Raw genomic sequence first — 115,343 nt, forward strand, 5'->3', positions numbered from 1 at the left:
GCACGTGTTACTTGGCTATTTGGATTATAGTTTTGACCGCTTCCTTTTGTAATACCATTATAGTAAATCGTATTGATATATTGAACGTAGGGATGTGTAATACCTACATCAACAAAAGGAGAATCAATATTTTCGTATTCACTTGCGTCAAGCTTAAATGCCTTTGTTAATACATAACTCATTTCATCGCGAGTTAGAGGCTTGTTTGGTAAAAACTGACCTGTTGTATTTGTTTTAAAGTATCCTAGCTGTATAGCACGTTCAACGTAGCCTGAAAGCTCGGTACCAACTGTTACATCTGAAAAATTGGATTTATTGACAACTAATGGTTTGTTACCAGAAGCAACAACGGCCATTTTTGCAACTTGTCCGCGTGTCACGTTATTATAAGGCTTATAATACGTTTTACCATTTTCCGTGTACCCTTTAATAACACCTAAACTAACTAAATAATTGATCTCTTCATAAGCTTCATGCTTTTGGGGTACATCTTCAAAACCACCACTAGCATTTGCACTATGTATCGTAAACATAGAAGCTGAAATGAATAAGACGCATAATATAAGACTGATTTTTTTAAAGTACAATGTCTTATTTCCTCCCTTCATGTTCTCGTGTTATTGTGTTCATTTTAACAAAAATTCACATACAAAACTATCATAGATTGTAACTATTCGACATTTTTTTATATCACCCCATTTCATATAGATTCATAAAAAGAAGAGAGCCTGCAAGTGCAAACTCTCCTCCGTTTATACGTTATTTAAAAGAACTTCCATGCATTGCTTCACTTCAAACGTAGCCCTTGTCCGAAGCGAAGTAGAAATTGATTACTTATTCACTTGCTTAGCGCGCTCGATAAATGTTTCAAGCTGAGAAATTTTTAACATTTCATCATAGCCGAAATTGCCGTTATCTTTACCTGATGTAATACCGTTTGATGCGATAATTGAAATATATTCTGTTGCCCAATAGTTTTCAGGAACATCAGCAAATGTCACAACATCACCTTTATGCTCAAGACCAAAAGCAACTACTAAAACTTTTGCAATTTGTGCACGAGTCATTGGAGAAGAAGGATTAAATTTGCCGTGATCATCACCTGTAAAAATTCCTAACTTCGCCACAGCAGAAATTGCACCAGCATGTGCATAAGTAGGTTTTACGTCTGCAAATGACGTGTTTTTATCAGATGTATCTAAATTTAAAGCTTTTGCAATTTGTACAGCAACTTCAGCACGTGAAGCATATACTGAAAAGTCAATTGCAGCGTCTTTTACTTCAGCAGTCGCTACTTTTGTCACTTCAGCTTGTTGTTCTGCGTCAAAATCTGCTACACGTTTAGCACCAACGTAACGAGAACTCCAATAATATGGATCGTTTACATTAGAATAGCTAACGCCTTTACCTGTTTGAGAGTGAATCATTTTACCGTCACCTATGTATATCGCTACATGTGAGATACCACTACCACTCGTGTTAAAGAAAAGTAAATCGCCAACTTTTAGATCACTCTTCGCAACCGCTGTACCTTGCTGATATTGAGAGCTTGATGTACGGTTTAGTTTAATGCCTAAATCGTTGAAGACTTTAGAAGTAAAGCCAGAGCAATCTAATCCGCTAGTAGTTGTACCACCATATGCATAAGGAATGCCTAAATATTTCGTCGCTGTTTCAGTAACTTCATTTGCAGTTGCCGCTTCAGCGTTATCTATTTGAATTGTTGAAAATAACATAAAAGATGCAAAAATCGGTAATAACCATTTTTTCTTCATAAGTTTGTTATACCCCTCTCAAGGAACTTTTTTGCCTATACATAGACTATCACAAATGAAGGTATTTTAATTTTTCAATTGTGTAACGGTTTTAAAAGTAAAAAAAAAGCTGATATACCAACACTTTGTGGTTTATCAACGTTAAAATATGGGTATTAATTAATGGGTATTGCGGCTTTTTGTAACATTCCTGTAATATTAGCCATGCTTTGTTACAATAGAGTGCCTGTTGAAGTGCCAGGCACTCAAACAACTCAAATAATTCAAACAATTTCTAACGACTTTAGGTGGCACTCGGATTTGAACCGAGAAAAAGGTTTTACAAACTTTGCCTTACCACTTGGCTATGCCACTACGATTTTATTTATGAAAGATGAAAACAACCTAATTATTTTGTTCATTATATCGTTTCTTCAAATCCCAAAATCCTGGGACGGAATTCACATCATATTTTCGTATAGTATTGATGAGCTTAATAAGTAAATCCTGACGTAAATCCTCTCTAAAATGCGGATGGGTTTGATAAAGACAATGTTTCACTATAGGCTCAAAATAATTAATTACAGTTAATAAAGCTTTATCATCATATTTTGATTTTTTTACTAAGGCAATTAATTCTTGTGACATCTCCCTTCAGTCCTTTCTTACGTTTTTAATAAGGTCCGATAATTTATTAATGCTTAACTCAAGATTTTCAATTTTTTTTTCGAATCTAATGAAAAGGTAGACTGTTATTGCTATTGGAAAACCAAAATTTCCGATTATCATGATCCAATCAGATGGTTCTGTTATCATCAGAAATCCCCCTTTTTTTCCCCATGATTTTTAATATACATCATCATATTTTCCAAAGCTTTTTTATGGGTCTTAGAGACAGCTTGCTGTGATTTATTTAATCTTCGTCCAATTTCCGTATCGCTTAAACCTTCTGCATAAGCTAGACTAATTATCTCCTTTTGCTTTTTTGTCAGCGAATTTAATGCATCATACAATATCGGGCTTATTACATAATCATCTAAGTTATCCTTTAAGTTGACCTCACTAAAATGGCCTTCAGCTTGTTCATCAGCTATTAAATCGAGAAATGTTTCTTGTCCTTCATTAGCATTAATCTTGGCGTCTAAAGTAAGAGAAAATCTAGATTGTATAAGTCTCAATTTTTTGTCGAAATTAATTGAATTAAACTTTAGAGTTGAGGAAATATGAGAAATAAAGCGAATTTTAAAATAAAAATGTTTAAATAACATATCTAATTCTTTCATATTCTCCGTAGTTGGGTTTATTATGGTATCCATGTACTTTTCTTTGTTAGTTGGTATTTTCAAAAAGGAAATTACCAACTCGTTATTTATTAGCTGTTGATTTTCACCTTCAAATTTTTTAATTCTTTCTTCATCATCCCTTTTATTTTCCAACATCCAAAGCACTCCTTTTAAGAAGCATACATTCGCTTCCAAATTTTAAAAAGAGCATATGTTCTTATTTCGAGTAAAAAAAAGAGTGTAAGTTCTTTTTCAAAATAAACCATTTGTCCTTAAACCTAGTTTCTCTATCTTATGATTATTTTAACGATTTTATTATTTTCTTAAAATCACCTCCTTTTCTTATTGTATATAGAATAAACAATCTAAAATAAAACAACCTTTCAAAAAAATTTGTTTGAGTGTCAGGCACTCAAACAATTTCCAAACAATTTAATAAAACTATAAACAAACTCGAAATTGCTCGAGTTTGTTTATAGTCTGAAGGCACTTCTAATGCAGTATCAATGATTATAACTGGCTCATGAACCAAGTAGCTTGTCTATTACTAGTTTCGTTAAATTAGGCATGATTTCCATTGTATATTTTAATTCCGTTCTTTCGTATCTGTTATGTGCATCATAACCATACGGTCCAATATTAATTGCTGGAATATTTAAATCCCTAATGGCCTTATAATCAACAAAATGTTTTGTCCCCCAACTTGGGTTATTGTTAATAACGGATTGAATGCTATCTTCATCGTCATTAATTGCTACACAGCTCATATCACAAATATAAGGAAAATAATTTCTTTGGACAATCGGCTTATTATAATGTGGTTGCACTTTTTCGATAGCATAGTCTAAAGCGATTAATAGATTCTTTTCCTTTTGATTTTTACCAGTCACCTCTACACGTGGTGAATATAGTGACGAATAAAAAAGAATAATAGCAGGGCTTTTATCCTTTGCCCATTTCCAAGTCTCTTCTACAACTCTCGCTGAAAACATACGTACATCTAGTTCTTTATTTGCCAATAAGTTTTCTTTAAATTTCTTCATATGCTCTTTATAACTTTCACCAGCTTGTGAAATAATTGATTGCTCTAGTTCTTCATAAAATAACACCCTTGTTTCCCAAGGTAATTTTGTATATTCCTGTTCACTAATTTCACAATACCGCTTATAATGATTATTTAAATTTTCCACTACATTATTAAAGGCAATTTCTGCTTGGTTTTTCAACTTATCAAGAACATCTTTAGGGGACCATGATTGCACAAAGAAATTATAATATACATAGGAAGCAAGTGCTGTTTGAACAGTATATGTTTCTTTAAAATCCGTTTGCTTCAGCGATACTGGCGGCATAGGCGTTTCACCTAATGATTTATCGCATAGCTCAGGATTATATGCAATTTGTCTAGTTAACTCTGCTGCAATATAGTTAGGATCAAGTCCTTCAAAGCTTGAGCCCACGTGACTTTCAGCTCCAGTTATATAAAATGAAGGAAGCAGCTTCCCAACACTGCCTTTATAAATATATCTATTTTCATCGCCTTCATATCTAGGCGCTACAAAATCCGAATTTATTAACGCTTCATACTCAAATCCATATTCGTCTCTAAGTTGTTTTAAATCATTTAAGCCTGATAATACCCCGTGTGAGCTATCTTCCTCATCACATTCAGCAAAAAATACAATATTTCCTTTTAATTCTTCTGGGTGCTCTGAGTAATACTTTAAAAGATAAAAATTGCTGGCTACACCGCTTTTCATATCTAGTGTTCCTCTGCCAAATAACCATTCATTTGATTCCAAATGCTCTTTAACTAACGGAGGAAGCTTTTCATTTTTTAATGCTTCTTGAAGATTATTAGGAAAACAGGCTTTTTCTTTTAAGCTATTATAATCATCTATACCTACCGTATCGGTGTGACCCATTAAGACAACCGTTTTAGCGCTACTTTCTTTTGTCCCCCTTACAAAAGCAAATACGTTATATCTCTCAATCTCATCATCTACAGTTTGTGATGTAAACACATAGTCCGAATGTTTTTGAAAGTATGGTAGGTTAGCAATTGTTTTAGCAAGTGTTGTTGATATATCGATTTCGCCTTCAGTATTGACGATACTTTCAATATTGACAAGATCATTCGTCACTTTTAATACTTCATCATACGTTTTTAACATTAAACACAACTCCTAACTTGAAATAATGATTATAAAACCTGTTGTAGAAACTTCGCTGTTCTCTCTTCCTTTGGCGTTTTAAAAAATTCGGTGGGAGGCCCTTCCTCAATTATTTTTCCATCAGCTAACATAATGACTCTATCCGCAACCTCTCTTGCAAAGCCCATTTCATGCGTTACAATGACCATTGTCATCCCATCCCTAGCTAAACTTTTCATTGTTTCTAATACTTCACCAACTAATTCAGGATCTAACGCCGATGTAGGTTCATCAAACAGCATAACGTTTGGGTTCATCGCAAGTGCTCTTGCAATGGCTACTCGTTGCTTTTGCCCTCCAGATAATTGTTCAGGATAATAGTTAGCCTTATCAGCAAGCCCAACCCTCGTTAATAGCTCCATTGCTTTTTTGTTTGCTTCCTCCTTACTTTGCTTTTTCACCTGGATAGGTGCTTCAGTTATATTTTGTAAAACACTTAAATGAGGAAATAAATTAAAGTGTTGAAATACCATACCCATATTTTCTCTAACTTTATTTAAATTCGTTTTTTCTATATCAATCATTTCATCGTTAATGCTGATAGTTCCTTCATCTAAAATCTCTAAAAAATTTATACAACGTAACAACGTACTTTTTCCCGAGCCACTTGCTCCAATTAAAACAACTACTTCTGATTTATCGATTTCAAGACTTATATCCTTTAAAACTTTCAATTTACCAAATGATTTAGAAAGCGACTTCAACTTTATCATGCTTTTTCCCCTTTCCAACATCCATTCGGCTTTCAAGTTTATTGAACAACAGTGTGAATATTAAAACTAAAATTAAGTAATATACACCTACTACAAAGTAGGTTTCTAAAGGCATATAATTGTACGCTTGAGCGGATAAGGCATGGTTAAATAATTCTGAAACAGCAATATAGGCTACTAAAGAAGAGTCTTTTAATCCAATAATGAATTGATTGGCTAATGCTGGTATAGCTCGTTTAAAGCTTTGTGGCAAAATAATTCGTCTCATTGTTTTAAAATACGTCATTCCTAAAGAGCGGCCTGCTTCCATTTGTCCCTTATCGATTGATTGAATGGATCCTCGAAAGATTTCAGCAATATAAGCTCCAGAATGAATACCAAGTGCAATAGCTCCTGCTGCAAAATCCGAAAGAACAAATATACTAGAAATGCCGTAGTATAAAAACATAAGTTGTACTATAAGTGGCATACCACGAATAATAAAAATATAAGCGTTTGCTATTTTTTCTAATATCTTTATATTTGAAACCTTGAAGAAGGCAAAAACAAGTCCAATAACACAGGCAATTAATAAAGAAACAACCGTTAACTCCACTGTTAAAATAGTAGCTTTTAAAAACTCGATTCCATGTTTTTGGAATATCGAGGCTATATTCGTTAAAAACTCCATAAAAATCACCTAACCTCTTTAAGTGTTTTTGGTATAAAAGACTATTTTTAGAATATTCAAATTATTTTACCTAGTATTTTTCTATTAAACTAGGTAAAATAATTTATACAGTCTGTTTATTCTAATAAATCTTTGCCAAACCATTTTGTACTTATTTCTTTATAAGTGCCGTCTGCCACCATATCTGCTATTGCTTTGTTTATTGCATCTAATAACACTTGATTGTCCTTATTAATAGCTACTGCAATTTCTTCTCTTTTAATTTCTTCTCCTACTGTTTCAATTTCTAACCCAGATTCTTTCATCGCTGAAATGCCTACAATTTTATCTGTAATAACGGCATCTAGACGTCCTGGAGGAAGGTCTTGTAATGCATATATCTCACTAGGGAATTCTTTAATTTTATCTGTATATTTTTTTGCGTCTTCCACATACGTACTCGCTTGCATAACACCGATTGTTTTTCCTTTTAAATCTTCAAAAGATTTAATGTCTGTATTTTTACTTGAGATAAAGACTGTAGCTCCTGAAATATAATATGGGTCTGAGAAGTCCACCTGTTTTGCTCTCTCCTCAGTAGCTGTCATACTTCCAATAATGGCATCATATTTCTCTCCTCGTAGTCCTTGGAGAATCGTTTCCCATGGATTTGTCACAGGGTTCGGTTCAAGACCTATTCTTTTTGAAATTTCATTTCCAATTTCTACATCGAAGCCAACTAATTTTTCATTTTCCTTATAGTTTAATGGTTTTAGTAAACCGCTCATGGCAAATGTTAGCTTCCCATCATTCACTAATTTCATTTCCGATGTAGCGCTATTTTCTTGTTCTTTATTATTTGCAGCTGTTTCAATTTTTTTATTTGAATCTTTTTCTGAACACGCAACCATCAATGCAGCAATCACCAATAACAAATAGAATAGACTTTTCTTCATAAATACCAATCCCCCTCGTTTTATGATTAAGCTAATTCTCCACCATCAATGGCAATTGTTTGCCCCGTAATGTAAGCTGATTCATCTGAAGCTAAGAAGGCATACAACGCCCCTACCTCTTTTGGATCTGCATGCCGCTTTAAAGGAATGCCTTCATTTACAGCCGCTAACATTTCAGGTGTATACTCTGCCATTTGCATCGGTGTTAATACATATCCAGGACATATTGTGTTCACTCGAATGTGTGGTGCCAATTCTAATGCCATGGTTTTTGCTAATAAATTGACGCCTGCTTTTGAAGCGTTATAGTCCGCATAGAACGGATGTCCCGTAACTCCATTTGTAGAGGCTGTCATGAGTATAACGCCTTTTCCCTGTTCAACCATGATTTTTGCAGCCGCTTGTGACGTATAAAAGACACCATTTAAATTAATATTTAATACTTTATTCCATTGTTCTGGCGTAATATCAAGAAATTGAGAGCGAACGCTAATACCTGCATTTGCTATAAAAACGTCCACTCCACCTAAATCCTCTTTAATGGTTTTAAAGACAGCGTTTACACTTTCAGGGTTACTAACATCCACTACATAGCCTTTAGCAATTCCTTTGTTTTCTTTTACAGACTTTTCAATACTGTCTTCATTAATATCTAAAATGGCTACGATAGATCCTTCTTCGACAAAACGTTGTGCTGTGGCTAATCCTATACCACTTGCCCCTCCTGTAATGACTACTCTCTTCTTTTCTAAGCTACTATGCCTTGTCGTCATCAAATTCCCCCTAACGGTTATAACTTGTTATTTCCGCTTCATTTTTCACCTTTTCTTGATATACCCTCCATGAAATACACCATTTTGTAGGGTTATCTAAATAATCAGCTTCGATTAATTGATGAATGGTACTATTTTGTGGTGCACTTTTCACTACTTCTGGATTTTCATATGCTTCCTTTGAAATTTGTTCAAGTGCCTGGATATACTCATCTAAATCTGCTTTAGAGTAGGATTCTGTTGGTTCTAATGTGAATGGTTGAGGCACAATGTACGGATGATGACTTGTCCAGTAATGTAAACCAAAGTCTGTCATGCGACGCTGTACATCCTCTGTTGTAACACCTGTTTCTTTCTCCAGTTGCTCCCAACTATAACGAACTTGTTCCAACCGTTGCCCTTGTACATAAGGCACACTTGCGCCACGAATTTTGGAAACTCTACTATATAAATAGTTATTATTTAGCACAGCTGTTTCTGCCACTGCTTTAAGCCCTTCTTGCCCTAATGCTCGAATCCATGCATACGAACGTAAAATAGTTTGGGCTACCCCATGGAAAGCGCGCACTTTTCCAATTGAATGCTCTAATTGATCATTTAGCACATATTGATCCCCATTTTTTTCGACAATAGGTCCTGGTAAAAACGGCTTTAATTCCTTAGTTACGCCTAATGCACCTGTTGCTGGACCACCACACATATGTGGCGCTGCGAATGTTTTGTGTAAATTGAAGAAACACATATCGAAGCCCGCCTCTTTTGCACGTGTAATGCCTAATAACCCGTTTGCATTCGCTTGATCGTAGTAACAAATACCACCTGCATCATGTACAATCTTCGTAAATTCTTTAATTTTCGAATTGTAAATACCTGTGTCTTCTGGGTTGGCTACAACAAAGCCTGCAGTTCTTTCGGATACAACTGCCTTTAACTTTTCAATATCAGGGAATCCATTTTCATCTGGGTGTAAGGTAATAATTTTATATCCCTTTACAACTGCCGTTGCAGCTTGAGATGGATGAGAGAAAATAGTTGTAATAATTTCATTACGTTGCTCTGCCTCGCCCTTTACTTCAAAATACTTACGGACAATCGATGCCATGGCAAATAAAGCTTGTGTACCTCCACTCGGTTGGAAAGAGAATGCATCCATTCCTGAAATCTCACGCATCGCTAAATCCATGTTATGAATAATTTCTAACATTCCTTGTACAGTACGAATATCTTGTAGTGGGTGTAATTCCATTAGTTTAGGATTCCGAATTAATAGCTCATTAATTTTCGGGATGTACTTCATCGTACAAGTCCCTTGACCAATTTCTACATTAAAATCTGAACCTAATGTTTCTTGTGAAAGTCGAACATAATGGCGTAAGACACGGGCTTGCCCGATTTCTGGTAAGCTCGGCTTACTTGCTCGCTTTATATTTTGCGGTAAAACTGAAATACCATCACCTACTACATCTATCACTTCTTGTGAAACTTGCGGTACTTCAACTCCAACTTCACCTGGTTGATGAAGCTCGAAAATTATAGGTTCATTCCACTTGGCTTGATGAAAATCTATATTTACAGATTGTCTTTGAATTTTTAACATGCTAATGCTCCTTTCTGTCTCGTTATTTCGTCACAATTTTTGCTAAAGCACTTACTAGTTTGTCTATATCTTCTTTCGTATGCACTTCCGTTACACAATAAAGAGCCGACTGCCCATATTGTGGAAACTCTTCCGAGAGATTCTTTCCTCCGAAGATCTTATGCTCTAATAATTGCGTATTGATTTCTTCTACAGTTAATCCCGTATCATTAAAGTCGATCATAAATTCCTTGAAAAAAGGTGATGTCATTCTCGAACCTCTAATGTTCTGAATTTTATTAAGCTGCATCACAGCGTACTGACTATTTTGCATGATTGCTTGCCCTAAATCGTACATACCATTTGGTCCCATTAACGATAAATAAACACCTGCTGTAATACCCCATAGAGCTGTTTGCGTACCAACAGATTCTTTACCATTTTCTCTATCTGCAAAAGATGTACGGTCATATGCAATGTCACCAAAACCATACTCTCCTTCTTTTACCGTAGGAATAATACCAAACAATCGTGATGGGTATTCATTAACGAATTTCGGATCATTATGTGTCGCAATAAACCCTGCTTGCCCTCCACTATAATTCATATGCATCCCAAGTGGTTGAAGGTCTCCACATACAATATCAGCACCATACTGACTCGGTGGTGCTAGTATTCCAAGTGAAATGGGATCAACTCCAACTACGATTATGGCACCGAATTTTTTTGCAAGATTTGAAATCTCTTGCCCTTGTGATTCAATAAATCCTAAATAGGATGGATTTTCAAAATAAATCGCCGCAACATCATTAGATAGTTTTGATTCTAAATCGGCTAAATCCATTAACCCTGTATTAAGATTAAAATTCACATCTTCAAATGCTAATTGCGGTGTACCATAGTTTGTTATAATCTTTTTTCGCTCAGGCGAAACTGTACTAGCGAGTAAAATCTTAGTACGTTTCGTAATACGACTAGCCATACGAATCGATGTAGCTGCAGCCTGAGCCCAATCAAACGTTGGCACATTCACTACTTCCATATCAACAAGTTCAGCCATAAGACTTTGGTATTCAAATAAAGCTTGGAAACGACCATGATCTTCATATGGTTCTCCCGCATAAGCAGTTAAAAATTCAGCTCGTTGATTGACCTCATCACATACTGCTGGTATAAAATGTTGCCAGCAGCCAGCCCCTAAAAAGTTAAGATATTCATTCGTACTTATATTTTTATTTAATAAACCTTCAATATGTCGTCGTAACTCCAATTCATTTAAAGCTTTCGGGATATTCATTGTTCCTTTATATTGCAAATCCTCTGGAATACAAGAATAGAGTTCTTTAATGGAAGGCACTCCTATTTCGTCTAACATTTCTTGTTTTACTTCGGGTACCATATTTGGAATGTATGGATGAACTTTTTTACTCATGTAAATTACCTCCTAAAATTTTTTATGCTAAGCCGCCACCATCAACGGTTAATGTCGTTCCAGTAACCCAAGCAGATAAACCACTTGCAAGGAATAATACCCCCTTCGCAATATCTTCAGGTGTGCCCAACCTTGCCAATGGTCTATCTACAGCCGAACTACGAAGAAAACTAGACTCCTCTATATCTAATTGTTTTGCCTCCCCACGCAGTAACGGCGTATCTGTATCTCCAGGGCAAATACAATTTACGCGAATGTTCTCTGATCCATGGTCAATAGCCATAGCTTTCGTTAAATTGACAACTCCTGCTTTCGCAGCACAGTAAGATGCCGCTTTGTCTCCACCTTTTAGTCCCCAGCCAGAACCAGTATTGATAATACTGCCGCCTCCGTTGTTCCGCATAAGTGGAATCAAATATTTAGAAAGTAGGTAAACGCCTTTTAATGAAACATTAATGACAGCATCCCAATCAGATTCATCTAAATCTACAACTGTTTTTCTACGTATTATGCCTGCATTATTAAAGAGCACATCGACGTTTCCATGCTTTTCTTCAAGTAACCTCGCCACACGTTGGCAATCTTGTGAGTTTGTGACATCACACTTTACAAACTCAATATCTAAGCCCGCAGCTCGCAATGTTTCTTCTGTTTCCATTCCCTTTTGCTGATCGATATCAAGAATAATTGTTTTCGTCCCCACCTCACTTAGCAATTTAGCGGTTGCAAGACCTATTCCTGAAGCTCCCCCTGTTACTACTGCAATCTTCCCACCTAATTCGAAGTAATCTAGCAAATAAATGTACCCCCTTTTTTGTTTCTCAATGTATATAATGCAAAAACCATGCCAAATTAAAAAAGCTGATTTTACGAGATTCATAAATAATTCATCAGTATTTTTTGACACATCTGTCATTTCAAATGTTATTTTTGTCATAATATTTAGTTTTTTAATGAGATTAATTAAGAACTATCTAATAGTTCCTATAGAAGAAGCCTTAATGATTTAGCTTTCTGATAAAATAAGCATAAAAATATAAAAATTGAAGATAAACAAATTTTAATAAAAATAGAAAAAGTAGGAGGAATGATTAAAAGAAAAGAAAAATGAAATTGATATTGCAGCAATCAATATGCCTATCTTAAATACAAGAGTGTATTCAAACTTAGAGAGTTACAGGGGTTTCAAAGACAACTATCTACAAAATAAAACAAGAAATTGAAAAATAAAATAGAAATTCAAATAAAAATGTAGAATAAAAGTCTAAGAAAATGACTAGTATAATACTATAGAGAGAATATAGGGGCGATGAAATGAGCAACCGATTACACGTAACTAAAACATTTAAATCTTTAGATGAACAAATTGCTTTATTAAAAGGAAGAAAATTAATCATTAGAGATGAACAAAAAGCTAAACGTCATTTATTAGAAATAAACTATTTTGATTTAATTAATGGTTTTGAAACACTTTTATTAAAGGACGATAAAGCGATAGATAAAGAATTCGAAGGATATTACTTTGAGGATTTTTTATTGTTGTATGATTTAGATAAAAAATTGAACATTGAGCTATTAAAGCTTTTAGATAAATTTGAAACTCGCTTAAAAACATCAATGGCATACAGATTTTGCGAAAAATATTTTCGAACTGCTGCCGATGCAGATTGTTACATTAATTTGAGCAATTACACAAATCCGGCTAATAATCATTTAAGTTTACCTAGCGATATTGCTAAATCTATTAGGAATCATAAAATATTTAGAACTAACATTCGATATAACGGGGTTACGTATAGAACCTTTATTGAGTTTAGCAAGGCAAAATATACTTTTTTGTCTACTTATGATTCTCCGCCTTTTTGGATGTTAATTAAAGTACTTGAATTTGGTGCTGTATTCAAACTTTTATTAGGTTATGAAAAGGACGTATTTGAAAAAGTCATTAAAGATATGGGAATGAAGTACATAGATAAACAAAAATTTATTAATTCAATACGAATCTTTATTGACTTACGTAATACTTGTGCACATTTCCAACTGGTTAATAGATACCGTACAGCAAACAATATAAGAATAGATGCAGGAATGATTAATGATTTAGGATTGAGACCAAAATCAAATATCCGGGGATTACCTACTTATTATGAAATAAAACTTTATGATACTTTGTTAGTTATTTCTCAATTCGAAGATTTAAAAAACATAAGGAAGTTGATGAATGATTTTTATTATAAAAGATGTAATTCAAAAAGAGAAAGACAGTTAATGATGAAAATATTCGAAAGAATGGGAGAAAACAAACTTTCTAAATGGCTTAGTATAGGGAAATGCAACTAGCCTTCTATCCATAGAGTTGTGATTTTTTCTTTAATAATTAAAGCATATATGTTATTATTTAAACATATAATATATCGTGCGTGACGGCGAGTTATCCGATTAAAAGGTTAACTGTATAGTCAGAAAGAGATGCTCAAATGAGCATCTCTTTTTTTCTGTGCATATAGCATAGTAGGTTTAAGTGTCAGGCACTCAAACAATTTAGAGTGCGATGATGCCGCCCATAGGGGGAGTCGACTGCCTGTTAATTACTTTTTAATTTTCGATAAAGCGTCCTTGTACTGATGCCTAACTCTTCTGCAAGACGCTCCTTGCCCGCAGCATCATTTCCGTACTCAGATAACTTTTGATTGATTAATTCCATTTCCATATTTCTTAATAATTTTGGAGGCGTAACGTGAGAATGTTGCATCCTATTATGCTCAATTATATAGCCAGGTAAACTGTCTTTTGTTAATTGCAATGAATCTTCCATGACCATACTATATTCTAAAACATTTTCTAATTCTCTTATGTTACCTGGCCAATCATAAGCATTCAATTCTTCTAAAAATTCGTCTGTAAAATCGTTAATATATTTACCTGTTTTATGTTGGATTTTTTCTAGTAATGTAAAAATTAAGTACTCCATTTCACCTTTTCTTTCTTTTAATGGTGGTAGAGTTAAAGGAATCACATTTAATCGATAATATAAATCTGCTCGAAACTCTCCTTTTTTCACCATTTCCTCTAAAGGTCTATTTGTTGCAGCAATAATTCTTACATTTACCTTTCTAGGCTCTATTGCCCCCACTCTATAAATAAGTCCATTCTGTAAAACTGATAATAGTTTAGCTTGAAGATGCAACGGTAATTCGGTAATTTCATCAAGGAATAAGGTACCTTTATCTGCAATTTCAAAATAACCTTGTTTTCCTTTTCTCCTAGCGCCAGTAAATGCGCCCTCCTCATAGCCAAATAATTCACTCTCAAATAAAGTTTCTGGAATACTAGCACAGTTTAACTCTACAAATTTCCCTTTATGCGTAATACTGTTTGAATGAATATGATTAGCTAGTAAACTTTTACCAGTACCTGTTTCTCCAGTGATAACAATGGACGAGGAACTATTTGCAATACTATTTAGTTTGGTTTTAATAAATTGCAAATAAGGTGCATCTCCAAGTACATATTTTGTATCAAATCCTTTTTTTGTTTCAAATAATAAATAAGACCCCTCGTTATTTAGAACATTAATCACTATTTCCCCTAAACGAGCTAACCAGTATTGATATTTCTTTTGTTCAGTAGATAATTTTCTTTCCCCTTCATCTGTAAAACTTACAAACGTTAAATACCCAAAATGCCGATCATCTTTAACTAAATTCATCAATATTTCTACTTTTGAAGGACAATTGTTTTGAAACCTACACCCAGAGCATGTTTTCATTTTTCCAGGTCTTTGCACGTATTGAAATGGCTCGGAATAGTACTTTTGGAAAAAGGGTAAATGCACTTGCTCCCCTTTTCTTTTTCTATACTCATCTGTTGCTAAAATTTTACCTTTAGCAGTAAAATAAGCGACTTCTACTTGTAGCAAGTCTCCATATAAAATAATTATAGATTGTACTAACTTTTCACCATTTAACATAACATCACCCTCTCAGAAGTAAATTGAGTCATTGGCATTTTACACGAAAATATCCTTAACTTTATAATTCTACATTCGCTGGTGGGAACGCTTTATACGGCTATAGTAGACATGACATCCATCTCTTCTATATACATAAATTCCGCAAAAAAAGGTCCATTCCTTTAAAAATCGTTCAACAAATACAGACAGGCTAAGTCGAATACTATCAGAAAAAGGGATGTTAAATTTAAAGTGAGAAAATCCAAAATTAATTTTACTGTCTAAGGAGCTTTAATTTTATCCAAGTAAAAGGACATAACATTCTTATTAATGCTATGTCCTGCTTGTTGAGCTAAGCCCCTCATCGTTTTAAGTTAGATATTATAAAACCAGTCTTTATTGCTCATCAATATAGCAGTTATATATCGATAAATTCTCTCTTCATTTTCCGAAATCCATTTATCAATATGCTCCATAATCGTTTCGTCATTATATTTATTTAGCCCCATCTTATATATAGGAAGAATTTCAATTTCTTCTTTTCCTTTTAGTTTACTTATAAGTGTAGTGGCTGAAGAATTATTGACTATTTCATAATATGTCCAAACGCCCGACCTATTTGACTGAGATTGCCAATTCATCATCTCTCTTAATTCAACAAACCAATCAGGCAAATTGTTTTGTTCTTTTAATTCACCATATGCAATAAGAAACAACTCAGCCATAGAACTATATTCGTGAATGTTATGAAAGTAGTTATCAATATAGTTTTTAGTATATTTCACCGTCTATTCCTCCTCTCTATCGTACAATAAAAAGCTCCACCATTATTGGTAGAGCTTCCTTCAGTAGCTATATGCTATGAACTTTCGTAGCCCTCAGGCAATTACTGCTTTCTAGTCTAGTTATTGACTGGAAAATAGCTGGACCCAATAGTAAATCCCTTTGCTATCGACTGCAATAGCTACTCCCGTATTTGTATAATTTTCTCTCAAAATATTTTCACGGTGGGATGGTGATGCCATCCATGCTTTAACAGCCGCCTCAGGGGTTGGAATATTTCTACCTATATTTTCTCCTAAACTCGTATATGGATAATCAAATAAAGTAGCTAAATCCCATGGCATGCCGTAGTAAGGTGATTCGTGTTCAAAATAACGTCGATTCACCATATCCTGTGCCTTAATAACGGCAACTTGTGTTAAAGCTCCATCATAGGTAAGTATCGGCAGCTTCCTTTTTTGTCTTTCGTTATTGACTAAATTTAACACTTCATTAGACAACGTTGCTGAGTAGTTTTTTGTCGGAATATAAGACTTTGATAAATAGTCATAGGCTATTTCATAATTTGTTAGCGTCGTTGTAAAGTCCAAGCTTCGTTCCACTAGAGATGCAAATTGCGCACGTGTTACTAAAAGATTAGGTGCAAATTGCTTTGCGTTGACCCCTTTAATAATACCGACATCTGCAAGTGATTCAATGTAATCTTTTGCCCAATGGCTATCCGTAACATCACTAAACTTACTATTATTTTGAGAATCCACCTCAATTTTATATGCAAGCGTTAACATTTTAGCGATTTGCATGCGCTTCAATGGTGCATCTGGATTAAAGCAATCACCATTCTGCAATATCCCTAATTCTACTAGTGCACAAATCTCCTTATAAAATGGATGATCTGCTTGTAAATCTACAAAATTAGGCTTAGCAGACACACTCGTCTTCAGTTGCATCGAACGGGCAATGGCCGCTGCTGCCTCTGCTCTTGTTATTGCTTGCTCTGGCTTAAACGTACCATCCTCATATGTTGTCATATATTGCTTATCTAACATGTGCTGAATCGAGCTTCTCGCCCAATGTGAAGGCGAAATATCCTTTGCCTCCTCTGCCGCTAACGCAACGTTCGAGCTATTTGGTAGAGGTAATGCAAATGGAGTAGCCAGCAAAATAAGCGACATTCCGACAATACTAGATACTTTTTTTAACATAGCTACCTCCTATATATGTATGGAGTTGTTAATTAATTTCCGATTTCTCAACAGTTTATGACAGCTAGTTCTTTCGGATAATTGATTTTCTTTACCCATATTCCTTATATATAAACATACCATTATTACCTGTTTTTTCCTACTTCGATTTTTAAAAAATCACTCAAAGGTACTTCTTTCCTAAGAGTGATGTATGTCTTACTATTCAACTCCAATAATGTATAAGTCATCGTCATTTTTTTGTAACATGCGATAAAGGAATAAAGCCATTTGACCACGTCGAACATCCGTATATGGTGAAAATGTCGTAGAGCTAGTCCCTTGTGTAATCCCATAATCTAATAACGTTTGAATATAACGATCGGTTTCAGCATCCTTTGTAAAATCTGTAAAAGGAGCAGTTAATGATGTTGCTTGTTTTAAATGAAAGCCCAATGTCAACATTTTGGCCATTTGACTACGTTTAATCGAAGCATTTGGATTAAAATGCGTACCTTTTTGGATAATACCATTCGCTGCAAGTGCTGCAATTGGTCCATAGTATGGATGTGTAGTTGGCACATCGCTAAAGCCAGGATTCTCAACATTGGACGTTTGTAATTGAAGTGCTTGTGCTAAAAAATAAGCTGCTTCCCCTCGTGTTAATTGTTGATAAGGGCTAAATGTTGTAGACGTTGTACCAAATACGATTCCTTTGCTGTACAGTTCGCTTACTGCATTGTACAGCTCCATGTCACGATCGCTTTTTTTAATATCTACAAATGGCATTACAGCCGCTTGAGTCGGAATGACCGCCACACAAGGTGCCACAACTAAAGCCGTAGCAAATACCCATGCGTATTTGTGCTTTATTTTCATTGTCCTTCGCCCCTTTTAAATTGATTGATCTCTATCGAAAAATAATGAAAAGAGGGCATGCCCTCTTTTCATTCTCTATTACAGCCCTAATTCTTTTATATGTTCTTGTAAAATACGGTAGTTATAAACTAAATCTTGTTGTTCAAGTGATAGTGAACTATAAAGTTTTTGTGCAGCAATGACTTTCTTTTCAAATGTTTTTGCATCAGGATCTAATTCAGCAATAGCATCCACGACTTTTAGAACAGCAGCTATATCTTTTTCAGCAATTTTCAACTTATCGTAGTTGATAACTTGTCCTCTTACTTTTGAGTCTAGTGCTTTATACGCGGCTACTGCGTTCGCTACATCTTGAATATACGTACTTGATGTTGGAGAAAGGCTTGCGATAAGCTCCACAACCTTTTTCACTTCACTCATGTTTTTCTCTGCTTCTAGTAAAATTGAATAATTTGATACTCTTTGTTTATCTGTTGTATTTAAACTATCGTAATCTTTACGTACGGACTCAATCATACCAAAGTACATTTTATCGCTTGGTTTTAAAGCCGCAATACTTTTGTACACTTTAATGACATTATCTAATGACAGAAGCAACTGCTCATTATAAACGTATTTGCGTTGTGTGGCGTTTAAATTATCATACGCTTTTAAAATCTTTTGATATTGACTATCCATATTTTTCGATGTCATCAGCTTATCAATTTCATTGATTACACTAATAACAGGCTTAATAATTTTTTCTTGGTCTTGTAATGTTTTATAATTTTCGACTGCCATTTGCTGATCTTTAGGTAATGCATTATAGGCTGCACGAATTTCCTCAATACGTTTTACATATTGATGTGGCTCAATATATGGCAATTCCTCAATCATTCGTTGCACATTTCCTGCACCTAAAATACTTGTTTCAGCAGCTTGTAACTGCTTATAGTTTGTTACATACTGCTGCATGTCCTTACTTAGCGCATCATATAAAGTACGTGCTTGTACAGTATCCGTATGGAATGTTTTACTCGATGATTTTAGCTTACCAATTAATTCAATAACCTTTGCTAACGGTTCATAGCTTTGTAGCGTCGCCATGTTGCTCACATACGCCTTTTGGTCTTTAGTCAATTTTTCATACGCTTTTTGCGCAGCATTCACTTTACTTACAAAGTTATTTGAGCTTGGGTCTAAGTTATCGATTTGCACCATGACATTTAAAATTGGTTTTACTTGTTTTTCACGATCCGTTAATAACTTTACATTAGAGACAAGCTTTTTTTGCCCTGTTGATAGTTTGTCATAAGCAACACGTGCATTCATTAATTTTGTTAAATAATTTTCCTCTCCAGGAACTGCCGCATCTATTAAAGCGATAACTGTACTTGCAGATGTTAGCTCTGCTTCTGCTGTTACAAGCTTTTCATAGTTAATGATTGCTTGCTGTTTGTCTTGAGGTAATGCATCGTAGTTTGCACGAGCAGTTTTTAAATCGTTTAAAAATGTCTTGCTCGTTGGCTTCAACGTTTCAATTAAGCCAATTAAAGATGCCACATCTTCTACAGATGTTAACTGTTCATAGTTTGTTACACGCTTTTGAGATGCTGTATCTAAGGCATTAAAGGCTTTACGAGCTGCGATTACCTTTTTCGTATAATCTTTGTTCGTTGGATTTAGAGCAGCGATTAAATTAATCACTTTCACAACATTAGCGTTATTTTTCTCGTACGTCGTTAATGTTTTATATTGCGTCACTAATTTTTTCGCATTTTTGTCCATTGCTTTATATTCTGCAGACAACTCCACTACTTTTGCAACGAATGTTGCATCTGATTCATTTGCCAATGCAATCACTTTATCGTCAAACTGCTGAGCTGTAGTGATATAGCTTTCCGCAGTTAAAAGAGCTCGATAGTTCGTCACTAATTTTTGCGCTTCAGGCGATAGTTTATTATATTCTGCTTTCAAAGAAGAAACAGTTTCTTTGTAATCTTTGCGCGAAGTATTTAAAGCCAAAATAGGATCGATGAGACTCATTGCATCTACTTGGTCTTTTAATTTACTATCTTTATAGCTTTTTACGAACTCACGCTTTGCTGTATCTAATTTTAAGTAAGCTGTGTGAGCTACCTTTGCTTTTTTTGTATAATCCTTTGCTGCTGGATCTAGTTTTTCAACAAGGGTGATGACATTTAACACTGTCTTATTTGAACTTTCCCAGCTTGTTAGCTCTGCCAAATTGTTAACGATTTTTTTCACACTTGCTGCGTCGATTTTTTGACCATCTGGTGCTACAGGTGTGTTGTAGGCAGCTCGCGCTTCTTCGATTTTAGTAATGACATCTGGAGCTGTCGCAATGCCAGAAATAAGTTTTTCAATTTCTTTTGCTGCTGCAATATTCGCTTCAGCTAATTGTAAATCACTCGCATTTTTCACGAAATCTTTTTTAGTTAACTGATCGTATTCCGCCTTTGCCGCCGTTACTGCAGTACGATACGCATCAGTATTGGAAATACGTAATGCAGTAATTTGTTTGGAAACAGTAACTGCAGCTTGATATGGCAGTAAGTCATTGTAATTCGAAACTAAACGTTTTGTATCTGCATCCTTTAAATTGTTATAAGCTGTTTCAATGGCCGTTACAGCACTAATAAAGCTTGCAGCCGTTGGGAAGTCTTCTGGTTTTTTTGCGATTAGTTGTGTAATACTTGCAACTATTTTATCTGCGGAAGATAAGTTAGCTAATACATCTGTATATTTTTTATATGGCGTCACTGACGTAGTATTCGGATTATAGGCTGTAATAATTTTCTTTTGGTCTGTTGTCAGTGTACTGTAGCTTGTCGTTACTTCATTGGCTGCTTCAGCGATTTGAGTAGAAGTTGATGACGTATTTTCTAGTACGCGAACAAAAGCATCTAATTGGTCAGTTGTTATTTTCGCTGCAGTTGCATCAGCGTTTAATTTTGCTAGCTTTGCGATATCTGCTCCGCTCTTTTTAAAATAATTGTTACGTTCAGCTTCGTCGTAGCCGTATTGCAAAGATGTCCCTCGAACAGCTGATACAATGCCCTTAGCATCCTCGGCTGCTAATGCTGTATTAACAGCGTCATTGAAAGTTTCTTGAACAGTAAGATAGGGTATTAAAAATTTGTCATAGACTTCTTGAACTTTTGCAACATCCGCTACAAATGTTTTACTTGTATACGACAATGCATTGATGCTTTTACCAATATCAGTTAATTCCTTAACGAACTTTCGTTGTGCAACTACATAATCATACTTTGCTTCAATAAATGCTCGTTCATTTTCATTGAAATCAGTCGTGCTTAAAACTTTTACGTCTCCGTCTGCAATGACCATGTCATTGGCTGATGATGTTTCTGAAAGCTTACCGAATTGTTCAATCGTTTTACTTCTTGTATCCGTTGCTGCTACGGTATTTACATAAGCTACTTGCTCAGGTTGTGATACTGTTTGCGGTTGTGCTTCTTGCGCATTGGCAAGTGCAGTTGGTGTTAATAACAGACTTGTTAGGACACCCACTTTTAATGGTTTATTCAACTTGCTCATCCTTTCTTATTACGTTATATAGGAACATAGATATGTATGATTTATTTATTGCGAATCTACTATATTAAGTATCGGTATGCATCACTTGATTTCAAGCTAATCTAGTAAACTCACGTACTTCCTTTACTAACTTACAGATAATTGCTATTTTTAGATAGAATAGACTTTTTAAAGGAAGTTATTGTTAGGATACTATATAATTGGATTAGACGCATTTATCCCGCATCGGGTATAAGGAATTGAGCCGAATTAAAGTCCCACCATATCGAGAAAATTCCTGAAAAAAACTAGCATTTATACTATGTCATTTACCAGTAACTAGGTGTATACTACATCTTTAATATTTAATTTACTAGAAAGGGAGCTAGATATGTTTTATCACTACAAGTTTTGGCATAGCTTAACGCACCCCACGAACTTTACACAGGCTATTGAGTCAGGAGAAATAAGGGGCTATAAAAAACGATCATTTACGGTTTTCATCCTCTTTTTGCTCCTTTTTGTGATACGCGAGTTTTGGGGAATGGGCACTGAAAGCTTAACATCATTATTTGCAATAAATCACCAGGATGAATACTATACTGCCCGTTTGCTATCAATGGTCGGAGCAATTGTTTGGGGAATCATTTATTTTTGCTTCCACTATTATGGCGTTACATATATATTACATCTATTAACGGACATTCCTTACAAATGGATCCAAAAAGTACAGTTATATGTGGTGGCATTTTTGCTTATCGAAAAGGCCATTTTATTTGCAGTGTTCTATGCAGTTGGTTACTCTACAACGTTCTCCTTCTTTTCACTTGCCCCTGTTGTACAGCAAGTATTAGATAAAGATGTTGTGTTATTCATTATTAATCAGTTAACGGTGACAACTGTGCTGACGATTATTATACACTTTACGTTTCTTTCAAAATGGGAGGAAGCAACAGACCGTAAAGCATTATTAGCAAAAGTTATCGTACTCCAAGTAATAATGGCTGTTTTTGTTGGAATGATTAGCGTGTTACCACTACAAGAATGGATTACAAGGGGGTTAGGATGATGCGTTTTATAAAATCCAGACCTTGGACAAGCCTTAGTATCATTGTTATAGCGCTATTAGTCGGCGTGAATGCCTTCTTCGTTTTCAAGGATAATAGTAAAGTTGCCCGTTCGTATTTTGTAGATGAATTTCAACGAGCTACTACTGGTGACCGAGTTGAAACGGTGAAAAAGGATACGATTGTTGCGCCCGCTGAAACGTATACAATTTCTGCAGATGCCAAAACTTTATCAGCAGTAAACGTAAAGCGTGGGCAGGACATCAAAGCAACGGATCTTCTAGCTACTTATAAAACAGAAGAAGTTGACGATGAATTAACGAAGCTAGAGGCTGAACGGGATGCATATGAAACAGAATTAAGCGATTTAGAGTCTGCTTTATCACAAGTAGAATCTGAATTCGGAGACAAATCAAATCCGAAAAGTTCAATCAATACAGACCAAATTAGTGATAAATTAAATGTCACAGTTAAATTAGAGTTAGGCCAACAAAATTCACCATCAACAGCTGTTGCGATTTTAAATCGTCACATCGCAGAAGCGACGCGTCAAATTGCCGTAATGGATGCACAAATTGCACAAATTCAAGCACGTCAAGGCGTGATAAGCCCAGTAGATGGCGTTATTGCCAACATTATAGAAGAAGCTGGTACGGTGACCTTTGAAGTATATTCAACAGAAAAATCAATGCTCGCTTACTTATCTGAAGATGAATGGCAAAAAGTATTAGCGGGACAAACGGTTAATTTTGATTTACAACATTTTAAAGGTGAATTATCTGGTGTTGTACTTGAAAAGCAAATGATTGCAACAAATCATGACTCTACATGGGCAAAAGAATTAGCGAAATCGGCAAAATTGCCGAAACCAACTAATTATGAAGTAACATTACAGCAGGACGATGTGTTAGAAAATATTCCATTTTCTACAGTCGGCCAAGCTTCAATTGTTGTTAACGAAGCGCTCGATGCTTATAAAGTGAAGTCTTCTTGGGTCAAAAAAGCAAAAGGTGCTAAGCGCGTATATATTATCGATGAAAACGGAAAAATCCGTCTTGAAGATATTGATGTTGATTTTTCAACTGCCAATTCAACGATTTTCACAAGCTATTTCGATGAAGGCACACCGATTCTAGCTAATGAACACCGCAATATTTTAGCACGCTCCTTCTGTTCAATGCCTATTAAAAAAATAGAATGGCAACACTTTAAAGAAATTGGCTGGAAAGACTACGTCAAATATATTATTTTCTAAAACTTAATTAAGAACAAAAAAGGTATCAAGAATCATTCTTGATACCTTTTTTAGTGCCAGGCACTCAAACAATTTTCAAACGATTATGTGCCTCGGTAATTTGTTGCTAGTTCGTGATATTCTTTAGCTTTTTGATTGTTTCCTAATCGCTCATAACAAAGTGCTAATTGAACATACGGTAACCAAGTCCAAGCAGCATGGTTGATTAAATTTCCTTGTTTAGGTTGGTTTTTCACGTTTATTGCTTGCTCATACCAATAGATGGCTTGTTCATATTGTTCATCTACTAAAAATCTTGCACCTAAGCGACAACAACCTTCTGGACGAGGCATACAATATGCCAATGTTTTAAATAAAAATTGCAATTGTTTATCAGGATCATACAGGATTTCATAACAGTCCGCTATGTGCAAGCAAGCTGCTATCTCATCTTCTATCCATCCTTGTTTTGTTAATAAAAATTGTTTATATTTTTCGATCGCTTCTTCATACATGGCATGGTCCTTTAATTCATTCCCATAGTAAAATAAATCACGAGCCGAAAATTCCTTTCCTAACACTTCTCTTTGTTTATATATTTTTATATTTCGATCTGTATATGGCTTCTCTTTACGATGCGTAATCGCAATATTGGGTTGTATTATATTGCCGTGAACAGCTAAGTATTCATGGACTGCACCAACCCAAGTAAAATTGCATGAACGTTTTACTAGTCTGTTTCTTTTTAGGCTATATGTTGGCTCTCCATTCTGATCGAATGCTAAGTGATAGTCCATCATGACACTGTCTACTTCTTTAGAGCTGAGCTCTTTTGTTAAGCTCAAAAAACGTTGTCTTTCGCTTTCCTGTAAAATATCATCTGCATCTAACCATAAAATATAGTCTTTTGTTGCTTTACTAAATGAATAATTACGCGCTTTTGAAAAGTCATCTTCCCAGGCAAATTCATAAACATGATTAGTGAATTGCCCCGCAATATCTTTTGTTCTATCTGAGGAACCTGTGTCTACAATAATAATTTCATCAACAAGTTGTTGAACGGAAGATAAACAGCGTGCTAAAACTTGTTCTTCATTTTTGACTATCATACATAAGCTAACTGTTGCTTTGTCCTTTTTTTTCGTGAGGACTTCATTTTTAAATTTTTGTGCACCAAGTAATTCGGATTCTCTATAAATATGGAATGCAGGAAGACGAGTATCCACAAAAAGCTGTAAATCTAATGCAGCAGCTCTTATGCAAAAATGTCGATCTTCACCCCAAAATGATAAATTGTTCATCTGTTTAAAACGAACACCTTTTAAAAGTGCTTTTCTACTTATTAATGTGCACGCACCCAATCCACCTACTTCATATACGCCTGGTACTTTTAATTTCGTTATGAACGCTGCAGTTCGATTTGCTATTTCTATCGGTTCCAATTTTTCTCCATTTTTTATTTCATATAATGTGTATTCATCCATCATCCACACTTGCGGTAATGCTTCAACATCCTTTTGCCATTTGGTCCAAAAAATATTTGAAATGATATCCTTTTGTTCATGCCATAAATTTTGTAGTGTATTCGGATACAACATTAAATCTGAATCTATAAGGAATAACCCATCATACTGGAATTGAATTGCATGCTCTATAATAGCGTCTTTCATTTTTGCTACTTTTTCAATTAGTGAATCTGTCCAATAATGTGTTTTTTCATCTTTCATATAAATGTCATTTTGCTGATCATATTTAATAATTTTCACACGTTCATTTTCCGATTGAAATGACGCTAAAAGTTCTGTTGATTGTTTATCGTCATTATCATCTATAAATAAAAAATCCACTACAAGTTCATCTTGATTTAACGATTGCAGGGAAGTTAAGAAATATGCCAAAATATAAGGGTTTTGTCGCACAGGGCTGGCAATTAAAATATGAGGTTTCATGTAATCCTCCTTCATTAAATGCTTTGGAAAAATGTATTTTGATAGAGGTGAATTCACAACAATTGGTCATAGTTATATCAATATTCATATTTCACTTGTTTTGTTACAGAGCTTGTAATCAAAAAGCCCTCTTGCATGATGCAAAAGTCAACGACAATTGACTTTTCATCATACAAGAGAGCTTCATTTAACTAGGGGTATCGGCGATTTTTGAGGTTCTATCGGCTATTCTTAAGGTTCTATCGGCTATTCACCTCAGTTTATCGGCGGTTCCAGTTGTTCTATCGGCGATTTCCAGCAGTTTATCGGCGGTTCACCATGAATTTTCCATATCTTGTTGCGTTGCTAGCTCGTAATACATAGATGTTACACCGCTTATTTCATACATCATGCCATGTACATAAATTTTTTCACCGTTTGTACCGTTTAGGCGAATGGCAAATAGAGCATCTCCTTTGCCTACACGTTTAATTGTTACACCATCTGCTGAATGTTCAACATCAACAATTTTGTGATCAATCGTGGCTCCTGTATATTGCTCAATGCTAACATCCTTAACGGTAAAGCCTATTTCACTTGTTGGAATGAATTCGCTACTTATTTCAACAGCTGCTGAAGTATACATATCAAAACCATCCGTTTCAGCGCGAATGCCAACACGCACAGATTGACCTTTGCCATCAGACAAAGTTGCTATATAATCCCCAGCCTGCAATAGCTTCAACTCGTAATTGCCGCCTTTTGGAATGCTATCTTCCTCCCAACCTTCAAAATTGTAAGGTTGATAGACAAAGACTTTATCGCTTACCTCATAACCATTTGCAGTTGTCAGCTTGATATGAGCAGGATCAAATCCTAACTCCTCCTCAAAAAGCAGTGCTACGCCAGGTGTTATTTCATCCGTTTGCTGGCAATTGAGCTGGAGCTTGCCGTCTACTTCCGTAACAACAACCTTATATTTTTGCGTTTCGACGACTTCATAGTTTTCTTCCTTATCTATATTGTAGCCTATTAACATGAAGTAGCCCGAGCCCTCTCGAAGTGCCTCCACTGTTATGCCATTTGTTGTTTGATGAATGTTGAAAAATTCATGCTCACCATCCGTCGCAACATTATCATAAGAGTAAGCATCAAGTTGACTTGCACCAAGTTCGCTTGCAGAAAATTTCTGTAAAACACGGTTCGCTTGCATCGCCTCTATGCGTTGAATAAATAAGGCAAATTGAGAACGCTTCACTGTTTCTTTTAAACCAAATGTAGTTGCTGTAATCCCCTTTGTAATGTTGTGTTCAAACAAAGGTCCAACTGCATAATAGGCATCAGAGTATTTCACAATATCTGTAAACGGAAGTGTCCAATCTTCTGCAATATTGGCTAATTGGTAGGCCGCCGTTAACATACTCGCCAACTGTTCACGTGTAATCGCTTGATTAACACCATAGCTACCGTTCGCAAAGCCAGTCGTAATTCCTTCATTAGCTAAAGCAGCAATTGCGCCATAGTATTCATCACTTTCCTGAACATCCGTAAATTGCGGATTTATCACGTTTTGCGTATCTAGCGCCAATAAATTAGCTAAAATTTTCGCAGCTTGTCCACGTGTTACATCAGCATATGGCTTGAATGTACCATCTGCATACCCATTAATAATTCCTCTTGCTGCTAATTCTTTTACCGCAGCCCCATATTCTTTCGACATATCAACATCGCTAAAACCTTCTGCTGCTTGTGCTGTTGGCACTACTACAATGGCGCTTGTTGCTAATGCTGCAACGATTGCACCTTGAAATAAACTGTTCCGCTTCATCCGCTCATCCCCCTACACATTTTATCTATCATACTTGATAATACGTGGAGGTAATAGTAAAAGTTTCATATTCTTCTATAGTTATGTAATCTGGAGCCTTTCTAAATATAACGAGCAATCCCTAATGAGCGAGAAATCGCTATAATTACATGGTTTTTCCACCAAAAAAGCCTTGTGACTATAATGAAACAAAAGTTTCATTTAATCACAAGGCTAGTTACTAGTAAACTAGTTTATAGCGGTATGCTATTTATTAAGGTGCAGCAACGATAGTTACTTTTAATTCTTTTGTTGCGTTACCAACTTTAATTTTTAAAGTTACTTTAGCTTCTTTAACATCAGCATTTAAAGTAGCTGTTGCAGCTGCAGTACCGTTAGCAGCAATTTTAACATCTGTTACTTTTTCAGGTACGATTGTAACTGTATCTGCTGCAAGTGCAGTGATTGCTTTGTTACCGTATTGGTCAACAGTTGCAACGTTTACTACTGCAGGAGTATCATCAGTAGATTTTAAGTTAGCTACAGTTGAACCAGATACTAATGTAGCTTCTGTAATAGCTTTAGCTAAGTTGTAATCAGCTGTTGTTTCTGATGCTGTAAAGAAGAAATCTTGTGTTTTTTCTGTGTCAGCTGAAACAACAAATTTTTGTTCTAACACTTGACCAGTTGCATTAATTGTTACTTTTAATGTGAATTCTGTGTCAATTTTGTTAGCTGGTGTTGCTGAGTCAGTGTTTAAATCTGTATCAGCGATAGTTACTTTACCACCAGTTACTGCTGTTGGTGAAGTAATTTTACCACCTTGTACTGTTGCAGTATATTCGCTGTCAGCAAGTGCTACTTTACCACCGTTTAGTAAACCGTTAACTGTAATATCTTTAGCTGTTGCTACTTTAGTTTTGCCAATTTCAGCAATTTCATAACCATTGTATTCAGTACCGTCAGTTACTTGTACTTTAACTTCAACAGCAGAATCAATTGTGCCATTTGGAGTTGTAAGAGCCACATTTAATGTTGCAGTTCCGTTTTTAAGTGCAGTTACTTGATTTCCAGCTACTGATACTACGTCTGAAGTTCCAACTAATGTTACTGTTACAGGTTCAGCAGAGTTTTTCATTTCACGACCGTATTGGTCTTCAATGATTAAGTGATCTTTTGCTGTAATTGTAACTGGAGATTTAGAAGTTGAAATTACTAAAGGAGTTTTAAGTCCACGAACTACAGTTGGAACTGCTTTAGCTTTTACATCTACAGTAATAGTAGCAACTTTGTAAGTTGAAGTTTGGAATACTAATGCTTGTGTTCCAGCAGTGTTGAATGTAGTTTTGTAGTAAACTTGACCATCTTTCACTTCAAGAGCTGATTCAGCAACTGTAGTACCGCCAACTTTAATACCTTTGTTAGCATCAGCTAATACTTTTTTGTTAGTGATTACGTTGCCTTCTTTATCAGTAACTGTTAATGGGATTAATGTAGATTCTTCAGCAACAGCGATTTCTGGTTGAGAAACAGAGATTGCATTAGTTGTAGAAGTTTCTGCAACTTTAACAGTGTATTTAGCTGTTTGACCGTTAGTTGTTGAAATTAATAACACATCAGTGTCGCCAGCTTTTAAGATTGAAGATAATGCAACTACTAATTTATCTTTATCGCCAATTTTCACTTTAGTAACAGTGTTAGCGATTGTTAAGTTTGTAGTGTTTGTGTTTGTGATAACTAAACCTGTTGCTTTAGAAGCGTCAGTAATTTCTTTACCATATTGATCTTTAAGGTTTAATACGATATAAGCGTCAGAAGCTTTAGAAGAATCATTTAAAGCTAGTTCTTCACCTTTAGCGTTATAAACACCAGCTACTTCAATAGAAGAAACTGTAGATTCAGCAGATAATTTTACAGTTTTAGAAACTGATGTACCTGTAGCAGCATCAAATAATACTACTGGTACGATATCACCGATTTTTTTACCTTCTACAACAGCACCTGATAATTTAATTACACCTTTAGCTGAATCAGCTACAACAGTTGTATTAGCATTATCATTAGTTTTTAAAGAAGTTGTTTTTGTAATATCTGTACCATATTGGTCTTTAACTACATAACCAACAGTTGCAGTTGTACCAGCATCGAAAGTACCGTCAGCTTTAACAGCTTTGTCAACTACAGCTACTTCATCTAAAACTTCGATTGAAGTTACTTTTTGAGCTTCGATTTTAACTGTGCTTGTTAATACATTTTCAGTTAAACCAGCAACGTTTACAGTGTAATCAGCTGCTTGGAAGTTTGTAGCACCTACTAATTGAACTGATTTTTTGTCTTCAGACCAAACTAGAGTTACGTTTTGTTTGAAAGTACCACGTAGTAATTCAACTTTAGCTTTAGTAGTATCTTCTACTGCTTTGTTGAATTGAACTTCGATTGTTTTAGCGTTAACTGCTTTTACTGCTTCTAATTTAACTTCAGTTACTTCATATGTAACTACAGCTGAATAAGTTTTACCTTCGATTTCGAACTCTACTTTAGTTTCTTTGTTTTCTTCAAGTGGAGTTTCTAATTTTACAGTGTGTTTAGTGTCATCAGAAAGAGTTACTTCTAATGTAGTTGCGTCAACAACTTTAGCTTCTTTAACAGTTAAAGCAGCTTCGCCCACTTTTGTAATTGTACGGTGTAAGAATGATGCGAATTGACCACGAGTTAAAGAGTTTTTAGGGTTGAACGCTTTAACGTTTGTAAGTCCAGCATATTCTAAAGCGATAATTGCTTCACGGTTTTCAGTTGCTGTAGCTTTGTCTAAATCTGTGATAGCAGATTTGAAGTCAGATTCTTTGTAATCTGCTACTAAGTCTACATTGTAAACAGTGTTGATAGCACGTACTAATACTACTGCCATTTGTTCACGGTTCATGTTGTTTGTGTACATTAATTTGTTGTTAGAACCTTTGAATACGCCTGCATCTTTAACAAGTGCTGCATATTGTAGTAATTCTTGGTCTGGAGCTGAAGTTGGAAGGTCAGTGAAACGAGCTTCTGTTTTGTAATCAGCTGGAATTTCATATCCTTCAGAAATTAACCATTTACCTAAGAATTTTGCTACGTTACCGCGTGTTACCACTGCGTTCGGTTTGAATGTACCGTCAGTGTAACCTCCTACGATTTTAGCTTCCGCTAATGCTAAGATAGCGTCCTTGTGATCACTTGTTTCAATATCAGAAAAGCTTGCTGCGCTTGCTACTGGTACGATTGCTGATGCTACTAGAGCTGCTGATGCTGCGCCGACAACCCATTTGCTATATTTTTGTTTCATGTCTAAAAACCTCCTAGATAAATTAGCCACTTTTATGACTACGATTCTATTATAAGAGAAGTAGAACATACATATCCATGTGAAATATCTGGAATGAAAGATGTGGTAACAGTAATACTTTATTGGTTACACATACAAAATTTAGTTTTTTATATAGTGTTTTACCATCCAGTAATTAGTAGAGAAGTGTTGCTTTTATGCGGAAAATATACCATTTTACCCATAGGTATTGAGACTTTTTCCCTTCCATATATTTTTAGCTAAGACAATTTTCTCACTTAAAGGAATAGTGAACAAATCATGAATTTACGTTACAATAATATAGGTAATTTATTCATTAATTCCCTTGGAAAACTGGATTAATATTTTATGGAAACCAGAATCTAGCGATAGTGACTTTATTCTATTAAGGATTAATGGACTTCAATCAGCGGTATGACTGGGTTTTGTCGCGATTTGCTCAGTGGTCTGACGATTCGCTTCAGGGGTATGGCGTTTCACTCGAGTGTTGTGGCGTTTCACTTTAAGTTAATGGCGATTGTTGCTGCGCTACTAACGACCTCGACTATTCGCTAAGTTCTATCATTTACAGAGATGAGGATTTGACAGAAATGGTATTTAGTAGTCTTATTTTTTTATATGTTTTTTTGCCATTAGTAATTGTTTTGTACTTCATCTCTCCGAAGATGCTACGCAATACAATTTTATTGTTGGCAAGCTTGTTCTTCTACGCTTGGGGTGAACCGAAATATGTGCTTTTAATGATGCTGTCTATTGTGCTCAATTATGTACTCGGCATTATCATTGAAAATACAGTTTCACAGTCAAAGAGAAAAACACTTCTATGGTTAGTCATTGTTAGTAATTTAGCCATTTTAGGCTATTACAAATACGCTGGCTTTTTCGTGGACATTCTTAACAATTATTTGGCACAGCCTATTGAATGGCAGGCAGTTCCACTGCCAATCGGCATATCGTTTTACACGTTCCAAGCACTTAGCTATGTTATCGATGTTTATCGCAGGGACGTAAAGGCTCAGCGCAACTTTTTGGATTTATCACTTTTCATTACCTTATTTCCACAGCTCGTTGCAGGCCCTATCGTTCGCTATCAAACGGTAGCTGAGCAAATAAAAAAACGTATTGCTACAGCAGACGATTGGATGATTGGGACGCGTCGCTTTGTACAAGGTTTAGCGAAAAAAGTGCTTATCGCAAACCCAATGGGCGAAGTAGCCGATCATGTATTTAGTTTATCTGGTGGGGACTTAACAACTGGTACTGCCTGGATTGGGATTTTAGCGTACTCCCTACAAATTTACTTCGACTTCTCAGGTTATAGTGATATGGCAATTGGATTAGCACGTATTTTCGGCTTTAAATTTGAAGAGAACTTTAACTATCCGTATATCGCACAATCCGTTACAGACTTCTGGCGTCGCTGGCATATCTCACTCAGCAGTTGGTTTAGAGATTATGTCTACTTCCCACTTGGTGGAAGTCGTGTAAGCCATGAATGGAAGTTATATCGTAATTTACTTGTTGTCTGGACACTAACAGGTTTTTGGCATGGTGCAAGCTGGACCTTTATGGCATGGGGCTTTTACTATGGGATATTAATCTGCCTTGAAAAATGGGTACTGCTAAAATGGTTAGCGCGTATTCCACGTGTATTACGACATATGTATATTCTTATTATTGTCATGATTGGCTGGGTTTTCTTTAGAGCGAATGACTTTACATATGCCTTTGCATTTATCAAAGCGTTATTTGGGTTATCTGACGCCGCGCTGTACAATTATGAAACAATTTTATTGACTAAAGATTATGCTATTTACTTTGTTATCGCCATTATATTTGCGATGCCTGTTTATAAACTTTATCAAAATTGGAGCGAGCAAAAAGCTACCGTTTCCCTATCATTTGACTGGGGACTACGCATTACGCAAACAATTTACTATGGCGCTCTGTTGTTATTTATTACGATGTTTTTAGTGAACGCAACACATAATCCATTCATTTACTTTAGATTTTAGGTGGGACATCATGCGAAAAATACAAACGTTTCTTTTACCAATTACATTTTTTTGCATCATTTTCGGTGGCTTCGTCGTACATGTATTAACAGTGGATCGTCCACAATCAGAAATGGAAAACCGTCCATTAGCATCTGCCAATATTACGCCAAGTCCACAGGAAATCTTCTCAGGAGCATGGTCCAAACAGGTAGAATCTTATATTTCTGATCAATTTCCTGCACGAGATACATGGATGCGCAATTATGTTAACTTCCAGCGTGTTGTAGGCAAAACTTATTTAAATGATAAGTACGCAGTAGATGATAAAAGCGGCTGGATCATTTCAAAACCAGCCGTAGCAAAAACAGAAGAAGAGCTAGCTTCCTTTGCCTCCGATTTAAAACATTTAAGCGAGGGGCTAGCCGAAAAAAATATTCCGTTTACATTTTACTCACTACCAGCGAAGGCAACCTACTCACGTGAGCCAAGTCCAAGTTATATGCCTGAAGATGCGGGTATTGCCAACAACACCAAACTGCACGAATTTGTCACAGCTGCTGGTGTAAACAATATTCGTCTATATGATGAAATGCAGGATGACTTTTCTGCAGAGCGGAACTTCTATAAAACAGACCATCACTGGACAATACGTGGTGCATACTCTGGCTACGAGGCACTAATCAATACACTAAGCGAACGACTTGGCGAAACGATTGCTCCAATTCCATACGATGAAGCCAAGACATTTTGTTTACCAAATAAATTTGCTGGCTCATGGAATAAAATACTGTATATGACCGTCGATAATGACGAACAAATTTGCTATAACGAGCCAGACTCTTTCGCAACACAGTTTACTATTTACGACGGTACGATTGACGATGGGGTCACTGCACCATACGAAGCAGTGTACGGTCGCGCCAAACAAATGAGTCCCGATGCAGTCGTAAACTACGCTGAAGCCTATAGCCGTGACTTTGCTGAACTCACGATTGTTAATCAAAATTATGATAGTGACAAACATCTCGTCGTTATTAAAGATTCATACTTTAACACCATCCAATTTCACGTAGCCAGTCACTTTAAAACTTTAACCATTTTAGACTTACGTTATTTGGATAAAGAAATCATTCCTTACTTACAAAGCATGCATCCAGACTATGTCGTCCTTGCCTATAACGATCGCAATCTAAAACTAATGCCTGAGTAAAAATTAGTTTGATTATTAGTTTGCGCCAGGGGTATCGGCGGTTTCTGCCAGGGTATCGGCGATTTTCTGGGTTCTATCGGCGATTTCTGCCAGGATACCGGCGATTCTACGGGTTCTATCGGCGATTTCTGCCAGGATACCGGCGATTCTACGGGTTCTATCGGCGATTTCTGCCAGGGTATCGGCGGTTCTCCATATTCTATCGGCGATTCTACGGGTTCTATCAAATATAATAGATAAGAAAAAGCCGAATAAAATATTCGGCTTTTTTTTATCTATTATTTTTATTATGAATGTCTATAAAAGCTTCAATCATATGTTGACGGAATTGCTTTGATACATACGAATACTTTTTGTTTTTTAACCATGCGAAACCTACCATTTGATAACAGTGACTATTTTTCAAGCGAATGATTTTAGTATTTTCTAGTTGTTCACCTAAAAAGGAGTATTGCGGATAAAGTGTAATACCTTGTCCTTCATTTACAAGTTGTAAAACAATCGACATTTCCGTCCCTTCAAAGACAATGTTTGGTGTAAACCCCGCTTCTAAACAGCATTTCTCAAACATGCTAATCGATTCTAAACCAGATTTGTATCCTATAAAACGTTCATTTTTCGCTTCAAGTAAATCAATTTCATCGAATTGAGCAAGCCTATGATTTTTAGGAACAATCAAATCTAATCGTTCCTTTAAAACAGGTAGCCATTCAATATCCGTTCCTGTAATCGGTGTATTGGAAACACACAGCTCAATTTCCCCACTAATAAGACGTTCCTTTGCAACTGAATCGGGTAGGATGGATTGTTGAATACGAATATTCGGTCTACGATCATAGAAACTCCTAAATATCGGCGGTAGGATGGTGGAGCTCATTACACTAACGGATACGCGATCTTCCTCTATATCAGCCATTTCTAGCACTTCTTCATGTGCTTCTTGTAAAATATTTAATGCTCGCTCTACTTCCTGCGCATAATACTTTCCATAACTATTCAAACGAATTTTCTTCCCATCTCGATCGAATAAAGGGACACCTAATTCATTTTCTAATTTGGCAATCGTTTTACTTAATGATGACTGAGTAATATTTAAAGAAAGTGCAGATTGAGACATATGCTCCGTCCTTGCCACAGCTAAAAAGTATTGTAACTGTAAAAACTGCATAGTATCTCCCCTTATGAATCATAATGAATATAGATATAGATTTGAATATATTGTAGCGATTTCTGTAAACGATTACAATGATAGCGAATTTCAATAATCTGTACTAAACGGAGGAGTATTTATGAAAATTAAAGCAGCAGTTACACCTGGACAAGGTCAGGATTTTATTATTGAAGAAGTAGAACTAGCAGCTCCGAAAGCGAATGAAGTGCTAGTGAAAATTGTAAGTACAGGTGTTTGTCATACAGATGCTGTGGCACGTGATGCAGCCATCGCCCCACTACCAGCTGTTCTTGGACATGAAGGAGCGGGAATTATCGAAGAAGTCGGTGAAGGTGTCACGCGTTTTGAAAAAGGTGATCACGTTGTCCTTTCATTTGCACATTGTGGACATTGTGATAACTGTTTAACAGGTCACCCAACAGTTTGTGAAACATTCAATGATTTAAACTTTGGCGGTACACATGATGATTACACACATCGTTTATCTAAAGATGGCCAGCCACTTTCAACATTTTTCGGTCAATCTTCATTCGGTACTTTTGCCATCTCGCATGAGCGTAATGTTGTCAAAGTAGATAAAGATGTAGATTTAGCATTACTCGGACCTTTAGGCTGCGGTATTCAAACAGGTGCAGGTACTGTTTTAAATAAAATCAAACCAGAGTTCGGCTCAACTATTGCAATTTATGGTGCAGGCGCTGTAGGTTTAAGTGCGATTATGGCTGCAAAAATTGTAGGCTGTAAAACAATTATTGCTGTCGATGTACACGATTCACGCTTAGAATTAGCAAAAGAGCTAGGTGCAACACATACATTTAACGGTTCAAAAGTAGAGGTTGTAAAAGAAATTAAACAATTAACAAATGGTGGAACAAAATACGCAGTTGATACAACAGGCGTCCCTCCAGTAGTTCGCCAATGTTTACAAGCGCTACGTCCACTAGGCGTTGCAGCAGTCGTTGGTGTAACACCAGAAATGACTATCGATGTGCACAATGATATCATGGCTGAAGGTAAAACAATGATGGGTGTCATTGAAGGTGATTCCATACCAAACGTATTTATTCCTCAATTAGTGGACTACTATAAAGCGGGCCAATTCCCATTCGATAAATTGGTGAAGTTCTATGACTTTGACCAAATCAATGAAGCATTTTTAGCATCAAAAAGTGGCGAGGCAATTAAACCGATTTTACGAATTCAATAATGTTTCAGTGCTTGTTCGGGGTTTAGTGGCGTTTCACGCAGGGTTCTTTGCGATTCACTCGGAACTACAGGCGATTTACTCGGGGCTTCCGACGTTTCACTTCCCTACAAAACAAAAAAGCAGTGATTTCTACTACAAGAAATCACTGCTTTTACCGTTTCTTTAGTTTGCCGACGATCCATTGACTGAATGGCAAGTATGACAGTAGTTTTGTCAGTCCAATACAAACAACCAGCGTCCATAGCATGAGCAGTGGAACACGCGTCAGTGTGCTATCAAAATGCGCCACGAACCAGCTTGTTGATAGGCGCAAAACCTCCCAATGGATAAGGTATATCATAAACGCATATCGACTTATCATATGGACCACTTTTGTAGACGGTATTGACTGCCCCCAAGCAATTACACAAAGGACAACACTAATGACAAGTGGCACTAAATCGAGCCGTCTTGAATGTACCTCTGTGTAACCAAGTTGCACACGAATATATAAGAACAGCGCAGCTAGTACGACGAACACAACGGTCGCACCGCGATACTTTTTCGCTAGCGCGGCTAATTGTTCATAATAAGCACCAATAGCATAGGCTACAGCAAAATAACCGAGCCAGCCAGTAAACAGCAAGCGTATAACCATTACATTGTCCTCGAATATCGGATATGGCAATAAAATAATTGCATGATGCACAAGTGTAATCAATGCACTAATAGGTAAAAACCAAGCAATCGACCACTTAAAACGCTTCATTAGCGCAACTACCACATACAGCTGCATAATGACTACGACAAACCAGCCAACAAATTCGCCAGACATAACATTGTGATAAAACTTATCCAATAGCATGCCCTTCTGGTAAATTGACTCAACTAATAACGCATCTAAAAAAGCCCACACTAAAAAAGGTACAAAAATATATTGAATGCGACTCGACCAAAAATTAATCGGTAGTCGCTCACGATAACGATTCGACAATATTAAAATGGATAGCACAATAAACGTCGGTGTTGCATAGCAAAGTGCAATTCGCAAAAACAAATACAACGGTTGCTCAGGCTCTGCTCCAACCTCCATAATAACCCACGATGATGTATGCAATAGTAAAATAGATAGGCATGCCACCACACGTAGTAAATCCCATTCCTTTATCACTACAACATTCTCCTAGTACTTTCTCTCTCTATTAAGCATGTCATAGATTGTCGATTAATGCAATGGTGGTACTTGGCATCAGATTGACCGCAATCGGCATCAGTATATTTTTTTGTTTACAGGAAGCTTCTTCTTTATCCGTCGAAGTTATTTAAAGAAATTAGTAGAAGTGCATTAAGCGTGCCAGTCATTTTTCCATTAAAAGAGAACGAAAAAGCGTTAGAATGACGACAGTCAATCTAACACTTTTTTATACCCTTGTTTATTTCTAACCTGCTATCGATTGTTGAAATCGCCTTATAATATGGCTCACCCAATAGTCTTCGTCAAAGTGATGAACATAGATCGGGACCTCCTGTAAACGATGGAGGAAACCAGATGTCATGAGCGCTTCATCCGCTTGCTCACCTAAAACTTTTTTTAACTCATCTCGAATCAAAAAGACAAGCTCCAAATCTAATTCATTAAATGTATAATCGATCCATTTCAATTTCCTCCACCCCCACAACTTTTAAACATTCAATTGCTGCTTCTGTATGTAGCGCTAACTGTGAATTCGTCATATACAATGGCTTGATACTATCAAAAAATTCATCGAGCTCTCGACAAACCTATTCTCTGCTCAATATTTTCTCCATCGCGTTTAGTTGTACCGTGATAGCAAAATAAATAAGATTTCATCATTTCTACCCTAGAATAATCGTTTATTTACGAACGCTAACCACTCGTATTTTGCCCATATTATATCATATTCTGAATTACTTCTAAAATATCATACAAAAGGAACAGTATAGAAAATTTCCTACACTGTTCATTAAGAATTATTATTGTACTTCTACCTACCGTTCATATTCCTGTTAAATCGCTTAATTTGAAGCCCACCATAGCTTCTGGAAGAACTGAATTTCAAATTTTTTATCATTATAACTATTAGGTATTTGTCTTAAAAAACTAAAAACCCACTTCACAACCAATTGAAGTGGGCTACCAATATATTTTTCTAGTTAATTCACCATTTGAAGAGCTGTTTTTTTACCATAAATCGTTTCTACCCATTCCGGGTGGTCGATAAATGGATTGCGATTACCTTGCACCTCGTAGATTCTGTCGTTTCTTCGCTTTTCATAGTCATCTACAGGATCTTGTTGATGCCATTGTAAAAGGATTGAAAGTTTACCGTGATAAGGTGCTGTCCCATTGTTAACTTTTTCATTTAATTCAAGGTCAACTCTATCGCCTGACTCATAACGCGTTGCCATATAAAATAAGATGCGTGCTACATCCCCTTTTACATTATTAGGCGGCTCGAATGAATCTGAGTCTTTCAAGCAACCATTACAGCCTGAGACTGGACTACCACCATTGTCAAAGTCTAAATTTCCTCTGGCACTATTCACTTGTACATCAGTTGGTCGTAAATGATGGATATCTGTTCCTGGTCCATTGCTTGTACCGAAATTGCCATGTGATTTTGCCCACGTATGTTCTCGATTCCAGTTCCCTACATTGCCACCGTTATTTGTTTTCGGGCTTGATTTGCCAGAGTAAAATAACAGTACATTATTGACATTATTCGGGTCTTCATCCGTATATCTTAATGCATCCCAAGCATCGTCATATGACAGTACTTTTTGATTGGAGATAATATCGTGAAGCGCCTTTTTTAATGCTAGCCCTTCTTTGTCGTATGCAGATGCATAGTAGTCATTACCCGTTACTGTAACACTAACACTAAAGTTAGTAGTAACACTTTTCTTACCGTCGGATGCCGTAACACCCACAATATGACTACCCGCTTCTAAATTTAGCGTTAATATGTTGCCATTTATCGACCCTTTTGTAGCAGTAAATGTTAGTTTGTCATTATCAGGATCTGCGAAATGTTCCGTTAAATCAATTGTAATTGCTGTGCCTACAGCTACTGTCTTATTTGCAATAGGGCTTTTAACGATTGGTTGCTTGTTTTCAAAAGGTACAATGATGTCCCCTTTTGAGTTCGTGAATTTTATGCTCTCTAACGTTGCACCTTTCGTTAGTTCAATCAATTTAAAGTCGATATTGTCCGCGCCTCGAATTTCGCTAACATTTTTACCTTCAATTGTAATCTTTTTAAACGTATTGCCTTTTAAATCTACAATAGAACCTGGATGATTTGGCGTAATGATTACATCCGTCGTTTTAAAGCCTTCACCATGAAGCTCTACATACTTCCCTTTAAGATGTACGCCTTTTGTAATATGTGACGCAGCATCTAAATGCAATGCCACACTAGGCTTTGTAATGTTTAAAATGTTTTTCTTAAAGTTCTCATAGTAATAAGTGATTTCAGGCACAATCGGCTCCACAGTTGAACCTTTTTTCAAGTCCACTTGCACCATAACAGGATCATGGTCACTTGCACGGCCTGCCATATCTGTAAAGTCGGCATTAATATGAAGAATATCAATCAACGTTTTGTCTTTCAGATTATTAGAAACTAAAATATGGTCTAATACTTGCGAATTCCCTTGATATAAATATGTGTAACGATCCGCGTCTTCTGCTTTATTAATCATATTTGTCATCAATTCACCCTCATGAATTTTAAGAGGTGCAGCAAATTGATAGTCGTTAAAATCACCTAATGATACAACGTTTGCATCTGGATTTTTTGTTTTAATATCATTCACAAAGCCATAGACAATATTGGCGATTTTTTGACGTTGCACTTCACTTTTATATTGCGGCGGTTGAATTGATCCGAATAACGGCGTGTCACCTGATTTAGAATTCCAGTGGTTGGCAATCACGATGACATCTGCACCTTGGAATTCAAATTGTGCAGCTAACGGTTTTCTACTATTATTAAATGCTTCATTTGTCGGGTCAATTCGACCTGGGTTTAGCGTTAATTGACCGTCTTGATAACCAACGGCAGTTGTTGCATCCCCTGCTGGGCTACCTTCCTTCAAGTTCACTCTTGCTGGATTGTAAAGGAAACCAACACGAATATTAGCGTTAGGTGCTCCACCATCTGCATTATTCACCGGGTCAATATTGACAAACTTATATTCAACACCACTTGCCGCTTTAATGGCATCAATTAAACGTTGATAGCTTTGATCTGCCTTTGAATCACCAGCAGATTCACCATTATTATCTTGTACTTCCGTTACCCCAACGATGTCTGGTGTTTGCATATCAATAGCTATTGCTCGCGCTAATTTACGCGCTTTCTCATCGGTTGTAGACGTTTTGTTATTAGAGAAGTTTTCTAAGTTATACGATGCAATTGTTACCTTATCTTCTGCTTTAACAATTTTTGTTGTCTCAGGTGTTGCCGAACCTTTTACATGTGCTTGCTTCATCTGATCTAATGGCACATAAATCTTAAAGTTTTGATAGGAGTAGCCAACGATACCTGTAATCGGTCCATTAAACTTATCGCCTGTTGCCACTTCAAAATCACGAGCCGTTCCGTTCGGTTCTAATCTAAATTGGATACGATTCGGGTTTGTTTTCCCTTCTTCATATAAAACGCCACCATGAAGGGTGTTCGTTGGTTCACTTTCAAGAACCGTTACTAAATCTCCATGTTCTTGTGGACCGACAGCTTTAACATTGCCCACTTCCACGCGCATGCCTTCAATACTTTCCCAGAAATCAATGGCATCAATGGTTGGGTTGAAAACTTGCAGATTATCACTGTCAATTTGGCTAAATGACATTTTTAATTTATCAATTTGAATGGCTTTTGGTAGGGCTACACTACTTTTTAGCACTTCTACTTTGCCACCTTGGTCATTTCGTACATTGATTTGCGTTGTTTTTAAATCGGTTTGGTTGGCATCACTATAGCCATCGTACGCATATTCATCAACTTTACCTTTGACCGATACTAAATTCCCTACTTGAATTGGCCAAGCATTTTTCCCACTATAAAGTAAAATACCTTCCGATGTATTCGGATTATTATCTGCCAATTCATCAGGCGTTTGAATCGTATAATAATAACTACCATTTAAAGAAAATGAATACGTTACGATCCCTTCAATGCCCTCAATAGTTTTACCAGCATATGGTGAAGCATGCCCTTCTCCTTGAATATCATGGATTTGCAATGCATCGGTAATGTTATAGTCATAGGTCATCACTTCACTAAACGTGCCATCACTAGCTTTCACAACTGTTTTTAATGTTGTATTTGCCGTAATGTCGATTGGCGTTGTGTATTTCGTACCTCCTACAGTCGGATCACTACCATCTACTGTGAAATAGATTTCACCATTTGCTGTAGATGTCGATAAAGTAACAGTCGTTTTACCAACGAATGTTCCACTACCAGGAGATGCGATTGCTGGTTTTAATGCTGTACTATCCACGACAATATCATTAACAGAACGCGGAATCACTTGGTAATCATTATCGAACTGTTGGACAATGCCTGTTATCGATTCATAGGTTGTGCCTGCTGTTAAACCAAGCGTAGCTGTTTCATCTCGTACTAAGAAATTGCTGCCATCACTCGCAGTGAAGTTTGCCCAGCCGCTTCCTGTTTGAGCGTTCGTCAGCGTCACATTTTTTACCGTAACGAGTTGCGATTCATTTGCTTCTCCGACCTCTGCACCTGTTACGACTTTTGCAGTTGGCGCACCAACACCTGCCACTTTATCGATGATTTGGGCTGCGTCTAATTGCAGTAATCCTCGATAATCCGCTAATTTACCTTTAAGCGTTACTTCGTCGCCAATTTCCACATTGAGGCTAGATGGACGTACGGCAATACCCCCTGTTCCATCCTGCACCGAAATCGTATTTTTCAGCTTCCCTGCTACGATACCTTTGATTGTTACTGTTGTACCGTTCGCTTCTGTTCTTGCATTAGCGATAGATAGCACATCTGCTTGTCCACTAACTGTGTAACTATATGTTTGGACATCGCTATTTTCTAGTCCATCCGCTACTGCAATTGCTTTTAGCGTCGTTGTTTTATCAATGATAATTGGTTGCGAATAAACCGCGCTTTCCACAGTGGGCTCCGTACCATCCGTTGTGTAATAAATCGTTGCGCCTTCCGTTGCTGAAGCTAATGCAATTGCAGTACCAGTCGCAACCGTTCCAGAAGGTGTAGAAGCTGTTACTGCTTCTGCCTTTGTAATAGGTCCTACTTCTCCGCCATCCATTGAATGACTACCTAAATGATCAAATGTATCGATTGGATATTGCTGCCATTCTAATGAAGGATCAAATACATCACTTGGATTGATGTCACCAGAAGTAACTGCACTCTTTCTGACCAATGTTTTATCAACAGTTGACACACCGTTTACATCCCATGCTTTCCCTGGATCGAAGCCCATTTGACCAAAGGAATCAATAACCTCTTCGCCCTTTTTCAGCACAATCGCATCATTGCCGTTGAACGAAGTAACCGCTGATGGCAGTCCACCTTTATCTTTTATTGCTGCCACGGCACTAGAATTATAGATAATGATCGTGTCATTATGTGCTAAAGTTCCGCTTAACGTCTGTTTGTTCGTAGGAGTAGTCCCACCGTTTGTATAAAGTTCAAGTTTATATTGGCTTAAATCAATCGTTGAACCCGTTCCATTATAAAGTTCAATCGCCTTATTATTACTCGACCCTTCAATATATTCAGAGATAATCAAATCAGCTGCTGGTCCGGCAGCGACAGCTTGAGCAGGCATTACTGGAATCGATACACTAGCAACTAAAGTTGACGCTAGTAAAGCATTTAAAGACTTGTTCCATTTCTTTTTAGACATTGTCGTTTAGCTCCTCTTTAAGTATTTGCTTAAATCAAGACCAACTTCTTATCGAAGTAAGTCTACTATCTCCCTATCTCGACTTTCGGTTTGAACCTACACCGCAAGCGGCTTTCATCACATACTGCGTTCCATCAATAATAGTAAAACTATTTTTTCCACAGTACATGTATATGAAACCATAATAGTGTTAATACACTATTTACGTAATGTAAATTATACTATTTATAGAAATCTATTACTAAATTAATATAGTTGCCGGAAGGCTATGGAAAGCAATTTGAGAGAAAAGGACGAAATTATTGTCCGCTGCGGCGGGCCTTTCCGCTCAGCATAGTAAGCCATAAGCCTCGCTGTCGCGAGGCTTGTGGCTTACTATTTTTGCATTGTGAGCAGGAGTCACCCCACCCTCATTCGTAGCGACGGCAGCAACGGCTACATTAGTAGCATCTGCTATCGTACCAGTGGCTTCTGCAGCAGGATTTACAGATGTAGCAGGAAACGACCACGAAGTAGCAATCAATGCACTATCTGATGCAGGTATCATCAATGGATACGCTGACGGCTCATTCAAACCAAACCAAACAATTAACCGCGGTCAAGTGGTTAAATTATTAGGTCGTTATTTAGAAGCACAAGGCCAAGAAATTCCAGCTGACTGGAATACAAAACAACGCTTCAACGATCTACCAACATCAGCTGAAGCTGAATTAGTAAAATATGCTGCACTTGCGAAAGATGCAGGCGTATTCGCTGGTTCAAATGGTAACTTAAACCATACACAAACTATGCAACGTCAACAAATGGCAGTAGTTTTAGTACGTGCTATTAAAGAAATCGCTGGCGTAGACTTAGTTGCTGACTACAAAAAAGCTGGTTTCGTAACTGAAATCTCTGACCTAGAAAAAGCTTACTCTGCTGAACAACGCAATGCGATCGTTGCTTTAGAATACGCTGGTATCACTAACGTATCTAACTTCAACCCAGGTAACAGCGTAACTCGCGGACAATTCGCTTCATTCTTATACCGCACAATCGAGAACGTTATCAACGCTCCAGTTGCAGGTGTAAAAGACATTAAAGCTGTTAACAACACAACTGTTGAAGTAACATTTGACGAAGAAGTTGATAACGTACAAGCTTTACACTTCTTAATCTCTGATCTAGAAGTGAAATCTGCTGCTGTTAAACAAACGAACAAAAAAGTAGTTGTATTAACTACTGCAGCTCAAACAGCTGACAAAGAGTACACTGTATCTCTTGGCGAAGATAAAATCGGTTCATTCAAAGGGATTGCTGCGGTTGTGCCTACGAAAGTGGAATTTGTAGAACAATCAATTCAAGGTAAACTTGGTCAACAACTAACACTTAAAGCGCAAGTGACAGTTCCAGAAGGTCAAACTAAAGCGGGTATTCCTGTGACTTTCTTCATCCCTGGTTCTACGAACGGTGTGAAAACTCCAGTAACAGCTGAGGCTGTTACAGATGAAAACGGAGTTGCTTCTTACACTTATACTCGTTACGCAGCAACAAACGACACTGTAACTGTTTATACAAGCGGTGATCGTTCTAAATTCTCAACTGGTTATGTATTCTGGGGTGTTGAAACAATTCTAACAATTGAAGAAGTAACGACTGGTTCTTCCATCAACAACGGCGCGAATAAAACTTACAAAGTAACTTACAAACACCCGGAAACTGGTAGACCAGTATCAGGTAAAGTATTAAACGTATCAGTTAAAGAAAATATTGACGTTACGGTTGATAAATTACAAAACGTTACAGTTAATGGTGTAGCTGTAGTTCAAACTAGTGATAACAACACAAGAGCTGCACAAGTTACAACTGATTCTAAAGGTGAAGCTACATTCACTGTTTCAGGTTCTAATGCTGAAGTAACGCCAGTCGTATTTGAAGCGACTCCTGTAACAGTGACTAACCCAAATGGTACAGTTACAACAACTGGTTACGATCAAAAATACACTGCAGATACATTACAAGCATCTGCTGCGAAATTAACATTCGGTGCTATTCAAGCTGCTTACTCAATTGAAGTAACTCGTGATGGTGGCGAAGTGGCAGCTACTGGTGTAATGAACGGTCGTAAATATAACATAGTAGTGAAAGATAAAGATGGTAAAGTGGCAGCTAACGAAATTGTTAACGTTGCATTTAACGAAGATATTGACGGGGTAATCTCTACCGTTACTTCTGCACAATTCGTAAAAATCGAAAACGGCAAACAAGTTTACGATGGGAAAAAAATCACTGTTAGAACAAACGCAAAAGGTGAAGCAAGCTTTGTCATCGCAAGTGATACTGTAAACTCTTATGCTACGCCAATCGTTTGGATTGACATTAATAACCAAAGTGGTAAAGATGCAAACTTAGATAAAGGTGAACCTTCAGCAGTTGCACCAATTTCATACTTCCAAGCACCATTTTTAGATGGTTCAAAGTTAGTTTCTTACAAAGGTGCTACTCAAACTGACAAATTTGTTAGTGGGGAAACTGCAACATTTAAAGTACAACTTACAAACCAAAGTGGTAAAGTAGTACCGAATTCTGGTTACACAACGAAAGATGTTACGTACACTGTTTACAACACTGGTGCAAATAATGTAAAGGTTGGCGATGTTGAAATCGCTCCAAATCGCGTGCATACATTAGTTGCTCCAAGCGGTGAAATCAACGTTACTACTGTAGATGGTAAATCTTCTTCTGTAAAAGTTCTTGCTACTGGTGTAGCTAAAGAAACGAACGGTAACAAAGAATTTGCATTCACTTCAAAAGAAGCAACTGCAACATTCACTTCTTCAAAAGAAGTAACGAACCTATTTACTGGTGATATTCATTCATTCGATACAGAAAAAGAAACTGTCGTATTTACAGATGGTTCCGTTCTAAAAGATGCTGTGAAATATGCTGGTGAAACGGATAAAAAATATGAATACAGAAATATAAATCGTGCACCACTTTCTAAAGATGAGTTTGTAAACATTCTTAAAGGGGCAATTACAGGGGTAAAAGTAACTTATGAAGTGAAAGATAATACGGTAATATTCAATGTTATTTCTGTAAATGCTGGTGGGTCTAAGCCTATAGATACTGCTGGAGGAAAAGCAAATGACACTACTTCTGTTACAACGGCAAAAGGAAAAATTTCTGTAGCTCCTGCTTTAGCCACAGTTGGTGCTACTGATGCTGCTGAAACAAAACTTGAAGCTGTAAAAGCACATGTAACAAAAGAAGTGAATGATACTTCAGTAAATGTAACTGTAGTAGAATCTTCTACAACAGGAACTTATACGGTTACGTTATCTAAAGGAGCAAGTACAGATACAGTAATTGTGACACCACAATTTGGTCAAAAATTAACTGCTGCTCATATCACTTCATCAATTGCAGTGAACAGCAACAGTAAAGATTTAGATCTTACAATAATGTCTACACTTGCTGGTTTCACAATTGCTAATATAAATCCAGATGCTCAAGATGCTCTTGATATTACTACAGGTTATAACAATAATGTAATTACTATTTCTAAAACATCTGGTGGTACTACTAAAGGTTCTGATAGCACAGCTTCTACTGAAGACCCTGCTAATATGAAGAATAGAACTTTAAAGATTCACTTTGAAGCTCAAGCTACTGATTATATTAAAGAGAAGTTCACAGCAACTATTATAATTGATGATAAGGGTAACCGTACTACAAAAGTTGAGGTAGCTACTTGATAAAATAAAAAAAGAATAGTCACTTCATTGGCTGACTAGTTCAATGTAATAAGTGAGAATGAAAACCCATGTCTTGTGTTTAGCAATACATTGGGTTTTCTTTCTAAATACAAATCTTAAATAAAGTAAATTTTTCAATACAGTGAAATTCTAATAACATATCAATTTATCTTCTGTTCCCTCGCAATATGTTGCATAGTTCCAACATTCATTTTTTATAGAAGTTGTAACAAAGGGAAGATAATTTTAATTCGAAGGGAAAGAAGTGAAATAATGGGGACAAAACAAGGACAAGCCATTGCGCTAGGTAATCGCTTAAAAAGGCTACGCCATAAGCATCACTTAACGATTGCTGGGTTAGCTGATTTATTAGGCATTTCGCATAGTTATGTAGGTTTTATTGAAAATGGTTCAAGAAATGCATCTGAAAAAGTATTGAAAAAGTATGCGGATTTTTTTCAAGTGTCATATGCAGAATTAGCTGAATTACAATTACAACTAGAATACCCTACGCAAATAGAAAATCCTCTTACATTAACAGATGAGATGATGGAATTAAATAGTTTATTAATGAAATTAAATGAGGATTTTCGATCTTCAATTATAGAGGACTTTAAGGAGCAAATACAACAGACACTATATAATCTTCTAACGCCATACACTATTGCGGATATAAAAAAATACATTACGAAAATAAAAAATGATTGGTTTTCTGAATGTGAGGAACCGCTGACAGAAATAAAAAACTACAAGGGCTATATTGCCTTATCGAGTGAGCAATTATATTTTGAATTATATGTAGAGCACAGTGTATTACATGTTCTGCTACTATATTGCGATAGAAAACAACGAACACTTTTTGAAAATTGGTTAGGTGATTGTTCCATCTCTTATCAGACTGAGGAAAATTTACAGCACATTAGCGAACCTCAGAAAATATTAAATATACTATGGTTAAGTCCCAATATGTCCTATCGACAACAATATCAATATTTAGTAACAAAAGAGCTACTTTCTTTGGAGTTAAACTATTTTGATGCAAAACTAAATTGGTTTGTTCATAATTACGATAAGCATAATGCAATGCAAGACATACAAGAAAACATTAGCTAAGGAGCTGAAATCTCTTTGATTTTCCATTCAGACTTTGATTTACCTAAATACTTAAAAAAGTTTCTTCAACATCTAAAAAGAAAGTACTATTCAGAAGAAACCATTATTGGCTATGAAAATGATATAAAAAAATTCTCATCATTTATTTACCAATTATATGATGGTCAAATCTTAACAGATGAAATATCGAAAGATGACATCTTAGAATATCTAGATTTTTTAGGTAACCAAGATTATAAACCTAACTCTATTAATCGGTATTTTTACGGTTTAAAGGCATTTTTCAAGTATCTTGTTATCGAGTTGGACTTTAAAGTCGACCCAACAATCGGTATCTCTACTCGAAATGTTTACGTCCCTTTACCCGAAATATTAGATATAGATGAAATGGCATTAGTATTGTCTACAGCCAAAGAATACTCTGAGTTTTACCATGTATTAATCAGCTTGCTATATTATACCGGTTCAAGAATAACAGCTGCTCGAACGTTGTTAAAGGAAAATGTAGATATAAAAAATAATAAAATATACTTCCCACGGATTAAAGGCGGAAGAGATTTGCATTTACCATTACATCCTAAATTGCATCAAATATTGATAGATTATTTACACAATACCAAAGACAATGGATCAGACTATTTATTTCCATCTCCCGTAAGCCGGAACATGCCAATAAGCGGCGTAGAAATTCGTATCAAATTGAAAAGGATCGGGTCACAATGCAATATTACAAAACGTTTAACTCCACATGTTATCCGTCACTGTACCGCAACTCATTTAACACTACTCGGTGTAGACCAACATTATATTGCTACTTTGCTTGGACATACTGACTCTCGCTCCACTGCACGTTATCAACATTTGAAAGTAGATGATTTGAGATCAGCTATGAAAAAGTTGAAATGAGAATAAAACAGCGAATATTTATTCAAATATAACAATAAATATAACAGAATCAAAGCTTAGAAACCCACCAGTAAAACTGGTGGGTTTGACAACGCGTAAAACGCTAGCTTACTACCTCATGTCTCACGACATTCTGAAAGGTCCGCCAACCGAATGCTTTTTTCTGCTTCCAGTTATTTTATTCACAATTAAAAGGGTCAACGATATCATTCATTGACATTTGATCATAGTGTATATCTTCTTGTAATTGTCTTTTGATATACCGATGAATCATATTTCGATTTCGAGCGACTGTATCCACTAAGTATCCTCGACACCAAAATTGACGATTGCCCAATTGGTTCTTTACACTAACATATCGGTCGAAAATCATGACGCTACTTTTTCCTTTTAAATAGCCCATGAATGCTGAAACACTTAGTTTCGGAGGAATTTTCACAAACATATAAATATGATCCGGGCACGCTGCTGCTTCAACAATTTCTACACCTTTTCTTTCACATAACTGCCGTAGTATTCTTCCTATTTCCGCTTTGATTTGACGATAAAATTCTTGTCTTCTATATTTCGGTACGAAGACGATATGATACTTACAATTCCATGTTGTATGTGCTAAATTTTTACTATCCATTAAGACTCCTTTCGTACAAAGTCGGTTGACTAGACCTGATTTTATTGTACGATTGGAGTTTTTTTTTTGTCTATAGGTAAAAGTTTTTGGGAACTCCCTGCATAGCAAGGCTTTTAAAGCAGAAAAACTCTACCGAGATTAAATCTCGATAGAGTTTTTTTAATACTTAACTTGAATATGAAAGAAATTAAGTGGCAACAAAAGCATCACCATTTCCATATACTGTACCAAACAAATTAGTTAAACTTATATACCTTATTAATTAACTAATTTAACAACCCATGCAGAAGTATTTGTATCCCAAGATACATTTACTTTTACATCTTTTCCGATGTACTCACCTGCATCTGCACCTGTTACTGTTAAAGTAGCTGCAAAAGTATAAACTCCTGTTTTTACAGACGTAAGATCAACAGCATCACCATTGTCATCAACAACAGTTAATTTAATAGTGTTTGTAGAAATTGCTCCTGTAACTGCATCAGTTGCAATTGTAGATGCAATATTAGTTAAAGCACTTAAATTAACAGAATTTCCTCCTACAGTATTTGTAGTTTCTGTAAATGTTACAGTTAATTCATTATTATCAGTACCAGCTTGAGCTACCGCTACAGAAACAGTTGGAGCAGCTTTTGCTACTAATTTAGCAATTGCAGCATTAATTGCATCTGCCTTAACATTCTTTTGGTTAACAGTTCCTTCTGCTAAACCAAGTGCTGTATTTAACGCTGTCCAAGTAGATGCTTTATAATCAGCTTCTTTTTTACCTTTAGCTGTATCTACTGCATCTGCTAATTTTTTCGTTGCTGCTGCTTCAGCTGCTTGTTCAGAAGAAATAGTTACCAGTTGATTGATTGCTGCAGCGATAGCTGCTGTTTTTGCTTGAACTTCAGTTACATTAGTTTCAGGTAATGCATCAGCAGTTGTTTTAGCTGATGTATAAGCTGCCCATGAAGCTGCTGTATAAAGAGCTTGGTTTAATGCAGCTGCTTCATTCTTTTTAGCTGCTAATGCTGCTTTAGCTTCATCTAATAACTCAGCTGCAGTTTTATCAACAGATAAGCTGATAATATTAAATTTGTAAGTGCCATCAGTTTGCTTTGTAACTGTTACTTGAGCTTTTTTACCTGCTACAACAGATTTTAAAGCTGCTACAAATTGTGTTTTGTTAATCGGTTGATTTAATTCATTATAATATGAACCATTATCATAGCTAATTGCATTGTAGCTATCAATTGTAATTTTTTCAGAAGCTTCATTAATAGCTGTTACATAACCTGTATGAATAGATGGAATTTCTAGGCTTGATGCAAAGCTTAAAGAAGCAGTTTGGTTTGGTAAGCTTACTTGAGAAGCAGAAGCTTGAACAGATACGCTAGATGTAACGTGCATTGAAGTAACGTTAAGTACTGCTTTACCTGCTACTGAGTTAACTTTTACAGTTTCAGTTGTACCAGCTTTAACTGTTTTTCCTACAAGTCCATTACCAGAAACTACAACGTCTGCAAATTGAGCAGTTACTTGGTAAGCTACTTCGTATAAACCAGTACCTGCATAGTAATCAAATCCGTTTTGATCAACTGATTGATATTCGAAGTATGCAGTTTCTGAACTTGGTAAAGTAGTTACTTCTTTACCGCTAGCATTAACAACAGATAATTTAGCGTTTGCAATTACTGCATCTACGAAGTAAGTAGTTTCACCTACAGTTTGTAAGTCCGCTTTATCTAATCCAACTTCTTTACCGTTTTCTAAGTAAACTGTTGGAGCAGCAAATGCATCACGTACGCCCTCTAATTTAAATTTCGCTTCGCCTTTAGAACCTGTAACTTCAATTTCAAAGCGAGTGTTTTTGTTTACAGCAGCATTACGTTTGCCATCTGCACTGAAGATTGTAACAGCTTTATCTGTGCTGTAGCTTCCATCAGCAAATGTTACATAAGCTTTAGTTCCAGCTGGAGCAACTTTACCATCTTTGTCAGTAACAGTTACAGTGTACTCACGTCCACCATCACCAGTACCTTTGTTGTTTAGGTTAGCAACGTTTTTAGCAGCAGCATTTTGAACACCTTCAGCTTTAACAGTTAAACCTAATGTATGGTTTAGTGCGAATTTAACAGTTGGAGCAGATGCTTGTAAAGCAGTGTTTGTGTATTTACCAACTTTATTAGTAGATTCGTCTACGAATACGATTGGAGTAACAGAAGCATTAGAACCAGTTAAAGTGAATGTTGCTTCACCATTGCTGTTAACTTTTACTTTTACTACATTTACGCCACCAGTTGTTACTTGAGATGGGTAATCAGCATTTCCTACAACACCAGTATCAATAACTTTAACGTCACGAACTAGTTTATCAGGAGATACGTCAACGTTTTCTGCAAATGCTACGTTTACATAGTTGTAATCAACTGTGTTTGATGTGCCAACATATTGCGTGTTGTATGCATCAGTTTTGATTTTGTAAACTTTTTTAGAGCCATTTGCTAATTCGTTACCAGTTGTAACTTCAGTAATAGATAGACCTTCAGCCCAATATACTTTACCAGAAGCATATACAGATGATCTGTCAGTAGCATAAGCAGTTACACTGTCGTTATGTTTGTAGTAACGAGTGTATGAATAAGTAGCAACACCATCAGCGTTTGTGTAAGCAACTTTTTCAATTTTTTCATTTAATTGGTTGTTTGTGCTGTTAGCGATGTTGAAAGTTACTGGAATACCTTCTTTAGATTGACCTTCTGGTACAGTAACTTCAGCTTTTAACGTTACTTCTTTACCAACTGTACCTTGTACAGATGGAGTTGTAAGTTTGATAGCTGTAGGCACAACCGCAGCAATCCCTTTGAATGAACCGATTTTATCTTCGCCAAGAGATACAGTGTACTCTTTGTCAGCTGTTTGAGCTGCAGTAGTTAATACAACTACTTTTTTGTTCGTTTGTTTAACAGCAGCAGATTTCACTTCTAGATCAGAGATTAAGAAGTGTAAAGCTTGTACGTTATCAACTTCTTCGTCAAATGTTACTTCAACAGTTGTGTTGTTAACAGCTTTAATGTCTTTTACACCTGCAACTGGAGCGTTGATAACGTTCTCGATTGTGCGGTATAAGAATGAAGCGAATTGTCCGCGAGTTACGCTGTTACCTGGGTTGAAGTTAGATACGTTAGTGATACCAGCGTATTCTAAAGCAACGATCGCATTGCGTTGTTCAGCAGAGTAAGCTTTTTCTAGGTCAGAGATTTCAGTTACGAAACCAGCTTTTTTGTAGTCAGCAACTAAGTCTACGCCAGCGATTTCTTTAATAGCACGTACTAAAACTACTGCCATTTGTTGACGTTGCATAGTTTGTGTATGGTTTAAGTTACCATTTGAACCAGCGAATACGCCTGCATCTTTCGCAAGTGCAGCATATTTTACTAATTCAGCTTCAGCTGATGTTGGTAGATCGTTGAAGCGTTGTTTTGTATTCCAGTCAGCTGGAATTTCTTGGCCTTGTGCTTCTAAATAACGACCTAATAATTTAACCACTTGACCGCGGTTAATTGTTTGGTTTGGTTTGAATGAGCCGTCAGCGTATCCATTGATGATACCTGCATCAGATAGTGCATTGATTGCTACTTCGTGGTCGTTTCCTGCTACATCTGTAAATCCTGCTGCAGAAGCCACTGGTACGATAGCAGATGCTACTAATGTAGCCGTTGCTGCCGTCGCTACGAATTTTTTGTATTTCTTTGGTTGGTTAGCCATAGAAAAATTTCCTCCTCTAAGTTCAAAAATTATGTCTCTACTACATAGTTATGTAGTAAATAAACAACTACACATAAAAGTATAGTTGCATCCCTAAAAGTTGTCAATCATATTTTGGGAAAATTACTAATTGGTTTCCGGAAAATAGTGGACATCGAACTCTCTTTTACCATTGTCGGCTATCTGACGCTTTTTTTCAAGTGAAAATATGCAACTTTTCCAACAAAATCTAATTTTCTACCATTCTATTGTTCATATTTTCTAGAATGATCTAAAATAATGGATAATTAAGTTAAATGATAATACGAAAAAAGCTCAAGCATATAAATGCTTGAGCTTTTTTCGCTTGGGCTACCAACCGTTGTTTCCTTGCAGGGAATTCTATTATTTCATAGAGGAAATTCCTATACACCTACAGTCTAACACTTTCAATTTAAAACGACAATACCAATTTTTAAAAATTATTGACGTTTTTGCCTTGCCACTTCCAATAAGAAAAGTGGTAGTGCGATCTGACGCTTGATGCGCTTAGGTTCTTTCATTAATCGGTAAAACCATTCAAGGCCAAACTTTTGGAAAATTTCCGGAGCACGTTTGACTGTACCTGCCAACACATCAAACGATCCACCAACACCTTGGTAAATCGTTGGGTGCAAACGGTCACGATTGGCGTTAATCCAATTTTCCTGTTTAGGACTTCCCATTGCAACAAATAGTAAATCCGGTTGGGCTTCATTAATACGATCGATGACCTTTTGTTCGTCCTTTTCATAGCCGTCCTGTACGCCAACTATTTTAATAGAAGGAAATAGTGATTCTAGCTTTGCTTTTGCTGCATCGGCAACACCAGGTTTACCTCCGTAAAGGAAAATTGGCTTGCTTCTTTTTGCAGCTTCCTCACAAAGCTTCATCATCATATCGACGCCTGTAACACGTTCACGAATTTGCCCTTTTTGAATTTTTGAGGCAAGAATAACACCAATACCATCTGGAATTTGAAATTCTGCTTCGTTTAATAGCTTTTTTAGTGCTGGGTCTTCTTTTGCTTTGATAATTTTTTCTGGATTGATGGCAACAACGAGCGCTTTTTGTTTGTGTTCAATGCGCTCAAATGCCATATCCATTAATTCATCGTAGCCTTCCGTATTGACGTTAATGCCAAGTACTGTTTCTTTCATCGGTTTTTCGCATCCCCTAGTAAGTGGAACTGGAAGCCAGCCTCTTGCCATTTTTCACGGTTTAAGCAGTTTTTCGTATCAAAGACGATTTTTGTTTTTACAGTAATGTCCGCTGCATCATATGCTTTGAACTCATTGTGATCTGTTAACACAACAATGATGTCTGCATCTTTTGTTGCTTCTACTAAGCTTTGTGTTTGTGTAGCATGTTTGTTTTCTTTAATGTGTGGATCATATGAAATCACATCTAAGCCTAAATTTTGTAGCTCATCAATAACGATTGTTGATGGACTTTCACGCATATCATCAACGTTTCCTTTGAAGGCTAGTCCAAGCACAGCTACTTTGCCACCTGCGATTTTGTTTTCATTTAAAATTGCTTGTGTTTTTTGTGCTGTAAATCTTGGCATGCTGTCATTTGTATTACGTGACATATGAATAATTTGTGCTTGCTCCCCACCTAGCTCAACTAGGAACCATGGGTCTACTGCGATACAGTGTCCACCTACACCAGGCCCTGGAAAGTGTACATTTACACGTGGGTGATAGTTGGCAAATTTAATTGCTTCCCAAATGTTTACGTCTAATTTTTCAGCCATTTTTGCAAGCTCATTGGCAAAAGCAATATTGACATCACGGTATGTGTTTTCCATTACTTTTACTAATTCAGCTGTTGTTGCATCAGTTAAGTGGATTGTGCCATTTACAAATGTTTGGTAAAGCTCTTTTGTCATTTGAGATGATTTTTCATCAATCCCACCAACAATACGATCGTTGTTCACTAATTCTTCAAAAATACGACCAGGAATTACGCGTTCCGGTGAATGTGCTACAAATAAATCAACGCCAAACTCTAAGTTTGCTTTGATTAGCTCAGGTAGCATAACGTGTTCTACTGTTTTCGGTGGTACTGTCGATTCAAGAATTACTAAATTTCCTTTTTTCACGTAAGGCACAATCGATGCCGTTGCTTGACGTACATATTCTAAATTCGCTGTATTGTCAGGGTTAATTGGCGATGGTACTGCCACAATGAAAACATCCGCTTCTTGTGGTGTCGTTGACGCTGTTAAGAATCCTTCATCTACTGCTTTATTTAGGCGTTCTTGTAAACCGTTTTCTTCAATATGAAGTTTTTTCTCTTGAATACTTTTTACTGCTGCTGGGTTTACGTCAACCCCATGTACTTTTATGCCGTGGTTGGCAAACATTACAGCCGTTGGTAATCCGATATAGCCAAGTCCAACGACACAAATTGATTTCGTCATTCTCTATTCTTCCTTCCGTTTCAAAAACGAGTAGTAAATTTTTATATGGTCATTAAAATGCATTTTCACATTTTTGTTCTGCATTATAGTATACATCTTTCAAGGGAAAGTGTGAATCAATTTGTTATTTTGCAGTATTTTCTGTGTGTGATTTACATATTGTTGGGTTTATCGTAGGTTTTTGGGAGTTGATTTATTGGTTTATCGGCGATTCGTGGACTTCTATCGGCGATTTACTTGGGGGTATCGGCGATAAATCCGCTGCTATCGGCGATTTATTCTGTTTTACCGGCGATTTTGGGACTCCTATCGGCGATTCAAACAAACCAGACAAATTGTACTTCGTATATTTGCCTGCGTTACGCCATGTTTGTAAAGATTTTTGTAACAAGCGTTTAGCAATATACTCACTATCAATTTTCAAAAACTCACGACAGTCCCTGTTCGTTATCGTCTCTCCAACAAGCATGTAATAATCTTTTAGTGCTTGTACATGTGCATCGGTAGATTGATGCTGACAACTCTGACAAAACCAAGTTCTTTTCAGCTTTCCCATTCCAAAGCGCCCACAATTTTCGCAAAAAACGCCTCTTTGTAAAGCATTAGGATCAATTTGATAATATCGGCAAAGCGGATAAGGCTTTTTGTGTTGTAATTGTGACAAAATTATATTTGTTATTTCAGTCGTAGCTATCCCCTTATTTTTCACTATTAGCCTATGCAAATACATTGGGAGTTCTCTTCCCATTACTATCGGTAGCCCTTCACCTTCACGAAGTATTTCTACATTATTAAAGGGAAAAACAATTGCTCCATATATTGGTATCACAATATCATGCTCGTTAAGAAATTGGTGCATTGCCTGAATATACTGTTCGAGCTGAATTTCAGGATGCGTAAAAACTTGAATTTCTCCTGTATCTACAGTACGAATTAACTGGCGTGGGTCATTTTTGAAATGCACAGTACCACGTATATTTTTAATTTCTAATATAATAATACCGCTTGATGTAATGACTAAAATATCAATTTGCATGGGGAGTACCGTAGGGAGCATCACATTGTGGAAGATGTGACAGTTACTGAGCTGTGGCAACTTTTCTAGCTCTTTCAAAATATAATGTTCTGCAAAATCGCCTGCTTCCTTATTTTTCAGCTCCTGTTGTAGGGTTGTGAACTGCGGATGTGAAGGATGCAATCGTCGAACAAGCGCTTGCAATCCCAATGTCAGCGATGATGGCGCAAAAGGTTTAACAATCAATAACTTCACCCCTTTTCTTTTTACTATAACAGCATAAACGTTGTATAAAAATAGGGTGTTTGAAATTAAAAATTTACTGTGGTTTACGGGTATTAAACTTGTTAAATCTTATGGTTTACCGGCGATTCACCAACTTCTATCGGCGATTTCTACCGCGTCATCGGCGATTCGTGGGCTGCTATCGGCGATTTACCTAACGTTATCGGCGATTCCATCAAATTCAAAAAAACAATAAGGAATCGCCATTAGTATCTGGGATTCCTTATTGTTCCGCTTTCTAGCAATTTTAAAATGGATTGTGCCTGTTGCATGTGAAGTGCTAGTACATATTGGCTTGCTTGTAACAAAATTTGTGATTTCACCATATTCATCATTTCCTTCGCGATATCAGCATCGCGAATTCGGGATTCCGCAGCAGTTAAGTTTTCTGCTGTATTCATGTTGGCATTATAGGCATGTTCCAGTCGATTTTGGTATGCACCTAGTCGCGACCGCTCAGACGATACTCGCTTTAATGCCTCGTCCATTGTTGAAATCGCCTTGTTTGCATCATCTCGTGTTGCAATAGAAGTAGTGTCGTCTAAACCGAGTGCCCCAGACCCCATATCATTAATGAACAGCTCAATGTTTTGCCCCGCATTTGCACCTGCTTGAATTTTGATGCCATTCGTCGAATAATCACCATTTAGTAAAGTTTTCGTATTAAACTCAGTATCTTTAGAAAGACGTTGAATTTCCTTTTTTAGCTCTTGAAATTCCTTATCGAGTTGCTGACGATCATTATCTGTTAGCGTATCATTAGACGCTTGCACTGCTAGCTCTCTCATTCTTTGAATCATTGCATGTGTTTCATTAAGCGCACCTTCAGCAGTTTGTACAAGTGAAATGCCATCTTGTATATTTTTCGATGCCATATTTAATCCGCGGATTTGGGCGCGCATTTTTTCAGATATGGCAAGACCCGCCGGATCATCGGCTGCACTATTAATACGATAGCCAGTAGAAATTCGCAGCATCGCCTTGCTCATTGCACTATAATGGTTATTCATATTATTTAATATCGACATTCCCGTAGCAGACCACTTTCCAAGCATCTTCCCACCCCCTTGCGAACAGTATTTCTATTTATATCGGTGTCAGCCAATTGCTTTCAAGTACTATTGGTAATAAATCCAAATAATTGAAAATCGCTGTAATTATCTTTATTAATTAAACTGTTAAAGCACCCGCTTCTTCTTCCTGAAAAGTGGGTGCTCATTTGCTGTACCTTGTATTCAATTTTTATTAACCTCCGAATTGTGTGCTCTTTTGATGTAATAGCTCATAAAAGAGAGCTTCATTGTAGTCTAATAATGCTTGATCTATTAAATAGTCAATATTTTTTTGCTCAATTTCTGTAATTAGCTGATCTATCTCACCAACAGTTGCGGAAGAGACAAGGGGTAACTGTGGCTTTGGTGTAGCGCTTTCAAGAATTGGCGTTAAATGTTCATGGACATTTGTAATGAGTAATAGTTGATAAAGCGGTAATCGAATAAAACGATTTCCTTTTTGGAAAACAAATACCTCAGATAAATTTTCGATTTGTTGTGTATGCAAGTTAATAATCATTTCTTTCCCTTCGATTGGAATGAAATGAAAAATCTCATTCTCTTTTAATATTGAGAAATATTGATAAGCAAATACGAGACGCAATTTATCTCCAGAAATTTTCGTGTAGAACGGCTTCATATATTGAACCTGCATCATCCTTCATCCCTCCTCGTTATCTGATTATTCAGATTTTAACATAAATAAACGTGCTTGTTAACCATCTTATGTTCAAATTTTTTCTTTCTGATCATTCAGCTTATCATGTCCGCATTTTAATCGTATAATGGAAAGACAGTCTTTTTTCCTTAAAACTACAGATGACATTTTAGATCATCCAAATAAAGCTAAAGTCATTGGCCAATGCAATTGAGAGGAGTGAGGTTATGGCTTTGTCTATTTCGCAACTAGCTAAGGAACATCAACAATTTATACTTGCTAAATTAAAAGAAGCTGAGCAGGATTTACATCCGTCCTCAAGCGAAGACGAGGAACTTGTGCGCCGTGCAGTTTTTTCTGTACGTAACAAATCTATCGTATTTGATCGTTTTAATGGAGCAAGTTCTATATTATATGCAAGCGTACAGGATGTAAGACCTGCAACTGTAGAAATTGATTTTGCTCACGGGACTTTAAGCTGTAACTGTCCCCAACAAAAATGGTGTCGACATCAGGTTGGCGCACTACTTGCCCTCTATCAGTACTTTGATTCGGTCCAAAACTGGTCAAGTGCTTGGCGTTCCCAAAAATCAGTACAGTTAAAATCATTGGCTGAGGAACGAAGCCCTGAAAGCTGGCAGATGATGGTTGATGAAGTAATGAAACGTCTATTACCGTCTGGTCGCATTTTAGAAGGCTACGGACTTTCAGCAATTCGTTCTGATGCATTGGAGCGACTTCGCAAACATATGCCATTTGAACGCGAGTGGCAACCAATCTATAAGCTATTTATAGAGCTGTCCATCTTGAATGCGATTTGGCGTCATTTAAACAATACACAGGGTCATTCGTTAGATTCACCCTATATGAAATACTTTATCGATCAAAGTGTGCAATCATTCGAAAGTATACTGACTGAATTAACGAATCGCTCTCGACTTTTTGCAACGGATCCATTTTATGATGCACTTCAGCAAATCGTCCGAAACTTTTTACTTGAACGTGAAGGGCTATTTGCCAATCGACTACAAATCTACATGCTGCTTTGGGCAGTGCTTTTTTATGAGAAGCCTCGACGCGAACAAGAGCTAATGCTTATTAGCAAGCTTGAAAATTTGCCACCCGAGATTTCTTTACAATCGTTAAAGCTCATATTTTATGTGCTATTACAAAAAGAACAATTATTACAGGAAAGTATTGCACAGGTTTCATTATCTCAGATGCAAGACTTGTTCGAATTAGCTACTTTTGCAAAGCGTGCTGGCGAGTCACATTCACAAGCATTAATTTTGCGTGCGATGCTCCCATTTGCCGAAGCTTTTTTACAAGAAACTGTGCCAGTCGTACAGCGAGCGCAATATGTACGACAATTCCAACTATTATATGAAGATATCCAATTGACCGAGGAGGAAGAAACGACATTGTATAGTGCGTTCGGTGTATACGGTTTACAGCCATATTCATTCTTCCTTATTCGAAAAGAACGCTACCGAGATTGGGCGGCATTACATCAATTAAATGTTTCATCGTTTTCTTATTTAGAAATGTGTGGTCTAAAAGATGTGTTACACATAGCGCCTGCAGCAGTTTTACCGTTGTATCATGTTTATGCAATGGCAGAGATTACTCAAAAATCACGTATGAATTATAAACAAGCTGTACGTATATGGAAAAGTATGCGAAGTGCAGCAAAACGAGCAGGTAAAGTGGCTTATTTTGAAACATACATGCAAACAATCCGTGCAGAATATAAACGACTTCGTGCACTACAGGAAGAGATTGAGAAAGGAAACTTAGTATGATGACATTAGATGCTCCCTCTCCGTTTACAAAAAGACTACAGTTACGCATTGAATCAGCTCAGAATGGCAATTATACGGTGCAGGGCTTTACTGCAAGTGGTACCGCAATAGAGGTAGAGACACTTATTTCTTCATTATTTTTCAACTATGAGGCAAATACTTATGGCTTAATGACCAATCGTACAGAACTTTCCATCGATATTTCTACTGCAGAACTACTCGATATCTTTTCTGCGCGCTACAGTCATCCATTTATCCATTGGCAAGGGATTAATGAGGAAAGTAGTGCGATGATAGAACAAGCACAAAATTTACAGCAATATTGGCAAGATCCTTTACTTTGGTCGCATGTAGTTATTGCAGATGATTTTTCATCGCTATCATTTTCTATAGAAAGTGAAGATTCTGCGTTACTTGAAGTAGCTGTACAGCAAAAACTTGCTCATGCTGGACTTCTTGTGTCGGATGTACCGAAGCTACTCCCATTTTTCTTACGTGGTGGCTGGCCTTTAGAACAGGATCGACAAGCTGGCGCTGTTACTGTTTCGCTACGTTTAAGTGAGCCTGAGGAAGATTCCGATGTTTGGCTTTTGGAAACAGTTCTTAGTACCGCTTCAACAAAAAATTATTGGACACCTGCTGTTCGTAAAAAATTACTACCATTAGTCGATGCATTACCAACTAAATGGCAGCCATTTGCGCTGGATATTGAGCAACAACAAACACAAATTGTGGAGCTACTTTCAATTGAGGATATACAACCTAATATTTTTATTCATGTTACACTCGACGATTTAGAGGTACGTAAATTTCTACGAGAAGACTTAGCACGTTTACAGGCCCTTGGTTTTGATGTTGTGCTACCAGCATGGCTAAAAGATTTAAAACAGTCAAAAATTCGTGTGCGAGTTAGCACAGGTAATATCTCAACGAAAAAAGTTGCTGGACTTGATGACATATTGACGTTCAAATGGCAATTTTCAATGAATGGTGAAACGATATCAGCAGAGCAATTTAAAAAGCTAGTCGATGAAAAACGAGAGTTCATACGCATAGGGACAGAATGGTTCCGAGTGGATGCCAACTGGATGCAAGAAATGCGCGCTTTAATGCAACAGGCTGAAGATGAAAGTTGGACTGTTCGTGAGCTTTTATTCCGTGAGCTACCTGAAGACTTATCTCCGCTAGAGGAAGAAGAAGATGCTGATGATGCAATGCGAGACGATCCACTTTTTGCCTTTGAGTTACAGCAATCTTTAAAATCTTATATGGAGCAGCTGCACGAAAAGAAAGGTCTTCCACCAGTGCCTGTTCCCCTTTCATTAAATGCTAGCTTACGTCCCTATCAGCAAGAAGGTTATGAATGGCTTATTTTTATGCGCGAACAAGGTTTTGGTGCCTGTCTAGCTGATGACATGGGACTTGGAAAAACCGTTCAACTTATTTCTTATTTGCTACATGTCTATGAAACAACGGATGCCAAAGAACCAACCATCATTATTTGTCCGACTTCAGTACTTGGTAACTGGCAAAAAGAGCTTGCTCGTTTTGCTCCATCGTTGATTGTGCATACGCATTATCAGGCAAATCGGACGAAAGAAGAGGCATTTGTAAGACTTATCGAACAAGAAAAGCCACATGTTATTTTATCAACTTATGGAACAGTGTCACAGGATGCAGAATTTTTACAAGAAATCGATTGGGCAACTGTTGTTCTAGATGAAGCACAAAATATAAAAAATATGCAGACATTACAATCTCGTTCGATACGAAAATTACATGGTAGGCACCATATTGCTCTAACAGGTACACCTGTTGAAAACCGATTATCGGAGCTTTGGGCTATTTTTGATTTTATTCATAAAGGGTATTTAGGTAGCTTCGGACGCTTTAATGAAGAATTTATATTACCGATTGAACGTGATGAATCAGAATCACATAAGCAAAAGTTACGTGCAAAAATTCAACCGTTTTTACTTCGCCGTACTAAGCGAGATCCAAATTTACAGCTTAATTTGCCTGATAAGCAAGAGTCCCATGCATATTGTGCATTAACTGCAGAACAAGCATCACTGTATGAGGGCTACATTTTAGAAACACTTGATCAGCTAGAGCAATTAACAGGCTTTCAAAAGAAAGGCCGTGTCTTAAAGATGCTCAGTAAGTTGAAGCAATTATGTAATCATCCTGCACTGTATTTAAAGGAACCTTTCGAGGATGCTGCAACGATGCTTACACGGTCCGTCAAGCTAGAGCGAATCGTCAACATGGCAGCGGAAATCGTGGATAATGGTGAACAATGTCTTATTTTTACACAGTACATTGGCATGGGACAATTACTACAGCATTGTTTCAGTGAAGTATATAATGTTGATGCGCCATTTTTAACTGGTGCGATGCCTAAACAGCAACGTGACCGATTAGTGGAGGCTTTCCAGGCAGGTGAATTCCCTATATTTATCCTCTCATTAAAAGCTGGAGGAACGGGATTAAACTTAACAGCTGCAAACCATGTTTTGCACGCCGATCGTTGGTGGAACCCTGCTGTTGAAAATCAAGCAACAGACCGAGCATACCGAATTGGGCAAACTCAATTTGTGCAAGTGCATAAGTTTGTGACTATTGGGACGATTGAGGAAAAAATTGATAAAATGCTTGCGCAGAAATCTGCATTATCAGAAGAACTTATTCAATCGAGCCAGTGGTTAACAGAGCTAGACGATGATGAACTACGCGATTTAATAACACTGGATTATAATATATCTTAAAGATGCGCCAAGAGCTAAACGTTCTTGGCGCTCTTTTAATTAGCAACATAACAGTGAACAATGTTTTTCTTCTTTCCTACTTACTTCTAATATTTAGTTGTGTGAAATGTTTATTGCTGTGCGGTCTTCAGCAATAACAGGTATTTTTGAAAGTCCACAGCTCCCCTTTCTCATAAATATTAATTACGGTGCATGCTTAGCATTTTTATAGGAGAATGGCGAATAAAAAATGTTTTAGCATTGCTCCGTATGTATTGCATTAGTCGGTTATACTACTGGTAATTGCAACTCTTTTTCTGGCAACACAAAATCGTTCAGAATCTCCTGATCGACGGATGACGATGGCGGTACTGCACACGCTTTACTATCTGGTGGCTTCAGCCTATAAAAGCGGACATCCTCAACAACTACCTCAGTTATATAAATTTTTGTGCTTTCTTCATTCATAAATGATCTGGACTGAATTCGCCCATTGATCCCAATTAGTGAGCCTTTTCCGCAAAATCTAACGATATGCTCTGCCAGCTTTCCCCATACTGTACAAAGTATAAAGTCAGTTTCCACTTCCCCACGGCTGTTTTTGTAATTGCGATTAATGGCGAGGGAAAAATGAGATTGCACGCGATTTCTTGATAGTTGTCGTAACACAGGATCCTTTGTTAATCTTCCAACCAGTCCGACTTGATTCATCCATTCACCTCCTTTGCTTTTAATTGCTCTCATCTTACAAGATGGCAATCCCCATTGGCAAAAGTCGATTATAAATTTTTGGAGCAATATTCAAACTGAAAATTTATTTTTCACCATTTTATTTTTTATTTGTTGGAATTTTTTCAGAGTAGAAACTTGGTGGCCGTAGGTGAAAGTGTGTATTCCTTAAAAATTAAATTTTGCATATTTAATGAAGTAGTAACGGAACAGTCTCAACAACAACAAGCTGTAATTGATTATGTTATACTAAAATGAATGACCGACTTAGGAGGATACATAATGAAAACATTTAAAATGCTTTCCTTTGACCTTGTCACTCAAGAGGGCATACAAACATTTCCTTTAGTCGATGGCATTATTATTAACCAGGAAAACAGCCATCAATCTTGGATTCTTGAACTGTTTATCGATCGGAAATATCGACCAATTTTTGATGAGTTATTAGCGAATGCAACAGTATTTAATGTGCGAGCAGTTATTTCATTCCCCGACAATGAACCAGCGCCATTTCGGGTTGTCGTTCATACTGTGCAGGAAATTGGTGAACATATCTCTGTGCTTTTAAAAGGTACTTTAAAAATTAAGCGTTCAAAATACGCGGAACAATTACTAGCCGATCTCCTAACAGAGGGTGTTTCACAAGTAGAGTTACTAGACCGCTTCTCAAAAGGTATGAAAGAACGACCAAAACTAAAAAATGATTAATTTTATGTAGCGATACGTTGTTTAACGTATCGTTTTTTTGCTGGACAAGTTTTCGTTTTTGGATAAAATATGGTGTAAAAAGGGGTGAATTACATGAATACTGTCATCCGAGAAAAGCCGTTAAAATTATTATGGCTCGAAGCTTTATTAAGACGACTTCGGGAGCAAGATCCTGAGGCAGGCTACTTTATGGAACAATTTCGAAGGCTTGATGCTGGTTTTGCTGGTGAACAAAGAGTCGATAAAGAATGGGAGGAGATAGTATGTCCAAATACTTTTTTCGTATTGCATAATGTATTGCTTGCAAATACAGCCAATCACTTTCATCAACTTGATACACTCTTTATTTGCAAGCATTTCATATTAGTTGTGGAAATTAAGAATATTAACGGAAAGCTAGACTTTGATGGTACTACATATCAATGTACACGAACAAAACCTGATGGAACAGTAGAAGGCTTTCCAAATGCTATTACTCAAATTCAACGTCATATTCGATTTATTAAAATTATATCTGAAAATTATTCTCTCCCTATTGAAGGTGCTGTTATTTTTTCTAATCCTTCCGCAATCATTGTAAACCATCCGAATACTGTTCCTATTTTCCATGTATCCGGACTCCAGAGTCATATTCAAAGTCTATTAAAAAAATACACCAAACCCATATTAACGGATGAGCAACTAACCCGTTTTGTGCAGCTCATTCGTGCTCAACATCAACCCCAAAAGTTATTAACCCGTATAGATTCTTCGCGCTTCCGTCACGGAGTACTTTGTCCAAAATGCAACTATAAAAATCAAATGTTGTATTATCGAGGCATTTGGAAATGTTCAGTATGTCGACATAATAGCGTAGAGATTTTTGCAGAGGCGCTACAAGATTATCAATTGCTTGTGAGTCGGACTATTACCAATAGTCAATTGCGTACATTCTTTAGGATTGAATCGAGTGATGCAGCAAATCGCTTGTTGCGAAAATTTCATTTCCCTAGCATTGGTACAACTAAAAATCGCGTCTACCATCTCCCAGATAATTTAACAAAATATATGAAGCAATTCTTTTGACCAAATCTTATGCGGAGGTCCGCATAAGATTTTTTTGAGGTGTACTTCATACATAGCGGAATTCTACCTCTGCTCCGCGGAATCCTACCTCTGCTTCGCGGAATCTCTCCCCTGCTCCGCGGAATCTCACCCTTGCTTCGCGGAATCTCACCCTTGCTTCGCGGGAATCCTACCCTCACATCTGCTCCGTGGAATCTCTCCCCTGCTTCGCGGAATTCTACCTCTGCTCCGCGGAATTCTACCTCTGCTTCGCGGAATCACGGCCCTGCTCCGCGGAATCCTACCTCTGCTTCGCGGAATCTCACCTCTGCTCCGCGGAATCCTACCTCTGCTCCGTGGAATCCTACCTCTGCTCCGTGGAATCCTACCTCTGCTCCGCGGAATCCTACCTCTGCTCCGCGGAATCTCACCCTTGCTTCGCGGGAATCCTACCCTCACATCTGCTCCGTGGAATCTCTCCCCTGCTTCGCGGAATCCTACCCTCACATCTGCTCCGCGGAATCCTACCTCTGCTCCGCGGAATCACGGCCCTGCTTCGCGGAATCCTACCCTTGCTTCGCGGAATCCTACCTCTGCTTCGCGGAATCTCACCTCTGCTCCGCGGAATCTCACCCTTGCTTCGCGGGAATCCTACCCTCACATCTGCTCCGCGGAATCCTACCCTCACATCTGCTCCGCGGAATCCTACCCCTGCTCCGCGGAATCCTACCTCTGCTCCGCGGAATCCTACCCTCGCCTTTGCTCCGCGGAATCTCACCCCTGCTTCGATAAAAAAAGTGATTCCGTTTGACGGAATCACTTTTTGTATTTATGGAGTAGTCATAGTATTACGTTCGTTGACAGTATTGTTGTTTCTATCAACACCGTTTGCATTTGGAACGTTATCATAGCCATTTGAGCCATTTACATCCGCATTTGAGCCAGGTGTTGTTGCTTCAGGCATTACAGTGCTTTCATTTACTGTGCCATCATTTACTGTACCGTCGTTCACTGTGCCACGAGTGTTGTTGTTTACATCACGATCATAGACATCATGATTTCGATTTGGATCTACAACATCTTCCACATCGTTAACACCTTCTCGAACGTCGTTCTTCACGTCTTCCATTGGGGTTTCATTCGCTGCATTGTTACCCCAGTTACAACCTCCAAGGAATACTGTAGCAAGAATAATGGTTAAAAAAGACATTTTCCACATATTAAAAAACCTCCTCTCTTGAGTACTATGTCAGCAAATACAACTTGTGCATTTGTGATCCTACATAGATTGCCCGGGAAAGGAGGGAACTATCCGATTTTTGTACAAACTATTTTTGTTTTTCTTTTAGCAACTGCTCAATATAAGCTGCTTCTGCTTTACAGTTATAGGTATAGTTTGTACCTAGCTCTTTTTGTAAAGCATCGATTGTTTCGATCTGCTTAGCAGTTGGTTCTTCATTTAAAATTTTTGCAATTACTTCATCGATTTTTTGTGCCATTTCTTCATGGAATTCAGTACTCATCAAAACATCGGCTGGGATTTTTTCGATCCAAGCGGCATTTTCCTGAAAATAAGACTGCCAGCTAGCAATGAAGTCTTCCATAGAAAAGCGTTCTTCTTCCCAACCAATACTTGCTAAGTATGATTCAAAAGATGTTGAAATCGAACGCGTAATGCTAATTTTAACACCTGAAGACAATTCCTTATACATCTATATAATCCTCCTACTTTTTAAAAAACCTAAAATCTCATGTATTTCAATACAATTCCATCGTATTATTAAAACTATACTAATTTCTGTCAAAAAAAATTAATAATAAGAACACTATTCGACAAGATTATTTTATAACTTTTAGCCTATAATTGCAAATTAAGGTTGTTTTGGTTGCTCTGGCCCTATTGCAAATAAAATATCTGCCTCACAAACAAGCTCGCCATCAACAGTCGCAATTCCGTGTCCTTTACCCATTGAACCGCGCAATTTAATGAATTCCACTTCTAATTTAAGCTGATCGCCTGGTACTACTTGACGCTTAAAACGTGCATTATCAATGCCCGTTAAAAACACTAAACGTCCTTGATATTGTTCAGACTTTAATAAGGCTACCCCACCAACTTGTGCCAATGCCTCAACAATTAAAACACCTGGCATCACTGGATATCCTGGAAAATGTCCATTAAAGAAATCTTCGTTAATTGAGACATTTTTGAAACCTACCGCACGCTTGCCTTCCTCTAATTCCACAATACGATCTACGAATAAAAAAGGATAACGGTGTGGTAAAATTGCTTGAATTTGTTCTGCTGTTAACATTTCTTTTCCCCCTCTTGAGTATGTAAGTTGGTTTTTTACATAAAATATGTACCGAACGTCCAATCCTGAGTCCACTCCATTTAGCAAGCAACGAGCTAGCTTGGCCAACAGAATGAGCGTCTCAAACACAATTCGCCGTTGTCTTCATCCAATAGCGCGCATTTGAAGTACAGTTACAGTATTAAACCTTTTTATGTGAAACACAAAGTATGGTAAAGAATATTATTATTCTTTACCATTCATTATGTCAAATATATGCCGCCATGTTTCTAAATTAAAGACATCCATTGCTTTTCCTTGACCAATCACACTGTAGCCAACCATCGTACCTAAAATAGCAGCCACAATGATTAAAACAAGAACAAGTACAACACGTAACCAAATCGGAATCAGCCGTATTTGCACCCATCGAACCTCGCGTAGCTCTCCATTTGAGCGACGTCCCTTTTCTTCTGGTGGCGTATCGGTTTCTTGTGTCGGCACAGAACGTCGACGTGAATCGTTTGTCATAGATATTGTACCCCTTCATTACTTACTCAAACATGTACCTATCTAATGCCATTAATTAGCCCTAGCATTTGGTCAGCTAGTGTTACGGCTCTTGCATTAAATTGATAAGCACGTTGCGTTTCAATTAAATCTGTCATTTCCTTCGACAAGTTTACATTCGATAATTCGAGTGTACCATTTTGCATGCCGATTTGCTGACGATTTGCGCCTTGTAAATCTGTTACAACTTCAGCTTGTGCAAATCCTAGCTCCGCTAAGTTATTCGGTAAGCCTAAATATGTGCCAGATACATGCTCCATTAGCTGTGGCTTTTGGAATTCCGTTACAGCGAGATCCGTACGAATAATATCTCCATTCGGATATGTTGCTTCTAACGAGCCTCCATCGCGAACAGCAAATCCTTTTACATTATCAGGTAATGTTATAGGCTGTCCATTTGCATCAGCTACTGGATAGCCATCTGTATTAACAAGCATTACCGTCCCATTATTTAAAGGTGATAAATAAAAGTCACCTTGACGAGTATACACTGTTTTCGTACCATTTTCACCATCTGGCATTAAAATGTTGAAATATTGTTTTGGCTTCGTAAAAGCTAAATCAAGGTCACGGTCTGTTGTTTGAAGGGAACCTTGCTTATGATTTGTTTGAATTTGGCCAAGCATTGCGCCAGAGCCGTAGCGTATACCTACTGGTGATTGGCGCGCTGTAGGATCCTTTGTATCATTATTAAATTGCTGGTACATGAGTTCATTGAACGTAGCTTGTTGTGCTTTATAGCCATGTGTACCACTGTTAGCAATGTTATTACTAATTGTATCTAGTTTATTTTGCAATTGGCCCATTGTATTCGTTGCGGTAATCATTGTTCGTAGCATGAGAATACGCCTCCTGTTCGCCTAATTATAGTTTGCCGATTTCGTTAACAGCCTTTTCCATACTACGATCATAAGCCTGCAACACTTTTTGGTTTGCTTCAAAAGCTCGATACGCTGTCATTAAGTCTGTCATTGTGCGACCAGAATCTACGTTAGAGCGTTCTAAATAATTTTGACCTAATGTAAACGATACGCCATTTGCGCCGTAAGCAGTAGGTAAAGCCGCTCCATTTTCTGTACGAATTAAGCCATTGTCTTGTTTGACTAGCATGTTCGGATTGACAGCAAATGATACACCTACACGTGCTACTTGCTGGTTGTTTACAAAAATAGTGCCGTCTTGATCCAGACGGAAATCATCATTTGGTAGCTGGATGCGTTGTCCAGTTTCTGATAATACGTAAAGTCCTTGCGCATTTACTAAATAGCCTTGACCATCTAATGTAAAATTCCCGTTACGCGTATAGGCTTCTCCACCGTCTGGATGTGCTAAACGGAAGAAAATTGAGCCAGTAACACCATCTTCATTTTGCGGTAAGTATCCATCAATTAGGGCCATATCTGTTGTTAAATCCGTACTATAGATTTGACCTTGTATGTAATTTGGCAATGTTTCTTGCATATAAATTCCTGTATTTAACGCACCAACTTGGCTCATATACTGCGAGCCTGCTTGCTGATTGGCAGGTGCATTTGTTTTACCTACGCTCGACATTAGCATATCTGGAAATGAACGAATTGTGGATTGATCAGCTTTATATCCAGGCGTATTTGCGTTTGATAGGTTGTTTGTCAGTAATTCTGTTCGTCTTTGTTGTGCTATCATACCTGTTGCTACTGTATAAAACCCTTTGAACAAAGGAATCACCTCATTGTATTTTTATAGGGATGCTGGAACACGGTCAATATTTTCTAGCATAATACCAGTGCCAATTGCCACACAGTCCATAGGGTATTCAGCAATAAAGACTGGTACTTTTAATTCTTCGATTAATAGTTGGTCCATACCGTGTAGCAATGCGCCACCACCAGTAATAATTACACCGCGATCAATAATATCCGCTGACAGCTCAGGCGGTGTTTTTTCCAACACGTTTTTAGCTGATTGTACGATCATTGCTACCGATTCATGTAATGCACGCTCGATTTCTTCAGAATGAATCGTAATAGTACGAGGTAAGCCTGTTACCATATCTCGACCACGAATATCCATTGAATCGTTACGTCCACCTTTAAATACAGTACCGATTGTTATTTTGATTGCTTCTGCTGTACGCTCACCGATTAGCAATTTATATTCCTTTTTAATATATTGCAAAATATCATTATCAAAAACGTCGCCCGCTACCTTAATAGACTCACTTGTTACAATGTCACCCATTGAAAGTACTGCAATATCTGTAGTTCCACCACCGATATCAACTACCATATTGCCACTTGGTTGGAAAATATCCATTCCTGCACCGATTGCCGCAACTTTTGGTTCTTCCTCTAAATATACTTTTTTACCACCAGATTTTTCAGCGGCTTCGCGAATAGCTTTTTGCTCTACACTAGTAATGTTTGTTGGGCAGCAAATTAAAATACGTGGTTTAGATAAAAATCCTTTTAAATTTAATTTATTGATGAAATGTCTAAGCATCGCTTCAGTAACATCAAAATCTGCAATTACTCCATCACGTAATGGTCGAATTGCAGTTATATTACCAGGCGTACGCCCCACCATTTGACGAGCTTCTTCTCCTACAGCTAAAACTTTGTTTGTCTTTTTATCTATTGCTACCACTGAAGGTTCATTAAGGACGATTCCTTTACCTTTTACGTGAATCAATACGTTCGCAGTTCCTAAGTCAATGCCTATATCCTTCGAAAACATTTTTAAAATTCTCCTTCCCGCCAGTTCAAACTACATAACGTTCCTATTGTCTATTTATCTAGAATATTTTATCACACCCCATTGGTAATTTCACCTAAATTTAGTTAATCCGCTTGTTTTCCTACAATTATATGTACACAAGTAGCAAAGTACAAAAAAAGAACGAATCATTCTTGACTCGCTCTTTCTTTCCACTTGTTTTTCGTTGCCTCTCCTCCACGAATATGACGTACGGCTTTATGGTAGGCGAGAATCTCTTTCACTTGATCAGCTAATCCTTCATGAATTGTTGGTAATCGCTCTGTTAAATCTTTATGCACCGTACTTTTTGAGTAACCTGTCATTTTCGCGAGGACACGCACAGTTTCACGCGTCTCAATCAGTAGTTCACCGAGGCGTATGCAGCGCTTCCGAATGTGCTCGTGCACGTTCTTCGTCCTTTCCACACAATTTCACAAAATGGCTTTGGCATCAGATGCACGTCTGCGCATTTCTTCACCTTATGTGGGGACAAAGCTATTCAGAACACGTTTTGCACTTTCTCGTTAAAATGCTGATTTTTTTAAAATGCTAGTAATTTTTTAGGATTGATATATTTCCCGTTTTCTAGAACTTCAAAATGCATGTGAACGCCAGCTGCTTGATTCCACTCATTGTCAGTCGCTTTACCAAGTGCCTGACCTTGTGCAACTTCATCGCCTTCTTTAACGACAATGTCCTTCACAGAGCTGTAATTTGTTTGCAAACCATTTGCATGTTCAATAACGATTTTATTGCCTGTGAACGCATCTAGTTTTACTTCTAGTACTTTACCACTCAACGCAGCAACTACTTCGAATTCCTCTCCATTCATAGAAAGAGAAATGCCTGATGAAGTTGTAAAAGTTTGATTGAATACCATTAGTGCATTTTCACGCGACTCTTCATTGGCTTCTACTTCATAAAATTCCTGTGAAACTTGTACTTTACTAAAGTCTGCTTCTTTGAATGGATACTTCATTGTTTCTGTTCGTGCATTTGTTTCAACTACTGGACCTGGGTCAACTTGTGCTAGATCTGGTAATGGCGCCTCTTCTTTTGATACGAGACTATTGTAACCAAATAACAAACCTGCTAACACTAACGCACCTCCACCGTATACTACCGGCCAAAACCAAGGTTTTTTCTGCAATTGTCCTTTTTCATTTTGAGAAGTTTTACTATTTTTATCCTCTCTCATTTTCATCACCTCTAGTTGCAGTGTGAACAACTAAAAGCTATTTTAAACATGCATCTATTTTTTTTATCTCAACTTGTTGATAATAATAGTGTAAAATTTCTGAGGCGGTCTTTCCTTCGGTCGCCATCGCATTTGCACCATATTGACTCATACCGACTCCGTGACCATATCCTTTCGTTGCTACTTGAACTTTTCCTGTGTCCTTACTATAGGTAATCTTAAAATCTGTCGACGGTAATTGTAAGAGTGTTCGAACCTCTCTCCCAGACCACACGTTGTTCCCCATTTGTAGCCGCTCTACACGTCCTGAATCATTAAGGAACACTTGAATACGATTAAAATCTGCCGCCTGCCATTTAATCGACCATAAGGCATTCCATTCGGCTAATGTCCATTCTTCTATTGTTGCAAACTTTGGAGAAGTTTGATCGGATATACTTGCGACGCTTTGTAAATATGGCAAGTCGTTACCACTGTAGCCATAAGCACTCTCTGTTTTTCCATTGCTCGTTGAGTGAAACATTGCCGTGATTAATTCATTATCATATAGAAGAACTTGTCCTTGAGTTTCTGTAATAGCTTCGACAATTTTCTTTTCATTTCCCGGGAAATTGCTAGTCCAATTTGCTTTTCTTTGTTCCTTATTATAGAAAACTTGCCTTGCAACAGTAGGTGCAATGGCATTCTTGCCGTAATTTGTCGTTTTCAGAGCATATGTCCTTGCAGCAATTGCTTGTGCTTTTAAAGCTTCCTTATGGAAAGAAACAGGCATTTCAGCTGCAACTACACCAACTATATACGTTTCTAAAGGAATTCTTTCTTGTTGTCCCTCCACTTCTATGAATATTTCACAGGCTTTTTCCGTCGTTTGTGGAGCTTTAACATTGTCTTCTGTTCGTCTCTCACTGAATGCTAAAGGCAGCATATATAATGTGCCAATTAAACAAATAACAGCAATACTCATTATCCATTTTTTCATAAGGAATAATATGCGAGATTTCTTTAATATATGAGTGTTCTACTAAACGTAAAAGTCTCATTATCTTGTTTTAAAGAGTAGATTTCGATTTAATAACAAAAAATCTCTTTGCTTATCATAAGCAAAGAGATTTCATTAGCGTTAGTTTGTTGGTAATTCCAAAGATGCTTTTTCTTTTTGTACAACTTCCATCGTTGTTACACGTTCAATATTAGCGCCAAGTGAAGCTAATTTCCCATGGAAATCTACATAACCACGATCTAAGTGATGAAGCTTTGTAACTCTCGTAATACCTTCTGATACAAGACCAGCTAAAATTAATGCAGCGGCAGCTCGTAAATCTGTAGCCATTACCTCAGCTCCCTGTAAGTCTACAGGTCCTTCGATAAAGACAGAGCGGCCTTCTATTTTTGCGCCTGCATTCATGCGACGAAACTCTTCTACGTGCATAAAACGGTTTTCAAAAACAGTTTCGGTAATAATACTCGTACCTTCTGCAGTTAACATTAATGCCATCATTTGTGATTGCATATCCGTTGGGAATCCTGGATGTGGCATTGTTTTAATGTCTACAGCTTTTAATGTACTTGGTACATGTACGCGTATACCTTCATCTAGCTCTGTAATTTCTACGCCCATTTCACGCATTTTAGCTATTAGAGCCGTCATATGCTCAGGCACAGCATTTTCTATCGTTACATCACCTTTTGTTATCGCAGCAGCTACCATAAATGTACCTGCCTCTATACGGTCTGGTATAATGTGATGTTCAATTCCATATAATGTGTCGACACCTTCTATACGAATCGTATTCGTACCTGCACCAATAACACGGCCTCCCATACTATTAATGAAGTTAGCAAGATCTACGATTTCAGGTTCTTTTGCTGCATTTTCAATAACAGTCGTTCCTTTTGCTAGAGATGCTGCTGTCATAATATTTTCTGTAGCTCCAACACTTGGGAAATCTAAATACACATTCGCACCTTGTAAACGACCCTCTACCTTCGCTTCCACATACCCGTGCCCAAATGAAATTTTTGCACCCATTGCCTCAAAGCCTTTTAAATGTAATTCTATTGGACGTGAACCGATTGCACAACCACCCGGTAAAGCTACACGTGCAAAGCCATTACGAGCAAGTAAAGAGCCCATTACTAAAATTGATGCACGCATTTTACTAACAAATTCAAATTGAGCTTCACTTGAAAGATCCTTTGTTGCGTCTATATATACAATATTGTCTTCTGGTATATATGTAACATCAGCGTTTAGACTTTTTAGTACTTCATTTATGGTATAAACATCTGCTAAATTAGGGACTTCTTTAATTACATTTTCTCCTTTTGAAGCAAGTAAAGCTGCTGCCAGGATTGGTAACACTGCATTTTTTGCGCCCTCTACACGAACTTTTCCCTGTAGCTTTTGGCCGCCAGTCACTATAATTTTATCCACCCTACGTCCCTCCGAATTCAATCTCTTAACCTATCGAAAATTTATTTTAAAAAAAGATGTATAATGTCATAATCAGTAAACAAACAACTTTATAGTACAACTTTTCACACGCTCGTTCAAGCGTCCAAATCACTATTTTAATGCATTTATTGATATTTTGCTATTTATTTATTGTACGCATTATTTTTTTTTTTGTGAATGACCAATAACACGGTAAAAAATGTAATTCTCTTATACATAATGAAAGTTCGTGACTAAAATATATCCGTTTATATGGATTGCTAAACCTCTTTTGTACATATTTCAAAGGACCACATAAGTTATCTTATGGAGCCCTTCGAAATATGTACCTATAAAGTTATGCTTCCGTCTACGTATTATGTTTATCTCGCTAAATTTAAAATAAGTACGGAAGTTTTCCAGACCAGCTTGAAATTTGAAGAAAGAAATTAGAAACTGCTGTGCCTATCGCAATGCTTAACAAAATATAGATCAACTGTATTTGAAATACTTTATTTTTCTTAAATAGTTTTTCTAACATGAAGGCTTGCAAAGCGTAAAATGTGATAGCAATAAAAAATAGATGCGATAGAATTCCCATTAAAGCTTCTTGCCCTACTGCTTCATAAATTTCCACATCGTGTTCCTCCATTTAAAAAACGGGCAGATATTGAATCTGCCCGTTAAAAATTGAATTAGATATTACCCTCATGAACGTTGATACGATTCAACGCACGTTTTAATGCTAGGTCAGCACGTTTGAAATCAATGTTATCTTGTTTGCTTTGAATTCGTCCTTCAGCACGTTTAACGGCTTCTTTAGCACGTTGAACATCGATATCTTCAGCAATTTCAGCAGAAGGTGCTAAAATTGAGATCTTTTCTGGACGAACTTCAATGAAACCACCGCTTACAGCTACAACTTCAGTAGAACCGTCTTCTTTTTTCAGCTTCACTGCACCAATTGCAAGTGGAGCAACCATTGGAATATGGCCAGCAAGAACACCAATCTCACCAGAAGTTGTTTTCGCGATTACCATTGATACTTCAGAATCGTATACTGGGCCGTCGGGAGTGACAATATTGACTGTAACTGTCTTCATATTTTTTCCTCCTCGTCCCTAGTATTAAACCTCTACGCCCATGCTTTTCGCTTTTTCAACTACTTCTTCAATAGAACCAACTAAACGGAAAGCATCTTCTGGTAGGTGATCGTGTTTACCATCAAGGATTTCCTTGAATGAACGAACCGTTTCTTTAACAGGAACGTAAGAACCTTTTTGACCAGTGAATTGTTCCGCAACGTGGAAGTTTTGAGATAAGAAGAATTGAATACGACGAGCACGTTCAACTGTTTGTTTATCTTCATCAGATAACTCATCCATACCTAAGATAGCAATGATATCTTGTAATTCACGGTAACGTTGGATTGTACGTTGTACGCCAGTTGCTACTGCGTAGTGCTCAGCGCCTACGATTTCTGGTGATAATGCACGAGAAGTCGAAGCTAATGGGTCAACCGCAGGGTAGATACCCATTTCAGATAATTTACGCTCAAGGTTAGTAGTTGCATCTAAGTGGGCGAAAGTTGTAGCTGGAGCCGGGTCAGTATAGTCATCGGCTGGTACATAGATCGCTTGAATAGAAGTTACAGATCCTTTGTTAGTAGATGTGATACGTTCTTGTAATTTACCCATTTCAGTAGCAAGTGTTGGTTGGTAACCTACCGCAGAAGGCATACGACCTAATAGGGCAGAAACCTCTGAACCTGCTTGTGTGAAACGGAAGATATTGTCGATGAATAAAAGTACGTCTGCACCTTGCTCATCACGGAAGTATTCTGCCATTGTAAGACCAGTTAAAGCTACACGCATACGTGCGCCTGGTGGCTCGTTCATTTGACCGAATACCATCGCTGTTTGCTTGATAACGCCTGAATCGCTCATCTCGAAGAATAAGTCGTTCCCTTCACGAGTACGCTCACCTACACCAGCGAATACAGAGATACCTGAGTGCTCTTGTGCGATGTTGTTGATTAATTCTTGGATTAATACAGTTTTACCTACACCTGCACCACCGAATAGACCGATTTTACCACCTTTAATATATGGTGCTAATAAGTCTACTACTTTGATACCTGTTTCAAGGATTTCAACTGAAGTTGAAAGCTCATCGAAAGTTGGTGCTTCGCGGTGAATTGAATCACGACGAGCATCAGCTGGAATTTCTTCACCTAAGTCGATTACTTCTCCTAATACGTTGAATACACGACCAAGAGTCACTTCACCAACTGGTACTGAGATAGCTTTTCCTGAGTCTGTTACTTCTGCTCCACGTTGTAAGCCATCAGTAGATGACATTGCAATTGTACGAACAGAATCATCACCTAAATGAAGTGCAACTTCTAATGCAAGAGTTGTTGGTTCTTCATTAGGACGTTCAATCTTAACTGTTAATGAGTTATAGATTGCTGGTAATTGGCCATTGTCGAATTTTACGTCAACAACTGGACCCATTACTTGAATAACATGTCCTTTATTCATTACTGTGTACCCTCCTATCGTATTCTTATACGACATTGGTGAGCTGAGCCTATTCTAAGGCTGCAGCCCCACCAACGATTTCTGTAATTTCTTGTGTAATTGCTGCTTGACGTGCACGGTTATATTGCAATGAAAGATCTCCGATAAGATCAGATGCGTTATCAGTTGCATTTTTCATAGCAGTCATACGAGAAGCATGTTCACTTGCTTTTCCATCTAATAATGCGCCGTAAACTAGGCTTTCCGCATATTGTGGAAGTAATACTTCAAGAATTGCTTCACCAGATGGCTCGAATTCATAAGAAGCTTTACTGCTTACAGTTGCAATATCAGTTAATGGAAGAAGTTTTTTCTCTGTCACTTCATTAGCGATAGCGCTAACAAAGTGATTGTAGTACATATAAAGCTCATCATACGTACCGTCAATGAACATACCAACAGCATTACGAGCGATTTCTTTAATATCAGCAAATGACGGTTGGTCAGGAAGAGCAACTACACTGCTAATAACATTATGATCACGTTTCACAAAGTAATCACGAACAACACGACCTACTGCTAACACAACGTATTCGTCTTTTGATTTATGACGCTCGTTGATTGTACGTTGCACTTGACGAAGGATACTTGAGTTGTAAGCACCTGCAAGACCACGGTCAGAACCAATGACTAAGTAAGCTGTTTTCTTAACAGGACGTGCAGTTAACATTGGATGTCCACTGTCTTTTGTACCTGAAGCGATAGCGCCTACTACGTCCTGAATTTTTTCCATGTAAGGAACGTAAGCTTTAGCGTTTTGCTCTGCACGACGTAACTTTGAAGAAGAAACCATCTGCATCGCTTTCGTAATTTGTTTCGTACTCTTTGTTGAATTAATACGACCTTTTATTTCGCGTAAGTTTACCACTGGTATTTCACCACCTTTTGTTTTTTAATCAAGCGACTATTTTTCTTACTTATTCTGATTTAGCGAAAGTTTTTTTGAATGCAGTTAAAGCTGCTACGTATTCCGCGTCAGGAGCAAGTTCTTTAGTAGTACGAACATGATCTAAAACGTTTGTGTGGTTTGTATCTAACCAGCTTAAGAATTCAGATTCAAAACGAACGATATCTTGAACTGGAATATCATCTAAGTGACCTTTAGTTAATGCATAAAGGATTGCAACTTGTTTTTCAACTTTAAGTGGTTTGTTTAGGTCTTGTTTAAGAACTTCAACCGTACGTTTACCACGCTCAAGTTTAGCAAGTGTGATTTTATCTAAATCTGAACCGAATTGAGCGAAAGATTCAAGCTCACGGAATGCAGCTAAGTCAAGACGTAGTGTACCCGCAACTTTTTTCATCGCTTTAATTTGAGCAGATCCACCTACACGTGATACAGAAAGACCGGCGTTAATCGCTGGACGTACACCTGAGTTGAATAAGTCAGATTGTAAGAAAATTTGTCCATCAGTGATTGAGATAACGTTAGTTGGGATGTATGCAGAGATATCCCCAGCTTGTGTCTCAACGAATGGAAGAGCTGTGATTGAACCATTTTGATATGTTTCATTTAACTTCGCAGCACGTTCTAATAAGCGGCTGTGTAAGTAGAAAACGTCACCAGGGTAAGCTTCACGACCTGGAGGACGGCGTAGAAGAAGTGAAAGTTCACGGTAAGCTGATGCTTGTTTAGAAAGATCATCATACACGATTAATACGTGTTTACCTTGTAACATGAATTCCTCTGCCATAGATACACCAGCGAATGGTGCTAAGAATAATAATGGAGCTGGTTGAGAAGCTGATGCTGTCACAACGATTGTGTAATCTAAAGCGCCATGTTTACGGAAAGTTTCTACTACACCACGTACAGTAGATTCTTTTTGACCAATTGCAACATAGATACAGATCATGTTTTGGTCATTTTGGTTAAGGATTGTATCGATTGCTACAGATGTTTTACCAACTTGGCGGTCACCAATGATTAACTCACGTTGACCACGACCGATTGGTACAAGTGCGTCAATCGCTTTGATACCAGTTTGTAGTGGTTCGTGTACTGATTTACGAGCCATTACACCGAAAGCTGGGCTTTCGATTGGACGAGATTTAGTTGTGTTGATTGGACCTTGTCCATCCACTGGTTGACCTAGTGGGTTTACAACACGGCCAATTAGTTCTTCACCAACTGGTACTTCCATAATACGACCTGTACGACGAACTTCATCGCCTTCTTTGATGTCTGTGTATGGACCTAAGATAACGATACCAACGTTACCTTCTTCTAGGTTTTGAGCCATACCCATAACACCGTTAGAGAACTCTAGAAGCTCTCCAGCCATGGCGTTGTCGAGGCCATGAGCAAGAGCGATACCGTCACCAATACGGATAACTGTACCAACTTCGCTTACTTTAAGTTCAGATTCATAATTCTCAATCTGTTGTTTAATCAGACTGCTGATTTCTTCAGCCTTGATGCCCATGTATGTCACCTCTCACATTTCTAAATTATTAACCGATTAATTCACGTTTTAGACGCTCAAGTTTATTCACTACTGAGCTATCATAAATATGGTTACCGATTTGAACACGAATACCACCTATTAATGAAGGATCGATTTCGTTTGTAATGTTTAATGATTGTTTCCCAACAAGTTTAGAGAATGCCGCAGAAATTTTAGCGCTTTCTTCAGCAGAAAGTTCACGAGTTGAGAATACAGTTGCATCTGCAGAACCTTGTGCCTGTGCAGCAAGCTCAGCATATGCGTTTGCAATTAGCTTCACTTCGTTTACACGTTTTTTCTCTACAAGTAGTTGAACTGTGTGTAAAACTTCTGGCGTTGCACTTGCAAAGATTTCAGCTACCATTTGTTTCTTGCGTTCGATAGAGAACTTAGGCGCGTTTAAAAGTGTTAAAAAATCAGGAGATTGTGTAACAACTTTTGTTAACTCGTTTAAGTCTGCCCCAACTTCTGCAAGAATATTTTTTTGTTGCGCAATTTCAAATAGAGCTTGAGCGTAACGCTTTGCTACAGTTGAATTACTCATTGAGCTTCCCCTGCCTTCGCAATCGTCTCTTCAATTAGAGCACGGTTGTCTGCCTCAGAAATCTCTTTGCTAAGGACTTTAGATGCTGCAAGTACAGATAATGAAACGACTTCATCACGTACAGCTGCGATAGCCTTTTCTTTTTCAGACTCGATTTCACGTAAAGCCGATTCTTTTAAGCGGTTAGCTTCATTGCGAGCTGCTGTAAGAATTTCTTCTTTTTGCATTTCGCCTTGCTTCTTAGCACCCTCAACAATCGATTGTGCTTCCGTACGAGCTTCTTTAAGAAGACTTTTTTGTTCTTCTAAAAATTTGTGCGAATCTTTACGAGCTTTTTCAGCTGCTTCGATCTCACTAGCTACTAATTCTTCACGTTGTTGCATAATGCCCATTAATGGACCCCAAGCGAACTTTTTAAGTAGAAGCATTAATACTAAGAAGATGACTAATGTTGAGACGATATCTCCACCATTAAATCCTCCACCTGCACCTAGTACAAGATTGTCTAAAAACACGATTGTTTCACTCCCTTCAAGAGCTTTAACTTCAACATATTAGTTTGTAATACTTAAAAACTTACCTATTTTAAAAAGCTATATTTGCACATAGCTTTTATCAGTTCCAAAATGAAGGGCGAAGTTTCATCTGGAGAATCCTGCTTCGCCACTAGTAAAATTCAGTATACAACTGAATTATTTGTTCATTACGATGAATGCTACTACTACTGCGATGATCGGTAATGCTTCAACTAATGCAACCCCGATGAACATAGTAGTTTGAAGAACGCCACGAGCTTCTGGTTGGCGAGCGATACCTTCAACTGTTTTTGATACGATAAGACCGTTACCAATACCTGCACCAAGTGCACCTAAACCGATTGCGATTGCTGCTGCTAATAAACCTAATGAACCTGTCATTTTAAAATTTCCTCCTTGGAATTGTTTGTTTTTTTGGTTCAAGCATAAATTTTATGCTTTATATTAATGGTCATCGCTCACTTTATGAGCCATGTAAACCATTGTTAACATTGTGAAGATAAAGGCTTGGATAAAGCCGATGAAAATAGAGAAACCTTGCCATGCCATCATAGGAACAATTGCACCTACGAACCCTAAAGGACCTGATACGGCTAAACCTGCGATTAATGCAAGTAAAATTTCACCTGCATAAATGTTACCGTAAAGACGCAGACCTAATGTTAAAGTGTTCGCAAACTCTTCAATAATTTTTAGTGGGAACATAAATGACATTGGTTTGAAGAACGTACCAACATAATGGCCTGTACCCTTCATTTTGATACCATAGTATTGAGATAATACTAAAATCATTGTTGCAAGAGTCATTGTAACCGTTGGGTCAGCTGTTGGCGATTTCCACCAAAGTTCATGGTCATAGACGATAGAGAATGGAAGACCTAATAAGTTAGATACTGCGATAAACATAATAAGTGTGATACCTAGAATGTGGAATCGTCCACCAGTTTTCCAGTCCATGTTGCTTTTGATGATATTCTTTACGAAATCCATAATCCATTCCATAAAGTTTTGCATACCAGTCGGTTTTAACTTTAAGTTTCTAGTTGAGATAACAGCGATTAAAAATACGACTATTGCTGCAACTAGTAACATCATCACTGTAGATAAGTTAAATGTTAAAAAACCTATGGTTACTAACGGAGCTTCATGATTCATTGTTATTTTTCACCTCTCTTTCTAATAAAGCACAATTAGTGGTTCCTTACATGAGATACAATTCTCTCGACAAAGAGAACTACGTACGGAATCATTAGCCCTATGACCGTGCTAATCAAGTGAAAATAGTTTGGCAACGAAATGGCTATAGCGACTGCCGCTACACCTGATCCAAAACGCAGTGCTGTACCAAGTGAACCTATTTTCTTCCCTTCACTAATGGAACGATCAAACTTCTCCATACGGCGAACCAAAATCCAAAAATTATACGTACCAAAAAATGCACCGATTGCGATGCCCGCAAAAACTGTTTGAAAGGACGTAAAGCCCCAGCCTAATGCGCAAAGTGCGAGCAAAAAAAATAACGCTCTCTTCTGCACAGCAAAAATGTGATGCAAATCTAGCATTGGTTTGTAGTCTCCTGAATCATTTTTTCGAGTAAAGAAAACGTTTGCTGACCACTTTGTGAAATCAGAAAAGAGCAGTGAAAAACACTACTCACAGCGGAATAGTAATGGGAGAGTCATTTGAATGAAATTACAGGTGTAAATTCCTAATAATGCCTTACACCCCTTACTGATTCGGTGATTTACCGAAACGCACAAAACGTTGCAAATCGACAGCGATGGTTTGAACTGTCAATTTAGTAGAAACTTGATATAACAAGTGTTTCAACGTCTATCAACGAATTGAAACCCTTATCATTCTTACCCTTTGTAAGCATACAATAGGAGATATTTGAAGTCAATTAGTAAAGGAGAAAAACTTCACAGCTACTATACTCTTGTCAAATTGTTGACAAATTTGTGTATGAACTTTCATAGATTATAAAAACTTTTTTGGAATAATGCAAAAAAAAGCTAATTTACGACATAAATATGCTCGTAAATTAGCTCAGCAAAGAATTTTAGTTCTTTTTGCTTATTTTTTAGAAGTCAAAATGATATATTACTTGCCTTTTTGTAAAAAATTCAAGAGCGCTTCCACGATTCGCTGTGAAGCATGTCCATCGCCATAAGGATTAGAGGCTTTTGCCATAGCTTCGTATGCATCTTTATTCTCTAGTAATTCTTTTGCAAGAGTATAAATTGTTTCCTCTTCGGTTCCTGCTAGTTTCAAAGTTCCAGCAGCGATTCCTTCTGGACGTTCTGTTGTATCACGAAGAACTAGAACTGGTTTCCCTAATGACGGCGCCTCTTCTTGCACACCACCAGAGTCCGTTAAGATCATATAAGAATTCGCAGCAAAGTTATGGAAATCAAACACTTCAAGAGGTTCAATTAAATGCACTCGGTCATTATCGCCTAATATTTCATTGGCAATTTCTCGAACAGCAGGGTTCATATGCACTGGGTAGACAACTTGAACATCATCATGTTCAGCTAATATCCGTGTAATCGCTCGGAACATATGGCGCATTGGCTCACCAAGATTTTCTCGGCGATGCGCTGTTAATAATATCATGCGATCGTTTGCTATTTTTTCTAACACGGGATGTGTATAATGCTCACTCACTGTTGTAGCTAATGCATCAATAGCCGTATTACCAGTGACAAAAATAGTATCCGCATTTTTATTTTCATCCAGAAGATTTTTCTTCGATACTTCTGTTGGTGCAAAGTGCAAATCAGCCATGACACCTGTTAACTGACGATTCATTTCCTCTGGGTAAGGTGAATACTTATTCCAAGTTCGAAGACCTGCTTCAACATGTCCAATCGCAATTTGATTATAAAATGCTGCTAAGCTTGCGATAAATGTTGTCGCCGTATCACCATGCACTAAAACGATATCAGGTTGCGCTTCTTTCATGACTTTATCTAAACCTTGTAATGCATTTGTTGTCACGTCAATTAGCGTTTGACGATCCTTCATTATATTTAAATCGTAGTCGGGTGTGATTTTAAATGTTTCTAATACTTGGTCAAGCATTTGGCGATGTTGTGCTGTTACAGTCACGATTGATTCCACTTGCTCGGGATGTTTTTGTAATTCCAATACAAGCGGGGCCATTTTTATCGCCTCTGGTCTCGTACCGAAAATCGTCATCACTTTCCATTTTTTCGTCAAAACGATTTGCACCGTCCTTTGGTTATATTGTACATCAAGCGTTATGGTCTACATCCAAAATAAGTGAGACCTAATTGCCTAAACATACTATGAAACGTCCTTCAATAATGAAGGACGCTTTCAAATGCTATAAAGTTGCTGTAGGAAAACGATATTGCTTTTCGGGCAATTTCCTACTTATTATTTCGTACCGAATAAACGGTCACCAGCATCACCTAGACCTGGAACGATATATCCATGATCATTTAACTTTTCGTCAAGTGCTGCAATATAGATGTCCACATCTGGATGCTCATCTTGAATTACTTTTACACCCTCTGGCGCAGCAATTAAACACATAAATTTAATGCTTTTCGCACCGCGTTTTTTCAGTGAGTTGATAGCTTCCACTGCTGAACCACCCGTTGCAAGCATTGGGTCTACAATAATGAAATCGCGTTCTTCCACATCTGCTGGAAGTTTTGCATAGTACTCAACAGGTTTTAATGTTTCTGGGTCACGGTAAAGACCAATATGACCAACTTTCGCAGCTGGAATTAGTTTTAATACGCCATCTACCATACCAATACCTGCGCGTAAGATTGGGACAATTGCAAGTTTTTTCCCTGAAAGAACTTTTGTTTTTGCGATTGTTACTGGTGTTTCAATTTCAATTTCTTCTACAGGCATTTCTCGCGTAATTTCGAATGCCATTAATGTTGCGACCTCATCAACTAGCTCACGAAATTCTTTTGTTCCTGTATTTTTATCACGAATATAAGTTAACTTGTGTTGGATTAGTGGATGATCAAATACGTATACTTTGCTCAAAGGGGTTCTCTCCTAACCGTTCGGATTTCATTTTTATCTCAACTAGTATAACAGAAAACATGAGCTGTCTCAAAAATAAATTCGAGATATTCCCTTTTCCAGAGTGTTTGCTACAAATAGAAGCAAATTATACATCAAGTATAGAATCAACTTGCTCAATCGCCATCGGTTTATAATAGAAGTAACCTTGTCCGACCTTACAACCAAGCGCACGTAATATCTCAACCTGTTCCTCATTTTCGATTCCCTCTGCAACAGATGTCATGCCTAAATTTAAGGCAAGCTGAATGATTGAACGGACAATTGCCAATGTCGCTGCATCATTTATATCATTAATAAAGCTACGATCTATTTTTAACTCCGTGAACGGCAATCTTTGTAAATAACTAAGTGAGGAAAAACCCGTCCCAAAATCATCCACTGATGTTTTAAAGCCATAGCTCTTTAATTCTTGAATAATGGCAAATGCGGTTTGAAAATCTACTAAGCCGATATTTTCAGTTACTTCTAAAATAATATTGCTTGGGCTAATCCTATATTTTTCAACTAAAAGTCGGATATCCCTTACAAAATGAGGATAGTAAAAATGATCAGGCGATATATTGACCGCGACTTTCACTAACTTTTTCCCCAATTGTTGACGCTCCGCTAGCCAAGCAAGAACAATTTCTAAAATTTGTATGTCAATTTCACGAACCTTCCCTGCATTTTCAGCAACAGGTATAAACATTGCTGGTGATACAAATCCGAGCACTGGAGAATGCCAACGAGCTAGCGCTTCAATACTTTGAATTTCCCCCGTTCGTAAATCTACTTTTGGTTGTAGATTTACTGAAATCTCTTTATTTTTAAGTGCTTGGGATAAATGATTTAATACCGTCATTTGTTGTTCTAGTAAATCATTGCGTTCCTTCGTAAAAATCTCCATATGTGTCCCTGGCTTGTTGGCCGCATAAGATAATGCATTATCTGCAAATCTTATTGCATCTGCAATTTTAATATCTTTATCAAAAGAAGAAATTCCTGTCTTTAATGTAATATACATATGTTTACCATTTATAATAAAAGGCTGGCGCGTTAATTCTTTTATGCGAAGCTCATAATCATTGAGCTCTTCATCAGGTGTCAATTGTGAAATAATAAGACTAGAACTTGTGAATCTAGCAATATACTCTTTCAAATCATTATTATGTTCTTGAAGACGTCTGGCCATTTGCCTTAATAATTCATCCCCTGCTTCTCGCCCATATAATTCAACAACTTGATGAAATTCACTTGGTTTTACTATTTTAATAAAGCCTATTCGCCCTCGCTGCTCTTCCTTTTCCATCTTATTTAAGAAGCTATGTCGATTTGGTAAGCCCGTCGTAATATCTTTATATGCTAAATCCCATATTTTTTTCTGTGTTTTCGCATACGAATATGCTAATGCAACGAGTGCTCCTATTTTTTGAAACACGTTGTTAAAAAATACACTTTCCCCTGGGTATTGAGAAAATATTGCAAAAAGTCCGATTGCTTGTTGTTTTTGATTGCGAATAGGTACAAACCATCCCGAGTGATTATTTGTTAGGTTAGCAAAATTTTTAAATTCTATTGGAATAGCAACCTCATCTAGCTTATAAGCGATTATCGGTGTTTCCTGTTGCATTACCTTTCGATAGAAGTCACTCATTTCGAAAAGCTGAGGCACATGTTGGCGAACACTACTAGACGTAAAAACTTGTAATTGATTTGACTCTGTTTTAATAAGAACTGAGCTAAACACATATGGCGTGAAAAATTGATTTATTTTGCTACAAATAGTGTCCATTTTTTTATAAAATGGCTGGTCTTTTTCTATTGCCTCATAAACGGTTTTCTCTAATTCCGCTATAAAATCTTCAGTATGATAATACGTAATATCCTTCACAATTATTAACACGAATAATGTAACATTATCATCATTTTGAAAAGGAAGGGTTTGCATTTCTGCCCAAAATGGTGGCTGTTCGAAGCGATGATGGTGCAACTTTTCTGTCGCCATTGCTCCACTATGTATTTTCTCTTTTATTTTTTCAAGCATTGTCGTCTGTAACCCACTTGAAAACATCGCAAAATAATCTGTTTCTAGAATCTGTGAACGTATTGCATTTGTAAGCATGCAAAAAGAATTATTACACTCTACTATGAAATTAGTATTAGCATCCAAAATAACGTAGCTTTCTTTAGATTGTTCACCTAAGTTACGAATTGTCGTTAATAAAATATTTTTTTGTACGTCCATAGATTTAGTAACCATCCAACCCCTCCCGTCTATATCCATCAATTCTACTCCTTTATATTGTACATAAAAAATTCGATAAATTGTCACTTTTACAAAAAAACAATTCTCCTTCGGGACATTAATTGTCCTCATCCAATATAATATAACCTTTTATCCTATATTTATGTAAAAAAATCCAAAAATAAGATGAATTTATTTTTATATAAGCAAAAAATATAGTTTTGCAGTTTCATCTAGTCGGCTTCATTCCATAAAAACTAAAGGCTGTGCCTAAAGTGAACAACACACTTAAGGCACAGCCTATAATTAAACAATAATAATTATGCGTATAATGGATGCTTATCAGTTAAAACTTTAACACGATCTTTTGCATCAGCTTTTACAGCTTCATCTTCTGGGTTTTTCAGTACAGCTGCAATAATTGCGCCAACTTCTTTCATATCTTCTTCTTTAAAGCCGCGTGATGTAACTGCAGGTGTACCAATACGAACACCAGAAGTAACAAATGGAGATTCTGTATCGTATGGAATTGTGTTTTTGTTTGTTGTAATACCTACTTCATCTAATGCATGCTCTGCAACTTTACCAGTTAAGCCAAGAGATTTTACGTTTAGTAGTAATAAGTGATTATCAGTACCATTAGATACGATTTCAACACCTTCTTCGATTAACACTTCTGCTAAAGCGCGTGCATTTGCTTTAATTTGTTTAGCGTAGTCTTTGAATTCAGGTTGTAAAGCTTCTCCAAATGCGACTGCTTTTGCAGCGATAACATGCATTAATGGTCCACCTTGAATACCAGGGAATACAGATTTATTTAATTTTTGCTCCCATTCTTTTGAAGCAAGAATTAAACCACCACGTGGTCCACGTAATGTTTTATGTGTTGTAGATGTAACAAAATCAGCGTAAGGAACTGGTGATTGGTGCTCTCCTGCCGCTACTAATCCAGCGATGTGCGCCATATCCACCATGAAGTAAGCGCCTACTTCGTCTGCAATTTCACGGAATTTAGAGAAATCGATTTCACGTGGGTATGCAGATGCACCAGCTACAATTAGTTTTGGTTTGTGTGCTAATGCTTTTTGACGAACATCTTCATAATCGATAACATGTGTATCTTCTGTTACTCCGTACTCTACGAAATTATAAAGGATACCTGAGAAGTTTACAGGCGAACCATGTGTTAAGTGACCACCATGTGATAGGTTCATTCCTAGCACTGTGTCACCTGGTTGTAAAATTGTATGGTATACAGCCATGTTTGCTTGTGCACCAGAGTGCGGTTGTACGTTGGCATATTCTGCCCCAAAAAGTTCTTTCACACGATCACGTGCAATATCTTCTACTACGTCTACGTGTTCACAGCCACCATAGTAACGTTTTCCAGGATAACCTTCAGCATATTTGTTAGTAAGAACTGAACCTTGTGCTTCCATTACTGCTTCAGATACAAAGTTTTCAGATGCAATTAACTCGATATTCGCTTGTTGACGTTTTTTCTCAGCTAAAATCCCATCTAATACTGCTTTGTCTTGTACTGCTAATTTTTCGTATGCCATGTTTGAAAAAGCCTCCTAAGTATAATCGTTATTTACATGTACCTCTGACAACAGAAGTAGAGTTATTTATATACAGCACGTTCGCCACCAATTAGTTTTGGACGTGTTGTTGCTACTGTGACAACCGCTTCTCCTACTGTTCGCACTGATGTACGAACTGGAACAGCTACTTCCTTTAAATGCATACCAATTAAAGTTTGGCCTATATCAATACCTGCATGTGCACGTATCGCTTCTACAACTATTGGGCTTTCCAATTTTGTATAGGCATAAGCTGACATCGACCCGCCTGCAGTGCGAACAGGAATAACGGACACTGGTTCATAGCCCAACTGTTCTGCAACTGAAGCTTCCATCGTAATCGCTCGATTGATATGCTCACAGCCTTGGAACGCTAAATATAGCTGATGTTTCTTGGCAAATGCCTGTAATGGCTCAAAAATTGCTTCTGCTGTTTCAAGTGCACCTGCTGTGCCAATTTTCTGACCAATCACTTCAGACGTAGAGCAGCCTACAACAAAAATAGTCTTTGGTCGTAATACTACTTGCTCTTCGAATTCACTGAGTAACTGAGTCAATTGCGTTTGGATTTGTTGCACAACCATTAAGCTCAGCCCCTTATTTTAATGTCTTTTATTTACGCTAGGCGTCAAGCTAAGGTAAAAGTGACAGTGCGAGACTGTCACTACCTATTTGTTTTTGTGTGAACGGCTGAAAACGATCTTGTATTACTGTTCTAATTCAGCGATTTTTTCCACACGGCGTGTATGACGACCACCTTCAAAATCTGTTTCAAGCCATGTTTGAGCAATTTCACGTGCAAGGCCAGGGCCAATTACGCGCTCACCCATCGCTAAAATATTTGAATCATTATGGCAACGTGTTGCTTTAGCACTAAATACATCATGCACTAATGCACAACGAATGCCTTTTACTTTGTTCGCAGCGATGGACATGCCAATCCCTGTGCCACAAATTAAAATGCCTTTATCAAATTCCCCGTTAGCAACACCTTCAGAAACTGGCTTTGCATAATCAGGATAGTCTACTGAATCCGCAGATTGTGGACCAAAATCTTCGTAGCTAATATTAAGCTCATCTAACAGTTGCATAATCTCACGACGTAAGTTATTGCCTCCGTGATCAGAAGAAATTGCTATTCTCACTGGGTTCCCTCATTTCGAATTATAGTCAACATTAGTTTACCACTTCTCTTTCAAGAATAACATGATTTTTGTTGCAATTTTATGCTGATTTCTCCTAAAAGACGAACATTTCTTGTAATTCGAATTAAAAACGTTCATTTTTAAGTCAATTTCCTGTGGATAATGTGAATATCCTGTTAATAAATTCGGGTAATGGTCTTTTGTTGTAATATTCCCTCTTCAGAAGTTTTTCTACCTTTTCAACTACAGTGGACATACTATTTCAATATTTTTTCAATTGTACCTGTTAATAACGGTCATATCCCCTCACAACGCGTAATTGGTTTATCAATAGAAAAGACTGTGGATAAGCTCGATTTTTTGAGCCTGTCCACAGTCTTTCAGTTGCCTATACTATTGAATGCTTTTTTGCTACGCTTCTCTATCGAATTGTAGAATCATTTTATGCAATGCTTCGGATTGTTTTTTCAAATCTTGCGCAAGTTGTTCTACTTGTTCAATTGCATGTGCTTGCTCTTCAGTTGCACTGCTTACTTCCTGTGCACCTGCTGATGTTTCTTGAGCAATTGCTGCTACTTCCTGAGATTGTCGAGCAGTTGTTTCAATATTGTGCATCTGTTTTTCAATTAATGAAGAAATCTCTACGATTGCTGTTGCCATTTCATGGACGCTTGATGACATCCCTTCAACCGCAGTCGTTGTTTCGGAGACACGTGCGGCCTCTTTCGTTGCAAATGCTACCTGTTGATTCATTTGTTTCACAACCACTTCAACATTATGTTGCATTGATTGAATAAGTGTCGTAATTCCTTGAACAGCTTTTGCACTTTCATCGGCCAAACCACGAACTTCTTCTGCCACAACAGCAAAGCCTTTGCCATGTTCCCCTGCACGTGCTGCTTCAATAGATGCATTTAATGCGAGTAAATTTGTTTGTGCTGCAATGTCGCCTACTAAACTAATGATACGTTCAACTTGTCCAGCATTATCTTCTAATGTACGAATACTTTCTAGTGCTTCATTGTTGCCAGCCGCAATTTGTTGAATGCTGTTAACTAACGTTTCAATCGCTTTTGTTGTATTAGTTAAATTATGTAAGATCTCTTTCGATTGCGTTGCAGACTGTTCTGCTCTCGTATTTACTTCTGTTGCTAATGTACGCACATCCTCAATCGCTTCTGCTGTATCTTGCACTGCTGTAGCTGACGCTTCTGCTCCTGCGGAAATATGTTTTACTGTCACCGCAATACCATCAGCTTTCTTTGTTGCTACTGCGGTTTCATCGGATAGCTTAATAATTGATTGATTTGTTTGTTGGAAGTTTTGATCGATACTTTCCACCATATGGCGTAAATTTAACACCATTTGTTGGAAAGCTATTGCCACTGAACGAATCTCATCGTTCGTTTTTGGCATCACTACATCCTGTCCAATTTTTCCTTCTGCAACGCGTGTAGCAGAATATTCAAGACGCTGTAAAGGCTTGATTAAAATAACACTGAAAATTGCAGCTAAAATACCTGACCATATAATCCCTAATAAATAAGTAATCACTTCAAATAGCTTACGATTAATCTCTGGGAAAAAAGTAGGTTGTATAAATTCAATGAATATAAAGCTGATACTATAAGTGATCAGTGCTAGAATACTTACAAATAATACTAATTTAAGTCGTAAGCCAAACTGTTTTTTCATAGTGCCCCTCAATTCTTCTCAAGTATTTTAACTAACTGTTCTACTAATTTCTCTAGTTCTGCAAATGTTTCTTCATATATGGCTTTATTACCGCCGTAAGGGTCAACAACATTTTCTAAACTTCCTTCATGCACATATTCTTTCAATGTAAAAACTTTTTCTTCTTTGTTTGGATAATTAGCGATAATCGTATCTCTGTGTGCTGTTGTCATTGTTAAAATCAAATCGGCCCACTCTATTTCAGCCATCGATAATTGTGTAGCTGCATGTTGATGTGCCATATTCGCTTCATTTAAAACTTGCTGCGCATGTGCTGACATTTCAGCGTTCGGCATTGCATAAATCCCAGCAGAACGAACCTGAACATTGTCGATTTGCTTCTGCTTTAAAATAGCCTCTGCCATCGGACTGCGACAAGTATTTCCAGTACAAACAAATAATATATTCACACTTATCACCTTCCTTATTATTTTCGGAGTGCTAAAATACTCATAATGATAAAAACAATCCCTGCAATAATTTGAATTTTGTTCCCCAAAATAACCTGACTTCTGCGAGCTATAACTAAAGCCCCATATGCACAAAGAAAAGCACTCAATCCAGCACTAATAATAAAAATTGTTTTTTCTAAGTTAAGCATACCAAAAGAAACACTTACTGAAAAGGTATCTAGGCTAGCAGTCACAGCTAATAAAACTGGTGAAATGGTTATTTTCTCATTTTTGCTGGAAAACAAAAGCAAATGTAATCCAATGCTAAATAATAAAATACACGAAATCCATTGGCCCCACTCTAATAAAAACCGCACTAAGTAATTTCCTAATTCAAAGCCGAGTAGTGGAAAAAGCATATGTAACGTTGCTGTCCACATGGCCAAAAAAAATCGATATTTTACATTTGGAATTAATACAAATAAACCGACGACATCGACAGACGTTAAAATACCTGCAAGAATACCCTGCAAGAATGCACTCCTTCGCTTCCTAATATTTTATCATTTTATGCTCGGAAATACATTATTATCAATAATGTTCATATTAAAAAAAGGGCTATCTAATAAGCCCCTTAGAGATATCTGGCGGATACTGGTTACTTGTATGAGCCAGTAATAATAATTGAAAAGGTCGTTTAGAAAGTTCTAAAACAATAGCGTTTAAAATAGTCGCTAATAAATAAACTGACTTTGTCTACAGCCTGAGAAGTGATATTTGCGTTATTGGTATATTGGATCAATATAAATATTTTGAACATTCACTTCTGTTTTGTAATAACCGCTATGTAAGTTAGGCAAACTTACATAGTATCTTTCAATTTTTAAATCTGCGTAACCTGCTAATCTACTATATTTTGTTGAATCTGCTGGTATGTTTGTAGAAACACCATACGATTTAGAAAATGAGAAATTAATGCTTCCCCAATCAGTATTAGTTGTTGCAGCAAAGCTTTCTGATTGATTATTTGTTAATGTATAAAGTGAAGCTTTTGTCCAAAAAGGTGTGAACTTTGAATAACCCGAGAATACTCTGTTTTTATATTGAGTTCCTATTAGTCTATGTCCTAATCTTGCTAAGGTAGTAAATTCTGGAGCATAGCCGTTTGAATTGATATAATTTAAATGCAGTCGCATCTCTTTAATATTATCAAAAGCAGTTATCGATCCATCTGATTTCTTGATGTATAAGTTTTCAAAATCTACTTTTGATGAACTTACTAGCTCAAGATTAAATGCATTAGCTGATACGTCTTGTGAACTAAAAATTAAATAAGACTAGAGTGAAGCTAAGTAAGAGAGATACTTTAAAAAATACTTTTTTCATTACAAAACCCCTTTTCCTATTTTATTTTTTTACTTCATGTACTATTTTATCGCACAAAAAAATAATAAAAAAATCAATTTTTTCTTTAAATAAGTCAAAATTTGATAAGGAGGGTTTATATTGAAACAAAGAAAAAATATAAATGTTTCAGAAGCCATTCTATTGGTGAGTTCTTTTTTTATGTTTATGTATATTTCAAAAAACATGATTTTTGTGAATGAATTTTCCGATTTCTTTGAAAGGAGTTCATTATGGCTCATATTACCTTGTATTACACTAATAATTGGAATAATTTCTTTTGTAGCTAGAAAGGAATAGTGGTTGATGTGTAAGTCGGGGTTGAATGATGAAAGTTGATAATTAGAGGTGGCAAACATATAGAAAAAATCTCTCTGATTTCGGAAAGACACTTGTTTAGTAGACACAAAGCATTTATCAAAAAATGACTACTGGACACAAGCTAATGAGCATTTAATATCAATACTGGAACTCTACTATGTAAAATTATTGGGAGTAGCAAAATCCGCTATGGCTTGAATACATTCAGATGATGTTACTTCTTAAATATACTTTTTGTTGTTTTTTTAATATGAAAAGTGGGCTGCCACCAAAAGTCATTTCAATGACTTTTGGGACAGCCCTTTTTATAGGTTGTCTTATAGAATCGCTAATAGAGAGAACATCTAATCGCCAATAAAATTGGGAGAATCGCCAGGAAAAACGCGTGTTGCGCCACGAAACCTTAACGAATCGCTAATAGTATGCCGATGCACGCCTCACAATCTTATAGTGAAAACCACTTGCCCCCAGCAGCTTTTTCAAGTCTGTTCATAATAGCCGCGCCTACACCTTCAGTAGATGTCGTCGTCACTAAAATAACAGTCGCTTCTGTTTTATCACAAGCTCGCAACGCATGATAGAGTGCTGCGCCCATCTCTTCTTTACTTCCCGCTTCGCCAATTGAAAAGTAATAATTTGCTTGAAGATCTTTAAAGCTCCCTGGTGCTAGAAGTGCTACTTTATGATGCTGCGCGTGAAGTTGTTGTATAGCTTGCTGTACTTTTTCTTCATCACAATCGATTAAGTATACGGGTGCATTCGGCGCATAATGTGTATACTTCATGCCTGGCGCTTTTGGTGTCTCTTCCATTGTCTGCTCTATTTTAGTCGGTTGAATAACTGGACCTATTACGGCCTCTAACATTTCTTTTGTAATACCACCAGGACGTAATATAACTGGTGGTTCATGTGTAACATCTAACACAGTCGATTCAAAGCCAATTCCTGTAGGACCTCCATCTAAAATATACGGTATGTACCCATCTAAATCATCTTTTACATGAATCGCTTCTGTCGGGCTAGGTTTCCCGCTACGATTCGCACTTGGAGCAGCAAGTGGTTTTTGAATTTGCTGTAATAATGCTAGTGCGACTGGATGATTCGGCATACGAATGCCGACTGTCTTTAATCCAGCTGTCACACTTTCTGCCAAAACATTTTGCTTAACTGGCATAACAAGTGTAAGCGGTCCTGGCCAAAATGCATCCATACATTTTTTTGCTAGCTCAGAAATATGTTCGATATAAAGAGAAACTTCCTCTTTCGTTCCTATGTGGACAATAAGTGGATTATCTGAAGGACGCCCTTTTGCCTTAAATATCTTTCTGACTGCATCATCATTTGTAGCGACTGCACCTAAACCGTAAACCGTTTCTGTTGGAAATGCCACGACCTCCCCAGCATTCAAGATATCCACAGCTTGTGCATAAGTTATTTGACTATTCACATTACTATCCACAATCTTACACACGGTTTCCATATGAAAAACCTTCTTTCAATCGTTGTTTTTTTCTGAATTATCCACATTTTGTTTATAACTTATCAATAATTGTGTATAAGTTATCTGAATTTGTGCACAATTATTCGAAAAATCCTTTTATCCATTCCCAAATAAAGAATGTTACTTGTTCTTTTTCCTCTGCCTTTTCTTCCTCTTTTTCTGGTTCACAAATAGACGGGAAAATGCTACACCACCAGTTATCACCACGTGCATCGCCTATTTTTACGACGATTGAATGGTACATATTTTGTGGATAAAACATTGCATCTTGTCTCTTCGGTGGAAATAAGTTATCCCCAAGTAACACTTGTGTACGCAATTGTGGATAATTTTCTTTTAATTCTGCCTCAATACTCTCTTTTAATGTAACAAAATTATCATTATCCACATTTGTAGTTGATCCTACTTGCATTAAATAAGGTTTTAAATCTTTCACAAGTTGCTCTTTTTCTAGCTGATCATCAGTTGTATTGCTATTTGCTATCACTCTTATACGAAAATCGTTTTCTTGTTCACTATTCGTAGCTTCCTTTGCAGAACCTATTAATGATGGAATATATAAAATACATAGTTGTAAAGCTATCGCCATAATTACTAGTCTAGCAAAAGCTAGCAAAATATTTAATTTTGAAAATCTAACAATCTTGTATTCGTTTAACATAAAAATCCCTCCTTGCTCAACATTGTTGTCAAGAAGGAGAAACTTTATACATCAATTTCACAAAAAACCATACGCGGTTTTCCATTAATATCTTTTTCAACGGTAACAGTGGCTTGTGGAAAACTTTCTTTAAAAAATTTCGCTACCTGCTCTCCTTGTGTATAACCAATTTCAAGACCGATTAAAGCAGGCTTATTCATTAGAGCTGGGAGTTGTTGCGCTAATTTTCGATATAAAATAAGTCCATCCTCTTCTGCAAAAAGGGCGCTATGGGGCTCATGCTCCAGTACGATGCTAGACATGTCCTTCGCTTCTTCAAATGCTATATACGGAGGATTAGATAAAACAATATCAAACGTCTCTCCGATAAGAGGTGCCGTTAAATCGCCTAGACGAAAATCAATATCTGCCTCAAGTATTTGTGCATTTTTTTGTGCAGTAGCTAATGCTGCTGTTGATAAATCAGTTGCCACTACTGTTAGCTCTGGACATTCTAGCTTCATAGAAATGGCAATAGCGCCACTACCTGTCCCGATATCTGCTAGCTTTAATGATTTCTTTTGAAATAATTGATCTATACGATTGTTTGTTGCTAATACTAATTCCTCTGTTTCTGGTCTCGGAATAAGCACCGATTCATCCACAAGAAATGTCCGTCCATAAAATTCTTCACTACCGATACAATATTGTACAGGTCGCCCACTAACATGCTCTTCAATCAGCTTTTGAAACTGTTCACTTTGTTCAGCCGTTAAAGAATCTTGTAAATGGAGCATAACACCCGAATATGTTGTACCCAATATATGTTGCATTACAATACGCCCCGCGGTTTCTTCACGTCCATTATCCACTAAAAAAGAAGAAGCCCAATCAAGGGCCTCCATCACATTTTTATAGGTCATCATTTAGTCGCTCTAGCTTGGATGCTTGCTCTTCTAAGATAAGCGTATCAATGATTTCGTCCAGTCTTCCTTCGACGATTTGATCAAGCTTTTGAATCGTTAAGCCAATACGATGGTCTGTAACGCGGTTTTGTGGATAATTGTATGTGCGAATACGCTCTGAACGATCGCCTGAGCCTACTGCGGATTTACGTGTTGCGTCGATTTCTTTTTGAGCTTCCTGCAAATACTTATCAGCTACACGTGCACGAAGAATTTTCATCGCTTTTTCACGGTTTTTAATTTGTGAACGTTCATCCTGCATCGATACAACAACACCTGTTGGTAAGTGGGTCATACGTACAGCAGACATCGTTGTATTTACCGATTGCCCACCTGCACCAGATGAAGCAAACGTATCTACGCGGATATCCTTTTCATGGATTTCAACATCTACCTCTTCAACTTCAGGTAAGCATGCAACTGTCGCTGTCGAAGTATGAATACGGCCTTGTGATTCTGTTGCTGGTACACGTTGTACACGGTGTGCACCATTTTCAAATTTGAATTTCGAATATGCGCCTTGCCCATTAATCATAAAAATGACTTCTTTATAGCCGCCCATTGGGTTTGGCGTTGCTTCCATAATGTCAATTTTCCAGCCTTGCGTCTCAGCATAACGTGAATACATGCGGAATAAATCTCCTGCGAAAATATTCGCCTCATCACCGCCAGCTGCTCCACGAATTTCCATAATTACGTTTTTATTGTCATTCGGGTCTTTTGGAATTAACAATACGCGTAGACGTTCTTCTAGCTCTTCTTGCTGTTCTTTTAACGAGTTGAATTCTTCCTTTACCATCTCATGCATATCAGGATCTTTTTCGTTATCTAACATTTCACGAGTATCAACTAGTTGCTCTTTCACGCTTTTATATTCACGATAAGCATCAACTGTTTCCTGAATATCCGATTGTTCCTTTGAATATTCACGTAATTTTTTACTGTCGTTTACAATATCTGGATCACTTAAAAGCTCATTTAGCCTTTCATAACGATCTTCTACTGCTTGTAGTCTATCAAACATGGGCTTCACCTCTATTTAGTTCATTTATCTATATCCAGTAGGAATCCGCCTCCATTAAAGATAGCGAGACGTATTTTTTACTCTATTCGTTTTAAACATTCCGCCTACAATAGAGTGTGACGAAAATTTGTTTAGGCGTAGTAGTCATGCATTATTTCCACTACTTAGTATAAGGAAAATTCAGCATGTATGCTACATTTTCTTCGGTCAACTGCTTAAAATCATTAAGCTTTCTTCCGATTAAAGGTATTTCAAAGCGGTGGATGTGCGTGGCATTTACGGCAAACAGGATAGTAAGCATCGTTACCACCAATTTTTATTTGGTCACCTGTATAAACAGGTTTGCCATTTTCATCGACACGCAAGTTCATTGTTGCTTTTTTATGACAGAACCAGCAAATCGTTTTCATTTCTTCAATTTTATCTGCATATGTAAGCATGTACTGACTACCTTCAAATAATTCATTTTGAAAATCATTCTTCAGGCCAAAGCCCATAACAGGGATGTCTAGTTCGTCGACAATATTAGCTAATTGTAGCACATGAGCCTTTTTTAAAAACTGCACTTCATCTACAAGAACACAGTATGGTTTTACAACATTGTTTTTTACAAGTTCAAAAATATTCGTATCCTCATAAATTGGAATAGCTTCTTGTCGTAAACCTACTCGACTTGAAACAAAACCTACCTCATCTCGCGTATCGAGCCCAGATGTAAACATCATGACAGGCTTTTGCTGTTCTTCATAGTTATGTGCAACTTTTAAAATTTCAATTGATTTACCACTATTCATCGCACCATGTTTATAGTATAGCTGTGCCATAGTATTTTCTCCCTCTCTATTTTCAATGATGGATTTTGAAAGGAATTATTTTAGCAATTAGCTTAAATGCTTGCACCATAGTGTTAATTTTTTATACCGAACCTACTGTCAGTATCGAATGGATTTGCGCTAGCTTAAGCACATTTCAAAATCCGGTCTTTGTTTTATTGGACGTACGTGCAACGCCGTGGAAAATCCAAATACGTCAAGACGCAAATGAACGTATGCACATTTTTATACTGAAAAAAATACCTGCCAAGCACATGCTTGGCAGGTATTAAACTAACATTAGTTTTTAAGACCGTATTTTTTGTTGAAACGATCCACGCGACCATCAGCAGACGCGAATTTTTGACGGCCAGTGTAGAATGGGTGACATTCGTTGCAGAACTCGACAACGATGTTTTCTTTCACTGAACCAGTTTTGAAAGTGTTACCACAAGAGCAAGTTACTGTTGCTTCTTTGTAGTCTGGATGAATTCCTTGTTTCATATTCGTTTTCTCCTCTCGCCCTGAACCATCTGGAACAGAGTATTATCGAACTGCACCTTACATAGCCCGAATATGTCGGCTACATATGTACACGTTGCATACTTTTGAAGTATAGCATAGTTATTTTATTTTTTTCAAGCAAAAGATATTAAAAAACGATTATTACAATATTTAACCACGCACTTCGCGATAATCATTATCTACTAATCCTATTTGTTTATTGCGCTCTTTAAATCGAATATTATGCGAAGATACATACGCCACTTTTGGGGCATCTGGCTCTAAAAATAATTTTGCACTATTTAACGCTAAAATACCATCCGTAAACGCGCCAGCAATTAATCGTACTTTACTAGGATGATCAATAAAATCACCTGCACCATAGATGCCTTCTATATTCGTTTCACGTTTCTCATTGACGATCGCCACACCATCTTGAATTTCTAATCCCCATTCCTCAAGTGCACCATAATCACATTTTAAGCCATGATTCACCACAACCGCATCTACTTGCACGCATTCCATTTCATCTGTTTCTTTATTGACAATGGACACATACTGTATGACATCACCATCACTATGTAATTGCACCACTTCATATGGTGTTTTTACATTGATAGAGGATTCTCGCATACGTAAAACATTTTTTTCATGACCACCAAATTCATCACGACGATGGACTATTGTTACACTAGCAGCAATAGATTCTAGTTCATTCGCCCAATCGACAGCGGAATTGCCGCCACCTGAAATCAGGATATGTTTATTGCGGAAAATCTCTAATTCTTGCACAGTATAATGTAAATTCGTTACTTCATAGCGGTCTGCACCTTCAATTTCAAGCTTTTGCATTGACAGTACACCATAACCAACCGCTAAAATGATTGCTTTGGAATAATGCTTTTCGCCTGTTGCGGATGTTAAAATAAATGTCCCATCACTGAGCTTTTCTAATTTTTCTATCTTTTGATTTAAAACAATTGTTGGATCAAACGTTTTTGCCTGTTGTATAAGCTGCTGAATCAACTCGCCACCTAAAATAGGCTTTACGCCTCCGACATCCCAAATCATTTTTTCAGGATAAATAAGCATGCGACCACCCAACTGTGAGCTAAATTCGATAATTTTTGTTTTTAAATCGCGCATCCCGCTATAAAAAGCTGTATATAATCCTGCTGGTCCACCCCCAACAATCGTTACATCATACAATTCTTCTGGCATGTCTTTCTCCCCTTTTCTACTTATAACGTTTGCCTTTTCTATTGTTCCCAAAGATAATGACATTCATTCTCAATTAAAAATATGCGGAATCTATTTTATTCCTTTAATCGAGCTAATAAAAATAAAAAATATGGTGCCCCAAAAACTGCTACAACAATTCCAGCTGGTATTTCAGAAGGCTCTAAAATTGAGCGCCCTACCGTATCAGCTAATAACACTAAAAAGCCACCTAAAAGTGCTGAAGTCGGAAGCAAAAATTGATGGTTTGCTCCTACAAGTTGACGAGCTAGATGTGGTGCAATTAATCCAACAAAGCCAATTCCACCGCTAACAGAAACACTAGCTCCAGCTAATCCAACTGATGCGGCTAATAGCCAACGACGTTCCTTTTCAATAGAGGCACCTAATCCAATCGATGTTACTTCTCCTAGATTGAGTATGTTTAACACCCGTGATTTCATGTAAATAAATGGGAACAAAATTAATAACCATGGTAATAAGGATAGGACAAACCTCCAATTTGAACCCCAAATACTACCTGCAAGCCACGTAGCTACAAATTGATAATTTTCAGGAGTAAGGCGAAGTGTTAACACAATCATTGCTGAACTAATGCCAGCTGCCACCGCAACACCCGTTAAAATTAAACGCATTGGTGTTATACCTTCATGGCGCTTATAAGACAAAGAATAAATTAACACAGCTGTTAACCCTGCCCCTATAAAGGCTAGTACTGGTAGCAAATAGACGGGTACTGATTTAGTCGTTGGGAAAAAAGAAATATAAAGCATTACAGCTAAACCAGCTCCTGCATTAATACCTAAAATACCTGGATCTGCTAAAGCATTTTTTGAGATGCCCTGTAAAACAGCTCCTGCTATTGCTAAGCCCATCCCTACTAAAACCCCAATGACAATTCTAGGAAGCCTAAATTGAAATAATATTAATTGCTGTTGCGCATCGCCTTGTCCAAAAAGCGTACGTATTACTTCCATTGGTGTCAGTTTAATTACACCCGTGTTCATGCTCATTACAAAGGTAACTACTATTAAAACGATTAGTGTAGCTATTATAAGGAAGTTTTTCCTTCTGACGTTTTGTTGATTCTGTGTTAAAAAGTCGTTACTCACAGTTCCTTTCCTCCTTTTCGGGCTAAATAAAGAAAGAATGGAACCCCAATTAAAGCAATTAATGCACCAATCGGCGTTTCGTAGGGTGGATTAATAGTACGCGCAACTAAATCAGCAAGTACAACAAGTAATGCTCCATATACTAATGAACAGGCGATGATCCATCGATAATCATGTCCTACTATGTATCTCGTAAAATGGGGAACAATTAATCCTACAAAACCAACAGCGCCTACAACTGAAACTGCTGCCCCTGCTAAAATTAAAACAATCACCATCCCCCACACTTTTACGACAACCGTTCGTTGGCCAAGCCCAATTGCTATTTCTTCACCTAAGCTTAGCAATGTAATTGAGCGGGATAGCATAAGCGCACCAATCATCGCGACCAATATCCAGGGCGATAAAATTCGAAGATGACTCCACATCGTACCAGATACTCCACCCGCATACCAAAATGCTAAGTCTTGTCCAATGCGGTAATAAAGCGCAATGCCTTCACCTAACGCACCAAGTAAAGCACTTACAGCAGCGCCAGCAAGAACGAGACGCATAGGTGTTAAGCCACCTTTAGATAATGAGCCAACACCATAGACTATCGCAACGCCGAGACCTGCACCTACAAACGACCATAAAATTAAATACATATAGGGCATGCCAGGAAAAAAGGCAAAGCAGACAGCAAGCATAAATGCCGCTCCAGAATTCAATCCTAATAACCCTGAGTCCGCTAAAGGATTGCGCGTCATACCTTGCATGATTGCACCAGCAACTGCGAAGCTTGCACCTACTAACGCTGCTCCAAGTACTCGTGGCAAACGAATATCATGAATAATTTGATGTGTTGTTAATTCTGGTGAAAATTGCGTAATTGCCGTCCAAACAGTACTTAATGAAATATCTGCTGCCCCTAAAGAGATGGCTAAGCCAATGGCAAATACTAATCCAATAACTCCTAAAATTAAAGCTACTATTCCGCGTATTGGGTGAGATTGTTTTTGTAGCTCAGCTATATCACTGAGCCCTTCTACTCCTGTCGACGCAGTCATTCTACTTCCTCCTCTTAACTTCCAATGCTCCGCTTAATCTTTCATATTGTATAGCTGATACGATAGACAAATTGGATTTTTACTATATGGACAGACAGCCATTTCTGCATTGATATTGAACACAGTTTGTAAATTTTCCTTTGTCATCACTTCTTGAGGGCTGCCACTTCCGATTAATTTCCCGTCACGCATCGCCATCATAAAATGAGAAAAACGAGACGCATGGTTTAAATCATGCAATACCATAATAATTGTCCGTCCCTCTTCCCGATTCAGCTTTTCAAGCAATAATAAAATATCTAACTGATGTGCTAAATCTAAATAGGTAGTCGGTTCGTCCAATACTAAAATATCCGTACCTTGGGCTAATGCCATGGCAATCCAAACTCTTTGGCGCTGACCACCTGACAATGCTTCTATTGGCCGATCACAAAACTCTCTCAGTCCTGTAACATCAATGGCCCAATGAATATATTCATAATCTTCCTTACGCAATGTACCCAACCCTCCTTGATGAGGGAAACGGCCATATGATATTAATTCAAAAACAGTTAATCCCCCAGGAGCTGTTGCTGTTTGAGGTAAAATTGCCATCTTTTTTGCCACTTCTTTTGTCTTTAATTGATGAATGGCTTTACCGTCTAAAAAGACAGTACCGTTTTGTGTTCGTAATACACGCGCAATAGCCTTTAATAAAGTAGATTTTCCACAGCCATTTGGGCCAATTATTGTTGAGATTTGTCCTTTAGGAATGGCCACACTGAAATCATCCACAATAAGCATCGAGGAGTAACCAATTGCCACATGTTCGATCTCCAATACTGACATACAAAACTTCCTTTCGTTTTTAGATTTGCAAACCAAATTGTGCTGTGTACAAACCGTAATATGCGTTTTTCCTAGCCATTAATTGTTCATGTGTTCCTTCTTCTATAATCCCCTTTTTCGAAACGACGACAATACGGTCTGCATCTTTTATTGTCGCCAAGCGGTGTGCAATGACTAATGTTGTACGTCCTTTGGAAAGTTCTTGCAATGCTTGCTGAATAGCCTGTTCTGTTTCTGTATCTAAAGCGGAAGTGGCCTCATCCAAAATTAATATTTTGGGGTTTTTCAAGAAAATACGTGCTATAGACAGCCTCTGTTTCTGTCCACCTGATAACTTCACGCCTCGTTCACCAATTAACGTATCCATTCCATCTGGTAATGCTTGTATCATCTCTTCAAGCTGTGCTCGTTTTGCCGCATACCAAATATCTTCTTCACTCGCCTGTAAATCTCCGTATGCAATGTTTTCTCGAATCGTACCATCAAATAAAAAAACATCCTGTTGTACAATGCCGATATGGGAGCGTAATGAATGAAGCTTAAAATCGCGTATATCTAGCCCATCGACTTTTATTGAACCTTCACTCACCTCATAAAAGCGTGGGAGTAAGCTACAAATAGTTGATTTCCCCGCTCCAGATGGACCAACAAGCGCTACTGTTTCCCCAGAGTGAATCGTTAAATTAATATTATTTAATGTGTGCTCTGTATCGGTGTAACCAAATGAAACTCGATCAAACGTAATATTGCCATCAATAGACTCTATTTGCTTAGCTTTTGGATGGTCTTCAATTTCTGGGGCTGTTTCTAAAAAATCAATATAGCGTTTAAAACCAGCCATGCCCTTTGGATAACTCTCAATAAACATATTTATTTTGTTAATTGGACCGAGTAAAATTCCAGAGAGAAGAATAAAAGCAATAAATTCGCCATTCGTTAAATAGCCCTTTAATACAAAGTATGCGCCGACAAATAGCGTAAATAATGATAAGACTTTCGTTAAAATACCAGAGATTGCTTCATTCCAAGCCATCACCTTATAAGAAAACAATTTGGTTGCTCGGAATTTTTCATTATTCTTTTTGAAGCGGTTTTTTTCATGGTCTTCGTTTGTAAATGCTTGAACTACTCGAATACCGCTGACGTTATTTTCTACACGAGCATTAAAGTCCGCAATATCGCTGAACATTTGATGAAATGCTTTCGACATAAGCTTGCCAAAAATAATCGTTAGTACAAGAATAATGGGTACAAGAATAAAGATTAATAGCGTAAAGGTAGGATCAATATAAAACATTACGCAAAAGGAACCGATGATTGTCATCATTGCAACAAACATATCTTCTGGACCATGATGGGCAAGCTCACCGATGTCCATTAAATCATTTGTTAAGCGTGAGACAAGATGTCCCGTTTTATTGTTATCAAAGTAGCGGAATGAGAGCTTTTGAATATGATTGAACGCTTCCCTTCTCATATCCGTTTCAATATTGATGCCTAGCATATGCCCCCAATAGGAAACTATAAAATCTAAAATCGAATTAAAAATATACAGCAATAACAGCAAACCACATGCCATCATAATCCACTTTAATTCACCATCTGGAAGAATATCATCAATGACTTTATTTAAAACTAATGGAAATGCCAGCTCAATGAGGGCAACTAAAATTGCACAGGAGAAATCTAATAGAAATAAGCCTTTATATGGCCTGTAATAAGTAAAGAAACGTTGTAGTAACATGGATGGAACCTCCTAATATACGACTAACAACTTTAAATTGCTCATACTTGTTTATGATTTATTTAATGAAAGCTACCTAATCTTAAAACTAGGTAGCTCACCTCATATATTTTCCGCAATTCTACTTGTTATTTTTCCTGCGATTTTGTAAATTCCACTATTTTATCCGCTAAATCTTCTGCTTGATGGAGTCCAGATAACGGATCAGAAGCAAAATAATATTCGGCTTCTAAAGGAATTGTTTTATTATTTTTGACAACATCAAGATTTGTCCAAGTTGGAGGGAATTGCCCACCTTTATTAAAGAAATTAATAACGAAGACGTAATCGCCAACATAGTCACCTACTACTTCATAGGAGATATCATAGCGGCCACCGTTAGATTCCTTTGTATCAAAAAGCTCCTGAACTTTTTCTTGTGGTTTTACACCAAGAATTTGATACAGCGCTCGGCCACCTGATACGCTTGTATTCCCAACAACCGTTGCATTTTTTTCAAATACATCAAAAATTGTAAAGGTAGCACCTTCTGGTATCGCATCATTTATTTTTTGTTGTGCATTCGTTACGCGATTTTCAAAATCTTTGACAAATGCGTCTGCTTCTTCCTGCCTTCCTAAAAATTCGCCCATTGCTTTGACCTCATCAGTCGCAGATTTATAGGCTGTATCAGAAAAGACGATCGTCGGTGCAATTTTTTCATATTTTTCAACATCTTCTGGATTCCAAGTAATGATTAAATCTGGCTTTAATTCTAAAATCTTTTCTAATGAAGCATTTCCGTCTGTCCCGATATTCGTAATTTCACCGTCTTTATAGTACGATTTTAAAAATGCTGCATAGTCTAAATTAGCTACTACTGCCCCAACAGGCACAACATCTAATGCAAGTATTTGTCCAAGATACCAGTCTGTCACAATACGTTGGGCTTTAACTGGAATCTCTACTTCGCGCCCGCTATCATCCGTAATAGTTCTAGTCTCGGACTCCTCCGTTTTAGGTACACTATCATTATTTTCAGCTGGTTGTTTTGTATCCTCGCCACATGCTGCTAGTAAAACTAACAAACTTAGTAAAAAGGGCGTCTTTATATGTTTAAGCATTTTTTTCATCATGACTTCATTTTCCCCAATCTTAAATCGTTTTGCTTGCGCGAGCTGATTCTTATTGTATTGAAAATGATTCTCATTTGTAATAGTGAATTCGGACATAGCAGCTGTATATTTCAGCCTATAAATACTAGGCGCCATACTTGTCTCCTTTTTAAAGGCCCTACTAAAATAGTATTCATCCTCATATCCAAGAGAGATGGCTATTTGTTTAATGTCATATTGATTGGCAATTAAATATTGTTTCGCACGTTTAATTTTGAGTTGCTGCAAGTAAATTTGTGGCCCTATTCCATAACGAGCCTTAAACACACGTAATAAATGTCGTGTACTAATTTGAAGTGAATCAGCGAGCGTTTGGATTAATAACGGCTCTTGAACATGCTCTTCTAGATATAAACGTGCTAATTCTACTTTATCCATTTCATGTGGCTTCCCCTGCCCTTCAGTTAGCTCTTGAAATATCCGATAAATGAGCTTGTAAAAGGATGCTTTGACAAATAAATGGTCATGAATAGAACCTGTCTGCCACTTGATAAACATATCTTGTAGTAACGTATGAATCGGAATTGGATTAGCAGGTATACATGAGAACTCCGTTTGAAACGGTTGATATTGCATTTGTAAATGTTGCATAAAAGCATCATCATAAATGACATCACCTTTATAGTGAATAAGAAAGTAGTTCAAAGGCTTTTTTGATTTTATATGTAATGTTTGGGATTTTCCAATATGAAAAATGCTAAATCGTTGTACATAATAAGGATTCTCTCCAATAACAATTTCTGCTTCCCCAACTGTAATGATTAATAACGAGCTGTATTTCATTACTTCTTTCTTTTGCCCCGAGTTGTTAACTACACATTCCATGTGTTTTACTTTGATATGGGCATTTTCCCATAGGAGCATATAAGCATCGTAATTCATAGCGTTCTCCTCAACTAATAAGACATACCACCATTATATTGATAATGATTCTCAATTTCATTATACTTTTTAGAGAACAAGAAAAAAACACCAATTACTAACAATAGTTATTGGTGTCAGAGTAGAGATAAGCTCACTTCGTTGATTTCCGCTACGGACGGACGCTTTCCGCGGGCACACACGTAAGCCGCAACCCTCGCTATCGCGCGGTATGTTGCGTCTCACGTTCTGTGCGTTCCCGCAGGAGTCGTCCGCCTTCGCTCCAATCAACTAGTAAAATTGTTTGAGTGCCTGGCACTTCCCGCAGCGGAAATCAACGGCAGTCAAATAACAAAATAAAGACACCATTCACTATTACTAGTCAATGGTGTCTACAATTTTAAAGAAGCCCTTTACCTTTAGTGGCTTTTTTCATATCTTCATTTAACTTTTCGAAAAATTCTTCGTTTGATTTTGTAGTGCGCAGCTTTTTCAAGAAACGCTCCGCAAAATCTGGGGCATCGGAAAATGTTTTTCGAATTGCCCATAGTTTCTCAAGTTGTTCTGGTTCAAGAAGTAATTCTTCCTTACGCGTACCTGAACGACGAATATCAAGCGCAGGGAAAATACGACGCTCTGCTAATTGTCGGTCTAGGTGCAACTCTAAGTTACCAGTCCCTTTAAATTCTTCATAGATTACTTCATCCATACGTGATCCTGTATCTACTAAAGCTGTAGCTAAAATTGTTAAGCTACCACCTTCTTCGATATTACGAGCAGAACCGAAGAATCGTTTTGGTCTATGGAAGGCAGCAGGGTCGATACCACCAGAAAGCGTACGTCCGCTCGGTGGAATCACTAAGTTGTAAGCACGTGCAAGACGAGTAATAGAGTCCATTAAAATAATAACGTCACGTTTATGTTCTACTAAACGGCGTGCTCGTTCTAATACGATTTCAGCTACCTTCACATGATTTTCTGGTACTTCATCGAATGTAGAACTCACGACATCCGCATTTACAGAACGCTCAATGTCCGTTACTTCCTCAGGGCGCTCATCGATAAGTAAGACGATTAATTCAGCCTCAGGATGATTCGTTGTAATGGCGTTGGCAATTTCTTTAAGTAACGATGTTTTACCAGCCTTTGGCGGCGCAACGATTAAACCACGTTGACCAAATCCTACTGGTGCTACTAAATCCATAATTCGAGTTGATAGATTACGCTGAGTAGTTTCAAGCTTAATTTGTCGATCAGGATATAATGGCGTTAACGCTGGGAAGTGAACACGTTCTTTTGCTACTTCAGGGTCTTCTCCATTTACAGCATCCACCTGTAGTAGGCCATAGTAGCGTTCATTTTCTTTAGGTGGGCGTACTTTTCCAGACACCTTATCCCCATTACGAAGGTCAAAACGACGAATTTGAGAAGCAGAAATATAAATATCTTCTTTACTTGGTGAGTAATTTATTGGACGAAGGAAGCCAAAGCCTTCTTGCGAAACAATCTCAAGTACCCCTTCCATAAAGAAATAACCCTCTTGCTCTGAACGCGTTTTCAAAATAGCGAAAATTAATTCCTTTTTCGTTAGTTTGCTATAATACGAAATTTTGTATTGGCGTGCGAGGGCGTAAAGCTCTTTTAACGTCATGTTTTCTAATTGAGCGATTGTCAATGCAGACATATGCACAACTCCAGTCTTTTTCAAAATATAATGCATGTATTGGGGTAAACATAGAAGTTTAAGTAAAACTATGGGATGGTTTTAATGAAGAAGAAGGTACCTAGTGCAATAAGTTGCACTAGGTATATTTTAGAAGAAAATATTATTAATAGCTAGGTTTTTTATCAAGCGCGTGACGACCTTCTACAAATCGCACAGTACCTGATTTCGCTCGCATAACAACTGAATGTGTTAATGCGTAAGCTCCTTTGTACTGAACACCTTTTAATAGCTCACAATCTGTGACAGCAGTTGCGGCAAAAATCGCATCGTCACCTTTTACTAAATCATCTAAGTAAAGAACTTTATCTACATCTACGCCCATTTGTTTACAGCGTTCTAACTGTTCTTCGTCCTCTGGCACTAATTTGGCCTGGAAGTCTCCGCCAAGGCATTTTAATGCAACAGCTGAAATAACACCTTCTGGTGCGCCGCCCATTCCAAACATAATGTCGATGCCTGTTTCATCAAATGCCGTGTTAATGGCAGCACCAACATCCCCATCTTGAATAAATTTAATACGTGCTCCCGCTTCACGAATCTCATCTACTATTGCTTGATGACGAGGGCGATCTAATAGAGTAGCTACTACATCAGAAATATCTTTATTTTTTGCTTTTGCTACTTGTAATAAATTATAAGTAACAGAGGCATTAATATCAACTTTTCCTGCCGCTTCTGGTCCTACAGCGATTTTCTCCATGTACATATCTGGTGCATTTAATAGATTACCCTTATCTGCAATAGCTAATACAGTCATGGCACCATTCGTACCTTTTGCTACTATATTTGTACCTTCTAAAGGATCGACTGCTATGTCTACTTGAGGTCCGCCATTACGAAGGCCAAGCTCTTCACCGATATAAAGCATTGGCGCTTCGTCCATTTCACCTTCCCCAATTACTACTGTAGCATGCATTGGAATCGTATCGAACATTGAGCGCATTGCTGTCGTTGCTGCATCATCTGCCTCAATTTTCAAACCGCGACCCATCCATTTCCCGGATGCGATTGCTGCTGCCTCTGTTACTCGTACTACTTCCATCGATAAACTGCGTTCCATTGTTGTTTTGCCTCCCGTTATCGGCATGTTACATTGCGCCGAAACATTCAAATTACCTTTATTGTAACATAATTGGCTCGAAACTTTTACCTCACATTACTCCTTTACCTCTGCAACACTCACCATAATTGTTTCACGTCGAATATCTGCGCCTAAGTCACGTAATTTTTCAATAAGTGAGCTATAGCCACGTTCAATATGATAGATATCGTGAATTTCAGTTTCCCCTTCTGCTAATAGGCCAGCTAATACTAATGCTGCACCTGCGCGAAGGTCTGTTGCAGTTACACTTGAGCCATGTAATTTACTTGGACCAGTAATTATCGCAGTATTTCCTTCTACACGTGCGTTGGCATTCATACGACGCAGCTCATCAATATGCTTAAAACGAGCCGTATAAATCGTATCTGTTATTTTTGAAGAGCCAAATGCCTGTGTCATTAACACGGAGAGTGGTTGCTGAATATCCGTAGGGAATCCAGGGTACACAATCGTCTTAACATCAACCGCTTGCAATGTAGATAGGTCTGTTTTTGGAACAAAAATACTTTCCTCACCTATATCAATTTTGACGCCCATTTCACGAAGCTTTGCAGTAATTGCCTCTAAATGTAGTGGAATTACATTGTCTATAGTAATGCCGTCGCCTACTGCTGCTGCCATAATCATAAACGTTGCAGCTTCAATACGGTCTGGAATAATTGTATGCTCCGTACCGTGCAGCTCATCAACACCTTCGATACGAATTACACTTGTACCTGCACCTTTAATATTGGCACCCATATTGGTAAGAAGTGTTGCTACGTCAATTATTTCAGGTTCCTTTGCTGCATTTTCAATAACCGTACGACCCTTTGCCCGTACTGCAGCCAACATAATATTGATTGTTGCGCCAACACTTGCGACATCTAAATAAATTTTAGCACCAATTAATTCCTCTGCACGTAAATAAATCGCTCCGTGCTCATTTGTAATTTTAGCGCCAAGTGCCTCAAAGCCTTTAATGTGTTGATCAATCGGACGTGGTCCTAAGAAGCAACCACCTGGCAAACCAATGACCGCCTTTTTGAAGCGACCAAGCATTGCCCCCATTAAATAATAAGAGGCACGGAGCTTTTTTACATTACCATTTGGCAAAGGTAGTGCAAGCATATCGGACGGATCAATAATCATTTTGCCATTGTCAAATTGTACTTCTCCACCGATTTCTTCTAACAAGGCTTTTAAAGTCCAAGCATCTGAAATTTCTGGAATCCCTCCAATTGTCACTGGAGAGTTCGCCAAAATTGATGCTGGAATTAAGGCGACTGCACTATTTTTTGCACCACTAACTTTAATTGTACCCTTTAGACGATTTTCGCCTGTAATTTTATAAACATCCATTTTGCGTTCTCCCTCATGATTGGAAAGTAATTTTTGCATGTGACTCACTTTATAATCTTATTATTCACCTTTTCGCTTATTCCAATCCGCTAAAAATCCTTCAATTCCTTTTTCCGTTAATGGATGGTGGAAAAGTTGTTTTAACACTTTAAAAGGAGTTGTTGAAATATGAGCGCCCGCAAGAGCTGCAGCCGTTACGTGTTGAGGGTGACGGATAGAAGCGGCAATAATTTGCGTTTCAATGTTGTGGATTGTAAATATGTCTGAAATTGTTTCAATCAGCTCTACACCATTTTGACCAATATCATCTAAACGTCCGATAAATGGTGATACATATGTAGCACCCGCGCGTGCAGCCATTAATGCTTGGTTTGCACTAAAAATTAGTGTTACGTTTGTTTTGATGCCTTTGTTTGCAAAGAAGCGGCAAGCCTCTAAACCTGCTGGCGTCATCGGTAATTTAACGGTAATGTTCGGTGCAATCGCAGCTAATTCTAGACCTTCTTTAATCATCCCTTCAGCATCTAAGGCAATAACTTCTCCACTTACTGAGCCATCTACAAGCTCTGCAATTTCACGTAGTCGATCATGAAAAGAAACATTTTCCTCTTTTGCTACTAATGATGGATTTGTTGTAACACCTGATAAAATACCCCATGCATGTGCTTCTTTAATTTCGTCAAAGTTTGCTGTATCAATAAAAAATTTCATAATATTTCCTCCCAAACCCTATTTATTTATATTTTTAATTTTTTTCAAAAAAAGTTATTATTTCAAAAACAAGAGAAGGTCGATTGCTAGCATCAACACTTCTCTTATTATGTGTATTCATCTTTGCTTTTGTACCATATAAGAAGCTTAATTATGCTTTTTGTGCACTTCCAAATTCACGGATTTTACCGATAACTGTTGATTTAATCGCTTCACGAGCTGGCGCTAAGAATTTACGAGGATCGTAAACTTCTTTATCATTGTCAAGAATTTCGCGAATCACTTTTGTAGCTGCGATTTGATTTTCAGTATTAACGTTAATTTTAGCAGTACCTAATGAAATTGAGCGTTGAATATCTTTTGTTGGAATGCCTGTACCACCATGTAATACTAAAGGAAGATCTGCTAATTTTGAGATTTCCTCCATTTCCTTAAAGCCTAAGTTTGGTTCACCTTTGTAAGGACCATGTACAGAGCCAAGGGCTGGTGCTAGGCAATCGATATCTGTTAATTCAACCATTTTACGGCATTCCTCTGGATCAGCGTACATAATACCACCGATTACGCCATCCTCGTCACCACCAACTGTTCCAAGCTCAGCTTCAACAGACACACCTTTGGCATGTGCATATTCAACTACTTTTGAAGTCGTTGCGATATTTTCTTCGAAAGGATGGTGTGAAGCATCAATCATAACAGATGTAAATCCTGCATCAATCGCTTCTTTACACTTTTCAAAGCTAGAACCATGGTCAAGATGAATAGCAACGGGAACAGTAATGCCATAAGATTCCATCAAACCTTTTACCATGTGTACAACTGATATAAATCCACCCATATATTTACCTGCGCCTTCAGATACGCCAAGGATTACAGGTGATTTTTCTTCTTCTGCCGCTTGTAAAATCGCTTGTGTCCATTCAAGGTTGTTGATGTTGAATTGACCAACTGCATAACCTTCTGCCTTTGCTTTAATTAACATCTCTTTCATAGATACTAATGCCATACTAAAAATCCTCCTTTTAGGACTATTCTTTATACATAAATGTGCTATTTAATCATAGCAAAAATATAAGCACCTGAAAAGAAATTTCAGGTGCTTATATTTTCTGCACCGAAAGCGAAGGGCAACGTAGCGACAGGTGCCTTTTTTTTCATAAGCACCTGAAAAGAAATTTCAGGTGCTTATATTTTAGCACCGAAAGCGAAGGGCAACGTAGCGACAGGTGCCTTTTTTTCATAAGCACCGAAAGCGAAGGCAACGTAGCGACAGGTGCCTTTTTTTTCATAAGCACCTGAAAAGAAATTTCAGGTGCTTATATTTTTGCACCAAAAGCGAAGGCAACGTAGCGACAGGTGCCACTTCAAATAAAAAAAGAAATAGGGCATATGTAAAAAACAGGCGGTGCTTGCCACTGCCTGTTTCTTATGTGTTCAATGTTTTATTTACTGCATCACGTACTTCAAAAATATCAAATGGCTTAGTAAAGTAACGAATTGCCCCTAAATCCAATGCTTCCTGTACTACATCTAGTTCACCGTAAGCAGTCATCATAAAGACAGGTAGCTGAGGCCATTTCTCTTTTAAACATTTTAAAATCTCTATGCCATCCATGCCAGGAATCTTCATGTCTAGCAATACACAATCCATGGATTCTTCCTCTGCGTAACGTAGTGCTTCAGCGCCATTAGCTGCTAAATATGTAACATAACCTTCTTTTTTCAAAACTTCATTTAATAGCAAACGAATTCCCTGCTGATCATCAACAATTAGTAATCGTTTCACATTGCATTCCGCCCTTTTTGAATTATTATTTTGCACAAAGAAATCTATATTATGTATTATTCTCCTTTTACAGCTTAATACCTTCTAGTATTATAAATTATCTACTTTTGCTTTATGCTTCACACATACATATAATATTGATTGAGGTGGAATCATGTCAAAAATACTAACAACACAGCTGAGCGGATTATTACAAAGAATAACACAAAGTGAAGAGGAATCTATTGAGGAAACTGCACGTTTACTTGCACAGGCGGCAATAGGAGAAGGAAATGTCTATTTTGCTTGTTTTGAAGAAATGCAAGTTGTCGAGTTAAATGCACTTCAAGGTGTTGAGCGTTTTGCAAAGCTACTCCCGTGGACAGCGCACACAGAAGTTAGTGAAGCTGATCGTATTTGTATCTTTACCCGTAGCGCACATGATCAGCAAGCATTAGCATTAGCCAAAAAATTGAACGAACAATTTATTCCATTTGCAGCAGTAGCTAGTGAAGTAGCAAATGCAGAAAATCCATTAGCCGATTTAGCGTATACATATATTTCTACTCGTATGCGCGGAGGCTTGTTACCTAATGATTTAGGAGAGCGTATTGTTGTACCGCATGCAATAGCTGCCCTATTCATTTATGAAGCCGTGAAAATTGCTTATGATGAAATGCTTGGACTCGATGATGAGGAGCTATAAAAACTCCCAAAAAATTAAGGCTAGAAACAAAAGGATGTCTCGAAAATTTTCGAGGCATCCTTTTTAGCAACTTCGTGGAATTCCACTCTTCTCCCGCGGAATTACGGCTCGCTTTCGCGGGATTTCACCCTCCTTCCGCGGAATAAAGA

98 protein-coding genes and 1 tRNA gene (1 of these 99 cut by a window edge) are annotated in these 115,343 nt (G+C 37.4%); 15 read left to right on the forward strand and 84 right to left on the reverse strand.

Annotated features, from left to right (window positions below; translation table 11 throughout):
* The 14 genes from JNUCC52_RS10570 to JNUCC52_RS10635 form a co-directional block, all read right to left on the reverse strand.
* Positions 1-587 carry the start of an N-acetylmuramoyl-L-alanine amidase gene (locus JNUCC52_RS10570; RefSeq protein WP_337982060.1) on the reverse strand. It extends 1,309 nt beyond the left edge of the window, so 587 of the gene's 1,896 nt are visible here — the first part of the coding sequence; it begins with the start codon at positions 585-587; its stop codon lies off the left edge, out of view.
* A gap of 243 nt (positions 588-830) precedes the next feature.
* Positions 831-1,775, reverse strand: a complete 945-nt coding sequence (locus JNUCC52_RS10575; protein ID WP_139860780.1) for a C40 family peptidase — start codon at positions 1,773-1,775, stop codon at positions 831-833.
* Between the two features lie 285 nt (positions 1,776-2,060).
* Positions 2,061-2,128: transfer RNA gene (locus JNUCC52_RS10580), tRNA-Tyr, on the reverse strand.
* 31 nt (positions 2,129-2,159) lie between these two features.
* Positions 2,160-2,402, reverse strand: coding sequence for a helix-turn-helix domain-containing protein (locus tag JNUCC52_RS10585; protein WP_173479708.1), 243 nt, complete (start codon positions 2,400-2,402; stop codon positions 2,160-2,162).
* Between the two features lie 6 nt (positions 2,403-2,408).
* Positions 2,409-2,570 carry a YvrJ family protein gene (locus JNUCC52_RS10590; protein ID WP_173479709.1) on the reverse strand — a complete coding sequence of 54 codons (162 nt, stop codon included), beginning with the start codon at positions 2,568-2,570 and terminating at the stop codon, positions 2,409-2,411.
* Complete coding sequence (locus tag JNUCC52_RS10595) at positions 2,570-3,193, reverse strand: sigma-70 family RNA polymerase sigma factor (protein ID WP_173479710.1); 624 nt, start codon at positions 3,191-3,193, stop codon at positions 2,570-2,572. Before JNUCC52_RS10595 ends, JNUCC52_RS10590 begins: the two co-directional genes overlap by 1 nt.
* A 365-nt stretch (positions 3,194-3,558) precedes the next feature.
* On the reverse strand, positions 3,559-5,211 hold the full coding sequence (locus JNUCC52_RS10600; RefSeq protein WP_337982061.1) for a M20/M25/M40 family metallo-hydrolase: 1,653 nt from the start codon (positions 5,209-5,211) through the stop codon (positions 3,559-3,561).
* A gap of 29 nt (positions 5,212-5,240) precedes the next feature.
* Positions 5,241-5,963 carry an amino acid ABC transporter ATP-binding protein gene (locus tag JNUCC52_RS10605; RefSeq protein ID WP_337982062.1) on the reverse strand — a complete coding sequence of 241 codons (723 nt, stop codon included), beginning with the start codon at positions 5,961-5,963 and terminating at the stop codon, positions 5,241-5,243.
* Positions 5,938-6,633 carry an amino acid ABC transporter permease gene (locus tag JNUCC52_RS10610; RefSeq protein WP_173479713.1) on the reverse strand — a complete coding sequence of 232 codons (696 nt, stop codon included), beginning with the start codon at positions 6,631-6,633 and terminating at the stop codon, positions 5,938-5,940. The genes JNUCC52_RS10605 and JNUCC52_RS10610 overlap by 26 nt, the downstream gene beginning before the upstream one ends.
* Before the next feature lie 116 nt (positions 6,634-6,749).
* Complete coding sequence (locus JNUCC52_RS10615) at positions 6,750-7,568, reverse strand: transporter substrate-binding domain-containing protein (protein ID WP_337982063.1); 819 nt, start codon at positions 7,566-7,568, stop codon at positions 6,750-6,752.
* 26 nt (positions 7,569-7,594) lie between these two features.
* Positions 7,595-8,341: an SDR family NAD(P)-dependent oxidoreductase gene (locus tag JNUCC52_RS10620; protein ID WP_337982064.1), complete on the reverse strand. Its 747-nt coding sequence runs from the start codon at positions 8,339-8,341 to the stop codon at positions 7,595-7,597.
* Positions 8,342-8,351: 10 nt separating this feature from the next.
* A complete protein-coding gene (gene gcvPB, locus JNUCC52_RS10625; RefSeq protein WP_337982065.1) occupies positions 8,352-9,938 on the reverse strand; it encodes an aminomethyl-transferring glycine dehydrogenase subunit GcvPB in 1,587 nt (528 codons plus the stop codon).
* A 22-nt stretch (positions 9,939-9,960) separates the two neighbouring features.
* Positions 9,961-11,349 carry an aminomethyl-transferring glycine dehydrogenase subunit GcvPA gene (gcvPA, locus tag JNUCC52_RS10630; protein ID WP_337982066.1) on the reverse strand — a complete coding sequence of 463 codons (1,389 nt, stop codon included), beginning with the start codon at positions 11,347-11,349 and terminating at the stop codon, positions 9,961-9,963.
* A 22-nt stretch (positions 11,350-11,371) separates the two neighbouring features.
* Positions 11,372-12,145, reverse strand: a complete 774-nt coding sequence (locus JNUCC52_RS10635) for an SDR family NAD(P)-dependent oxidoreductase (RefSeq protein WP_337982067.1) — start codon at positions 12,143-12,145, stop codon at positions 11,372-11,374.
* Between the two features lie 518 nt (positions 12,146-12,663).
* Between JNUCC52_RS10635 and JNUCC52_RS10640 the strand changes: the two genes are divergently transcribed.
* Positions 12,664-13,689, forward strand: coding sequence for an Abi family protein (locus JNUCC52_RS10640; protein ID WP_337982068.1), 1,026 nt, complete (start codon positions 12,664-12,666; stop codon positions 13,687-13,689).
* A 244-nt stretch (positions 13,690-13,933) separates the two neighbouring features.
* Here JNUCC52_RS10640 and JNUCC52_RS10645 read toward each other — a convergent pair whose 3' ends face one another.
* The 5 genes from JNUCC52_RS10645 to JNUCC52_RS10665 form a co-directional block, all read right to left on the reverse strand.
* Entirely contained in the window at positions 13,934-15,319 is a 1,386-nt protein-coding gene (locus JNUCC52_RS10645; RefSeq protein WP_337982069.1) for a sigma-54 interaction domain-containing protein, read from the reverse strand.
* A 356-nt stretch (positions 15,320-15,675) separates the two neighbouring features.
* Entirely contained in the window at positions 15,676-16,086 is a 411-nt protein-coding gene (locus JNUCC52_RS10650) for a hypothetical protein (RefSeq protein WP_173479719.1), read from the reverse strand.
* A gap of 120 nt (positions 16,087-16,206) precedes the next feature.
* Positions 16,207-17,289 carry a CAP and S-layer homology domain-containing protein gene (locus JNUCC52_RS10655; RefSeq protein WP_173479720.1) on the reverse strand — a complete coding sequence of 361 codons (1,083 nt, stop codon included), beginning with the start codon at positions 17,287-17,289 and terminating at the stop codon, positions 16,207-16,209.
* Between the two features lie 201 nt (positions 17,290-17,490).
* Positions 17,491-18,147 carry an S-layer homology domain-containing protein gene (locus tag JNUCC52_RS10660; RefSeq protein WP_337982070.1) on the reverse strand — a complete coding sequence of 219 codons (657 nt, stop codon included), beginning with the start codon at positions 18,145-18,147 and terminating at the stop codon, positions 17,491-17,493.
* A 78-nt stretch (positions 18,148-18,225) separates the two neighbouring features.
* On the reverse strand, positions 18,226-21,699 hold the full coding sequence (locus tag JNUCC52_RS10665) for a hypothetical protein (RefSeq protein WP_443136915.1): 3,474 nt from the start codon (positions 21,697-21,699) through the stop codon (positions 18,226-18,228).
* A gap of 532 nt (positions 21,700-22,231) precedes the next feature.
* Between JNUCC52_RS10665 and JNUCC52_RS10670 the strand changes: the two genes are divergently transcribed.
* Entirely contained in the window at positions 22,232-22,756 is a 525-nt protein-coding gene (locus JNUCC52_RS10670; protein ID WP_337982072.1) for a hypothetical protein, read from the forward strand.
* A complete protein-coding gene (locus tag JNUCC52_RS10675; protein WP_337982073.1) occupies positions 22,753-24,009 on the forward strand; it encodes an efflux RND transporter periplasmic adaptor subunit in 1,257 nt (418 codons plus the stop codon). Before JNUCC52_RS10670 ends, JNUCC52_RS10675 begins: the two co-directional genes overlap by 4 nt.
* Before the next feature lie 83 nt (positions 24,010-24,092).
* Here JNUCC52_RS10675 and JNUCC52_RS10680 read toward each other — a convergent pair whose 3' ends face one another.
* The 3 genes from JNUCC52_RS10680 to JNUCC52_RS10690 form a co-directional block, all read right to left on the reverse strand.
* Positions 24,093-25,937, reverse strand: coding sequence for a glycosyltransferase family 2 protein (locus JNUCC52_RS10680; protein ID WP_337982074.1), 1,845 nt, complete (start codon positions 25,935-25,937; stop codon positions 24,093-24,095).
* Between the two features lie 313 nt (positions 25,938-26,250).
* Positions 26,251-27,744, reverse strand: coding sequence for an S-layer homology domain-containing protein (locus JNUCC52_RS10685; RefSeq protein WP_337982075.1), 1,494 nt, complete (start codon positions 27,742-27,744; stop codon positions 26,251-26,253).
* Between the two features lie 253 nt (positions 27,745-27,997).
* Positions 27,998-31,045 (reverse strand): S-layer homology domain-containing protein, encoded by a 3,048-nt coding sequence (locus JNUCC52_RS10690; RefSeq protein ID WP_337982076.1) that lies wholly within the window; start codon positions 31,043-31,045, stop codon positions 27,998-28,000.
* Positions 31,046-31,656: 611 nt separating this feature from the next.
* Here JNUCC52_RS10690 and JNUCC52_RS10695 point away from each other — a divergent pair.
* Both JNUCC52_RS10695 and JNUCC52_RS10700 read left to right on the forward strand, forming a co-directional pair.
* Positions 31,657-33,081: an MBOAT family O-acyltransferase gene (locus tag JNUCC52_RS10695; RefSeq protein WP_337982216.1), complete on the forward strand. Its 1,425-nt coding sequence runs from the start codon at positions 31,657-31,659 to the stop codon at positions 33,079-33,081.
* A gap of 10 nt (positions 33,082-33,091) precedes the next feature.
* Positions 33,092-34,273, forward strand: a complete 1,182-nt coding sequence (locus tag JNUCC52_RS10700) for an alginate O-acetyltransferase AlgX-related protein (protein WP_337982077.1) — start codon at positions 33,092-33,094, stop codon at positions 34,271-34,273.
* Between the two features lie 271 nt (positions 34,274-34,544).
* Here JNUCC52_RS10700 and JNUCC52_RS10705 read toward each other — a convergent pair whose 3' ends face one another.
* Positions 34,545-35,441 carry a LysR family transcriptional regulator gene (locus tag JNUCC52_RS10705; RefSeq protein WP_337982078.1) on the reverse strand — a complete coding sequence of 299 codons (897 nt, stop codon included), beginning with the start codon at positions 35,439-35,441 and terminating at the stop codon, positions 34,545-34,547.
* Positions 35,442-35,562: 121 nt separating this feature from the next.
* Between JNUCC52_RS10705 and JNUCC52_RS10710 the strand changes: the two genes are divergently transcribed.
* Positions 35,563-36,651: an NAD(P)-dependent alcohol dehydrogenase gene (locus tag JNUCC52_RS10710; protein ID WP_337982079.1), complete on the forward strand. Its 1,089-nt coding sequence runs from the start codon at positions 35,563-35,565 to the stop codon at positions 36,649-36,651.
* Between the two features lie 151 nt (positions 36,652-36,802).
* Here JNUCC52_RS10710 and JNUCC52_RS10715 read toward each other — a convergent pair whose 3' ends face one another.
* The 3 genes from JNUCC52_RS10715 to JNUCC52_RS10725 form a co-directional block, all read right to left on the reverse strand.
* On the reverse strand, positions 36,803-37,801 hold the full coding sequence (locus tag JNUCC52_RS10715) for an acyltransferase family protein (protein ID WP_173479732.1): 999 nt from the start codon (positions 37,799-37,801) through the stop codon (positions 36,803-36,805).
* Between the two features lie 268 nt (positions 37,802-38,069).
* A complete protein-coding gene (locus tag JNUCC52_RS10720) occupies positions 38,070-38,291 on the reverse strand; it encodes a hypothetical protein (RefSeq protein ID WP_337982080.1) in 222 nt (73 codons plus the stop codon).
* A 514-nt stretch (positions 38,292-38,805) separates the two neighbouring features.
* Positions 38,806-43,566: an endonuclease gene (locus JNUCC52_RS10725; RefSeq protein WP_337982081.1), complete on the reverse strand. Its 4,761-nt coding sequence runs from the start codon at positions 43,564-43,566 to the stop codon at positions 38,806-38,808.
* A gap of 464 nt (positions 43,567-44,030) precedes the next feature.
* Here JNUCC52_RS10725 and JNUCC52_RS10730 point away from each other — a divergent pair, with 464 nt between their 5' ends.
* From JNUCC52_RS10730 to JNUCC52_RS10740, 3 genes are all read left to right on the forward strand, one after another.
* Positions 44,031-47,303 (forward strand): S-layer homology domain-containing protein, encoded by a 3,273-nt coding sequence (locus JNUCC52_RS10730; RefSeq protein WP_337982082.1) that lies wholly within the window; start codon positions 44,031-44,033, stop codon positions 47,301-47,303.
* 273 nt (positions 47,304-47,576) lie between these two features.
* Positions 47,577-48,416, forward strand: a complete 840-nt coding sequence (locus JNUCC52_RS10735) for a helix-turn-helix domain-containing protein (protein ID WP_337982083.1) — start codon at positions 47,577-47,579, stop codon at positions 48,414-48,416.
* A gap of 15 nt (positions 48,417-48,431) precedes the next feature.
* Positions 48,432-49,322: a tyrosine-type recombinase/integrase gene (locus tag JNUCC52_RS10740; RefSeq protein WP_337982084.1), complete on the forward strand. Its 891-nt coding sequence runs from the start codon at positions 48,432-48,434 to the stop codon at positions 49,320-49,322.
* A 178-nt stretch (positions 49,323-49,500) separates the two neighbouring features.
* Here JNUCC52_RS10740 and tnpA read toward each other — a convergent pair whose 3' ends face one another.
* The 7 genes from tnpA to JNUCC52_RS10775 form a co-directional block, all read right to left on the reverse strand.
* Positions 49,501-49,953 (reverse strand): IS200/IS605 family transposase, encoded by a 453-nt coding sequence (gene tnpA / locus JNUCC52_RS10745; protein WP_337982085.1) that lies wholly within the window; start codon positions 49,951-49,953, stop codon positions 49,501-49,503.
* Between the two features lie 258 nt (positions 49,954-50,211).
* Positions 50,212-53,703, reverse strand: a complete 3,492-nt coding sequence (locus JNUCC52_RS10750; protein ID WP_337982086.1) for an S-layer homology domain-containing protein — start codon at positions 53,701-53,703, stop codon at positions 50,212-50,214.
* A gap of 461 nt (positions 53,704-54,164) precedes the next feature.
* On the reverse strand, positions 54,165-54,881 hold the full coding sequence (locus JNUCC52_RS10755) for a WecB/TagA/CpsF family glycosyltransferase (protein ID WP_173478584.1): 717 nt from the start codon (positions 54,879-54,881) through the stop codon (positions 54,165-54,167).
* Positions 54,878-56,149 (reverse strand): nucleotide sugar dehydrogenase, encoded by a 1,272-nt coding sequence (locus tag JNUCC52_RS10760; RefSeq protein WP_337982087.1) that lies wholly within the window; start codon positions 56,147-56,149, stop codon positions 54,878-54,880. The genes JNUCC52_RS10755 and JNUCC52_RS10760 overlap by 4 nt, the downstream gene beginning before the upstream one ends.
* Positions 56,150-56,342: 193 nt before the next feature.
* Positions 56,343-57,410 carry a nuclease-related domain-containing protein gene (locus JNUCC52_RS10765; RefSeq protein WP_337982088.1) on the reverse strand — a complete coding sequence of 356 codons (1,068 nt, stop codon included), beginning with the start codon at positions 57,408-57,410 and terminating at the stop codon, positions 56,343-56,345.
* A 245-nt stretch (positions 57,411-57,655) separates the two neighbouring features.
* Entirely contained in the window at positions 57,656-58,504 is an 849-nt protein-coding gene (locus JNUCC52_RS10770; RefSeq protein ID WP_173478586.1) for a flagellin N-terminal helical domain-containing protein, read from the reverse strand.
* A 190-nt stretch (positions 58,505-58,694) separates the two neighbouring features.
* On the reverse strand, positions 58,695-59,159 hold the full coding sequence (locus JNUCC52_RS10775) for a transcriptional regulator (RefSeq protein WP_173478587.1): 465 nt from the start codon (positions 59,157-59,159) through the stop codon (positions 58,695-58,697).
* A 227-nt stretch (positions 59,160-59,386) separates the two neighbouring features.
* Between JNUCC52_RS10775 and JNUCC52_RS10780 the strand changes: the two genes are divergently transcribed.
* Both JNUCC52_RS10780 and JNUCC52_RS10785 read left to right on the forward strand, forming a co-directional pair.
* Positions 59,387-60,961: a hypothetical protein gene (locus tag JNUCC52_RS10780; RefSeq protein WP_173478588.1), complete on the forward strand. Its 1,575-nt coding sequence runs from the start codon at positions 59,387-59,389 to the stop codon at positions 60,959-60,961.
* A complete protein-coding gene (locus JNUCC52_RS10785; protein WP_337982089.1) occupies positions 60,958-63,729 on the forward strand; it encodes a DEAD/DEAH box helicase in 2,772 nt (923 codons plus the stop codon). Before JNUCC52_RS10780 ends, JNUCC52_RS10785 begins: the two co-directional genes overlap by 4 nt.
* A gap of 267 nt (positions 63,730-63,996) precedes the next feature.
* Here the strand turns inward: JNUCC52_RS10785 and JNUCC52_RS10790 are convergent, their stop codons facing one another.
* Positions 63,997-64,419: a single-stranded DNA-binding protein gene (locus tag JNUCC52_RS10790; protein ID WP_139860761.1), complete on the reverse strand. Its 423-nt coding sequence runs from the start codon at positions 64,417-64,419 to the stop codon at positions 63,997-63,999.
* 300 nt (positions 64,420-64,719) lie between these two features.
* On the opposite strand from JNUCC52_RS10790, the gene JNUCC52_RS10795 reads away from it, so the two are divergent.
* Both JNUCC52_RS10795 and JNUCC52_RS10800 read left to right on the forward strand, forming a co-directional pair.
* Positions 64,720-65,145: a YwpF family protein gene (locus JNUCC52_RS10795; RefSeq protein ID WP_337982090.1), complete on the forward strand. Its 426-nt coding sequence runs from the start codon at positions 64,720-64,722 to the stop codon at positions 65,143-65,145.
* A 93-nt stretch (positions 65,146-65,238) separates the two neighbouring features.
* Positions 65,239-66,210 carry a nuclease-related domain-containing protein gene (locus tag JNUCC52_RS10800; RefSeq protein WP_337982091.1) on the forward strand — a complete coding sequence of 324 codons (972 nt, stop codon included), beginning with the start codon at positions 65,239-65,241 and terminating at the stop codon, positions 66,208-66,210.
* 257 nt (positions 66,211-66,467) lie between these two features.
* Here JNUCC52_RS10800 and JNUCC52_RS10805 read toward each other — a convergent pair whose 3' ends face one another.
* The 32 genes from JNUCC52_RS10805 to JNUCC52_RS10960 all read right to left on the reverse strand — a co-directional run bounded on the left by JNUCC52_RS10805 (position 66,468) and on the right by JNUCC52_RS10960 (position 93,881).
* Entirely contained in the window at positions 66,468-66,620 is a 153-nt protein-coding gene (locus tag JNUCC52_RS10805) for a hypothetical protein (protein WP_337982092.1), read from the reverse strand.
* Between the two features lie 398 nt (positions 66,621-67,018).
* Positions 67,019-67,408 carry a hypothetical protein gene (locus JNUCC52_RS10810; protein ID WP_173478592.1) on the reverse strand — a complete coding sequence of 130 codons (390 nt, stop codon included), beginning with the start codon at positions 67,406-67,408 and terminating at the stop codon, positions 67,019-67,021.
* Between the two features lie 109 nt (positions 67,409-67,517).
* Positions 67,518-67,901, reverse strand: a complete 384-nt coding sequence (locus JNUCC52_RS10815) for a hypothetical protein (protein ID WP_173478593.1) — start codon at positions 67,899-67,901, stop codon at positions 67,518-67,520.
* A 159-nt stretch (positions 67,902-68,060) separates the two neighbouring features.
* Positions 68,061-68,504: a 3-hydroxyacyl-ACP dehydratase FabZ gene (fabZ, locus tag JNUCC52_RS10820; protein WP_173478594.1), complete on the reverse strand. Its 444-nt coding sequence runs from the start codon at positions 68,502-68,504 to the stop codon at positions 68,061-68,063.
* A 225-nt stretch (positions 68,505-68,729) separates the two neighbouring features.
* A complete protein-coding gene (locus JNUCC52_RS10825; RefSeq protein ID WP_337982093.1) occupies positions 68,730-69,014 on the reverse strand; it encodes a DNA-directed RNA polymerase subunit beta in 285 nt (94 codons plus the stop codon).
* Between the two features lie 38 nt (positions 69,015-69,052).
* On the reverse strand, positions 69,053-69,892 hold the full coding sequence (locus tag JNUCC52_RS10830; RefSeq protein WP_173478596.1) for a flagellar hook-basal body protein: 840 nt from the start codon (positions 69,890-69,892) through the stop codon (positions 69,053-69,055).
* 25 nt (positions 69,893-69,917) lie between these two features.
* Positions 69,918-70,751, reverse strand: coding sequence for a flagellar hook-basal body protein (locus tag JNUCC52_RS10835; protein WP_337982094.1), 834 nt, complete (start codon positions 70,749-70,751; stop codon positions 69,918-69,920).
* Positions 70,752-70,772: 21 nt separating this feature from the next.
* Positions 70,773-71,768, reverse strand: a complete 996-nt coding sequence (locus tag JNUCC52_RS10840) for a rod shape-determining protein (RefSeq protein ID WP_173478598.1) — start codon at positions 71,766-71,768, stop codon at positions 70,773-70,775.
* A gap of 167 nt (positions 71,769-71,935) precedes the next feature.
* Positions 71,936-72,196, reverse strand: a complete 261-nt coding sequence (locus tag JNUCC52_RS10845; protein WP_004269485.1) for a sporulation transcriptional regulator SpoIIID — start codon at positions 72,194-72,196, stop codon at positions 71,936-71,938.
* A 134-nt stretch (positions 72,197-72,330) separates the two neighbouring features.
* Positions 72,331-72,987 (reverse strand): M23 family metallopeptidase, encoded by a 657-nt coding sequence (locus JNUCC52_RS10850; RefSeq protein WP_173478599.1) that lies wholly within the window; start codon positions 72,985-72,987, stop codon positions 72,331-72,333.
* A 37-nt stretch (positions 72,988-73,024) separates the two neighbouring features.
* Positions 73,025-73,966, reverse strand: coding sequence for a stage II sporulation protein D (spoIID, locus tag JNUCC52_RS10855; protein WP_173478600.1), 942 nt, complete (start codon positions 73,964-73,966; stop codon positions 73,025-73,027).
* A 141-nt stretch (positions 73,967-74,107) separates the two neighbouring features.
* Positions 74,108-75,421 carry a UDP-N-acetylglucosamine 1-carboxyvinyltransferase gene (gene murA, locus JNUCC52_RS10860; RefSeq protein ID WP_173478601.1) on the reverse strand — a complete coding sequence of 438 codons (1,314 nt, stop codon included), beginning with the start codon at positions 75,419-75,421 and terminating at the stop codon, positions 74,108-74,110.
* A 397-nt stretch (positions 75,422-75,818) separates the two neighbouring features.
* Positions 75,819-76,058 (reverse strand): DUF1146 family protein, encoded by a 240-nt coding sequence (locus JNUCC52_RS10865; protein WP_173478602.1) that lies wholly within the window; start codon positions 76,056-76,058, stop codon positions 75,819-75,821.
* A gap of 58 nt (positions 76,059-76,116) precedes the next feature.
* Positions 76,117-76,524, reverse strand: a complete 408-nt coding sequence (locus JNUCC52_RS10870) for a F0F1 ATP synthase subunit epsilon (RefSeq protein WP_173478603.1) — start codon at positions 76,522-76,524, stop codon at positions 76,117-76,119.
* Between the two features lie 24 nt (positions 76,525-76,548).
* Positions 76,549-77,964: a F0F1 ATP synthase subunit beta gene (gene atpD, locus JNUCC52_RS10875; protein WP_173478604.1), complete on the reverse strand. Its 1,416-nt coding sequence runs from the start codon at positions 77,962-77,964 to the stop codon at positions 76,549-76,551.
* A gap of 49 nt (positions 77,965-78,013) precedes the next feature.
* Positions 78,014-78,871, reverse strand: a complete 858-nt coding sequence (gene atpG, locus JNUCC52_RS10880; RefSeq protein ID WP_173478605.1) for an ATP synthase F1 subunit gamma — start codon at positions 78,869-78,871, stop codon at positions 78,014-78,016.
* 49 nt (positions 78,872-78,920) lie between these two features.
* Positions 78,921-80,429, reverse strand: coding sequence for a F0F1 ATP synthase subunit alpha (atpA, locus tag JNUCC52_RS10885; protein WP_173478606.1), 1,509 nt, complete (start codon positions 80,427-80,429; stop codon positions 78,921-78,923).
* 28 nt (positions 80,430-80,457) lie between these two features.
* Entirely contained in the window at positions 80,458-80,994 is a 537-nt protein-coding gene (locus JNUCC52_RS10890) for a F0F1 ATP synthase subunit delta (protein WP_173478607.1), read from the reverse strand.
* A complete protein-coding gene (gene atpF / locus JNUCC52_RS10895; protein WP_024362902.1) occupies positions 80,991-81,509 on the reverse strand; it encodes a F0F1 ATP synthase subunit B in 519 nt (172 codons plus the stop codon). The genes JNUCC52_RS10890 and atpF overlap by 4 nt, the downstream gene beginning before the upstream one ends.
* 177 nt (positions 81,510-81,686) lie before the next feature.
* Positions 81,687-81,911 (reverse strand): F0F1 ATP synthase subunit C, encoded by a 225-nt coding sequence (atpE, locus tag JNUCC52_RS10900; protein WP_004269474.1) that lies wholly within the window; start codon positions 81,909-81,911, stop codon positions 81,687-81,689.
* A 63-nt stretch (positions 81,912-81,974) separates the two neighbouring features.
* Positions 81,975-82,685, reverse strand: a complete 711-nt coding sequence (gene atpB, locus JNUCC52_RS10905) for a F0F1 ATP synthase subunit A (RefSeq protein ID WP_139860291.1) — start codon at positions 82,683-82,685, stop codon at positions 81,975-81,977.
* Between the two features lie 35 nt (positions 82,686-82,720).
* A complete protein-coding gene (locus JNUCC52_RS10910) occupies positions 82,721-83,092 on the reverse strand; it encodes an ATP synthase subunit I (protein WP_139860289.1) in 372 nt (123 codons plus the stop codon).
* A gap of 541 nt (positions 83,093-83,633) precedes the next feature.
* Positions 83,634-84,755: a non-hydrolyzing UDP-N-acetylglucosamine 2-epimerase gene (gene wecB / locus JNUCC52_RS10915; protein WP_337982095.1), complete on the reverse strand. Its 1,122-nt coding sequence runs from the start codon at positions 84,753-84,755 to the stop codon at positions 83,634-83,636.
* A 180-nt stretch (positions 84,756-84,935) separates the two neighbouring features.
* Positions 84,936-85,565 (reverse strand): uracil phosphoribosyltransferase, encoded by a 630-nt coding sequence (gene upp / locus JNUCC52_RS10920; protein WP_173478609.1) that lies wholly within the window; start codon positions 85,563-85,565, stop codon positions 84,936-84,938.
* A gap of 127 nt (positions 85,566-85,692) precedes the next feature.
* Complete coding sequence (locus JNUCC52_RS10925) at positions 85,693-87,846, reverse strand: EAL domain-containing protein (RefSeq protein ID WP_337982096.1); 2,154 nt, start codon at positions 87,844-87,846, stop codon at positions 85,693-85,695.
* 305 nt (positions 87,847-88,151) lie between these two features.
* Complete coding sequence (gene glyA / locus JNUCC52_RS10930; RefSeq protein ID WP_173478611.1) at positions 88,152-89,393, reverse strand: serine hydroxymethyltransferase; 1,242 nt, start codon at positions 89,391-89,393, stop codon at positions 88,152-88,154.
* Between the two features lie 62 nt (positions 89,394-89,455).
* The gene (locus JNUCC52_RS10935; RefSeq protein WP_173478612.1) at positions 89,456-89,998 is read right to left on the reverse strand and encodes a TIGR01440 family protein; all 543 of its coding nucleotides are present in this window, start codon (positions 89,996-89,998) and stop codon (positions 89,456-89,458) included.
* Between the two features lie 123 nt (positions 89,999-90,121).
* Positions 90,122-90,559 (reverse strand): ribose 5-phosphate isomerase B, encoded by a 438-nt coding sequence (gene rpiB / locus JNUCC52_RS10940; protein ID WP_173478613.1) that lies wholly within the window; start codon positions 90,557-90,559, stop codon positions 90,122-90,124.
* 411 nt (positions 90,560-90,970) lie between these two features.
* Entirely contained in the window at positions 90,971-92,254 is a 1,284-nt protein-coding gene (locus JNUCC52_RS10945; protein WP_337982097.1) for a methyl-accepting chemotaxis protein, read from the reverse strand.
* Positions 92,255-92,262: 8 nt separating this feature from the next.
* The gene (locus JNUCC52_RS10950) at positions 92,263-92,703 is read right to left on the reverse strand and encodes a low molecular weight protein arginine phosphatase (RefSeq protein ID WP_173478615.1); all 441 of its coding nucleotides are present in this window, start codon (positions 92,701-92,703) and stop codon (positions 92,263-92,265) included.
* 17 nt (positions 92,704-92,720) lie between these two features.
* Positions 92,721-93,218, reverse strand: coding sequence for a manganese efflux pump MntP (locus tag JNUCC52_RS10955; protein WP_173478616.1), 498 nt, complete (start codon positions 93,216-93,218; stop codon positions 92,721-92,723).
* A 249-nt stretch (positions 93,219-93,467) separates the two neighbouring features.
* Positions 93,468-93,881, reverse strand: coding sequence for a hypothetical protein (locus tag JNUCC52_RS10960; RefSeq protein WP_337982098.1), 414 nt, complete (start codon positions 93,879-93,881; stop codon positions 93,468-93,470).
* Positions 93,882-94,191: 310 nt separating this feature from the next.
* Between JNUCC52_RS10960 and JNUCC52_RS10965 the strand changes: the two genes are divergently transcribed.
* Complete coding sequence (locus tag JNUCC52_RS10965; RefSeq protein WP_173478618.1) at positions 94,192-94,389, forward strand: hypothetical protein; 198 nt, start codon at positions 94,192-94,194, stop codon at positions 94,387-94,389.
* Between the two features lie 466 nt (positions 94,390-94,855).
* Here JNUCC52_RS10965 and JNUCC52_RS10970 read toward each other — a convergent pair whose 3' ends face one another.
* The 18 genes from JNUCC52_RS10970 to JNUCC52_RS11055 form a co-directional block, all read right to left on the reverse strand.
* Positions 94,856-95,890, reverse strand: coding sequence for an L-threonylcarbamoyladenylate synthase (locus tag JNUCC52_RS10970; RefSeq protein ID WP_337982099.1), 1,035 nt, complete (start codon positions 95,888-95,890; stop codon positions 94,856-94,858).
* A 100-nt stretch (positions 95,891-95,990) separates the two neighbouring features.
* The gene (locus tag JNUCC52_RS10975; RefSeq protein WP_173478620.1) at positions 95,991-96,572 is read right to left on the reverse strand and encodes a stage II sporulation protein R; all 582 of its coding nucleotides are present in this window, start codon (positions 96,570-96,572) and stop codon (positions 95,991-95,993) included.
* 44 nt (positions 96,573-96,616) lie between these two features.
* Positions 96,617-97,477, reverse strand: coding sequence for a peptide chain release factor N(5)-glutamine methyltransferase (gene prmC / locus JNUCC52_RS10980; RefSeq protein WP_337982100.1), 861 nt, complete (start codon positions 97,475-97,477; stop codon positions 96,617-96,619).
* Positions 97,464-98,540, reverse strand: coding sequence for a peptide chain release factor 1 (gene prfA / locus JNUCC52_RS10985; protein WP_173478622.1), 1,077 nt, complete (start codon positions 98,538-98,540; stop codon positions 97,464-97,466). The genes prmC and prfA overlap by 14 nt, the downstream gene beginning before the upstream one ends.
* Before the next feature lie 251 nt (positions 98,541-98,791).
* Positions 98,792-99,364, reverse strand: a complete 573-nt coding sequence (locus JNUCC52_RS10990; protein ID WP_139860591.1) for a thymidine kinase — start codon at positions 99,362-99,364, stop codon at positions 98,792-98,794.
* A gap of 288 nt (positions 99,365-99,652) precedes the next feature.
* Positions 99,653-99,856, reverse strand: coding sequence for a 50S ribosomal protein L31 (rpmE, locus tag JNUCC52_RS10995; protein ID WP_004269457.1), 204 nt, complete (start codon positions 99,854-99,856; stop codon positions 99,653-99,655).
* Positions 99,857-100,027: 171 nt separating this feature from the next.
* Positions 100,028-101,077: an NAD(P)/FAD-dependent oxidoreductase gene (locus JNUCC52_RS11000; RefSeq protein ID WP_337982101.1), complete on the reverse strand. Its 1,050-nt coding sequence runs from the start codon at positions 101,075-101,077 to the stop codon at positions 100,028-100,030.
* A 95-nt stretch (positions 101,078-101,172) separates the two neighbouring features.
* Positions 101,173-102,207, reverse strand: coding sequence for a FecCD family ABC transporter permease (locus tag JNUCC52_RS11005; protein ID WP_337982102.1), 1,035 nt, complete (start codon positions 102,205-102,207; stop codon positions 101,173-101,175).
* Entirely contained in the window at positions 102,204-103,256 is a 1,053-nt protein-coding gene (locus tag JNUCC52_RS11010) for a FecCD family ABC transporter permease (protein ID WP_173478625.1), read from the reverse strand. The genes JNUCC52_RS11005 and JNUCC52_RS11010 overlap by 4 nt, the downstream gene beginning before the upstream one ends.
* Before the next feature lie 33 nt (positions 103,257-103,289).
* Positions 103,290-104,084 (reverse strand): ABC transporter ATP-binding protein, encoded by a 795-nt coding sequence (locus JNUCC52_RS11015; RefSeq protein WP_337982103.1) that lies wholly within the window; start codon positions 104,082-104,084, stop codon positions 103,290-103,292.
* A 19-nt stretch (positions 104,085-104,103) separates the two neighbouring features.
* Positions 104,104-105,828: an ABC transporter ATP-binding protein gene (locus JNUCC52_RS11020; RefSeq protein ID WP_337982104.1), complete on the reverse strand. Its 1,725-nt coding sequence runs from the start codon at positions 105,826-105,828 to the stop codon at positions 104,104-104,106.
* A gap of 128 nt (positions 105,829-105,956) precedes the next feature.
* Positions 105,957-107,864: an AraC family transcriptional regulator gene (locus tag JNUCC52_RS11025; RefSeq protein WP_337982105.1), complete on the reverse strand. Its 1,908-nt coding sequence runs from the start codon at positions 107,862-107,864 to the stop codon at positions 105,957-105,959.
* Between the two features lie 379 nt (positions 107,865-108,243).
* The gene (rho, locus tag JNUCC52_RS11030; RefSeq protein ID WP_173478629.1) at positions 108,244-109,527 is read right to left on the reverse strand and encodes a transcription termination factor Rho; all 1,284 of its coding nucleotides are present in this window, start codon (positions 109,525-109,527) and stop codon (positions 108,244-108,246) included.
* A 145-nt stretch (positions 109,528-109,672) separates the two neighbouring features.
* Positions 109,673-110,629 carry a class II fructose-bisphosphatase gene (glpX, locus tag JNUCC52_RS11035; RefSeq protein ID WP_173478630.1) on the reverse strand — a complete coding sequence of 319 codons (957 nt, stop codon included), beginning with the start codon at positions 110,627-110,629 and terminating at the stop codon, positions 109,673-109,675.
* 96 nt (positions 110,630-110,725) lie between these two features.
* On the reverse strand, positions 110,726-112,012 hold the full coding sequence (gene murA, locus JNUCC52_RS11040; protein ID WP_173478833.1) for a UDP-N-acetylglucosamine 1-carboxyvinyltransferase: 1,287 nt from the start codon (positions 112,010-112,012) through the stop codon (positions 110,726-110,728).
* Positions 112,013-112,072: 60 nt separating this feature from the next.
* Positions 112,073-112,723: a fructose-6-phosphate aldolase gene (fsa, locus tag JNUCC52_RS11045; RefSeq protein ID WP_024362882.1), complete on the reverse strand. Its 651-nt coding sequence runs from the start codon at positions 112,721-112,723 to the stop codon at positions 112,073-112,075.
* A gap of 151 nt (positions 112,724-112,874) precedes the next feature.
* Positions 112,875-113,729, reverse strand: a complete 855-nt coding sequence (locus JNUCC52_RS11050; RefSeq protein WP_173478631.1) for a class II fructose-bisphosphate aldolase — start codon at positions 113,727-113,729, stop codon at positions 112,875-112,877.
* Between the two features lie 420 nt (positions 113,730-114,149).
* Positions 114,150-114,509, reverse strand: coding sequence for a response regulator (locus tag JNUCC52_RS11055; protein WP_173478632.1), 360 nt, complete (start codon positions 114,507-114,509; stop codon positions 114,150-114,152).
* A 154-nt stretch (positions 114,510-114,663) separates the two neighbouring features.
* On the opposite strand from JNUCC52_RS11055, the gene JNUCC52_RS11060 reads away from it, so the two are divergent.
* A complete protein-coding gene (locus JNUCC52_RS11060; protein WP_337982106.1) occupies positions 114,664-115,194 on the forward strand; it encodes a DUF2529 family protein in 531 nt (176 codons plus the stop codon).
* Positions 115,195-115,343: the final 149 nt, after the last annotated feature.

This window comes from Lysinibacillus sp. JNUCC-52, from assembly GCF_015999545.1.
Lineage (GTDB): Bacteria > Bacillota > Bacilli > Bacillales_A > Planococcaceae > Lysinibacillus.

What these genes read in the sequence shown, in the direction of transcription:
- JNUCC52_RS10595 (WP_173479710.1), bottom strand. Translation starts at nt 3,193, where the DNA reads ATGTTGGAAAATAAAAGGGATGATGAAGAAAGAATTAAAAAATTTGAA.
- JNUCC52_RS10770 (WP_173478586.1), bottom strand. Translation starts at nt 58,504, where the DNA reads ATGCTTGGAAAGTGGTCTGCTACGGGAATGTCGATATTAAATAATATG.
- JNUCC52_RS10850 (WP_173478599.1), bottom strand. Translation starts at nt 72,987, where the DNA reads ATGAGAGAGGATAAAAATAGTAAAACTTCTCAAAATGAAAAAGGACAA.
- JNUCC52_RS10945 (WP_337982097.1), bottom strand. Translation starts at nt 92,254, where the DNA reads ATGAAAAAACAGTTTGGCTTACGACTTAAATTAGTATTATTTGTAAGT.
- prfA (WP_173478622.1), bottom strand. Translation starts at nt 98,540, where the DNA reads ATGTTTGATAGACTACAAGCAGTAGAAGATCGTTATGAAAGGCTAAAT.
- JNUCC52_RS10810 (WP_173478592.1), bottom strand. Translation starts at nt 67,408, where the DNA reads ATGTGGAAAATGTCTTTTTTAACCATTATTCTTGCTACAGTATTCCTT.
- JNUCC52_RS10695 (WP_337982216.1), top strand. Translation starts at nt 31,657, where the DNA reads ATGGTATTTAGTAGTCTTATTTTTTTATATGTTTTTTTGCCATTAGTA.
- JNUCC52_RS10640 (WP_337982068.1), top strand. Translation starts at nt 12,664, where the DNA reads ATGAGCAACCGATTACACGTAACTAAAACATTTAAATCTTTAGATGAA.
- JNUCC52_RS10660 (WP_337982070.1), bottom strand. Translation starts at nt 18,147, where the DNA reads ATGAAAATAAAGCACAAATACGCATGGGTATTTGCTACGGCTTTAGTT.
- JNUCC52_RS11000 (WP_337982101.1), bottom strand. Translation starts at nt 101,077, where the DNA reads ATGCCAGAAGAATTGTATGATGTAACGATTGTTGGGGGTGGACCAGCA.
- JNUCC52_RS10800 (WP_337982091.1), top strand. Translation starts at nt 65,239, where the DNA reads ATGAATACTGTCATCCGAGAAAAGCCGTTAAAATTATTATGGCTCGAA.
- JNUCC52_RS10825 (WP_337982093.1), bottom strand. Translation starts at nt 69,014, where the DNA reads ATGACAAACGATTCACGTCGACGTTCTGTGCCGACACAAGAAACCGAT.
- JNUCC52_RS10655 (WP_173479720.1), bottom strand. Translation starts at nt 17,289, where the DNA reads ATGTTAAAAAAAGTATCTAGTATTGTCGGAATGTCGCTTATTTTGCTG.
- JNUCC52_RS11025 (WP_337982105.1), bottom strand. Translation starts at nt 107,864, where the DNA reads ATGAATTACGATGCTTATATGCTCCTATGGGAAAATGCCCATATCAAA.
- JNUCC52_RS10620 (WP_337982064.1), bottom strand. Translation starts at nt 8,341, where the DNA reads ATGACGACAAGGCATAGTAGCTTAGAAAAGAAGAGAGTAGTCATTACA.
- JNUCC52_RS11015 (WP_337982103.1), bottom strand. Translation starts at nt 104,084, where the DNA reads ATGTCAGTATTGGAGATCGAACATGTGGCAATTGGTTACTCCTCGATG.
- JNUCC52_RS11020 (WP_337982104.1), bottom strand. Translation starts at nt 105,828, where the DNA reads ATGTTACTACAACGTTTCTTTACTTATTACAGGCCATATAAAGGCTTA.
- JNUCC52_RS10675 (WP_337982073.1), top strand. Translation starts at nt 22,753, where the DNA reads ATGATGCGTTTTATAAAATCCAGACCTTGGACAAGCCTTAGTATCATT.
- rho (WP_173478629.1), bottom strand. Translation starts at nt 109,527, where the DNA reads ATGTCTGCATTGACAATCGCTCAATTAGAAAACATGACGTTAAAAGAG.
- JNUCC52_RS10795 (WP_337982090.1), top strand. Translation starts at nt 64,720, where the DNA reads ATGAAAACATTTAAAATGCTTTCCTTTGACCTTGTCACTCAAGAGGGC.
- JNUCC52_RS11050 (WP_173478631.1), bottom strand. Translation starts at nt 113,729, where the DNA reads ATGGCATTAGTATCTATGAAAGAGATGTTAATTAAAGCAAAGGCAGAA.
- JNUCC52_RS10790 (WP_139860761.1), bottom strand. Translation starts at nt 64,419, where the DNA reads ATGAATCAAGTCGGACTGGTTGGAAGATTAACAAAGGATCCTGTGTTA.
- JNUCC52_RS10960 (WP_337982098.1), bottom strand. Translation starts at nt 93,881, where the DNA reads ATGCGACTGCATTTAAATTATATCAATTCAAACGGCTATGCTCCAGAA.
- JNUCC52_RS10755 (WP_173478584.1), bottom strand. Translation starts at nt 54,881, where the DNA reads ATGAAAGAAACAGTACTTGGCATTAACGTCAATACGGAAGGCTACGAT.
- glpX (WP_173478630.1), bottom strand. Translation starts at nt 110,629, where the DNA reads ATGGAACGCAGTTTATCGATGGAAGTAGTACGAGTAACAGAGGCAGCA.
- JNUCC52_RS10750 (WP_337982086.1), bottom strand. Translation starts at nt 53,703, where the DNA reads ATGGCTAACCAACCAAAGAAATACAAAAAATTCGTAGCGACGGCAGCA.
- JNUCC52_RS10870 (WP_173478603.1), bottom strand. Translation starts at nt 76,524, where the DNA reads ATGAAGACAGTTACAGTCAATATTGTCACTCCCGACGGCCCAGTATAC.
- JNUCC52_RS10975 (WP_173478620.1), bottom strand. Translation starts at nt 96,572, where the DNA reads ATGTTAAACGAATACAAGATTGTTAGATTTTCAAAATTAAATATTTTG.
- JNUCC52_RS10840 (WP_173478598.1), bottom strand. Translation starts at nt 71,768, where the DNA reads ATGTTTTCGAAGGATATAGGCATTGACTTAGGAACTGCGAACGTATTG.
- atpE (WP_004269474.1), bottom strand. Translation starts at nt 81,911, where the DNA reads ATGACAGGTTCATTAGGTTTATTAGCAGCAGCAATCGCAATCGGTTTA.
- tnpA (WP_337982085.1), bottom strand. Translation starts at nt 49,953, where the DNA reads ATGGATAGTAAAAATTTAGCACATACAACATGGAATTGTAAGTATCAT.
- JNUCC52_RS10585 (WP_173479708.1), bottom strand. Translation starts at nt 2,402, where the DNA reads ATGTCACAAGAATTAATTGCCTTAGTAAAAAAATCAAAATATGATGAT.
- JNUCC52_RS10685 (WP_337982075.1), bottom strand. Translation starts at nt 27,744, where the DNA reads ATGAAGCGGAACAGTTTATTTCAAGGTGCAATCGTTGCAGCATTAGCA.
- JNUCC52_RS10775 (WP_173478587.1), bottom strand. Translation starts at nt 59,159, where the DNA reads ATGATGCAGGTTCAATATATGAAGCCGTTCTACACGAAAATTTCTGGA.
- JNUCC52_RS10600 (WP_337982061.1), bottom strand. Translation starts at nt 5,211, where the DNA reads ATGTTAAAAACGTATGATGAAGTATTAAAAGTGACGAATGATCTTGTC.
- JNUCC52_RS10615 (WP_337982063.1), bottom strand. Translation starts at nt 7,568, where the DNA reads ATGAAGAAAAGTCTATTCTATTTGTTATTGGTGATTGCTGCATTGATG.
- JNUCC52_RS11060 (WP_337982106.1), top strand. Translation starts at nt 114,664, where the DNA reads ATGTCAAAAATACTAACAACACAGCTGAGCGGATTATTACAAAGAATA.
- spoIID (WP_173478600.1), bottom strand. Translation starts at nt 73,966, where the DNA reads ATGAAAAAATGGATAATGAGTATTGCTGTTATTTGTTTAATTGGCACA.
- JNUCC52_RS10690 (WP_337982076.1), bottom strand. Translation starts at nt 31,045, where the DNA reads ATGAAACAAAAATATAGCAAATGGGTTGTCGGCGCAGCATCAGCAGCT.
- JNUCC52_RS10830 (WP_173478596.1), bottom strand. Translation starts at nt 69,892, where the DNA reads ATGCTACGAACAATGATTACCGCAACGAATACAATGGGCCAATTGCAA.
- JNUCC52_RS11010 (WP_173478625.1), bottom strand. Translation starts at nt 103,256, where the DNA reads ATGACTGCGTCGACAGGAGTAGAAGGGCTCAGTGATATAGCTGAGCTA.
- atpD (WP_173478604.1), bottom strand. Translation starts at nt 77,964, where the DNA reads ATGAATAAAGGACATGTTATTCAAGTAATGGGTCCAGTTGTTGACGTA.
- JNUCC52_RS10815 (WP_173478593.1), bottom strand. Translation starts at nt 67,901, where the DNA reads ATGTATAAGGAATTGTCTTCAGGTGTTAAAATTAGCATTACGCGTTCG.
- JNUCC52_RS10700 (WP_337982077.1), top strand. Translation starts at nt 33,092, where the DNA reads ATGCGAAAAATACAAACGTTTCTTTTACCAATTACATTTTTTTGCATC.
- JNUCC52_RS10970 (WP_337982099.1), bottom strand. Translation starts at nt 95,890, where the DNA reads ATGGAAACCGTGTGTAAGATTGTGGATAGTAATGTGAATAGTCAAATA.
- glyA (WP_173478611.1), bottom strand. Translation starts at nt 89,393, where the DNA reads ATGGCATACGAAAAATTAGCAGTACAAGACAAAGCAGTATTAGATGGG.
- JNUCC52_RS10575 (WP_139860780.1), bottom strand. Translation starts at nt 1,775, where the DNA reads ATGAAGAAAAAATGGTTATTACCGATTTTTGCATCTTTTATGTTATTT.
- atpB (WP_139860291.1), bottom strand. Translation starts at nt 82,685, where the DNA reads ATGAATCATGAAGCTCCGTTAGTAACCATAGGTTTTTTAACATTTAAC.
- JNUCC52_RS10590 (WP_173479709.1), bottom strand. Translation starts at nt 2,570, where the DNA reads ATGATAACAGAACCATCTGATTGGATCATGATAATCGGAAATTTTGGT.
- gcvPA (WP_337982066.1), bottom strand. Translation starts at nt 11,349, where the DNA reads ATGAGTAAAAAAGTTCATCCATACATTCCAAATATGGTACCCGAAGTA.
- JNUCC52_RS10760 (WP_337982087.1), bottom strand. Translation starts at nt 56,149, where the DNA reads ATGACGAAATCAATTTGTGTCGTTGGACTTGGCTATATCGGATTACCA.
- fabZ (WP_173478594.1), bottom strand. Translation starts at nt 68,504, where the DNA reads ATGTTAACAGCAGAACAAATTCAAGCAATTTTACCACACCGTTATCCT.
- JNUCC52_RS10925 (WP_337982096.1), bottom strand. Translation starts at nt 87,846, where the DNA reads ATGGTTACTAAATCTATGGACGTACAAAAAAATATTTTATTAACGACA.
- fsa (WP_024362882.1), bottom strand. Translation starts at nt 112,723, where the DNA reads ATGAAATTTTTTATTGATACAGCAAACTTTGACGAAATTAAAGAAGCA.
- JNUCC52_RS10605 (WP_337982062.1), bottom strand. Translation starts at nt 5,963, where the DNA reads ATGATAAAGTTGAAGTCGCTTTCTAAATCATTTGGTAAATTGAAAGTT.
- JNUCC52_RS10705 (WP_337982078.1), bottom strand. Translation starts at nt 35,441, where the DNA reads ATGCAGTTTTTACAGTTACAATACTTTTTAGCTGTGGCAAGGACGGAG.
- JNUCC52_RS10910 (WP_139860289.1), bottom strand. Translation starts at nt 83,092, where the DNA reads ATGCTAGATTTGCATCACATTTTTGCTGTGCAGAAGAGAGCGTTATTT.
- atpA (WP_173478606.1), bottom strand. Translation starts at nt 80,429, where the DNA reads ATGGGCATCAAGGCTGAAGAAATCAGCAGTCTGATTAAACAACAGATT.
- JNUCC52_RS10680 (WP_337982074.1), bottom strand. Translation starts at nt 25,937, where the DNA reads ATGAAACCTCATATTTTAATTGCCAGCCCTGTGCGACAAAACCCTTAT.
- JNUCC52_RS10990 (WP_139860591.1), bottom strand. Translation starts at nt 99,364, where the DNA reads ATGGCACAGCTATACTATAAACATGGTGCGATGAATAGTGGTAAATCA.
- prmC (WP_337982100.1), bottom strand. Translation starts at nt 97,477, where the DNA reads ATGATGACCTATAAAAATGTGATGGAGGCCCTTGATTGGGCTTCTTCT.
- JNUCC52_RS10645 (WP_337982069.1), bottom strand. Translation starts at nt 15,319, where the DNA reads ATGTTAAATGGTGAAAAGTTAGTACAATCTATAATTATTTTATATGGA.
- JNUCC52_RS10890 (WP_173478607.1), bottom strand. Translation starts at nt 80,994, where the DNA reads ATGAGTAATTCAACTGTAGCAAAGCGTTACGCTCAAGCTCTATTTGAA.
- rpmE (WP_004269457.1), bottom strand. Translation starts at nt 99,856, where the DNA reads ATGAAACAAGGAATTCATCCAGACTACAAAGAAGCAACAGTAACTTGC.
- JNUCC52_RS10785 (WP_337982089.1), top strand. Translation starts at nt 60,958, where the DNA reads ATGATGACATTAGATGCTCCCTCTCCGTTTACAAAAAGACTACAGTTA.
- JNUCC52_RS10610 (WP_173479713.1), bottom strand. Translation starts at nt 6,633, where the DNA reads ATGGAGTTTTTAACGAATATAGCCTCGATATTCCAAAAACATGGAATC.
- JNUCC52_RS10725 (WP_337982081.1), bottom strand. Translation starts at nt 43,566, where the DNA reads ATGTCTAAAAAGAAATGGAACAAGTCTTTAAATGCTTTACTAGCGTCA.
- JNUCC52_RS10670 (WP_337982072.1), top strand. Translation starts at nt 22,232, where the DNA reads ATGGGCACTGAAAGCTTAACATCATTATTTGCAATAAATCACCAGGAT.
- gcvPB (WP_337982065.1), bottom strand. Translation starts at nt 9,938, where the DNA reads ATGTTAAAAATTCAAAGACAATCTGTAAATATAGATTTTCATCAAGCC.
- JNUCC52_RS10935 (WP_173478612.1), bottom strand. Translation starts at nt 89,998, where the DNA reads ATGGTTGTGCAACAAATCCAAACGCAATTGACTCAGTTACTCAGTGAA.
- JNUCC52_RS10780 (WP_173478588.1), top strand. Translation starts at nt 59,387, where the DNA reads ATGGCTTTGTCTATTTCGCAACTAGCTAAGGAACATCAACAATTTATA.
- JNUCC52_RS10735 (WP_337982083.1), top strand. Translation starts at nt 47,577, where the DNA reads ATGGGGACAAAACAAGGACAAGCCATTGCGCTAGGTAATCGCTTAAAA.
- JNUCC52_RS10710 (WP_337982079.1), top strand. Translation starts at nt 35,563, where the DNA reads ATGAAAATTAAAGCAGCAGTTACACCTGGACAAGGTCAGGATTTTATT.
- murA (WP_173478833.1), bottom strand. Translation starts at nt 112,012, where the DNA reads ATGGATGTTTATAAAATTACAGGCGAAAATCGTCTAAAGGGTACAATT.